100 protein-coding genes, 2 pseudogenes and 1 riboswitch (2 of these 103 running past the window's edge) are annotated in these 115343 nt (G+C 55.9%); of the genes and pseudogenes, 67 read left to right on the top strand and 35 right to left on the bottom strand.

Features of this window, described 5'->3' with window-relative positions; translation table 11 throughout:
• The 9 genes from GOW92_RS08725 to GOW92_RS08685 all read left to right on the top strand — a co-directional run.
• On the top strand, positions 1-736 hold the 3' portion of the coding sequence (locus tag GOW92_RS08725; protein ID WP_170559926.1) for a hypothetical protein. It extends 125 nt beyond the left edge of the window; only the last 736 of its 861 coding nucleotides appear in the window; its start codon lies off the left edge, out of view; its stop codon occupies positions 734-736.
• Between the two features lie 66 nt (positions 737-802).
• On the top strand, positions 803-2845 hold the full coding sequence (locus GOW92_RS08720) for a dynamin family protein (protein ID WP_170559925.1): 2043 nt from the start codon (positions 803-805) through the stop codon (positions 2843-2845).
• Positions 2842-4128 carry a dynamin family protein gene (locus GOW92_RS08715; RefSeq protein WP_170559924.1) on the top strand — a complete coding sequence of 429 codons (1287 nt, stop codon included), beginning with the start codon at positions 2842-2844 and terminating at the stop codon, positions 4126-4128. Before GOW92_RS08720 ends, GOW92_RS08715 begins: the two co-directional genes overlap by 4 nt.
• Before the next feature lie 338 nt (positions 4129-4466).
• Positions 4467-6653, top strand: a complete 2187-nt coding sequence (locus GOW92_RS08710) for a serine/threonine protein kinase (RefSeq protein WP_170559922.1) — start codon at positions 4467-4469, stop codon at positions 6651-6653.
• Between the two features lie 179 nt (positions 6654-6832).
• Positions 6833-7912 (top strand): FHA domain-containing protein, encoded by a 1080-nt coding sequence (locus GOW92_RS08705; RefSeq protein ID WP_368040265.1) that lies wholly within the window; start codon positions 6833-6835, stop codon positions 7910-7912.
• A gap of 3 nt (positions 7913-7915) precedes the next feature.
• Positions 7916-8701, top strand: a complete 786-nt coding sequence (locus GOW92_RS08700; RefSeq protein WP_170559918.1) for a PP2C family protein-serine/threonine phosphatase — start codon at positions 7916-7918, stop codon at positions 8699-8701.
• 21 nt (positions 8702-8722) lie between these two features.
• Positions 8723-9985: a substrate-binding periplasmic protein gene (locus GOW92_RS08695; protein WP_170559916.1), complete on the top strand. Its 1263-nt coding sequence runs from the start codon at positions 8723-8725 to the stop codon at positions 9983-9985.
• A 45-nt stretch (positions 9986-10030) separates the two neighbouring features.
• The gene (locus GOW92_RS08690; protein WP_170559914.1) at positions 10031-11140 is read left to right on the top strand and encodes a transporter substrate-binding domain-containing protein; all 1110 of its coding nucleotides are present in this window, start codon (positions 10031-10033) and stop codon (positions 11138-11140) included.
• Positions 11141-11180: 40 nt separating this feature from the next.
• Positions 11181-12287 (top strand): transporter substrate-binding domain-containing protein, encoded by a 1107-nt coding sequence (locus GOW92_RS08685; RefSeq protein ID WP_170559912.1) that lies wholly within the window; start codon positions 11181-11183, stop codon positions 12285-12287.
• A 275-nt stretch (positions 12288-12562) separates the two neighbouring features.
• Here the strand turns inward: GOW92_RS08685 and GOW92_RS08680 are convergent, their stop codons facing one another.
• From GOW92_RS08680 to GOW92_RS08650, 7 genes are all read right to left on the bottom strand, one after another.
• Positions 12563-14776 (bottom strand): NADP-dependent isocitrate dehydrogenase, encoded by a 2214-nt coding sequence (locus tag GOW92_RS08680; protein WP_170559910.1) that lies wholly within the window; start codon positions 14774-14776, stop codon positions 12563-12565.
• Positions 14777-14996: 220 nt separating this feature from the next.
• Complete coding sequence (locus GOW92_RS08675; protein WP_170559908.1) at positions 14997-16022, bottom strand: trans-3-hydroxy-L-proline dehydratase; 1026 nt, start codon at positions 16020-16022, stop codon at positions 14997-14999.
• A 9-nt stretch (positions 16023-16031) separates the two neighbouring features.
• Positions 16032-17270 (bottom strand): NAD(P)/FAD-dependent oxidoreductase, encoded by a 1239-nt coding sequence (locus GOW92_RS08670; protein WP_170559906.1) that lies wholly within the window; start codon positions 17268-17270, stop codon positions 16032-16034.
• Entirely contained in the window at positions 17267-18199 is a 933-nt protein-coding gene (locus GOW92_RS08665; protein ID WP_170559904.1) for a proline racemase family protein, read from the bottom strand. Before GOW92_RS08665 ends, GOW92_RS08670 begins: the two co-directional genes overlap by 4 nt.
• On the bottom strand, positions 18190-19149 hold the full coding sequence (locus GOW92_RS08660) for a dihydrodipicolinate synthase family protein (RefSeq protein ID WP_170559903.1): 960 nt from the start codon (positions 19147-19149) through the stop codon (positions 18190-18192). Before GOW92_RS08660 ends, GOW92_RS08665 begins: the two co-directional genes overlap by 10 nt.
• Positions 19150-19286: 137 nt before the next feature.
• The gene (locus GOW92_RS08655) at positions 19287-20345 is read right to left on the bottom strand and encodes an ABC transporter ATP-binding protein (protein ID WP_170559901.1); all 1059 of its coding nucleotides are present in this window, start codon (positions 20343-20345) and stop codon (positions 19287-19289) included.
• Positions 20342-21148 carry an IclR family transcriptional regulator gene (locus tag GOW92_RS08650; RefSeq protein WP_170560758.1) on the bottom strand — a complete coding sequence of 269 codons (807 nt, stop codon included), beginning with the start codon at positions 21146-21148 and terminating at the stop codon, positions 20342-20344. The genes GOW92_RS08655 and GOW92_RS08650 overlap by 4 nt, the downstream gene beginning before the upstream one ends.
• A 151-nt stretch (positions 21149-21299) precedes the next feature.
• Here GOW92_RS08650 and GOW92_RS08645 point away from each other — a divergent pair, with 151 nt between their 5' ends.
• The 10 genes from GOW92_RS08645 (at position 21300) to GOW92_RS08600 (ending at position 32565) form a co-directional block, all read left to right on the top strand.
• Positions 21300-22559 (top strand): ABC transporter substrate-binding protein, encoded by a 1260-nt coding sequence (locus GOW92_RS08645; protein WP_170559899.1) that lies wholly within the window; start codon positions 21300-21302, stop codon positions 22557-22559.
• Between the two features lie 96 nt (positions 22560-22655).
• Positions 22656-23579 carry a carbohydrate ABC transporter permease gene (locus GOW92_RS08640; RefSeq protein ID WP_170559897.1) on the top strand — a complete coding sequence of 308 codons (924 nt, stop codon included), beginning with the start codon at positions 22656-22658 and terminating at the stop codon, positions 23577-23579.
• 1 nt (position 23580) lies between these two features.
• Positions 23581-24429 carry a carbohydrate ABC transporter permease gene (locus GOW92_RS08635; protein ID WP_170418690.1) on the top strand — a complete coding sequence of 283 codons (849 nt, stop codon included), beginning with the start codon at positions 23581-23583 and terminating at the stop codon, positions 24427-24429.
• A 22-nt stretch (positions 24430-24451) separates the two neighbouring features.
• The gene (locus GOW92_RS08630; protein WP_170559896.1) at positions 24452-25792 is read left to right on the top strand and encodes an alpha-glucosidase/alpha-galactosidase; all 1341 of its coding nucleotides are present in this window, start codon (positions 24452-24454) and stop codon (positions 25790-25792) included.
• Positions 25793-25818: 26 nt separating this feature from the next.
• Positions 25819-27528 (top strand): IlvD/Edd family dehydratase, encoded by a 1710-nt coding sequence (locus GOW92_RS08625; protein WP_170559893.1) that lies wholly within the window; start codon positions 25819-25821, stop codon positions 27526-27528.
• Positions 27528-28295: an SDR family NAD(P)-dependent oxidoreductase gene (locus GOW92_RS08620; RefSeq protein ID WP_170559891.1), complete on the top strand. Its 768-nt coding sequence runs from the start codon at positions 27528-27530 to the stop codon at positions 28293-28295. The genes GOW92_RS08625 and GOW92_RS08620 overlap by 1 nt, the downstream gene beginning before the upstream one ends.
• A 4-nt stretch (positions 28296-28299) precedes the next feature.
• Entirely contained in the window at positions 28300-29193 is an 894-nt protein-coding gene (locus tag GOW92_RS08615; protein ID WP_170559889.1) for a 2-dehydro-3-deoxygalactonokinase, read from the top strand.
• Positions 29190-29795, top strand: a complete 606-nt coding sequence (locus tag GOW92_RS08610; protein ID WP_170559887.1) for a 2-dehydro-3-deoxy-6-phosphogalactonate aldolase — start codon at positions 29190-29192, stop codon at positions 29793-29795. The genes GOW92_RS08615 and GOW92_RS08610 overlap by 4 nt, the downstream gene beginning before the upstream one ends.
• Positions 29792-30652 (top strand): SMP-30/gluconolactonase/LRE family protein, encoded by an 861-nt coding sequence (locus GOW92_RS08605; RefSeq protein ID WP_170559885.1) that lies wholly within the window; start codon positions 29792-29794, stop codon positions 30650-30652. Before GOW92_RS08610 ends, GOW92_RS08605 begins: the two co-directional genes overlap by 4 nt.
• Positions 30649-32565 (top strand): beta-galactosidase, encoded by a 1917-nt coding sequence (locus tag GOW92_RS08600; RefSeq protein ID WP_170559883.1) that lies wholly within the window; start codon positions 30649-30651, stop codon positions 32563-32565. The genes GOW92_RS08605 and GOW92_RS08600 overlap by 4 nt, the downstream gene beginning before the upstream one ends.
• A 37-nt stretch (positions 32566-32602) precedes the next feature.
• Here the strand turns inward: GOW92_RS08600 and GOW92_RS08595 are convergent, their stop codons facing one another.
• The 9 genes from GOW92_RS08595 to GOW92_RS08555 all read right to left on the bottom strand — a co-directional run bounded on the left by GOW92_RS08595 (position 32603) and on the right by GOW92_RS08555 (position 43826).
• The gene (locus GOW92_RS08595; protein WP_170559881.1) at positions 32603-33868 is read right to left on the bottom strand and encodes an ABC transporter permease; all 1266 of its coding nucleotides are present in this window, start codon (positions 33866-33868) and stop codon (positions 32603-32605) included.
• On the bottom strand, positions 33865-34785 hold the full coding sequence (locus GOW92_RS08590; RefSeq protein ID WP_170559879.1) for an ABC transporter permease: 921 nt from the start codon (positions 34783-34785) through the stop codon (positions 33865-33867). The genes GOW92_RS08595 and GOW92_RS08590 overlap by 4 nt, the downstream gene beginning before the upstream one ends.
• Positions 34786-34796: 11 nt before the next feature.
• Positions 34797-35909, bottom strand: coding sequence for an ABC transporter ATP-binding protein (locus GOW92_RS08585; protein WP_170559878.1), 1113 nt, complete (start codon positions 35907-35909; stop codon positions 34797-34799).
• 118 nt (positions 35910-36027) lie between these two features.
• Positions 36028-37152 carry an extracellular solute-binding protein gene (locus GOW92_RS08580; RefSeq protein ID WP_170559877.1) on the bottom strand — a complete coding sequence of 375 codons (1125 nt, stop codon included), beginning with the start codon at positions 37150-37152 and terminating at the stop codon, positions 36028-36030.
• A 427-nt stretch (positions 37153-37579) separates the two neighbouring features.
• Positions 37580-38662, bottom strand: coding sequence for an ABC transporter ATP-binding protein (locus GOW92_RS08575; RefSeq protein WP_170559876.1), 1083 nt, complete (start codon positions 38660-38662; stop codon positions 37580-37582).
• A gap of 3 nt (positions 38663-38665) precedes the next feature.
• On the bottom strand, positions 38666-40321 hold the full coding sequence (locus GOW92_RS08570; protein WP_170559875.1) for an alpha-amylase family glycosyl hydrolase: 1656 nt from the start codon (positions 40319-40321) through the stop codon (positions 38666-38668).
• 9 nt (positions 40322-40330) lie between these two features.
• A complete protein-coding gene (locus GOW92_RS08565; protein WP_170559874.1) occupies positions 40331-41479 on the bottom strand; it encodes a carbohydrate ABC transporter permease in 1149 nt (382 codons plus the stop codon).
• Positions 41480-41483: 4 nt separating this feature from the next.
• Complete coding sequence (locus GOW92_RS08560) at positions 41484-42491, bottom strand: carbohydrate ABC transporter permease (protein ID WP_170559873.1); 1008 nt, start codon at positions 42489-42491, stop codon at positions 41484-41486.
• Positions 42492-42557: 66 nt separating this feature from the next.
• Positions 42558-43826: an ABC transporter substrate-binding protein gene (locus GOW92_RS08555; protein ID WP_170559871.1), complete on the bottom strand. Its 1269-nt coding sequence runs from the start codon at positions 43824-43826 to the stop codon at positions 42558-42560.
• 214 nt (positions 43827-44040) lie between these two features.
• On the opposite strand from GOW92_RS08555, the gene GOW92_RS08550 reads away from it, so the two are divergent.
• The 7 genes and pseudogenes from GOW92_RS08550 to GOW92_RS08525 all read left to right on the top strand — a co-directional run bounded on the left by GOW92_RS08550 (position 44041) and on the right by GOW92_RS08525 (position 49965).
• Complete coding sequence (locus tag GOW92_RS08550; RefSeq protein ID WP_170559869.1) at positions 44041-45072, top strand: LacI family DNA-binding transcriptional regulator; 1032 nt, start codon at positions 44041-44043, stop codon at positions 45070-45072.
• A 3-nt stretch (positions 45073-45075) separates the two neighbouring features.
• A pseudogene (locus GOW92_RS24895) lies at positions 45076-46377 on the top strand (GH1 family beta-glucosidase); the annotation flags it as partial.
• 21 nt (positions 46378-46398) lie between these two features.
• Positions 46399-47400, top strand: coding sequence for a glucokinase (locus GOW92_RS24890; RefSeq protein WP_368040278.1), 1002 nt, complete (start codon positions 46399-46401; stop codon positions 47398-47400).
• A gap of 37 nt (positions 47401-47437) precedes the next feature.
• Positions 47438-48364, top strand: coding sequence for a carbohydrate kinase family protein (locus GOW92_RS08540; protein ID WP_170559865.1), 927 nt, complete (start codon positions 47438-47440; stop codon positions 48362-48364).
• Between the two features lie 17 nt (positions 48365-48381).
• A complete protein-coding gene (locus tag GOW92_RS08535) occupies positions 48382-49047 on the top strand; it encodes a D-lyxose/D-mannose family sugar isomerase (RefSeq protein ID WP_170559863.1) in 666 nt (221 codons plus the stop codon).
• Positions 49048-49217: 170 nt separating this feature from the next.
• Positions 49218-49481, top strand: a complete 264-nt coding sequence (locus tag GOW92_RS08530) for a hypothetical protein (protein WP_170559862.1) — start codon at positions 49218-49220, stop codon at positions 49479-49481.
• Between the two features lie 10 nt (positions 49482-49491).
• The gene (locus tag GOW92_RS08525) at positions 49492-49965 is read left to right on the top strand and encodes a phage holin family protein (RefSeq protein ID WP_170559860.1); all 474 of its coding nucleotides are present in this window, start codon (positions 49492-49494) and stop codon (positions 49963-49965) included.
• Between the two features lie 3 nt (positions 49966-49968).
• On the opposite strand, the gene GOW92_RS08520 is transcribed toward GOW92_RS08525, so the two are convergent.
• On the bottom strand, positions 49969-51138 hold the full coding sequence (locus GOW92_RS08520) for an acetate/propionate family kinase (RefSeq protein WP_170559858.1): 1170 nt from the start codon (positions 51136-51138) through the stop codon (positions 49969-49971).
• Positions 51131-52525: a bifunctional enoyl-CoA hydratase/phosphate acetyltransferase gene (locus GOW92_RS08515; protein ID WP_170559856.1), complete on the bottom strand. Its 1395-nt coding sequence runs from the start codon at positions 52523-52525 to the stop codon at positions 51131-51133. The genes GOW92_RS08520 and GOW92_RS08515 overlap by 8 nt, the downstream gene beginning before the upstream one ends.
• Before the next feature lie 213 nt (positions 52526-52738).
• Positions 52739-52945, top strand: a riboswitch (cobalamin riboswitch).
• A 101-nt stretch (positions 52946-53046) separates the two neighbouring features.
• On the opposite strand from GOW92_RS08515, the gene GOW92_RS08510 reads away from it, so the two are divergent.
• The 14 genes and pseudogenes from GOW92_RS08510 (at position 53047) to GOW92_RS08450 (ending at position 65356) form a co-directional block, all read left to right on the top strand.
• Entirely contained in the window at positions 53047-53403 is a 357-nt protein-coding gene (locus GOW92_RS08510; RefSeq protein ID WP_170559854.1) for a DUF1636 family protein, read from the top strand.
• A complete protein-coding gene (locus GOW92_RS08505) occupies positions 53400-54185 on the top strand; it encodes an ABC transporter ATP-binding protein (protein ID WP_170559852.1) in 786 nt (261 codons plus the stop codon). The genes GOW92_RS08510 and GOW92_RS08505 overlap by 4 nt, the downstream gene beginning before the upstream one ends.
• 10 nt (positions 54186-54195) lie before the next feature.
• Entirely contained in the window at positions 54196-55146 is a 951-nt protein-coding gene (locus GOW92_RS08500; RefSeq protein ID WP_170559850.1) for an ABC transporter substrate-binding protein, read from the top strand.
• A 1-nt stretch (position 55147) separates the two neighbouring features.
• Complete coding sequence (locus GOW92_RS08495) at positions 55148-56161, top strand: FecCD family ABC transporter permease (RefSeq protein ID WP_170559848.1); 1014 nt, start codon at positions 55148-55150, stop codon at positions 56159-56161.
• Positions 56162-56263: 102 nt separating this feature from the next.
• Positions 56264-56563, top strand: a pseudogene (locus GOW92_RS24885) (4Fe-4S binding protein); the annotation flags it as partial.
• Between the two features lie 63 nt (positions 56564-56626).
• A complete protein-coding gene (locus GOW92_RS24880) occupies positions 56627-56827 on the top strand; it encodes a 4Fe-4S dicluster domain-containing protein (protein ID WP_254452988.1) in 201 nt (66 codons plus the stop codon).
• Positions 56824-57117, top strand: a complete 294-nt coding sequence (locus GOW92_RS08485; RefSeq protein ID WP_170559844.1) for a chaperone NapD — start codon at positions 56824-56826, stop codon at positions 57115-57117. Before GOW92_RS24880 ends, GOW92_RS08485 begins: the two co-directional genes overlap by 4 nt.
• Complete coding sequence (gene napA, locus GOW92_RS08480) at positions 57114-59606, top strand: nitrate reductase catalytic subunit NapA (RefSeq protein WP_170559842.1); 2493 nt, start codon at positions 57114-57116, stop codon at positions 59604-59606. The genes GOW92_RS08485 and napA overlap by 4 nt, the downstream gene beginning before the upstream one ends.
• Positions 59607-59633: 27 nt before the next feature.
• The gene (gene napG / locus GOW92_RS08475) at positions 59634-60452 is read left to right on the top strand and encodes a ferredoxin-type protein NapG (RefSeq protein WP_170559840.1); all 819 of its coding nucleotides are present in this window, start codon (positions 59634-59636) and stop codon (positions 60450-60452) included.
• Positions 60449-61366, top strand: a complete 918-nt coding sequence (gene napH, locus GOW92_RS08470; RefSeq protein ID WP_170559837.1) for a quinol dehydrogenase ferredoxin subunit NapH — start codon at positions 60449-60451, stop codon at positions 61364-61366. Before napG ends, napH begins: the two co-directional genes overlap by 4 nt.
• A gap of 12 nt (positions 61367-61378) precedes the next feature.
• Entirely contained in the window at positions 61379-61816 is a 438-nt protein-coding gene (locus tag GOW92_RS08465; protein WP_170559834.1) for a nitrate reductase cytochrome c-type subunit, read from the top strand.
• 29 nt (positions 61817-61845) lie between these two features.
• Positions 61846-62547 carry a NapC/NirT family cytochrome c gene (locus tag GOW92_RS08460; protein WP_170559832.1) on the top strand — a complete coding sequence of 234 codons (702 nt, stop codon included), beginning with the start codon at positions 61846-61848 and terminating at the stop codon, positions 62545-62547.
• Between the two features lie 13 nt (positions 62548-62560).
• A complete protein-coding gene (locus tag GOW92_RS08455) occupies positions 62561-62818 on the top strand; it encodes a hypothetical protein (protein ID WP_170559829.1) in 258 nt (85 codons plus the stop codon).
• 162 nt (positions 62819-62980) lie between these two features.
• Complete coding sequence (locus GOW92_RS08450) at positions 62981-65356, top strand: fatty acid cis/trans isomerase (protein ID WP_254452958.1); 2376 nt, start codon at positions 62981-62983, stop codon at positions 65354-65356.
• A gap of 332 nt (positions 65357-65688) precedes the next feature.
• Here GOW92_RS08450 and GOW92_RS08445 read toward each other — a convergent pair whose 3' ends face one another.
• Both GOW92_RS08445 and GOW92_RS08440 read right to left on the bottom strand, forming a co-directional pair.
• On the bottom strand, positions 65689-66183 hold the full coding sequence (locus GOW92_RS08445; RefSeq protein ID WP_170559827.1) for a hypothetical protein: 495 nt from the start codon (positions 66181-66183) through the stop codon (positions 65689-65691).
• Positions 66173-66784 carry a TetR/AcrR family transcriptional regulator gene (locus GOW92_RS08440; RefSeq protein ID WP_170559825.1) on the bottom strand — a complete coding sequence of 204 codons (612 nt, stop codon included), beginning with the start codon at positions 66782-66784 and terminating at the stop codon, positions 66173-66175. Before GOW92_RS08440 ends, GOW92_RS08445 begins: the two co-directional genes overlap by 11 nt.
• A 766-nt stretch (positions 66785-67550) precedes the next feature.
• Here GOW92_RS08440 and GOW92_RS08435 point away from each other — a divergent pair.
• The 7 genes from GOW92_RS08435 to GOW92_RS08405 all read left to right on the top strand — a co-directional run bounded on the left by GOW92_RS08435 (position 67551) and on the right by GOW92_RS08405 (position 75175).
• On the top strand, positions 67551-68615 hold the full coding sequence (locus GOW92_RS08435) for a hypothetical protein (RefSeq protein WP_170559823.1): 1065 nt from the start codon (positions 67551-67553) through the stop codon (positions 68613-68615).
• 209 nt (positions 68616-68824) lie between these two features.
• Positions 68825-70243 carry an MFS transporter gene (locus GOW92_RS08430; RefSeq protein ID WP_170559821.1) on the top strand — a complete coding sequence of 473 codons (1419 nt, stop codon included), beginning with the start codon at positions 68825-68827 and terminating at the stop codon, positions 70241-70243.
• 167 nt (positions 70244-70410) lie between these two features.
• Positions 70411-70683 (top strand): hypothetical protein, encoded by a 273-nt coding sequence (locus GOW92_RS08425; protein ID WP_170559819.1) that lies wholly within the window; start codon positions 70411-70413, stop codon positions 70681-70683.
• A gap of 18 nt (positions 70684-70701) precedes the next feature.
• On the top strand, positions 70702-71133 hold the full coding sequence (locus GOW92_RS08420; RefSeq protein WP_170559817.1) for a DUF2141 domain-containing protein: 432 nt from the start codon (positions 70702-70704) through the stop codon (positions 71131-71133).
• Between the two features lie 164 nt (positions 71134-71297).
• Complete coding sequence (locus tag GOW92_RS08415; protein WP_170559815.1) at positions 71298-73070, top strand: DUF1800 family protein; 1773 nt, start codon at positions 71298-71300, stop codon at positions 73068-73070.
• A 4-nt stretch (positions 73071-73074) separates the two neighbouring features.
• Positions 73075-74457: a DUF1501 domain-containing protein gene (locus GOW92_RS08410; RefSeq protein WP_217356532.1), complete on the top strand. Its 1383-nt coding sequence runs from the start codon at positions 73075-73077 to the stop codon at positions 74455-74457.
• A 94-nt stretch (positions 74458-74551) separates the two neighbouring features.
• A complete protein-coding gene (locus tag GOW92_RS08405; RefSeq protein ID WP_170559813.1) occupies positions 74552-75175 on the top strand; it encodes a TetR/AcrR family transcriptional regulator in 624 nt (207 codons plus the stop codon).
• A 26-nt stretch (positions 75176-75201) separates the two neighbouring features.
• Here GOW92_RS08405 and GOW92_RS08400 read toward each other — a convergent pair whose 3' ends face one another.
• The 3 genes from GOW92_RS08400 to GOW92_RS08390 all read right to left on the bottom strand — a co-directional run bounded on the left by GOW92_RS08400 (position 75202) and on the right by GOW92_RS08390 (position 78494).
• Positions 75202-76263, bottom strand: coding sequence for a 2Fe-2S iron-sulfur cluster-binding protein (locus GOW92_RS08400; protein WP_170559811.1), 1062 nt, complete (start codon positions 76261-76263; stop codon positions 75202-75204).
• Positions 76264-76347: 84 nt separating this feature from the next.
• Positions 76348-77223: an ABC transporter six-transmembrane domain-containing protein gene (locus GOW92_RS08395; RefSeq protein ID WP_170559809.1), complete on the bottom strand. Its 876-nt coding sequence runs from the start codon at positions 77221-77223 to the stop codon at positions 76348-76350.
• Positions 77220-78494: an aromatic ring-hydroxylating oxygenase subunit alpha gene (locus GOW92_RS08390; protein ID WP_217356530.1), complete on the bottom strand. Its 1275-nt coding sequence runs from the start codon at positions 78492-78494 to the stop codon at positions 77220-77222. Before GOW92_RS08390 ends, GOW92_RS08395 begins: the two co-directional genes overlap by 4 nt.
• A 132-nt stretch (positions 78495-78626) precedes the next feature.
• Between GOW92_RS08390 and GOW92_RS08385 the strand changes: the two genes are divergently transcribed.
• Positions 78627-79538 (top strand): LysR family transcriptional regulator, encoded by a 912-nt coding sequence (locus GOW92_RS08385; RefSeq protein ID WP_170559807.1) that lies wholly within the window; start codon positions 78627-78629, stop codon positions 79536-79538.
• A gap of 716 nt (positions 79539-80254) precedes the next feature.
• On the top strand, positions 80255-81442 hold the full coding sequence (locus GOW92_RS08380) for an aromatic ring-hydroxylating oxygenase subunit alpha (RefSeq protein ID WP_170559805.1): 1188 nt from the start codon (positions 80255-80257) through the stop codon (positions 81440-81442).
• A 114-nt stretch (positions 81443-81556) separates the two neighbouring features.
• Here the strand turns inward: GOW92_RS08380 and GOW92_RS08375 are convergent, their stop codons facing one another.
• Both GOW92_RS08375 and GOW92_RS08370 read right to left on the bottom strand, forming a co-directional pair.
• Positions 81557-83107 (bottom strand): class I adenylate-forming enzyme family protein, encoded by a 1551-nt coding sequence (locus tag GOW92_RS08375; protein ID WP_170559803.1) that lies wholly within the window; start codon positions 83105-83107, stop codon positions 81557-81559.
• A 107-nt stretch (positions 83108-83214) separates the two neighbouring features.
• Positions 83215-83712 (bottom strand): flavin reductase family protein, encoded by a 498-nt coding sequence (locus GOW92_RS08370; protein WP_170559800.1) that lies wholly within the window; start codon positions 83710-83712, stop codon positions 83215-83217.
• A gap of 186 nt (positions 83713-83898) precedes the next feature.
• Here GOW92_RS08370 and GOW92_RS08365 point away from each other — a divergent pair, with 186 nt between their 5' ends.
• On the top strand, positions 83899-85338 hold the full coding sequence (locus GOW92_RS08365) for a coniferyl aldehyde dehydrogenase (protein WP_217356528.1): 1440 nt from the start codon (positions 83899-83901) through the stop codon (positions 85336-85338).
• A 109-nt stretch (positions 85339-85447) separates the two neighbouring features.
• Here the strand turns inward: GOW92_RS08365 and GOW92_RS08360 are convergent, their stop codons facing one another.
• From GOW92_RS08360 to GOW92_RS08340, 5 genes are all read right to left on the bottom strand, one after another.
• Complete coding sequence (locus GOW92_RS08360; RefSeq protein WP_170559794.1) at positions 85448-86149, bottom strand: ABC transporter ATP-binding protein; 702 nt, start codon at positions 86147-86149, stop codon at positions 85448-85450.
• Entirely contained in the window at positions 86149-86913 is a 765-nt protein-coding gene (locus GOW92_RS08355) for an ABC transporter ATP-binding protein (protein WP_170559791.1), read from the bottom strand. Before GOW92_RS08355 ends, GOW92_RS08360 begins: the two co-directional genes overlap by 1 nt.
• A complete protein-coding gene (locus GOW92_RS08350) occupies positions 86910-88196 on the bottom strand; it encodes a branched-chain amino acid ABC transporter permease (RefSeq protein ID WP_170559788.1) in 1287 nt (428 codons plus the stop codon). Before GOW92_RS08350 ends, GOW92_RS08355 begins: the two co-directional genes overlap by 4 nt.
• Positions 88193-89149 (bottom strand): branched-chain amino acid ABC transporter permease, encoded by a 957-nt coding sequence (locus GOW92_RS08345; RefSeq protein WP_170559785.1) that lies wholly within the window; start codon positions 89147-89149, stop codon positions 88193-88195. The genes GOW92_RS08350 and GOW92_RS08345 overlap by 4 nt, the downstream gene beginning before the upstream one ends.
• 73 nt (positions 89150-89222) lie before the next feature.
• Positions 89223-90467 (bottom strand): branched-chain amino acid ABC transporter substrate-binding protein, encoded by a 1245-nt coding sequence (locus GOW92_RS08340; RefSeq protein WP_170559782.1) that lies wholly within the window; start codon positions 90465-90467, stop codon positions 89223-89225.
• 379 nt (positions 90468-90846) lie between these two features.
• Here GOW92_RS08340 and GOW92_RS08335 point away from each other — a divergent pair, with 379 nt between their 5' ends.
• From GOW92_RS08335 to GOW92_RS08285, 11 genes are all read left to right on the top strand, one after another.
• Positions 90847-91680 carry an FAD binding domain-containing protein gene (locus GOW92_RS08335; protein WP_170559779.1) on the top strand — a complete coding sequence of 278 codons (834 nt, stop codon included), beginning with the start codon at positions 90847-90849 and terminating at the stop codon, positions 91678-91680.
• Positions 91673-94423, top strand: a complete 2751-nt coding sequence (locus GOW92_RS08330; RefSeq protein ID WP_170559776.1) for a molybdopterin-dependent oxidoreductase — start codon at positions 91673-91675, stop codon at positions 94421-94423. Before GOW92_RS08335 ends, GOW92_RS08330 begins: the two co-directional genes overlap by 8 nt.
• Positions 94413-95906, top strand: coding sequence for a 6-hydroxynicotinate reductase (locus tag GOW92_RS08325; RefSeq protein WP_170559773.1), 1494 nt, complete (start codon positions 94413-94415; stop codon positions 95904-95906). The genes GOW92_RS08330 and GOW92_RS08325 overlap by 11 nt, the downstream gene beginning before the upstream one ends.
• A gap of 6 nt (positions 95907-95912) precedes the next feature.
• On the top strand, positions 95913-96776 hold the full coding sequence (locus tag GOW92_RS08320; RefSeq protein ID WP_170559770.1) for a UPF0280 family protein: 864 nt from the start codon (positions 95913-95915) through the stop codon (positions 96774-96776).
• Complete coding sequence (locus GOW92_RS08315; protein ID WP_170559767.1) at positions 96769-97350, top strand: amino acid synthesis family protein; 582 nt, start codon at positions 96769-96771, stop codon at positions 97348-97350. The genes GOW92_RS08320 and GOW92_RS08315 overlap by 8 nt, the downstream gene beginning before the upstream one ends.
• Entirely contained in the window at positions 97347-97928 is a 582-nt protein-coding gene (locus GOW92_RS08310) for an amino acid synthesis family protein (RefSeq protein WP_170559764.1), read from the top strand. Before GOW92_RS08315 ends, GOW92_RS08310 begins: the two co-directional genes overlap by 4 nt.
• A gap of 88 nt (positions 97929-98016) precedes the next feature.
• On the top strand, positions 98017-99231 hold the full coding sequence (locus tag GOW92_RS08305) for an ABC transporter substrate-binding protein (RefSeq protein WP_170559761.1): 1215 nt from the start codon (positions 98017-98019) through the stop codon (positions 99229-99231).
• Between the two features lie 66 nt (positions 99232-99297).
• Positions 99298-101142, top strand: coding sequence for an ABC transporter permease (locus tag GOW92_RS08300; RefSeq protein ID WP_170559758.1), 1845 nt, complete (start codon positions 99298-99300; stop codon positions 101140-101142).
• A complete protein-coding gene (locus GOW92_RS08295; RefSeq protein ID WP_170559755.1) occupies positions 101139-101912 on the top strand; it encodes an ABC transporter ATP-binding protein in 774 nt (257 codons plus the stop codon). Before GOW92_RS08300 ends, GOW92_RS08295 begins: the two co-directional genes overlap by 4 nt.
• The gene (locus GOW92_RS08290; RefSeq protein ID WP_170559752.1) at positions 101905-102606 is read left to right on the top strand and encodes an ABC transporter ATP-binding protein; all 702 of its coding nucleotides are present in this window, start codon (positions 101905-101907) and stop codon (positions 102604-102606) included. Before GOW92_RS08295 ends, GOW92_RS08290 begins: the two co-directional genes overlap by 8 nt.
• A 72-nt stretch (positions 102607-102678) precedes the next feature.
• The gene (locus tag GOW92_RS08285; protein ID WP_170559749.1) at positions 102679-103104 is read left to right on the top strand and encodes a MarR family winged helix-turn-helix transcriptional regulator; all 426 of its coding nucleotides are present in this window, start codon (positions 102679-102681) and stop codon (positions 103102-103104) included.
• Here GOW92_RS08285 and GOW92_RS08280 read toward each other — a convergent pair.
• Positions 103099-104211 (bottom strand): CaiB/BaiF CoA transferase family protein, encoded by a 1113-nt coding sequence (locus GOW92_RS08280; RefSeq protein ID WP_170559746.1) that lies wholly within the window; start codon positions 104209-104211, stop codon positions 103099-103101. The two genes, GOW92_RS08285 and GOW92_RS08280, sit on opposite strands and share 6 nt — an antisense overlap.
• Positions 104212-104481: 270 nt before the next feature.
• On the opposite strand from GOW92_RS08280, the gene fdxA reads away from it, so the two are divergent.
• Positions 104482-104811 (top strand): ferredoxin FdxA, encoded by a 330-nt coding sequence (gene fdxA / locus GOW92_RS08275; protein ID WP_170559744.1) that lies wholly within the window; start codon positions 104482-104484, stop codon positions 104809-104811.
• Positions 104812-104820: 9 nt separating this feature from the next.
• The gene (locus GOW92_RS08270) at positions 104821-105627 is read left to right on the top strand and encodes a ferredoxin--NADP reductase (protein WP_170559741.1); all 807 of its coding nucleotides are present in this window, start codon (positions 104821-104823) and stop codon (positions 105625-105627) included.
• Between the two features lie 77 nt (positions 105628-105704).
• On the opposite strand, the gene GOW92_RS08265 is transcribed toward GOW92_RS08270, so the two are convergent.
• Both GOW92_RS08265 and GOW92_RS08260 read right to left on the bottom strand, forming a co-directional pair.
• Positions 105705-106475, bottom strand: coding sequence for a crotonase/enoyl-CoA hydratase family protein (locus tag GOW92_RS08265; protein ID WP_170559740.1), 771 nt, complete (start codon positions 106473-106475; stop codon positions 105705-105707).
• A gap of 9 nt (positions 106476-106484) precedes the next feature.
• Positions 106485-107246 (bottom strand): SDR family NAD(P)-dependent oxidoreductase, encoded by a 762-nt coding sequence (locus GOW92_RS08260; RefSeq protein ID WP_170559737.1) that lies wholly within the window; start codon positions 107244-107246, stop codon positions 106485-106487.
• 208 nt (positions 107247-107454) lie between these two features.
• On the opposite strand from GOW92_RS08260, the gene GOW92_RS08255 reads away from it, so the two are divergent.
• From GOW92_RS08255 to GOW92_RS08240, 4 genes are read left to right on the top strand one after another with little or no spacing between them, the layout of a single operon-like run.
• Entirely contained in the window at positions 107455-109299 is a 1845-nt protein-coding gene (locus GOW92_RS08255; RefSeq protein ID WP_170559735.1) for a feruloyl-CoA synthase, read from the top strand.
• Complete coding sequence (locus GOW92_RS08250; RefSeq protein ID WP_170559732.1) at positions 109296-110924, top strand: acyl-CoA dehydrogenase family protein; 1629 nt, start codon at positions 109296-109298, stop codon at positions 110922-110924. Before GOW92_RS08255 ends, GOW92_RS08250 begins: the two co-directional genes overlap by 4 nt.
• Positions 110925-110940: 16 nt before the next feature.
• Positions 110941-111354 (top strand): Zn-ribbon domain-containing OB-fold protein, encoded by a 414-nt coding sequence (locus GOW92_RS08245; RefSeq protein WP_170559731.1) that lies wholly within the window; start codon positions 110941-110943, stop codon positions 111352-111354.
• A gap of 11 nt (positions 111355-111365) precedes the next feature.
• Positions 111366-112514, top strand: coding sequence for an acetyl-CoA acetyltransferase (locus tag GOW92_RS08240; protein WP_170559730.1), 1149 nt, complete (start codon positions 111366-111368; stop codon positions 112512-112514).
• A 269-nt stretch (positions 112515-112783) separates the two neighbouring features.
• Here GOW92_RS08240 and GOW92_RS08235 read toward each other — a convergent pair whose 3' ends face one another.
• Complete coding sequence (locus GOW92_RS08235; protein WP_170559729.1) at positions 112784-113953, bottom strand: amidohydrolase family protein; 1170 nt, start codon at positions 113951-113953, stop codon at positions 112784-112786.
• A gap of 596 nt (positions 113954-114549) precedes the next feature.
• Positions 114550-115343, bottom strand: the 3' portion of a protein-coding gene (locus GOW92_RS08230) for an acyl-CoA dehydrogenase family protein (protein ID WP_170559728.1). It continues 976 nt past the right edge of the window; 794 of the gene's 1770 nt are visible here — the last part of the coding sequence; the start codon falls outside the window, past its right edge; the stop codon is at positions 114550-114552.

Below are 115343 nucleotides of genomic sequence, written 5' to 3'. Positions count from 1 at the left end.
CATCCGTGGTACTGTTTTACCACGTCGGCTGGAGTTCACGGCGGCCAATGGCGATTGCCTCGCGATTGAGGTTAACAGCTCTCGGGTTACCGACGTTTTTCGCGTCCGATCCGGCGTTGCGCCGGACTTTGAAACCGAACAGCGAGAAGCGCTGGCTGGCCAGTTGGCGCAACTGGTAACCGATATTGCCGCGGCACCTGCGCCGCTTAGCATGATCTCGCTGCGACCGGACACCATGCTTGAAGCGGACGATGTAGGCATCACGTTCAGCGAAATTGCCAAAGCCTGCACGACGATCGAAATGCCCGCAGAACCCGTCATATCCGTTGTTCCAGACACCACCGAGCCTAATGTCGACGTGGAATCTGAGGACGATACGGACGGCTTGGTCGGCTTGTTCTACCAAGGCAGCCAACGTTTGGCCGTTGGCCGCATCCAGGCCAAAGCCCCGAACGGGGAATTGATTCAGTCGGATGGCGATTGCGCTGAAGATCAGTCATTGCATGCCGATCATACCTTATTGGCGCAATTCGCCCGTGACCTTTCAGGCTGGGATGATGACACAGCCAGCGCTCTGGATCATCCACAACTGATCGTTATGCGCCCTTCCGGAGGCAAACGTTCCGGATTGGCTGTCATGAATGATGGCAAAGAATTCTCCATGGTAGTTCATGAGGCCCGCAAACTTGGAGCCATAGTGAATCTGTGGACATCTCTGACGGAGCATTCCCAATGAATGCGCCCGTAACATTCAATTTTTCGACTAATTCAATCTGTGATTGCAAGTACCCAGGGTAAAAGTATGAGTGAAAGTAACCGTCGTGAGTTAATTCGAATAGCCGAAGATATGAACGGGGTCAGCAATGACGAGACCCGCCAGTTTATTTCGCGCATTGTAGGCGATCTATCCAATCTGAAACCGTCAATCGCATTTGTCGGGCAGATCAAGGCTGGTAAGTCCCGCCTTATCAACGGGTTCACTGGGCAGGCAGAATACCTACCTTCGGACGTGAATCCTTGGACAACCGTGATCACCGATATGCATTTCGGTCACCCCTCGGGTCGGACCGAAGGGGCCGAATTCCATTTCTTCGATAACCGTCAGTGGCAGGCGTTGATCGCCGAGGGCGAAGAACTGCGCAATATGTTCCCCGATGACGAGGACAGTTATAAGCGCGAAATGATCGAAGAGCAGGTCGACGCGATGAAAACCCGCGCCCAACTGCGATTGGGCGATAGTTACGAGCAGTTGCTCGGCCAACACCACGATCTGGAGCATCTGAACTCGGACGATCTGGCCCGTTATGTTTGCGCCGGCGACGATCCGACCGACAGCGAGGAATATGATCCCGGTTCCGATCGGGGATTGTACAGCGACATCACGCGCAAGGCCGAGGTGTACTTTGACATCGGCCACTTTCCGTTCCCGCTGACCGTCACAGACACGCCCGGCGTCAACGACCCTCTGCTGATCCGCGAAGAAATCTCGCGCCAGTATCTCAAAGAATCCGATTTCTTTGTTGTGGTTTTATCTGCGCATCAGGCCCTTTCACGGGCGGATCTGAAGCTGTTCCGTCTGATGCAGGCTCTGGAACTGGGACAGATCGTCGTGTTCATCAACCGCGTAGACGAGTTGGGCGGCGGAGCCGAAGACGCTGGAAAAGTCCGAACGGATGTTTTGGAAGGCCTTGAAAAAGCACTGGGCAACTCAAACATCGACGTTCTTATGGGCAGCGCCCAATGGGCTCACTATGCGCTGACCGGTGACGATACCGGAGTGAACCACGATCATGTTCTGGCCTGGCTGCGCGCCCACCCCGAGCAGATGAAACAGTATCTGGACGGTGTTGAGGAGATCAAGCAAGGCCCCGGCCCGATCAGTCGCGAGGGTGTTCTGCGCTTTGCGGCAATGATTGCCTCCGGTCTGCCCGATCTGCGCCGTCACGTTACCCATGCTTTGACTCAAGGGCCGCGTGACGAACAGCTCAAGATGGCTTGGCAGCACCTTAACAGCTTTGCCCAAGGTGAGCTTGAACGCTCCAAGGCCCATCTGCGCGCGATTGATGATGAAAACTCTGCTGATCTGACCAGCGGCAGTGAAAATGATAAAACACTGGCCGAACTGCGCACTCTGGTTTCGCAAAAAACCACTGAGATCATCGACGACATGGATGATGTGTTGGCCAATCTTCGCGGGGTTATGGATGACACTGTGTCAGAGGCTGTTTCCGCGGTTGTCCGGGGGCCGAATGGCGCGTCACCCCTGTTGGCCAAAGGCGGTGACACCGAGCTGAACTTTTCACCACTGCGGGATCGCATGCGCGAACTGGTTCAGGGTGCAACTCAAGTGGTCCGACAGCGGATGCTCAGCGAACTTTACGCCATAGACATGAACAGCAATGCCGCCCTTCGCGCCCTGCCCGGCTGGCAGGACCCGGCCGACAGTCGGATGAATACCAGTGCGGTTCGTTGGTTCCGCCCAGACACCACCGCGCTTACGCGGGGCATTACCGTGGAATTGCGCGTCAGTTGGCTGTCCCGTCTGATCTCGCGCAAAAGTGTCGTCGCGCGGGCCGAGCGTATGATCGTTCAAGAGTTCGAAATGATCGGGGACGATCTGGTGGACACAGCACGTACAGATCTGCTGGAACGTCTGAACACCGTTCTTGACCACTATCTGGCATTGTTGGCCGGACATCTTGAACAACGCGTCGGATCCGGCCAAACCAATGTTCGTGCGGAAGCACAGGCGGCATTCGATCAGGCGCAACGTGTCGCAGATGATCTGGATGCGGTGTTTGGCGGCAGTAACGCCCGCAAGAAATTAGCAGAGGCTGCGGAATGATTGAATTTCCCGGAACCGAACAGGAAGTACGCAAGCTTGAACGCTTCCTGACCGCCACCGAAAACCTGCCGTCAGAGGCAGGTCTGGACAAGATGCGCGAACGCGCCTTGTTTCATGCCGAACGGCTTTCGAACGCGGTCAATATCGGTTTCGCCGGGGAATTCGGGGCCGGGAAATCCAGTCTCGCCAACATGCTGGCCGGGGCGGATATTCTACCCACGGGTCCTCAGCATCTGAAACTGCCATTGGTCATTGTTGCGTATTCGGATACACCGGAAACCACAGTTGGCTGGTGGGACAAGGAACCCAAAGTCTATTCTGGCATCGCTTTGGAAAAAGCTGCGGCCGATAATCCGGACTTTATCTCGGTCGGGCTGAATACTCCGGCCCTGCAGGAAATTTCTCTGTTTGATCTGCCTGGAACTGGCGCGCTGGACGATACCTACAAATCCACCCTGGAACTTTTGTCCTATGTCGATTGCGCCATATGGTGCACTAACGGAACAAACGCCTGGCGAGAGACAGAACGCCACCTTTGGGCACAAGTTCCGCAAGAGTTGCGCTCAAACAGTTTGTTGGCAGTGACCCACACGGACCTTCCTCCGGTTCGTGATGCATTGGACCGTGTTCTGAACCGGCTGGAAAAGGAAAAAGGCGAATTTTTCCGCTCGGTCGTGCCCATCGGCACGCCGGTGGCCGTCAAGGCTATGGCGCAAGAGCCCGAACCTGATTTCGATTTGTGGGAGACCTGCGGCGGACAAAACCTTGCCGAACAGGTCCTGCAAGTCGCGTCGGAACGGCGTTTGAAAGATTTGGAAGCTGCCAGAAAGGATATCGAGCAGGAGTTTCTTCCATTTCTATCCAGCCAGAATATGCACGACCCTGAGCCGACGCCAGTCGAAACACCCTCGATTCATGCTACTCTGGAATCCGCCCTTCCCCCTCTGGAAAATCCGATCCTCGAAGATTGGCTGGCGGCTATTGCAAGTATCTATGACGACTTGCGCGAAACATCGGATATCGAACCCGCCGCATTCCTGAACAGCTGTCAGGAAATCGTCGAAGACTTTGCAGAGCGTCTTGAGCAAGGGGGCGAAATCGCGGCCGAAGCTGACTGGATTCCTGGTGAGTTCGAAAAGGCAACGGATCTTCTTTTGCTACTGCAATTCGAAAGTGGTGACGCCCCCCTCAAGGATGCGATCAGCATCCTCGCACAGCTCAGCGACAACCTCGCCTGGGCCGGCAGCCGCGTCGATTCCGTTCAGCCAAAAACCGGAACCTGACCTCCACCCGTTTTAATTGAGCCGTGCACGGCGATTCGAAGCCTTTAGAATCGCGGGTGTATTGTTTCGGATTTGATGCCCAATACGTAAAAAACAGGCACTCAGTCCGCAAATTTTACCGCCTGCTATTCAATATGCAGTAGAATACCACAGTCCTAACACAATATATAGATTTTCACGGCACTGGGTTCTTAGTGAAGCCATCAGGCGGCCCCAATAATGTCAAATTTGAAACGTCTAACGTTCATGAGTGTCCTGCGGTTGTGTTTGGTTGTGAGTTCGCGGGCTGTAAGCCCAGTTAAGTAAAGCCGCAAAACGATTAGAACGGGCGGAAAGAAATGAGCCACAACCAGGCCGTCGGCGCGACGCACGACGAACCGAAAATTGAAGGACTTCAACCCGGCGCCAAGCTGTTGCGCGGGCAGTATGAAATCCTGCGTTTTATCAGCAATGGCGGGTTTGGGATCACCTATCTTGCGCGTGACAGCCTGGAACGCGAGGTGGTGATTAAAGAGTGCTATCCTGGTGCCCTTTGCCGTCGCAATGGCGACTTGGTTGAACCGGTTGAACCGGGTTACAAAGACGACCTGCGCGCGATCATCGACCTGTTTATCCTCGAGGCGCGCAATCACGCCCGTTTGGTGCACCCCAACATTGTAGACGTACATCAGGTCTTCGAAGACAACGAGACAGCCTATATCGCGATGAACTACATCCGCGGCTGCGATCTGTTGGACTATGTCGAGAACCCCGAAAACAAGGCTGGCCCCGACTTTATCGTTCAGGTCACGGAAAAAATGCTGTCGGCGGTGTCTTTCATCCACCAAAGCGGCATGCTGCATAGGGACATTTCGCCCGACAACATCCTAATAGACGAAAACGGCGATCCGGTTCTGATCGACTTTGGTGCTGCGCGCGAACAGGCTGCGCACCAATCTGCTGCACTGATGACACTGCGGGTCATCAAGGACGGGTATTCACCGCACGAATTTTACGTGCGCGGCGCTGAGCAAGGGCCAAGCAGTGACCTTTATGTTCTTGCGGCGACGCTCTATCACGCAATCAGTGGCGAACGTCCGATCGACGGCCAAACCCGCCTGAACGCCTTCAACAACAGCCAGCAGGACCCCTACACTCCACTGGCCGGACGCTTCGAAGGCTATCCCGAAGGGTTCCTTGAAGCCATCGACAAGGCTATGGAAGTTCACTCAACGGATCGCCTGCAGACCGCACTGGATTGGCTGCGTATGTTCCGTGGGCCCAGCGTAATGTTCGACAGCTTCGATTACCGGCCGGTGTCGGTGATCGTTGCGATGGACCAAAAAGACGAAGAAGAAGAAAAAGCCAGGATCAAGGCGGAAAGCGAGAACGCCGAAGCCGTCGTCACCGCTTTGCTGGCCGGTAACACAGACATTGCACTGGGCAATGAGGATAAGAACGACGAGGGGCTTGCTACGTTCACCGCAAAAGAAGAAGCCGCCGTTGCAGTAGACACTGTGGTCAAAAGCGGTTCCAGCGGTGCCGGCAAGGTAGTTGCGGGTGTGGCTGTGGTGGCCGCTTTGGCGGCCGGTGGGTTCTTCTTTATGTCCGGGAAAGATACTCCGGGTGAAGACACCGTATCGACCCAATCACCCGTAACGACGGAAACAGCGGAAGAAGTCGCCGCAGTCGAAACACCCGAGCAGGAAACGGTCGAGCAGGTGACTGCAGCTATTGCGGAGCCGGCGCCAGAACCTACTGAGCCCGCACCGGTTGAGGTCGAAGCCACTCCAGAGCCTATCGAGCAGGCGCAAGAAGAACCGATTGCAACGGACCAGGAAGACGCTGGGGCAACGGAAACGGCTGAAGCCGCTACAGTCGAGCCTACGCCACTTGTTCCCGCGGAACCTGTAAACCTGGAAGAACAAAAGCCGGTAAACTTGGCAGAACAACAGACTGCATTTTCGCATTGGGACGTGGACATCCCGTTTCAGACTTCACGACGTCGGGCTTCAACTGGCAACGTGATCGCAGTTACTGGCGTCGACCAGGACATGGACCCGGCAATTGTAGGTGAATGGGTCAAACGTGGCGCAACCATCTTTACTCTGAACGGCAAGCCCGTGCAGGCGGACACGACATTTGCCGCTCAGGTTCTGAACGATCTGAACGTAGACCCGGACGGCTACATTCGTGTCTCGGCCCGCTATCGTACATTGGGCGAAACCCGCCCACAGAACGGATTGTTGGCGCTGCCCGCGATGCGGGTGCTGGGCCTGGAAAACGGCTATGTTTTCGCAATTCAAAACAAAGACGGCACCGGGTGGAAAACAGTTCTGACCTCGGTTCCGCCAGAGGCGGCAGGCAACTTGCAGGCAGGCGATATCCTAGTCGCAGAGACGAATTCGGGCACGAGCATTGATGGTTCGGAAAGTCTGGAAGTCTTGCTGGCCGGGCTCGTATCCGAAAACCAGCCTCAGGCCCGCTTTAGCATTTTGCGCAACGGGGTCGCGACGACTGCTGACATGCCACTAGCGCAGGAGTAATCTGACCGGTTCCTAAATGATCTGCCAGTGTGTGTTTGCTGAGGGTAGTGCCTTGTTTGGTACCCCTGACGGGAACCGGCCCGTCGCGGAAGTAGAAAGTGTCTTTGTTATCCCAACTATCCGTGCCGTTGTGCAACTTCGCACAGAGGTAAGAAGCAGCCCCACAGGACAGATGTCCTGTGCCAAGAATAAAAGGTGTCGACACCATGTTCAAATACAAAAGCCCTCTTAGCCGGCTTCTCGAAGGTGCCGGCAAACCAAAAGAAACTGAGGCCGAAGAAGTAGCGGAAGCCGCAACTCCAGAGGCGGAAAAGGCCGAGCCAATCGCCGACTTCAATGCCCTGCGCGCAGCTCTGGCGGGTGGCAATATGTCTTCGGACAACTACGAAGAAACTGACGAGCTGGTGCCTGAAGAAAAGATGCCGGATTTCTCTGAGGATGAAGCAGCAGACACTGCTGAAACCGAAGATGATATCGTCGTCGCAGAGGTCATAGCAGAAGTTCAGGACGTGGTGGACGAGACGCCCGAGCCCGAAACTGAAACTGTTTTGACACTGCACTCAGCGGTTGAAGAAGTCGCTGAAGTGGCGACAGAAGAAGACGCCGAAGCGGTTACCGAAGAGGTGGTCGAGCACGAGATGCTTCAAGTCGAAGACCCCGAGCCGGAACAGATTGTAGAAATCGTTGCAGACGAACCCATCGCGGAACCAGAGTCCATCGCAGAGCCGGTTTCAGAAGAACCGGTCGCCGAAGAATCACAGGTTGAAGTCGCACCGGTGGCACAGTCCGCGGCCCCCGAAGATCGCCGCGGCCGCGTCAAGACAACCTTCCTGGGCTTCGAACGCGCTGACACACATGTGCAGGACCTCATCGAAACGGCAGAACCTGCGGCAAAAACAGACAATGCCGAGCAATCGTTCCCGGTTGGTTGGCTGGTCGTCACCGGCGGCCCTGGTCGTGGTGCGAGCATAACGCTGACCGAAGGCTTGATGCAGATTGGTCGCAATGACGATCAGGCCATTCAGCTGGATTTTGGAGACACCGGCATTTCCCGCAGCAACCATGCGGTGATTGCCTATGACCCCGAAGACCGCAAATGTTATCTGGGACACGGCGGTAAGGCGAACCTGGTTCGCCTAAACGGCAAGCCGGTTCTCAGCACCGTTGCGCTATCCAGTGGAGACCTGATCCGCATCAGCGAAACATCAGTTCGCTTTGCCGCATTCTGCGACGATGGCTTTGACTGGCGGGATTCCTGATTGATGCTGGCGACACCGGCATATGATATTGCGCTGATCCTGGATAAGGGCCGGCGTGACACGCAGGAGGACGCGGTCGCCTCGCGCATGTTCGACGCAGCGAATGCAAGCTATGTCGTTGTCGCCGATGGCATGGGCGGACATGCGGCAGGCGAAGTCGCTTCTGATCTTGTGATCCGTGCCTGGCGCGACGCTCTGGATACCGAGCTCGAAGGTTCAGCGGCGTCCGAGTCCGCTTTGATAGACGCTTTGCCTCTTGCAGCAATGCAGGCAAACGCATCCATCGCCAGCTATTCCGAGGAACAAGGCGCTGAATTCAACATGGGCTCCACCATGCTGGGCGTTCTATTGCTGGGACAGCGACTGTTTTGGATTTCTATCGGCGACAGCCCCCTATACCTTTTCCGTGACGGAGAGTTGTCGCAGATCAACGAAGATCATTCGATGGCGCCTGTAATTGATGCGCAAATGGCCGAGGGAACTTTGACTGAGGCCGAAGCGCTTACGCATCCAGACCGAAATCAGCTGACCTCGGTCATCATGGGAGCGGCAATTCCAAAAGTCGATTGCCCAGAGACCCCTTATGAACTGACACCTTCGGATGTTTTGGTTCTGGGAAGCGATGGCCTGCAATACCTCAGCAATGCTGAAATTCAGTCCATTCTTCAATCCAATGCCAGCGCGCTTGCGCAAGACATCGCCGGGGCGCTGCAATCCGCGCTCAACGCGAAAGGCGACCCGGATCAGGACAACACCTCGATCGGTGTCGTCAAACTCACAAAAAACTAACAAGGCAAAGCAACAGGACCCATGAGAAACCATCTGATCATATCAAGCCTGGCACTTGCTGCCGCAGCGGGCACTGCATCGGCGCAACAGGCATGCTCAACTTATGAAATTCAGCGCGGCGACAGCCTGCGCGAGCTTTCGATCGACGTGTACTCGACCGAAGATTTTCGTATCATCTACGATGCCAACCGGGATGTGATCGGCAATAACCCGAACATCATTCGGGTGGGCGACGTTCTGACCATGCCTTGTTTGGAAGACATTGGGCGCGCTTCGACCGTTCCGCAAACTGAGGCCGAGGCCATGGCAGCCGAAATGGCAGCAGAGCTGGTCAAGGCCGCCGAAGATCGCGCAGCCAAAGCCATTGCCGAGGCCGAAGCCCGCGTGGCCGAAGCCGAAGCTGAAGCCAAAAAAGCCAGCGAAGATGCTGTGGTTATCGCCAAAGAGGCGGCTAAAGACGAAATCGAAGCAGCGCGCGCGGAAGCAGCCGCACTGATCCGTAACGCGGATGAAGGCGAACGCCCGGAAATTCGCGACCGCCAGTTGCTGATGATCACTGGTGGCAATTACGCGCCCTTCACCGACGAGGCACTGCCCAATCGCGGCCTTTACACCTACCTTGTCGAGACAGCGATGCTGCGTGCCGCACCCGAGCAGGCCTATAAGATCCAGTTCGTCAATGACTGGTCATCGCATCTGGACCTGCTGATGCCGACACTGGCGTTCGATGCCACCTTCCCATGGTCGCGTCCGAACTGCGAAGCGGCAGAGACATTGTCGGAAAAGGACCGTACGCGGTGCGAAACGTACGACTTCTCTAACCCGTTCTACGAAGTCGTGGACACGTTCTTTGCCCGCGAAGGATCGGGCTATGAGCAAACACTGACCTATGCTGACTTCGCCGGGACAACCATCTGTCGGCCGGAAGGCTGGTCGTTGTCACACATGGATGAGGTCGGATTGTATGAACCGGCAATCTCGCTTGTGCGTCCGGTTTCACCCGATGACTGCTTTCACGCCGTTATGGACGGGACAGCCGACATCGTCGCAATCGAAGCTCATCTGGCGATCGAAGCTATCGGACGACTGGGATACGAACACCGTATTATTGAAAACCCCAACCTGGCGGCGATCAAATCCCTTAACGTCATGACCCATAAAGATAATCCAGATGGCGAAGCGATCCTGGAGACGCTGAATCAAGGTCTGGCAATCATGCAGCAATCCGGCGAATGGCGCGACATCGTGTCAACCGCCCTACGCCATCAAATGGAAAACGGCTGAAACACTTTAAAGCCTTCTCAATTACTATCCTGGAGAAAACAACTAATGCCTAAACTACCGCTCCATAACGTTGCGATGACCTCTGCTGCCGTCATCGCGTTAAGCGCCGGAGCCGCCGCCGCCCAGCAAGCCTGTACGAATTATACGGTACAGGACGGTGACACGATGGCCACCATTGCGATTGCTGCTTACGGCACGTCAAACTACCAGCCGATTTTCAACGCAAACCGGAACTCGATTAGCAACCCCAACGATCTGGCACCTGGTCTGGCACTTGTGCTTCCGTGTGAGGACGGCAGCTTGCCGAACGGCCAAAGCGCACGCGAGATTATTGCAGAACAGCAAGAACGCTTTGCGAGCTCGACCCAAACAAGTTCGTTCAAAGCCCCAATCAAACTGGTTACGGGCAACGGTTGGGCTCCGTTCGCGGATGAGACCCTGAACGGCGGTGGTTTCATCACTCGATTGGGAACCACGGCTCTGCAACGGGCAGGCAATGCGCACGAGTATTCGATCAGCTTTGTCGATGACTGGAACTCGCATATCGAAACCCTGCTTCCGCTGGGCGCGTTTGACGTGTCGATGGCGTGGAACATGCCCGATTGCACCAACCGCAGTTACGAATGGTCCTGGGAAACAGAAATCCGCTGTACGCAATTCCACGCTTCAGCACCTGTGTACGACATCGTCTTGGGTTTCTACACACTTCCCCAAAGCGATTACGCCAGTGCGACCAGCTTTGAAGACCTGAAAGGTGCAACCGTCTGCCGTATGGAAGGATGGTTCATCCACGACCTCGAACAAGAAGGTCTGCAACCAGAAAAAACCATCGATCTGCTGCAACCCGTTACCGCGCGGGAATGCTTGGATGCCGTCCTAACTGGCTCCGCGGATGTCGCGACCTTCGAAGTTCAGCTTTTTGCCGACGCAATGGCTGAAATGGGTCTCAACGAGAACGATCTCGTCGAAAACCCGTATGTCACGACACTTTCAGCCCTGCGGTTCATTACTCACCGGTCCAACCCAATGGGCAAACAATACCTGGCGATGCTGAACAAAGGCCTGAACGAAATGCGGGAGTCTGGCGAATGGTACGCCATCATCTCGGACACACTGAATGAGCACAATGAACGACTGATAGCCTCATCCGGCTAAGGATCCACTTTCCACATTCCAACCCACGGGAGGAAAAATAATGCATAAACAAAAACTTAACACCAAGGTGATGACGGCGACTGCCGTCCTCACACTCACCGCAGGCGCAGCAGCAGCGCAGGAAGCCTGTTCAAACTATACAGTCTCGGACGGTGATACGATGGCCACCATCGCGATCGCAGCCTACGGCACGTCGAACTATCAGCCCATCTTTAACGCAAACCGTAACATCATCACCAACCCGAACGATCTTGCACCAGGTCTGGTTCTGGCCCTGCCCTGTGAAGATGGCAGCCTGCCAAACGGTCAATCTGCGCAGGAACTTATCGCTGCGGAAGAGCAACGTGCAGCAAGCGTCAAGCGTTCGAATGTCTATGCACCGCCGATCAAAATGGTTGCGGGTAACGGCTGGGAACCCTTTACCAGCGAAGCACTGGGCGGCGGCGGCATCATGACCCGTCTGGCTACGACCAGTCTTCAACGTGCCGGCAACAGCCGCGACTACTCGGTCAGTTTTGTTGATGACTGGAGCTCGCATCTGGACACGTTGTTGCCACTTGGCGCGTTCGATATTTCGATCGCTTGGACCGTCCCGGATTGTACGAACCGCTCGTACGAATGGTCGTCAGAAACCGAAGCGCGTTGCACGCAATTCGTGGCTTCTGTCCCTGTTTACGACATCGTAGGCGGTTTCTTCACACTGCCGGAAAGCGACTACGCCAGCGCGACCAAATTCGACGACTTTGTAGGTTCTACCATTTGCCGCATGTCAGGCTGGAGCATGGTTGTCCTGGAAGAAGTCGGATTGAACCGCGAAAACACAACTGTGGTCCAACCCAACTCGGCCCGCGAATGTCTTGATGCCGTTCTGACCGGCACGGCGGATGTCGCCGCGTTCGAGGTCGATCTGTTCGCTTCGACCATGAACGACATGGGGCTGACTTCGTCTGATCTGGTTGAAAACCCTTATGTTTCGACCTTGTCCTCGATGAGCTTCCTTGCGCACCGCACCAACCCGTTCGCACGCGAATATATCGCGATGATGAACAAGGGCCTGAACGAAATGCGTGAGTCCGGCGAATGGTACGCGATCATCTCGGACACTCTTCGCGAACAAAACGAAAAACTGAACGCGGCATCTAACTGATCTATCAGATTTCCGAACGAAAAGGGCCGGTCTTACGACTGGCCCTTTTTATTTTTTATCAACCATTTAGAGATAAATTCGCCGCAAATAACACAGAAATACGGGAATCCCCTAATATCCAAATTTCACGAAAGGGTTATCGTGAAATCAAGTAGACCGGTGAGGCTTCGGCCTGACCACTCACTCAAAAAAGGGCCGGCTTTGGGGGTCGGCCCTTTTTTCTTTGGATTTCACGAAATCGGAAGTACCCACGCCGCAAAGCGTGGGAAAATCTATCAGCCGATGATCGCGTTCAGTGTTGCGCTGGGGCGCATTACCGCTGCGGTCTTAGCGGGATCGGTGTGGTAGTACCCGCCGAGGTCCGCGGCTGGACCCTGAGCGTTCGCCAACTCCGACAGGATCTGATCTTCTTTTTCTTCCAGCTCTTTTGCGATTGGCGCAAATTCAGCCGCCAGTTCCGCGTCATCCGATTGTGCGGCAAGGGCTTCGGCCCAGTAACGCGCGAACCAGTAGTGGCTATCACGGTTGTCCGGCTGCCCGACTTTACGGCTAGGCGACTTGTTGTTGTCCAGAATGCCCTGCGTTGCCGCTTCGGCTGCAGCACCCAGAACACCCGCCTTAGCGTTGCCTTTGTTGTCAGCCAAGAAGTTCAGTGATTCACCCAGAGCGCAGAACTCACCCATCGAGTCCCAGCGAAGGTGGTTTTCCTCGACCAATTGCTGCACATGTTTCGGAGCGGACCCACCTGCACCAGTTTCGAACAAGCCCCCACCGTTCATCAGTTTGACGATCGACAGCATTTTGGCCGATGTGCCCAGCTCCAGAATTGGAAACAGGTCGGTCAGGTAATCCCGCAACACGTTACCCGTGATAGCGATGCTGTCCTTGCCTGCTGTGATAGTCTCCAGCGACTGACGGGTTGCTTCGCGCGGGGCCATGATCAGGAACTTGTCAGCCACGCCAGCTCCCTCGAGCGCAGGTTTGACGTATTTGATCAGCTCCGCGTCGTGGGCGCGGTTTGCGTCCAGCCAGAAGATCGCTTCGGATCCGGTCAGGCGCTGACGGTCCATCGCAAGCTGGATCCAATTTTCAATCGGAGCCTTCTTCACAGTGCAAGCACGCCAGATGTCGCCCTTTTCGACCTCGTGCGAATGCAGCGTTTCCCCATTAGCCAGAACGATACGGATTACGCCATCGGCTGGGGCCTGGAACGTGGTCGGGTGCGAGCCGTATTCTTCGGCCTTCTGCGCCATCAGGCCTACGTTGGCCACGGCACCGGCGGTGGCCGGGCTCAGCGCGCCGTTGGCTTTGAAGAAGTTGATGGATTCGTCATACACAGGAGCATAGCAGCGGTCGGGGATCACACAGTTGGTGTCACCCTTCGCGCCAGCCTCATCCCAACCCTTACCGCCTGCGCGGATCACGGCAGGCATCGAGGCGTCGATGATCACGTCCGAGGGCACGTGAAGGTTTGTGATGCCCTTATCTGAATCCACCATGTACATGGACGGACGGTCAGCTTTGATCGCGTCAATTGCCGCCATGATTTCAGCGTTGTCCTGAACACGTTCCAGTAAGTCACCCAGACCCGAGTTGGGGTTCACTCCCAATGCGTCCAGCTCTGCGCCAAATTTCTCGAACACCGGAGCCAGCCACGCTTTGACGGCATAACCAAAGATGATCGGGTCCGAGACCTTCATCATCGTAGCTTTCATGTGCAGCGAGAACATTGTGCCGTCTTTCTTGGTGTCCTCGATGGCGTCCGCCAGGAAGGATGACAGCGCTTTAACGGACATGAAAGTGGCATCCGCAACGGTGCCCTCGGCCAATGGCCAAGCATCCTTTAGGACGGTGACGTTGCCGTCTTTGCCGACAAATTCGATCTTGGCATCGCCCGCTTGGGCGGCGGATATGGTCGCCGACTTCTCGTTGGCGTAAAAGTCATTGCCAGACATCGATGACACTTTGGTCTTGCTATCCGCGGCCCACTCACCCATCGAATGAGGGTTCTTTTGCGCGTAGTTCTTTACCGCACGCGCTGCACGGCGGTCGCTGTTGCCTTCACGCAGAACCGGGTTCACAGCCGAGCCTTTGATGGCGTCATACCGCGCGCGGATCGCTTTTTCCTTGTCGGTTGAGGGCTCTTCGGGATATTTCGGGATGTCGTAGCCCTGCGACTGCAGCTCTTCGATTGCTGCAACCAGCTGCGGGACCGAGGCCGAAATGTTCGGCAGCTTGATCACGTTGGCGTCCGGTGTTTTTACCAGTTCACCCAATGCTGCCAGATCATCGGAGATCCGCTGCGCATCGGTCAGGTTCTCCGGGAAAGTTGCCAGAATACGTCCGGCCAGAGAGATATCCTTGGTGCCAACACTAACACCTGCGGCGCTGGCAAACTTGCGAATGATGGGCAGGAACGAGGCGCTGGCCAGTTCGGGCGCTTCGTCTACAATGGTATACAATATGTCGAAGTTCGAGTTATCTGCCATATTCTTTTACCTTTTTTAAGCCTTTCGGGGCGTGCGATCCAAGAGTGTGCCACATATGGGTGGCGAAGGATGGGCGCGATTAACCTACCGCCCAACGGTGACTCTGTATTGACAGGGCCTCCATTAAATCAGGATGGAGTTGGGATCAATCGTCTAGATGCGGCGCATATTGCCACGGGGCACATCAAAGCCCGAGTTTCTTGAAGTATTGTGCAAAAAATTAAGCGCCCCACGTGTCACTCAACCGATACCCCGCTGGCCACGGGTCGTCAGGATCAAGCATGTGTTGATGGGTGCCTGTAATCCAACCGCGTCCGCTGATTTCTGGGACAATTGCGGATCGGGCACCAATTTGTGTTTCCTGAACAATCCGTCCTGTAAAGCAAGAGCCGATGATCGAAATGGCCTCGAAGGTTTGCCCGATCTCCATCTGCCCTTTGGCTGCCATAAGCGCCATACGTGCGGAAACCGCCGTGCCGGTGGGCGAACGATCCACTTTGCCGGGCTGAATGGCAACGGCCGACTTTCCGCACCATCCAGTTTGGGATTTTTCGAGCGGACCACAAAAGGCGCAAAAGGAAATGTGGGACCAATCCGGGTTTTCAGGATGCGAAAACCCCAATTGCTCATTTGCGGCATTCGTAATCGTAACGCCCATCCGAGCGATTTCACGCGCTTCGTCTTCGGTTACATCAAACCCGATTTCCGCGGCATCTACGACCACGAAACTATCGCCACCATAGGCCGTATCTACGGTCAACGTCCCCACACCCGGAACTTCCAATGGAACCGAGAGTTTGTCCGCGAAACTCGGCAAATTCTGCACATGGATCCGAACGGCCTTACCGTCTTGGCACTCAGCGCGTACGCGAACCAGCCCGCCCGGCGCTTCAAGCGTCAGAGTGGTCTCAGGTTCTTTCATAGGGATGATGCCGCTGTCCAACAACACGGTAGCGACACAGATAGAATTTGAGCCGGACATAGGCGGCGTGTCCTCAGGCTCCATAATGATAAAGGCGGCATCAGCTTCGGGGTGTTTGGGAGGGACCAGCAGATTGACGTGCCGAAACACACCGCCGCGCGGTTCGTTTAGTACAAAGTTGCGCAATGTTTGGTCGCGGCCAATATGCGATCGTTGCTCCCAGATCGTGTCACCTGGTGGTGGTGCAACACCACCAACGACTACGTCACCGACCTCGCCTTCGGCATGGGCCGACACAACATGAATTGTTCTGATACTGCGCATATCCTCTCCCTAAAATCGAGAAGCGGCGTAAGGCGACATCGATATAGGCGAGTCTCGACCATCGATCAAAGCCCCTACAATTTGAGCAGTTCCCGCAGATTGGGTGAGGCCCAGATGACCGTGGCCGAAGGCATAAATTGCATCCGATGTTTTTCGGGATGTACCAATCACCGGAATGCTGTCCGGTAATGATGGACGAAACCCCATCCATTGCGTACCCCTGTCCGTCTTCAGGCCAGGCAGAAACGCTGCCGCCTTTTCCAACAATGTGTCAGCGCGTTTGTAATTTGGTGGTAGGGCTAATCCGCCCAGTTCAACCGCCCCCCCCACGCGCACACCGCCATTTATTTTGCTGGCAACAAAACCGTGGCGTGAGAATGTCAGATGCATACGCAAATCGAATGCACCTTCGGGCAACGTGGTATTGTATCCTCGCTCGGTTTCAAGGGGGATGCGATCGCCCAATGTTTGCGCGATGAGATGAGACCAAGCACCCGCCGCAACCACCACTTTTGCGGCGCGGAGTGCCTCGTCTGCACATTCGATCCGTACACCATCGTCCTGCGGCGACAAGTTTCGGATTTCTTTCTTTTTAATTTGGCCGCCGCGGTCTTGAAAAGCTTTGGCAAGATGTTCAACCCACAGCTTTGGGTCTACAGTGTTCAGCCAATTCGGGGTAAACCCGGCATGGGTGAACCGAGCGCTAAGGCCTGGCTGTTTCTCAGCAATCGCGCCTTGGCTTTCCAGAAGCTCAAACTCGATCCCATGTTCGCGCCGCAAGTCCCAAGTTGGTAAACTGGCGCGATACTCGGCTTCGCTTTCGTACAATTGCATCTGACCGTCGCGCTGCAACAAATGCTCGCCATCGATGTTTGATATCAACTGTTCAAGCGCAGTTTTGGATAGCGCCATCAAGCTGGCCTGAGCTCCAAGCAGATCTTTGTATCGATCCGGACGGCTGGACCGCCAAAACTGATACATCCAAGGTGCAATTTTCAACGCGTATGCCGGAGGAATTGACAGTGGGCCCAACGGATCCAATAGCCACTTCGGAGCTTTTCGTATGATACCCGGCGTGGCCAGCGGCTCGACCTCCGAGAAGGCAAACGCACCAGCGTTGCCAGCTGATGTTTCAGCAGCAACGCCTTTGCGATCCAAGACAAGTACTGAATGCCCTCTTCGCTGCAATTCCAGCGCGGTTGTTACCCCGATTACTCCGGCACCGATGACAACAACATGCGCGGTCATGTATCGATCCCGTTTCTGAAAGGATCATCTTTGTCGAAGAACAAATTGGCCTCGGCCATGACGAAGGCTTGCCCGGTGATCGAAGGAATGATGCCCCCGTTGGGCCCGGGTTGATAGGACAGCCGATAGGAACTGCCAATCACGCTTTGCTGGATGATCTCTTGGCCCGGAGCAAGACACCCGTCCGCCGCCAAACAGGCCAACCGGGCTGAACTGCCGGTTCCGCAGGGAGAGCGGTCGTAATTGTCATCCGGGCACAGAACGAAATTGCGACTGTGAACTGACGGATCTGGTGAATCATCTTGAAAGATAACGTGGTCAATTGGTTCGCCTTTTTCGCCGCCAACCCCGTGCGTGATCGAAGCCTCTCGGATGGCGACCGTCATATCCGTCAGTTCGCGAATATTGGCAGGTTCGACCGGGATCGGGCTGGGGTCAACGATGAAGAACCAGTTGCCGCCATATGCAACGTCGCCTGTGATCTGGCCATAGCCCGCGACATTTAAGGTAACGCCCTGACGAACCCTGCGACTTTCGATGTTGGTCACGGTGACCGTGTTGGCGTCGTGCAAATTTACCGTCACCACACCGGCAGACGTTTCGATCCGGTGTTGGCCAATGCCAATTCGCCCCAAGTGAGCCAGCGTGACCGTCAAGCCAATGGTGCCATGACCGCACATGCCCAAGACGGCATCGACATCAAAGTAGATAACCCCGGCCACGCACGTCGGATCAACAGGCTCGACCAACAACGCACCAACCATGGCAGGCTGACCGCGCGGCTCTAACATGACCGAGCGATAGAACGCCTCATGCTCGGTCGCCAGGCGGCTTGCCCGCTCAGTCAAAGACCCGGATCCAAGTTCCGGCGCGCCATCCAGAATGACGCGCGTCGGTTCACCGCCCGTGTGACTGTCGATCACATGCATTCAGCGATCACCCCACCCTGCCTCGACCAATCGGCGAACCATTTTTGGAACAGATCATATTGCTGCTCGCAATAATTACGCTGTGCATCGGTCAGTTCATCCGTTTCGTTAAAGTGCAGACGGTATTCCTGCTCCCCGTTCAGGACCAGCAAGTGCTTGTAGTACAGCACCAAATCCGGGCCTTCGTCAAAGCTGGAAAGCACTTGAATCGCCTCTGTGAGTTCCTGCGCACGCTGGCGGGCCTCGGCATGGCCTTGCGCCGCCTTTTTGGACAGGGCGGCCAGCAGCAAAGCTTCGCGTGGCAATGCTGTGCCTATTCCCGTGATCGACCCGGTTGCACCGCAATTTACGAAACCGTGGTAAACCTCGGTATCAACACCAACCATCAGGGTGACCTGATCGTCCTGACTGGTGATGTTTTCAGCCGCATAGCGCAGGTCGTCTTTGCCACCGAACTCCTTGAATCCGATCAGGTTTGTATGTTCCGCGCGCAGGGCAAAAAACAAGTCGGCTCGTGTCGCAAAGCCATAGTATGGGCTGTTGTAGATAATCGCCGGAACATCAGGTGCGGCAGACAAGATCGCTTTGAAATGGTTCTTTTGCGCAGCGGGTGAACTGCCGCGGGACAACACGCGCGGAATGACCATCAGGCCGACAGCGCCCACCTTTTGCGCATGCGCCGCGTGGGCTTCGGCGGATTTGGTGTTAATGGCCCCGGTGCCGACGACAACAGGCAGACCCGCACCGGCCAAACGCTCAACCCCTTCCATCCGCTGCGCATCTGTCAACAAGGGCCAATCCCCCATAGAACCGCAATAAACGACTGCGGACATGCCCGCGTCAATCATCTGCTTTCCTTTGGACACCAAGGCATCAAAGTCAGGTGTGCGGTCAGGTTTGCAAGGGGTCATCAGAGCAGGCATCGTGCCGGTGAACACGTTGGTCGACATTGGTAAAATCCTCGAGCGATGGGCGATTGGACGCGCTTTCGGAATCGCCAATAACGGATATTGGATACAAAATCCAGAAAAATTGAAAGCGCGCCGGATCAGTGATCGAGCGCGCTCATATCACAATATGAGTTTTTTCAGCGAAGCCTGTGCCCTGTCTCGGGATCAAACAGCATGGCGCGTTCCGGTCGGACAATAAGCCCGATGCGCTCACCTTGCTTGCTGCGCTGATCATCCCGCTCTTCGACGATCAATTTATCTCCGTTAGGCGTCAGCAGGTACGTATAGCTCACGCCTCCAAGCGCTTCGGTCAGGTCAACCGTGCAAGTGTCACCTGACCGATCCACTGTGATGTGTTCCGGACGCATGCCAAGAGTCACTTTGCTCATCCCAGCCGGTACATTGATAGGTAAGTCCAACAGTTCACTGAGAGCAGGGTGCGAGACCTTTCCATCGACAATATCGCAATCAAGGAAATTCATGGCCGGCGACCCGATAAATCCCGCCACAAAACGGTTATCTGGGTCCCGATACAAATCCATCGGCGCGCCGACCTGTTCGATCCGACCATCACGCAGCACAACGATCTTGTCGGCCATTGTCATTGCCTCGACCTGATCGTGGGTCACATAGATCATCGTCGCGCCAATTTCATTGTGCAGTCGTGCGATCTCGACCCTCATTTCGACACGCAGCTCGGCATCAAGATTGGAGAGCGGTTCGTCGAACAAGAAAACCTCCGGGCCTCGCACGATGGCGCGCCCGATGGCAACCCGCTGTCGTTGACCGCCTGAAAGGGCCTTGGGCTTGCGTTTAAGGTATTGATCCAACTTGAGGATGTTAGACGCTTCTTGCACTTTCTTGTTGATCTCTGACTTTTCCACGCCATTCATGCGCAGCCCAAAGCCCATGTTCTCGGCCACTGTCATGTGCGGATAAAGGGCATAGGTCTGAAACACCATGGCCACGCCACGCTTGGCCGGGTCCATATGGGTCACTTCGCGGGCACCAATATGGATTTGCCCCTGGGTTGTTTCCTCAAGGCCCGCGATCATTCTCAGCAAGGTGGATTTGCCGCAACCAGACGGGCCTACGAAAACACAGAACTCTCCGTCTTCGATTTCCAGATCAATGCCGTGAATAACCTGCGTCTCGCCATACCGCTTGATCGCCTGGTTCAGTGTCACACCTGTCATGTCGCTTGCATCCTGTCTGTTTCGGCGCCCGGGCGGGTCTCGGGGAACCGCCAGGCCTGTGCTTCGGCTCCGATTTGTTCGGCCACACGGCGAACACGAGGAACCCAGGTTTCCAATTGGTCAAAATTCATCCGCTCGGTCGATCCGGTTACGGAAATCGCCCCCAACATTCGCCCGCCCGAAGTCAGGACAGGGCAGGCAATGCAAATGATACCGGGCTCGTGTTCTTCGTCATCAACGGCATAACCACGGCTGCGGATCAGATCGAGATCGGCGCGCAGCGCCGCCTCTGAGGTCAGTGTCTTGTCGGTAAAGCGGTGGTAGCTTTGTTGGGAAACGGCGCGGTCCAGCGCAACGTCATCCAAGTACGCCATCATGGCCTTACCCACACCGGTGCAATAGGCGGGACCGACTTTGCCGGCCTGCGAATACATCTCAATCGGCTGGGCCGCGTTGCGTTTGTCCACATAAAGCACCTGATTGGAATCAAGCTGCGCCAGATGCACCGTTTCCCCTGTTTCCCGGCTCAATATGTCCAGAAACGGTCGCGCAATTGGCGCAAGCGAACTTTGCGTCCATGCGGCATGCGCCAACCGAACCAGCCGCAACCCGGGCGTATATGTCTGTCGGTCCGGGTCATATGACAACATTCCCTGATTGGTCAGCGTTTGCAGAAACCGATACAGGGTCGCTTTGGGAAAGTTACTGCTTTCCAACAGCTCGGCGAACCGCACCGGTCGCGCAAACGCCGCCACCTGATCCAGCACGTCACATGCTTTTCCTATTGTTCCGTCACCAGCCACGGGTGCCTGTTCTCCTCCCATTAACCCATCGCAATCGGCACGAGGGTCTTGACAAGACTAACCGAGTCGATGTGTAGTTTTCAATATATAAAACACGGTTTCATTATTTGGAACTTTAATGACATAAAAATGGAAGCTAAGGGAGGAAACCATGCATTCCATGTTCAAGCGCACCGCTGTCGCTTTGGCAGCTAGTGCCGCACTTGCGGCACCTGTTGCTGCCGAATTGACCGGCGAGCTGCGAATCTTTCTCGACACGTCCAACCCGGCGCCGCGCGCGACGATGGAGGCGATGATCGATCGATTCGCAGAACAGCATCCGGGTCTGGAAATCGAAACCACGGTGATCGACCGTGAGGCATACAAGACCCAGATCCGTAACTTTCTAACCGCGGATACGCCGGACGTGGCGACGTGGTATGCGGCAAACCGCATGAAGCCCTATGTCGAGGCTGGCTTGTTCGAAGACGTGTCTGATCTATGGGCCGAGCCTGAGATCGCCGAGAACCTGGCGTCGACCAAGGGTGCAATGACCATCGACGGCAAGCAGTGGGGCGTCCCCTATACCTATTATCAGTGGGGGGTTTACTATCGCAAAGACATCTTTGACGAGCTGGGCCTGACCGAACCTACAACTTGGGAAGAAGAGCTGGCAAACTGTCAGAAGATCGTCGATTCCGGTCGTGCCTGCTATACCATCGGCACCAAGTTCCTGTGGACCGCTGGCGGTTGGTTCGACTATCTCAACATGCGCACCAACGGGTTCGACTTCCACAACCAGCTCGCCAATGGTGAAATCAGCTGGGAAGACGACCGGGTCAAGCAAACCTTCGCCAACTGGAAACAGCTGATCGACATGGGCGCCTTCGTCGACAATCATCAAACTTATAGCTGGCAAGAAGCCCTGCCCTTTATGGTCAATGGCGAAGCCGCTGCGTACCTGATGGGTAACTTTGCCGTTGCACCGCTGCGCGAAGCGGGTTTGACCGATGACCAGTTGGACTTCTACCAATTCGTTTCTATCAACCCGGACGTCGAATTGGCAGAAGACGCGCCAACCGATACCTTCCACATCCCGGCCAATGCTTCGAACAAAGAAGCCGCGCGTGAGTTCTTGCGTTTTGCCGTATCCGCGGCGGAGCAGACGGAAATCAACAATGGCGCAAATCTCGGTCAGCTGCCTGTGAATGCTCAGTCATCCGTTGATGACGACAAGTTCCTGCAGCAAGGGTTTGAGATGCTGTCAGCCAACAGCCCCGGTGGCGTCGCCCAGTTCTGGGACCGGGACGCGCCTGCGGAAATGGCGAAAGTGTCGATGGAAGGCTTCCAGGAATTCATGGTCAAGCCGGACAATGTTGACCGCATCCTGTCCAAGCTGGAACGTGCGCGTGAGCGCATCTACGAGAACTAAACCGGTCTGGCCGGGCTTCTGCCCGGCCTGCACCACTTCGTGCGTAAGGCGGGTGCATACCCGGCTTACACCTTTGACCTAAATCCGAGTGAGCGCATGTCAGCCGTCGATGTCCCCGAACAGGAAAGCTGGTTCCACAGAAATCAACAGCGCATAGCGCCCTGGCTCTTTCTGGCGCCGGGCCTGCTGTTCTTCATGGTCTATGTGATCATTCCGGTGTTCCAATCCTTCAATCTGTCTTTGTACGAATGGGATGGGCTCGGCGCAGCGGAGTATGTAGGCGTTCGCAACTACGAAGACCTGTATTGGGAATTTGTTGATCGTGATGCGTTCTATATTTCACTGAAGAACAACCTGATCTGGTTGATCATGTACCTGTTGGCGATCCCTGCAGGTCTGTTCATTGCACTGTTCCTGAACCAGACCGTCTGGGGCATCCGACTGTATAAGTCGCTGTTCTTCTTCCCCTTCGTAATCTCACAGGTTGTCGTTGGCCTCGTTTTCACCTGGTTCTATGATCCGACATTTGGCCTGTTGAACGAATTCCTCGGCCTCTTCGGCTTCGGCCCGTTGAACGTGCTGGGGGACGAACGTTTTGTCACCTACGGCATCATCTTTGCTGGTCTTTGGCCACAAACGGCTTATTGCATGATCCTCTACCTCACTGGCCTGAACGCCGTGGACCCTGAACAGATTGAGGCCGGGCGTCTGGATGGTGCAAAAGGCGGCAGAATGCTGTGGCATATAATTCTGCCGCAACTGCGCCCGGCGACTTTCATTGCTTTCGTTGTCACCATCATTGGCGCTTTGCGTTCCTTCGATCTGATATCGATCATGACCCAGGGCGGTCCGTTCGGCTCGTCTCGTGTGCTGGCCTACTATATGTTCGAGGTCGCGCTGTCAGAATACGGCTTCCGCATGGGTTATGGCGCGGCTATCGCGGTGATCCTTTTCCTGATCATGCTCTGCTTCATCGCCTATTTCCTGTGGTCGATGTATCGCGAAGAAAGGGGGCACTAAGATGTTTCCCAAACCCATCGAAAAACAACCCCGCGGGGCACAGATCACCTACCAGGCGATGCTGCCGCTGGCTCTGCTGCTGTGGCTCGGCCCCCTACTGGCGGTGGCGTTGTTCTCGGTCAAACCGGCCGCCGACTTTACCAACGCAAACTACTGGGGAATGCCGTCCAGTTTTGAGGGCGCCTATAACTATGGGCAGGTATTTTTCAACTCGGACATGCCGCGCTATCTGTTGAATTCGTTCCTAATCACCGTTCCAACTGTGATCGGGGCCGTAGCACTTAGCTGTATGACCGGGTTCGCACTGGGGATCTACAAATTCCGCTCAAACCTCTGGATCTTCTTCATGTTTGTTGCGGGCAACTTTGTACCGTTCCAGATCCTGATGGTCCCTGTACGCGACCTGACCCTGGAATTGGGTCTCTACAACACCAAAACAGGCCTCGTCTTGTTCCACATCGCATTCCAGACGGGTTTCTGTACCCTGTTTATGCGAAACTTTATCCGCGCCCTGCCCTTCGAGTTGATTGAGGCCGCGCGCGTCGAGGGCATCAGCGAATGGCGTATTTTCTGGTACGTTGTCTTGCCGTTAATGAAGCCAGCGATTGCTGCACTCAGCGTGTTGATCTTTACCTTTATCTGGAACGATTATTTCTGGGCCGTGGTTTTGACTCAGGGCGCGGAAAGCCAGCCCGTGACGGCCGGAATCACCAGTTTCAACGCCCAGTTTCGGGCTGCCTATCAATTGATGAGTGCCGGTTCCATCGTCGCGGCGTTGCCGCCGGTGGCCATGTTTTTCCTCATGCAGAAACACTTCATCGCGGGTTTGACCCTCGGTGCCGTAAAATAACGTCAAACCAAAGGTTTGCCACATGACCAAGATCACCTTTATCGGGGCAGGTTCCACGATATTCATGCAGAATATCGTAGGCGATGCCCTGTTGACCCCCGCATTGGCCGACAGCCACTTTGCTCTGATGGACATCGATGCAATGCGTCTTGCAGAAAGCGAGGCCGTCACCAATGCTATGATCCGTTCTGTCGGAACAGGAGCGACCGTTTCTACCCATACCGACCGGCGCGCCGCGCTGGAGGGTGCCGATTTCGTCATCACCGCTTTTCAGATCGGCGGCTATAAGCCTTGCACGGTCACGGATTTCGAGATTCCCAAACAATACGGTCTTCGCCAGACCATCGCCGACACGCTTGGCGTCGGAGGCATTATGCGCGGTCTGCGCACGGTTCCTGTGTTATGGGACGTCGCACAAGACATGATGCAGCTCTGCCCAAACGCGACGCTGCTGCAATATGTAAATCCGATGGCAATCAACACATGGGCTCTGGCTGAGCGTTTTCCGACACTAAAGCATGTCGGCTTGTGCCATTCGGTCCAGAATACGGTCGAGGAACTGGCGCACGATCTGGACCTGCCCAAGGACGAATTCCGCTATAAGGTGGCAGGCGTGAACCACGTCGCTTTTTTCTTGAGGCTGGAGCATGACGGGCGCGATCTCTACCCTGCATTGCGGCAAGGGTATGCCAGCGGACAAATACCAAAACCACCACTGTTGATGCCGCGTTGCGCCAACAAGGTGCGGTATGAAGTGATGGATCATCTGGGCTACTTCTGCACGGAAAGCTCTGAACACCTAGCGGAATACGTCCCGTGGTTCATCAAAGACGGTCGACAGGACCTGATCGAGCAGTTCAGCATCCCTCTGGATGAATACCCAACACGCTGCGAGGAACAGATCGCCAGTTGGAAGGAACAGGCAAAGACCCTGACTGACGGACGTGACATTGAAGTTATCCGCAGCCATGAATTCGCGGCCGACTTGATGAATGCAATCATGACCGACACCCCATACGTGGCGTATGGAAACTTGCCGAACACCGGGCAAATCCCGCAACTTCCGCTTGGTGCTGCTGTAGAAACCCCATGTCTTGTGGACACCAACGGTGTGCAACCTTCGGTCGTCACCGACATTCCACCGCAGCTGATCGCGTTGATGCGCAGCCAGATCAACGTGCAGGAACTGACTGTACGGGCATTGGTTGAGCAGAACCCCGAACACATTTATCACGCCGCCGTGATGGACCCGCATACGGCCGCTGAACTGGACCTGCGTCAGATCCGCAGTTTGGTTAGTGACCTGTTGGTGGCACACGCCGATTGGTTGCCAGACTGGTGCAAACCCGCCAAGGCGGCCTGATCCCAATTTAAGAAGGCTGAAAAACAATGACAAAAAAACGCCGCTCTCAGCATTGGTATGGCAAGCTGGACAAGGATGGCTTTATCCACAGATCGTGGATGAAGAACCAAGGCTTTCCCGATCACGCCTTCGATGGTCGTCCGATCATTGGCATCTGCAACACTTGGTCGGAACTGACGCCCTGCAACTCGGGCCTGCGGGATCTGGCCGAAGGCGTCAAACGTGGCGTTTGGGAGGCCGGAGGGTTTCCGGTCGAATTTCCCGTCATGTCGCTGGGCGAGACCCAAATGAAACCCACTGCCATGCTGTTCCGCAACCTGCTGGCAATGGATGTCGAGGAATCTATTCGCGCCTATGGCATCGACGGCGTAGTCCTTTTGGGTGGTTGCGATAAGACCACGCCTGGGCAGCTGATGGGGGCCGCTTCGGTAGATCTGCCCTCGATCGTGGTCAGCTCTGGCCCGATGTTGAACGGGAAGTACCAGGGAAAAGACATTGGTTCGGGCACGGATGTTTGGAAATTCTCAGAAGCTGTACGTGCTGGTGAGATGACACTTAAGGACTTCATGAACGCCGAGTCCGGCATGTCGCGCAGCGCCGGGGTCTGCATGACCATGGGCACAGCCTCGACCATGGCGTCGCTGGTCGAAGCGATGGGCATGTCCCTCCCAACCAACGCCGCCCTGCCCGCAGTTGATGCCCGCCGGATGGCGCTGGCACACCTGACCGGCAAACGGATTGTCGAGATGGTCGATGAAGACCTTAAACCTTCGGACATCCTGACCAAAGAGGCCTTTGAGAATGCCATTCTGGCCAACGCAGCCGTTGGAGGCTCGACCAATGCGGTGGTACACCTGCTGGCCCTTGCCGGTCGCGTGGGTGTTGATTTGACGCTGAAAGACTTTGAAATCGGGTCGGATATCCCGCTGCTGGTGAACTGCATGCCGTCTGGAAAATACCTGATGGAAGACTTCTGCTACGCAGGCGGAGTGCCCGTTGTTCTGAACGAGTTAAAGACCTTCCTGCGTCCGGCAAGGACCGTTCTGAACAAGGATATCTCGGCCCATTTTGAGGGCGCAGAGTGTTTTAACCCAGACGTGATCCGCCCATTCGATGATCCGGTGAAGCCTGCCGCGGGCTTGCGCGTTCTGCGCGGCAACCTCGCGCCAAACGGGGCCATCGTGAAACCCTCGGCCGCGACGGACACGCTGCTGGAAACCGAAGCTGAGGTCTACGTTTTCGAGAACATCGAGGATTTGAAAGCCAATATCGACCGGGATGATCTGCCAGTGACGTCCGAAACCATTCTGGTCCTAAAGGGCTGTGGCCCAAAGGGCTATCCCGGCATGCCCGAAGTCGGAAACATGCCAATCCCTGGAAAATTGGTCAAAGAAGGCGTGCGCGACATGATCCGTATCTCGGATGCGCGCATGTCAGGCACTGCATATGGCACCGTGATCCTGCATGTAAGCCCCGAGGCGCAAGCCGGAGGCACCTTGGCCCTTGTCAAAACCGGCGATCGCATCCGCGTGTCCGCCAGCAAGGGCGAATTGGAGCTGCTGGTCGATGAAAAGGAATTGGAAACCCGCCGCACCGCTTGGCAACCAGAAGATCCACACTACACGCGCGGTTACGCGAAACTCTATATCGACCACGTTCTGCAGGCCGACAAAGGCGCGGACCTTGATTTTCTCGTTGGCAAAGACACGCGCCTTGTAACCAGAGAGAGCCACTGATGGACAACCCAGCCACATTCCACGACCTAAACGGCGCGTCGGTCTACATCACCGGCGGCGGCTCTGGTGTAGGGGCCGCTCTGACGGATGGTTTTTTGGCTCAGGGCGCAAACGTTGCATTTATCGGCCGCTCAGACGCCACCGCATTTGTTGAAGAAATGCGTGACAAGCACGGACGCGCGCCGCTGTTCATGCAGGGCGACATGACGGATACGGAATTGCTGCATGCCACGATGCAAAAAGCTGCAGAAGCGCATGGCCCGATAGAAGCGCTGATCAACAACGCAGCCAATGACAAACGCCACTCACTTGACGAAACCACCCCTGACTTCTGGGACTGGATGATCGAGGTGAATCTCAAGGCCTACTATTTCGCCTGTCAGGAGGCCGCGCGCCAAATGGCTGGCAAAGGCGGATCAATCGTCAACTTCAGCTCAATCAGCTACATGATGGGGAATGCGGGCTATCCGATCTACACAACGTCGAATGCCGGGATTACCGGGATGACCCGGTCCCTGGCGCGAGAGTTGGGGCCGCAAAAAATCCGTGTGAATGCGCTGGCACCCGGATGGGTTTTGACGCAAAAGCAACTTGATATGTGGGCAACGCCCGAAGACCTGGCGGCGCATTTGGAACGCCAGTGCCTGAAAGAACATCTGACACCCGATGACATGATCGCACCAACATTGTTTCTGGCCTCTGAAGCCAGCCGCGCAATGACCGGGCAGTGCATGGCCATTGATGGCGGCGTCGTAGTAACGGGATAAAGCCATGATTCCAGAATGGATTGCTGTCGACTGGGGAACGTCCCAACTGCGGGTCTGGGCCATGCAGGGTGAAACCGTGCTGGCGCAAACGCAGTCCGACCGCGGTATGGCGAGGTTAAACAGAGATGCGTTTCAACCTGCCTTGCTGAACCTGATTGAAGACTGGCTAGGCCCTGAACCGGTCGACGTTGTGGCCTGCGGTATGGTCGGTGCGCGGCAAGGTTGGGTCGAAGCGCCCTATTCGGCCGTACCTTCGGCTCCGCTGCCGGACACACCGATACGGGTTCCTGGCACCGATGCCCGGATTCGCGCCTTTGTCGTGCCTGGCCTTAAACAGAACGCCCCACCGGATGTCATGCGCGGCGAAGAAACTCAGATCGCCGGGTTTCTGACAAGCCATCCGAACTGGGACGGTGTAGTCTGCCTGCCCGGAACGCATTCAAAATGGGTTCAGGTCAGCGCTGGTGAGGTCGTTAGTTTTCGAACGTTCATGACAGGTGAAATGTTTGAGCTTTTCTGCGAGCAGTCTGTATTGAAGCACTCAATCGATGATGGGTGGGATGCTGACGCTTTCGCGGAAGCCACAGCAGACGCATTGTCTAAACCTGAACAAATGGCCGCACGCCTGTTTGGTCTGCGTGCAGCGGATTTGTTACACGGACAAGACAAGGGAACGGCCCGTGCCAAGCTATCCGGGCTATTGATAGGTGCCGAACTGGGGGCAACCCGTCCGTATTGGTTGGGTCAGCAGCTGGCAATCATCGGCGCTGAAGGAATTTCCCAAATCTATGCGAGCGCGCTGCGACAGCAGGGCGCTTTCGTGGACACCGCTAACGCAACCCAATGCACATTGGCAGGCCTGTCACAGGCCCGAAAACTTACGAGGCAAACTGCATGAGCCGCCCCATAATCGCCATTTTGCGTGGCCTGCAACCGGCAGAGGCAGTCAATGTGGGCAATGCCCTGATCGACGCCGGCATCGACAAGATCGAGGTGCCACTGAACTCACCCGACCCGCTGCACAGTATCGAAGTGTTAGTCAAATCAATCGGTGATCAGGCTCTGATCGGTGCCGGAACAGTTCTGACGCCCGAGCAGGCTGAGGCCGTTTCGCAAGTGGGCGGCAAGCTGATAGTTTCCCCAAACTATGATGCCGAAGTCATTGGCCGTTCTGTCGCGCTGAACATGCAAAGCTGGCCAGGGGTCTATACCCCGACCGAGGCGTTTGCCGCACTTAAGGCGGGTGCCACGGGCTTAAAACTGTTCCCCGGTGTGACAGCCGGACCTGCTGGTCTGGCCGCGCTGCGACCAGTGCTGCCGACCGGCGCTTTGGTCTACGCAGTTGGCGGCGCCGGGCCTGAGAATTTTGGTGATTGGATCAAGGCCGGGGCGGATGGCTTCGGCATTGGATCGGCCCTGTTCAAGCCGGGAATGTCTGTTGCTGAGATAGCTACTCAGGCGAAACGGATCGTCTCCGCCTATGACGAGGCTATTGAATGAGCTTTGTCTTTGATGACCGGCCCTGTGAGCTTGGCGAAGGACCCCTGTGGCATCCTGAGCGCAAGCAACTGTTCTGGTTCGACATCATCAACAAACGACTGATGACTCAGATAGGGGGCGAACAACACAGCTGGCAGTTTTCAGAACATGTTTCAGCGGCTGGTTGGGTAGACCGGGACACTGTGTTGTTGGCCTCGGAAACCGGTCTTTGGCGATTTGGTCTGGCCAGTGGTCAAAAAGACCTTGTCGCCCCGCTTGAGGAGGGCAATTCGGTCACGCGTTCCAACGACGGGCGTGCCGATCCGTGGGGCGGATTCTGGATCGGGACGATGGGGATGAACGCGGAAAAAGGTGCCGGTGCGATCTACCGGTATTGGCAGGGTGAACTGCGCCAGCTTGTGCCCGCAGTCACAATCTCGAACGCGATCTGTTTTGCCCCGGACAGGTCTTGTGCATATTACACAGATACGGTCACGCAACAGGTCATGCGCTGGTCGCTGGATCCTGAAACAGGTTGGCCCGAGGGTCAAAGCACCGTGTTTCTGGACCTGCGCGCTGATGGGCTGTACCCCGATGGTGCAGTTGTTGATGCCAGCGGCAATATCTGGATCGCCCAATGGGGGGCAAGCCGCATTGCTTGTTACGGCCCGACGGGACAATTCCGGTCTGCCGTTTGCTGTCAGGCCGCACATACGTCCTGCCCTGCATTTGGCGGTGATGATCTGACAACGATGTTTTGCACCACCGCCCGTCAGGGACTTGACGCAGACACGATCAACAAACAACCAACCAATGGCATGACCTTTGGCGCCTTGGATGCCGGCAAAGGCCAGGCGGAACACAGAGTCCTTCTATGAAACCAGAACTTGGCGTTTGCTATTACCCGGAACACTGGCCCGAGGCATTGTGGGCCGAAGATGCGGCTCGGATGGTGGAAACCGGTATAAGCTGGGTCCGGATCGGTGAGTTTGCCTGGAGCCGGATGGAACCTGTTCCCGGTGAAATGCAATTCGATTGGCTTGATCGCGCCATCGACAAGCTTGGGGCAGCAGGACTACAGGTCGTATTGGGGACGCCCACGGCAACGCCTCCGCGGTGGATGATTGAGAAGCATCCCGACATGCTGGCCGTGGATGCGCAGGGGAATACCCGCAATTTCGGCTCTCGCAGGCATTATTGTTTCAGCCATTCAGGTTATGTCGAAGAATCCGTTCGCATCGCGCGGATCATGGGCGAGAGGTATGGACGAAACCCGCACGTCGCGGCGTGGCAGATCGACAATGAATACGGGTGCCATGACACGACCATAAGTTACAGCCGATCAGCACTGAGTGCCTTTCGGAGTTGGCTAGAGGATCAATACGGCAGCATTAACGCGCTAAATGAGGCGTGGGGTAACATATTCTGGTCGATGGAATACGCCGAATTCGACCAGATTGATCTGCCCAATCTGACAGTGACCGAACCCAACCCCGCACATGTATTAGCGTTCCGGCGATTTAGTTCGGATCAGGTTGCAGCGTACAACAAGGCGCAAGTGGATGCGCTGCGGGGACTGACGGATGCACCTTTGTTGCATAACTATATGGGGCGGGTGCTGGATTTCGATCATTTCAAGGTTGGCGACGATCTGGATATCGCCACTTGGGACAGCTATCCAATCGGTTTCCTCTCTGACCGGCTTGAGGCGGACGAAACGCACAAGACCACCTACCTTCAGCAAGGTGACCCTGACATGCAGGCGTTTCACCACGACCTGTACCGCGCGGTCGGCCGCGGACGTTGGTGGGTGATGGAGCAGCAACCCGGCCCTGTGAACTGGGCACCGTATAATCCGGCACCGTTACCCGGAATGGTGAGGCTTTGGTCGCTTGAGGCTATTGCGCACGGGGCTGAGGTCGTCAGCTATTTCCGCTGGCGGCAAGCCCCATTCGCACAAGAGCAAATGCATGCGGGGCTGCTGACACCCAACAACCGCCCTGCCCCGGCGCTGGTTGAGGCGAAACAAACCGCAGACGCTTTGTCGGAACTGGGCGACATCGTTCAAACGCAGGCTCAGGTGGCGATCCTGTTCGACTACGCCTCGGATTGGGCGTGGGCGACACAGCCTCAGGGGGCGGGATTTGACTACTTTAGACTGGTGTTTTCGACGTATCGCGCCTTGCGGCGGGCGGGGTTGTCAGTAGACTTTGTTTCACAGGACACCCTTCCGCAAGACAGGTATAACATCATATTTGCTCCGGGGCTGGCAACGGTAGACCGCGATATAGAGCGTCGTCTGGGGGAGTCCTGCAATCTGGCCGTCCTGGGCCCACGCAGCGGGGCGATTACGCATGATTTCCAGATTCCAGAGGCGCGCCCCGGTCTGCATGGATTGAATTGCAATGTTGATCTTGTCGAAACCTTGCCGCCAAACATTAGACGCAGCGTTGAAGGCGGCGGTGCGGCTCAACATTGGGTAGACAGGGTATCTGGCTCGGCCACCGACTTATTAAGATTTACAGATGGAACGCCCGTGCTGTCAGGAGATGACGACCTTTGGTATCTTGCAGGCTTCCCGGATGACGCATTGTGGAATCGGGTCGTCGAAATGGCCGCGCGCAAAACTGGTGTTGCCCTGTATCAGATGCCCGAGGGACTACGTCGGCGTGAAACGGCCACGCATGTGTTCCTTATCAACTACAACGCGCAACCGATCGCGTGGAACGGTGACGTAGTCGACGCGTGCGATGTTGCCATCACAGAAAAAGATGCGCCCGAAAAGGTATAACCTCTCCGGGCGCACGCATTCGTCTCAGTTTAGATATCTACTGGTCGTTCTGCAGAGTATTGGGGTCGAACGCACCACCGAATCCACCATTGTTGGAAGGCGGAGTTTCGGTATCTGAACTCTCTTCCTCCGCATCACTACCCAGAGCATTGGGTGCGAAGACATTACCAAAACCGCTGTTGTTGGACGGTTTCGGTGCGGATTGCTGTGCGCCACCTTGTTCGGCTTCTTCTGCCTCTCGCTTTTTACGCTGTTCTTCACGCTGCTTGCGTAGCTCTTGGATGCGCTGTTCCGCTTCCAGGCGTTTCTGCTCTTTGACGTTGGCGATGCATTGACCAGGGTTGTAGGCCGTCGCGGTACCAACAACGGTGATCGTCGCCACTGCAAACACAACCAACAGAACGGCCGCCATGTTTCCTGCAAAGAAGCTGGGTAGTTTGATTTTACCAGCCAATTCCTCGACCGTGGCTTTCTTGCGCGCGGCAGCGACCAACTCCTGACGCTTCAACTTAGCCTCGTTCATCAAGGCAAAGAACACGGTCAGGGCCACGATGATAAAGGCCAGGGCCGAAATGGCGGGCGTGATACCGTACCGCACCTTTTGCGCCAATTCGATTGTCAGCGTCGGGTATTCACCAAAGGTGAAGGTGGTGGTGTTGTAGTTCTCGAACGAAGCGAGGAACGCCAACACTGCAGCGCTCGCAATTGCCGGGCGCATGAACGGCAGCAGGATCTTGCAGAAAGCCTGAGCATGCGTTGCACCAAGGTCAAGAGCAGCTTCGGTCAATGCAATGTCATATCGCTGAAGGCGCGCCACCAGAACCAGCATGCAATAACTGGCGATAAACGTAGACTGACCAATAACTGTCAGGAAGATACCGTTAGACAGGAAACTATCTGCACCCAGCCCCAGCATCCGGTTGATCCGGTCCCAGAACACCAGCGTCGATATCCCCAATACAACGCCGGGGATAAGGATCGGAGCAATGATGATCGTATAGTACGTCGCCCGCAGTTTCGGCCAGATCTGAGTCAGCATCAGCGCCCCGGCCAGCCCCATTGCCACCGAAAGAACAACCGTTCCGGCCCCAATAATCAGCGAGTTTTTGATACCGTTCAGGATGCGCTGATCCTGAAACAGCTCGCCAAACCACTGGAAGGTCAGGCATTCCCACGGCGTCATTCTCGGGAAAGCCGAAGAGTTGAATGCCGTGACCGACATGATCACGAGCGGGCCCAACAGGTACAGGAAGAAAATGGCCAGATAGACCCAGATGCTTATGCGGAGGAAGGAATTATTCATTTCCCGATATCCCCCATGTTCACCTTGAACAGGCGCATCATCGCAAGCACGAACAGGATACAGGTCACCAGAAGTACGATGGCGTAGGCGGCGCCCTGCGGCCAGTCATTGTTGTCGTTAAACTGCTGATAGATAAGCTGCGTGAACCACAAACTGGACGGCCCGCCCAGAATCTGCGGCGCGGCCAGCGCTCCGGCGCTCAGCATGAACACCATGGTACAGCCCGAACTGATGCCTGGCTTGGCGTAGGGGATGACCACACGCCAGTGAATCCGCCACCAGGGCGCACCAAGATCACGCGCGGCCTCGATCTGGTTTCCATCCAGACTTTCGATCACGTTGTACATCGGGAAGATCATTAGCAGGATGTAGGCATAGCCCAGACCCGCATAGAGCGCGATGTCGTTGCGGATGAAGTCAAACGGTGTGTCCCAGATGCCCAGCCCCATGAACAGGGTATTCAAAACACCGGTCTCACCAAAGATGATCCGCAGTGCAAAGGCACGCAAGATCTCGTTGATCCAGTAAGGGATGATCAGCATGATCGCGAAGATGCGAATGTGGCTGCCTTTGGACTGACCCAGGTAGTAGGCGATCGGGTAACAGAGGATCAGGTTGAAAATCGTTACACAAACCGCGGCCAGCAGTGTTCGGAAAAAGACCCGAAGGTCGACGGCGTTATAGGACTGACTCCCGCCCTCGGGGCCATAGATCAGGTACTTGTAGTTCTCCAGCGTATAGACGTCTTTTGGACCCCCGATCTCGGGCGGCGGCAGGTTCGGACGGAAGGAAAAGTCCAGCATCGACAGCTGAGGCAGGATGATCAGGCCGATGGTCCAAAACAGGACAAGACCCAGTATCGCCGTCCCCATGCCGATGCCGTTTCGGTTGAAGAAGTCTTTCAGGAAGCCTGGCATGTCTGGCCCCCTTATTCCGCGGCCAATTCACCAGCCGGAACCAGAACCGCGTTGCGGGTCTCGTACTCCAGCGTGATGTTCTGGCCTGTGTGGTCTTCGAAGGATTGTCCGAGGTTTGGCAAAGACACTTTGATTTCTTTGCCGCCGTCGCCTTCGGTGAAGATGTTAAAGACGTTACCTTCGAATTCCTCGTGGTTCACACGTGCTGTGACAAAGTGATCGCCGGACGCACCATCAGCAGCGATCGCGAACGCTTCGGGGCGGATGAACATCATGGCGTCATCGCCTTCTTTCAGCTTGCCCTGGTTGGCTGTCGAGATGCGAGCAACCAAATCACCGGAGCGGTTGGTCGCGATCAGCGCTTCGCTGCCCATAACTTGTTTAATTTTGCCGCGGAACACGTTGTTTTCGCCTACAAACGAGGCCGCAAAAGCGGTGTTTGGGTCGTTGTAGATGGTCTTGCCATCCGCGATTTGGTCAATCACCCCGGCCCGCATGACGGCGATGTTGTCCGACATAGTCAGCGCCTCACCCTGGTCGTGGGTGATGTAGATAAAGGTGATGCCAACCCGCTGTTGAATTTCGCGCAACTCGGTTCGCATGTGCTGGCGCAGTTTCAAATCCAGCGCTGAAAGCGGTTCGTCCAAAAGCAGAACATCCGGTTCCGCACAAAGGGCGCGGGCGATGGCGACACGCTGACGTTGACCACCCGAAAGCTCGCTGGGCAGTTTGTCGCCCTGCCCAGGTAAGGCGATCATGTCCAGAAGCTCATCTGCCCGCTTGCGGCGTTGAGCAGCACTGGCTCCTTTAATTTCCATCGAGAAGGTGATGTTTTCCCACACTTTCATCAGCGGGAACAAAGCAAGGTTTTGGAATATAAGGGCGGTTGGACGCTTGTTCGGGCCGATGCCTCGCATATCCTTGCCACCGATCAGAACCCGCCCTTCGCTGGGGTCCAAAAACCCGGATACCGCGCGCAGGATCGTGGTCTTGCCGCAGCCCGAGGGGCCCAGAAACGAAAAGAAGTCGCCCCCGTTGATGTTCACGTTTGCATCCCTCACGGCGACAAAATCACCGAAACGGATCCACAGGTTTTCCAGATCTACACCGACCCCTGCACTCATTTTTGTTATCTCCGTTTGGCGCAGTTCCCCAACGCGCCGAAAATGCATCCGTCACGCGGTCAAGGCGTGCGGGTTCATTGCCCTCCGCGCATTGGCGGAGGGCAGGGTTGCGAAGCGATCAGGCGCTTTTGAACTTGTTGACGAACTCAGTCCGGGTTTCGGCATACCACGGAGCCTCAGCAGGCCACGGGTTCAGATTTGCCAGCGAGTCGCCCGGATAGGCTTCGGCAAAGTTCTTCTTGTAGGTATCGCCGGAATACTGGTCAGCACCGAGAACCGGTGAGTTATAGCCGTGGCTGTCGATCGCCACACCGGCCGGTTTTGCCTGATAGGCAAAATCGATAAAGGCATAGACCTGATCGATATTTGCGGCACCAGACGGCATCGACATACCGTCAACCCATGCCATCGCGCCCTCAACCGGTGCCTGATAATGCACCGGCTCACCGGCCGATTTCAGCGCCAGAGGCGGACCGTCCCAGGTCTGGCCGACGACCACACCTTCGTTCAGCAAGCCGTTCTTCTGGGTGTCAGCGTCATTCCAGATCAGCTTGATCCGGTTTTTGCGTTCGATGCACCAGTCGGTGATCTGGCCCCAAACCTTGCGCATGGTGTCTTCGTCGCCGTATGCGGCCCAAACAGAACCCGGCTCCATTTCACCGGAGCGCTCCATATAAAGGCCAGCACCCAGCATCATCGAATGCGCGCGGCCCATGGTTTTGCCCGCGTTCTCTTCCGACCAGACATCCCCGTATGACGGGGCGTCGCCTTCGGGCAGCCACAGGTCCGTGCGATAGGCAATACCTTCGGTGCCCCAGATATGCGGCAGCCAATGCACGCCACTGTCACTAAAGTTCCAGGCATCGGTGCCAATCTGTGCCATCGCAGGGTTCACCAGATCAATCGGAACCTTGTTCATGTCGAAAGGCTGCAACAGTTCCAGCGGTTCCCACTGCAACGACCGGTTATTCGTCGGCGATACGATGTCGAATCCTTGGCCCTTGGTGGCCTTCATCTTGTTGATGATTTCTTCGTTCGACCCGATGCCGGTATAGTTAACTTTGATTCCGGTCAGAGTTTCAAACTCTTGCAAGAAAGCAGGCGGCAGATAGTCCGACCACATCAGAATGTTGATTTCACCCGAAGAGGCCAGCGCGCTTTTGCTATAAAGTGGTGCTGCCAGAGCAGCCGCGCCTGCACCTTTCAGGACCGAGCGTCTGGAAAGTGTATTCCGTTCAGCCATATTTTGGTTCTCCCGTTATTGGACTGTTTGTTATTATGGGTGCCACGCTAGAACTTTGCGGGGGCGTTGTCAGGCCAAAAGTGACAGAGTAGAAAATTCGTATGTCCGGACCGCAGATTAATCCTGCAAATATGGTTAGTTATCCCCTTGGCCGCTAGTGGCGTTTTGATAACAAAATAGCCGCCAATGGCACCGTTTCGTAAGAAACCGTCACAGGTGCCAGCCGAGGCAGGGACTGAGTTTCAGGCCTCAGTTAAGAAACGGAAACGTTACATTGCGCGCCCTACGACGCCAACGCCCAACGATTGGCTCGTTGAGAACACTTGCCTAGCCCGCACTATTTTTCGGGATGATTTTGGACAGGGGGCTGTCACGCATCCGCGAACGGATCCGCACGATTTTTTGAATCACTGGTCACAAGCCACAGTTATTTTCTTATAGACAGCCCCTGGTGAAACAGGTGCACCTTGCCGGGATCCGCTGAAACAGCAACCGTTTGGCCCCGCATGTTTTTTTGGACTCCGGGTAGTTTTGCGATTGTAGCGTCCTCGCCGTCATTGGCGGCAAAATACAGCAGTGTGACCTCTCCGAGTGCCTCGGTAAAATCCACAATACCTTCCATAATCGGGTTGCTTTCAACCGGGTAAAAATCTTCGGGGCGCACACCGATATTCACCTGCTTACCTTCATCCGTTAAATCGGTCCGGATGCTGGATACTGCGGTCCCTCCGCCATCAAGCTTTATGACTGTGTGTTCACCAGTCTGCGTGATGACTCCCGGCAGGAGGTTCATTGCAGGCGAACCGATGAACTGTGCGACAAACTCATTGTCGGGCGTTTCGTAAAGCTCAAGCGGGGTGCCGACCTGCGCGATCCCTTTATTGGCCAGAACGACTATCCTGCTGGCCAGTGTCATCGCCTCGACTTGATCGTGGGTCACATAGACCATCGTGCTGTCGGGCATTGCCTCTTTCAGGCGCGCGATTTCAATGCGAGTCGCAACGCGCAGTGCCGCATCAAGATTGGAGAGCGGTTCATCAAACAGATAAACCTTCGGGTCGCGCACGATGGCTCGACCGATTGCTACCCGCTGACGCTGACCACCGGAAAGGGCTTTTGGAAGCCGGTCCAGAAACGGCTCAAGCTGTAGGATGCTCGCGGCGCGTTCAACGGCTGCGTCAACCTCGTCAGCCGGCATTTTGGCGATCTTCAAAGCAAAGGCCATATTCTCGCGCACGGTCATATGCGGGTACAGGGCATAGCTTTGGAAGACCATCGCAATGCCCCGCTGCGCAGGTGGCACGTCGTTCATTACCTGGCCTTCGATTTCAAGCGTTCCGCCCGAGATCTTTTCAAGTCCTGCAATCATACGCAGCAAAGTAGATTTGCCACAGCCAGAGGGCCCGACAAAGACGATAAGTTCGCCGCGCTCTATGTCCAGGTTGATGTTTTTTAAGACATCGACGCTGCCATATGTCTTTGCCACGTCCGTAAGATTGAGTTCCGACATGGCTTACTCCTTTTCCCGCATCATCAAACAGAATTGAGCCGCGCCGAGGGCCATTGTCCCCGCCCCTTCGACGCCGCCCAGTTCTTGCCCGATAAATTGCCAGTTACCGTCAGGCAGTGTGACTTCTGTTCTGTCAGATCCCAGATTGAAAGCGCAGAAGATCTGTTCGGCACCGTCTTCACGCAGGAAGGTCAGGATTGGACCGGACTGTGCCATGTCGCGCTGCTGGCCAGACATTAGTGCGGAATGCGCGTGGCGCAGCGCAATTGCGCGGCGATAATGTTGCAGCATGGAGTTTGGGTCTTGCTCTAACCTGTCTACTGCACGCTCGGCCTGAATTTGGCTGACGGGCAGCCAGGGGGCACCGGTACTGAAACCCGACTGTTCGTCCTGCGCCGCCCATACCATCGGGGTACGACAACCATCGCGACCCTTGAATTCCGGCCAGAATTCGATGCCGTAAGGGTCTTGTAGATGTTCAAATGGCACGTCCGCCTCGGGCAAACCAAGTTCTTCGCCCTGATACAGGCAAGCCGATCCGCGCAGACACATCATGAGAACCGCGTGCTGACGGATGGCCGCATCGTCCAACGCCCACCGTGTCGCGTGGCGCTGGACATCGTGGTTCGAGAATGCCCAACAAGGCCAAGCGTCTCCGGCCTTGTCTTCCAACTGATCAAACACCTGTTTGGCATAAGCGGCAGTCAGGGCGCGCTTTTCCAAAAACTCAAACGCATAGCACATATGCATGCGTTTATCGCCCGAGGTGTATGCCCCCATGATCTCGAGACCGCGTTGCGCGTCGCCGACCTCGCCAAGGCAAGCGCGACCTTCATATTCGTCCGTAAGGGCACGCAAACGCTCGAGGAAGGCGATGTTTTCCGGCTGGCTTTTGGAGAAAAGGTGATCCTGATGGTTATAGGGGTTCACCATCGGCGCAATGGAAGCATTTCGATGATCCATTGGCAGGCCAGGATTGTCGCGCAGTTGCTTGTCGTGGAAGTAGAAGTTTATCGTGTCCAGGCGAAAACCATCCACACCCATGTCCAGCCAGAACCGTGCAACGTCCAGCAATGCATCCTGCACGTCTGGGCAATGGAAGTTCAGGTCCGGTTGGGACGTCAAAAAGTTGTGCAGGTAATACTGCAGGCGCCGGGAATCCCATTGCCACGCAGAACCACCAAAGATAGAAAGCCAATTGTTTGGTGGCGTTCCGTCAGGCTTTGGGTCAGCCCAAACGTACCAGTCAGACTTGGCATTCTCACGGCTAGACCGGCTTTCCTTGAACCAAGGATGCTGATCCGACGTGTGTGACAACACAAGGTCAATCATCACCTTCAGACCAATTGAATGTGCCTGCTCCAATAGGCCTTTGAAATCTTCCATTTTGCCGAACATCGGATCGACATCACGATAGTCGCTGACGTCGTATCCGAAGTCTTTCATCGGTGATTTGAAGAAGGGCGAGATCCAGATGGCATCGACGCCAAGCGACGCGATATAACCTAACCGTTGGGTGATCCCTTTAAGATCACCAATCCCGTCGCCGTTGCTGTCTTGAAAGCTGCGCGGATAGATCTGGTAAATCACTCCGCCCCGCCACCAATCGGCGGACGCTTTGGTTGCTTTATGTAGTTCTACGGTGTTCTGCACGTTCATCAGACGCCTCTACTTAACGGAACCGGCCAACAGACCGCGGACCAGATATTTTTGCATTGCGAAAAAGACGATCAGCGGGACGATGATCGAAACAAAGGCCGCTGTGGCAAGGATTTCCCAGTTGCCACCGCGCGTGCCCAAAAGCTCGACGATACGGTTGGTCATGACCGTGGTTTGCCCCGACGCGTCGATCAGGAACACCTTGGCAACCAGCAGGTCGTTCCATGTCCAAAGGAACTGAAAGATTGCAAAAGATGCCAAGGCGGGAAAGCTGAGCGGCAGGATCAGTTTGGTGAATATCTGGAACTCAGTCGCCCCATCGACCCGCGCGTTTTCGATAAGGTCCCGTGGCAGGCCGGCCATGTAGTTTCGTAAAAGGTAAATCGCCAGCGGCATCCCGAAACCGGTATGCGCCATCCAGACGCCCAGATACCCTTTGCCAATGCCAATATTCAGGTGGAATTTAAGCAACGGGATCAGTGCCAGTTGCAGCGGGACAACAAGCAGGCCAACGACAGCCGCAATAAGCAACGCGCGTCCGGGGAAATCCATCCAGGCCAGCGCGTAGGCCGCAAAAGCCGCCACGAGAATTGGAATGATTGTTGCCGGTATCGTCACGGTCAGCGTGTTGAAAAACGCGCGTCCCATACTGTCGGTGCTGTCTTCTGCCAGAAGAACCTTGTGATAGTTGTCTAAGGTAAACTCAGGCGGCAATTCTGCAGTTACAAAAACCCGCGATCCGCGGCTGCCGGTGAACTCGTCCGAGTTCTCCATGCGGTAATTTCCTGTGGCATCTACTGTGATTGTACCGCCCTTTCGCAGCTCAGCCGTTTCGCCGGGGGCAAAGGCATCAATCGCGCGAGAGCTGATTCCCCATTTTGAGATTGTCGCTTTAGTTCCTTCGTCAAACAGATTGCCGTCAATCACGTACATCCCGCTTTCCAGAACCTGGGTTTCGGGGGCAGCACTGCGCAGTGTCAGGTTCTGCTCGGACGGAAACAGCGACCGCCACCAGCCGCTGGTTGCGATCTGATCAGCTGTCCGGAAGGACGAGATCAAAAGACCCAGAGTTGGCACAACCCACAACACCACCAAAAAGAATACCGAGGCATGGACGACCCAGCGAAGGGCGGGTTTGGTTCCTGCAATATCGCTCATTGCCTTACTCCATCTCTTTCCGTGCGTTGCGCACATTCCAGACGAGAATCGGAGCCACCAGGAGCATAATAACCATGGCCGAAGCGGACCCGACGCCCCAGTCATTCGCTCGGAACAGCTTGTCGTACATGTAGTTGGCGAGAACCTGCGTCTCCCATTGGCCGTTGGTCATGGCGAAGACGATGTCAAAGACCTTGAGGACAGTAATGGTGATCGTGGTCCAGACGACAAGAATAGTGGTTTTGATCTGCGGTACCTTGATCCGAAAAAAGATCTGGAACGGGTTGGCCCCGTCCAGAATTGCGGCTTCAATCGTTTCTTCGGGGATACCGCGCAGGGCGGCCGACAGGATCACCATGGCAAAACCAGTCTGAATCCAGATCAGGACAACCATCAGCAAGAAGCTGTTCCAGAACGGTATCGTCAGCCATGTCTGCGGTTCGGTCCCGCCAAAGAAAATATACAGCGCATTCAGCATTCCAATCTGATCTTGTTCGGCCGGACGTGTGTCATAAACCAGCTTCCAGATAACCGATGCCCCCACGAACGAGATCGCCATAGGCATAAAGATCAGCGACTTGGCCAGATTCCCCCAACGAATGCGGTCGGTCAGCTGCGCCACCAACAGGCCAAACGCCGTCGACATGGCGGGCACAATGATCAGCCAGAACATGTTGTTGCGCATTGCTTCCCAAAACTTGGGCTCCTTGGCCATCTGGATATAGTTATCCAGCCCTACCCACTTGTAGCCGCCGCCCGGGACACGATCAGTCAGTGACAGGCGCAGGGTCTCGACGACCGGATAGGCCAGATACAGGCCCAAAGCGGCCAGCGCTGGAAACAGGAACAACCAAGGCCGGATGATGTTCGCGCGGTTGATGTTGCGGCCAGCATTCGGCCCTCGAGGCGGGAACAGAACTTTGTCAAGAAACTGATTGGATAGGTAGAAATAGCCCACGCAACCTGACACGCCAATGGCGATGGTCAGCAGGCCCTGAAATGCCGGATGCATGCCGCTCTCCCTTGCGACGGTAGGTTCGGGCAACCCGGCTGTGCGGGTTGCCCAATCTCAGACGCCTTAGTCCAGCGCGTCCCACGAAGACTGGATTTCGTCGGCAACGTCCTGGGCAGATGTTCCGCCCGTATAGTCGACCATGCCAGTCCAGAAGGTGCCTGCACCAACGCCGCCCGGCATCAGGTCGGAACCGTCAAACCGGAAGGTGGTGGCCCCCAGAAGAATGTCGTTCATCTTCTTCAGCGTAGGGTCCGAGAAAACTGAAGTATCGACGCCTTTGTGCGGCGTTAAGAAACCGGTCAGCGCCATCCAGGTTTCGTGCGCTTCGGGCGTCTCCAGATATTCAATCAGTGCATGTGCGCCCGGGCTGTCATTGGTGATTGCCCAAACCGTTCCGGCACCAAGCACCGGACTACCAAGACCCTTGCTTTCGTAAGCCGGGAAATAGAAGAAGTCGGCATCTTCGCCCACAACCGTACCTTCAGGGAAGAAGGCCGGAATGAACGAGGCCTGACGATGCATGTAGCACTGCGGAGGGGAGCTGAACATGCCCTTCGGGCTATCGCGGAAGTCAGTCGTTGCGACGGCGCCTGCCCCACCGGCCACGTAATCATCGTTGCGCGCAAATGCACCGAATTCTTCGATCGCGGCGACAACCTTTGGGTCGTTGAACTTCAAGTCGTTGGCAACCCAGGCGTCGTAGTCTTCAGGCGGCAACGTGCGCAGCATCATGTCTTCGACCCAGTCGGTCGCGGGCCAACCGGTCGCGCCACCGGAACCCAGGCCAATGCACCAGGGCGTTTCACCATCCGCAACTATCTGATCGGTCAGCGCCTTCAATTCCTCCATCGTGGTCGGGATTTCATAACCGGCGTCTTCGAAGTTTTCCGGAACAAACCAAACCAACGATTTCACGTCGACCTTGTAAAAAAAGCCATACAGATGATCCTGTCCGTCCGGCCCCTGGTACGTTCCAAGATCAACCCAAGACTGACCCGCCGCATAGTTGTCGCGAATCCAGTCTGCCGTTCCGTCAGCCAGTGGTGTCAGGAAACCCGCTCTGGCCATGTCCGCAGCCAGACCGGGCTGGGGAAACACTGCAACATTGGGTGCCGATCCAGCCTCGGCATCAATTCTGATCTGCTGCTCAAAGCTGTCCGAGCCGACATAGGTGTACTCATGCCCGGTCGCTGCGGCGAAGCCATCCAGAACCTTTTCGACATTTTCCTGATCAGGCCCCAACCATGGACCGAACACGGTGACCTTGTCGGCATACGCCGCGCCCGCCATCAGGGCGAACGCGGCCGCGCCTGTATAAAGCGAGTGTTTCATGAAGTTTCCTCCCAACTTTGCTCGCGCCCCGAGACTCATTTTCAAAGCGCTTTGGATATCGCACTTTATCCGCTAACATCCAATTTATGTCAATAATCTGTTTACTGATGTCTATATTATCAATATTTAGAGCGGTAACGGCAATATACAGCGGTCGGGCATGATATGTTCGAAATCCGCAAAAAGCAAAATTTGAAGGCGCTTTGAGGCGAAGATGAATCTAAAGCAGCTCTCAGAAATCCTTGGCTTATCTCAAACCACGGTCAGCCGCGCACTGAACGGCTACCCTGAGGTGAACGAGGATACGCGCCAGCGAGTTCAAGCCGCCGCTGCCAAGCACGGCTATCGCCCCAACAGCCGAGCAAAAGGGCTGGCGACCGGGCGGTCGATGGTTATCGGGCATGTGATTCCCAGCTCATCCCAACATGAAATGGTCAACCCAATCTTCGGCGACTTTGTCGCCGGTGCGGCCCGCAAATACTCGGATCATGGGTATGACATGATGTTCACTAATGCGGATGACACTTCGATTGAAGAAGCTTATCGCAGTCTTTTCCAGCGCGGCGCCGTAGATGGAATTGTTTTGCAAGGCCCCAAAGTCAACGAACACCGAATTGAAGTCCTGAATCGAATGGGAGTGCCATTTATCGTACACGGCAGATCAACCGGGGTCGACGTGCCTTATGACTGGATCGACGTGAACAACAAAAGCTCATTCCTGCGCGCCACACGGTTTCTGATCGACCTTGGACATAGGCGGATCGCCCTGATCAACGGGCTTGAGGATATGGATTTCGCTCAACGTCGCCGCGACGGATATCTTGAGGCACTTCGCGACGCAGGCCTCTCACCCGATCCCGATTTGATGCGCAGCGCCGAGATGACCGAGGTCTATGGCCACCATGAAACACGCGATATGTTGCGTCTGGATGACCCACCGACGGCAATCCTGACCGCCTCTATGATATCCGCTATCGGAGTGCGCCGTGCGCTAAACGAAGCGGGATTGAAGATGGGCAAAGACGTTTCGGTCATCGCCCATGACGACGACCTTTCTTACCTAAAGAACGGGCAGGATGTCCCCATTTTCACGGCCACACGGTCATCCGTACGTCGAGCCGGAGAAATGGCCGCTGAAATGCTGATCGAACGCATCAAATCACCGGAAGACCCGGTTAAAACTAGATTGCTGGAGGCCGAGCTGGTAGTTGGCGGCTCGACCGGCCCCGCTCCCAACAGGTTCTGAAAAATGAAATACACTCGTTCGGACTTCCCCAAAGACTTTCTCTTTGGTGTCGCAACCTCGGCTTATCAAATAGAAGGCCACGCACAGGGTGGTGCGGGGGAAACCCATTGGGATAGCTTTGCCGCTTCACCCGGAAACGTGGTGCGAAACGAAAATGGAGATCTGGCCTGTGACCACCTGAACCGTTTTCCACAAGACTTCGACCTGGTGCGGGACGCGGGTTTTGATTGCTACCGGTTCTCGACAAGCTGGGCGCGCGTTTTGCCTGAAGGGCGTGGCCCCGTTAATCAGGCAGGCCTCGACTATTACGACCGGCTCGCCGACGCGCTGCTGGAACGCGGCATTCGACCCTGTGCGACCCTTTATCATTGGGAATTGCCTTCTCCGCTTGCTGATCTGGGCGGCTGGCGCAACCGGGATATCGCAAGCTGGTTTGCCAATTTCACCGAGATCATCATGGGCCGCATCGGCGACCGTATGTACAGTGTTGCGCCGATCAATGAGCCGTGGTGTGTCAGCTGGCTGAGCCATTTCGAAGGACATCACGCGCCTGGAATGCGCGACATCCGCGCTACGGCTCGCGCGATGCACCATGTTCTGCTGGCTCATGGTCGCGCGATCGAGGCGATGCGCGGTCTGGGGATGTCGAACCTGGGTGCTGTGTTCAATCTGGAATGGGCCGAGCCCGCTGATGACAGCCCCGCCGCGCGCAAGGCTGCTGACCTTTATGACGGGATTTACAACCGGTTCTTCCTTGGCGGCGTGTTCAACAAATCCTATCCGCAAAACGTGCTGGACGGGTTGGAGCCTCATCTTCCTTCTGGCTGGCAGAACGATTTTGAAACCATCGGCACGCCTGTCGATTGGTGCGGCTTGAACTATTACACCCGTAAACTGATCGCGCCTGCTGTTACGTCGTGGCCAAGCCTGAAAGAGGTTCCCGGACCGCTGCCCAAAACCCAAATGGGGTGGGAGATCGAACCAGACGCCCTGACCCGCTTCCTCACACGAACGATGCGCGATTACACAGGTGATCTGCCGATCTATGTAACCGAAAACGGCATGGCCAGCCCCGAACGCCAGCAGGATGATGACCGCATTGACTACCTCAACCAGCACTTTGGCGCTGTTCAAAAAGCGCTGAACGAAGGCGTTCCAGTCAAGGGTTATTTCGTCTGGTCGCTGCTGGACAATTACGAATGGTCCTTTGGTTATGAAAAACGGTTCGGGTTGGTAGATGTCGATTTCGATACGCTCGAACGGACGCCCAAAGCCTCTTACAACGCGTTGAAATCCGCGTTGTCCGGTGGATCTGTTTCCCTGCCGATGGCTCAACCTGCCGGAACCATGCATGAGCATTGGAATCTTGTTGCGGACATTGGCGGCACAAACACACGTCTGGGTGTCATCTCGAACGGAGAGCTGACTGACCTTCGCAAACACCCAACCGGGTCGCTGCCAGAGCTTCTGGATGCGTTTCACAGCCTGCGCGACGAGATTGGCACCAATCCACGCGCCGTCGTTGCGGCCGGCGCCGGACCCGTAAAGGATGGAACAATCCGGTTGACGAATGCGCACCTTGACCTGTCTGAACGTGATATCGGCAAAGCTACGGGCGCCCAGCATACTTTTGTTATCAATGACTTCACCGCCGCCGCCTGGTCAGTTGCCGAAATCACTGGAGACCATGTTGAGGTCTTGCAAGGGGCAGACACACCACCAACGGGAACGCGATTGGTCGTAGGCCCTGGTACTGGCCTTGGCGTCGGCGCATTGCTGTATTCGGAAGGGCGGTATCATACCGCGTCGGGCGAAGGCGGCCATGTCGGCCTGTCGCCTCGGCACGAGGATGAGGTCGAAATCTTCAAGGCAGCGCGCCAAATCGCGCCCGAGTGCTTCTTTGATGACAGTCTGGTGCTCGAAGCTGAAATGTTCCTCAGCGGCACCGGCCTTCCCATCCTATACCAAGCCGCAAGCATGGCATTTGGGCAGGCAGATGCGCCGAAGCTCAGCGCAAAAGACATTCTGCAGGATGCGCTTGCGGGCTCCGATCCTATCGCCGTCAAAACTGCGCTTATGTTCAAAACCCATCTCGGGGCTATCATGGGTGACCTCGCCGTAGCGTACATGCCGACAGGTGGTGTTTTCCTCGTGGGTGGTGTCGCCGAGAAAAACCGGTGGTTGTTCAAAGATGCGTTCCGGGATGCCTTCAACGCCGGGGGGCGGTTCAGCGAGCTGCGGCGGTCAATGAACCTCTATGTGTCAGAACAGGATGAATTTGGCATTGTTGGCGCTAACAATTTCTGCAAAAGTGCGCTGGCGCGGTAAACTGGCCGCCTGAGCTGATTACAGAAAGGACCACGGCATGATTTTGTGCTGCGGTGAAGCCCTGATCGACATGATCGCCGAGCCAACCGTTTCTGGGTCGCGCGGATTCGTGCCCCACTCCGGTGGTGCAGTGTTCAACACAGCCGTAGCGCTGGGTCGGCTAGGCGCGCCAGCGGGTCTTTTGACCGGGCTATCGTCGGATATGTTCGGTCAGCAACTGGCGGACGCGCTGCAAACCAGCCACGTAGACGCCAGCCATGTGATCCGATCGGATCGCCCGACGACACTGGCCTTTGTCCAGCTGGAAGATGGCCATGCCAGCTACAACTTTGTCGACGAAAACTCGGCCGGGCGCATGTTGACCCCTGAGGATATGCCAAAACAATTGCCTGCTGCGTCGGCGCTGTATTTTGGCGGGATTAGCTTGGCGTGCGAACCCTGCGCGGATGCTTATGCGGCCCTGCTTGAGCGTCACGGAGCGGACCGAGCGGTCATGCTGGATCCAAATATCCGGCCTGGATTTATCAAGGATCAAACGCGGTATCGTACGCGGCTAAACCGTATGATTGCACAATCTGACATCGTCAAAGTCTCGGATGAGGATCTGGACTGGATCGTTCCGGGACCTGAAACACTGGCCGAGAAAGTACCTTTGCTGCTGCAAGCAGGCCCGGCCGTTGTCATCGTAACGCGCGGCAGTGATGGGGCCTCGGGATATCTGGCAGACGGGTCCGAAACCTCGGTGCCTGTCAAGGCGGTCGAGGTCGTCGATACCGTGGGCGCAGGAGACACGTTCAACGCAGGTGTTCTGGCCGAGTTGGACGGCGCAGGTCGATTGACAAAGGCCAATCTACGAACGCTGGGCCCGGATGATCTGCGTGCGGCGTTGACCAAAGGGGCAGACGTGGCCGCAATCACAGTTTCCCGCGCCGGAGCAAACCCGCCCTGGGCACATGAACTTTGACCCTACGAGGGACCGAGATGAAAAGATCTGATATCAATACCATCAAATCCGAGGCCGAGGCATTCATACGCTCATTCGGCGCTGTTCTGCCCCCATTTGCCAACTGGTCTCCGGAGCAATTGCGCAGCACCCAGGCGCAAGACATACGCGACCGCGGGCTTGGGTGGGACATCACCGATTACGGCCAAGGCCGGTTTGATGAACTTGGCCTGTTCCTTTTTACCTTGCGCAACGGCGATGTGCAGGATCTGAACAAGGGTCGCGGGATGCTTTACGCCGAAAAGCTTTTGATTTCCCGGGACAAACAACTGTCGCCAATGCATCGCCACATCATCAAGGCCGAAGACATTATCAACCGGGGCGGCGGCGACCTGGTTATGGAGATTTATGCCTCGGACCCTGAAGGCGGCATTGACAGAGACAATCCGGTGGTCGTTCCCAGCGACAGCTGCCCCGTCACCATCCAACCCGGCGAGTTGCTGAGGCTGAAGCCCGGCCAGAGCGTCACCCTGATGCCCGGCATTTGGCACGCATTCTGGGCGGAAAAAGGTGACTGCCTGATCGGCGAGGTTTCAACAGTGAACGATGACCGAACCGACAATGTGTTCGAGGATCCCATCCCACGCTATGCAACGATTGAAGAAGATGCCGAGCCGGAGTTCCTGCTGGTATCGGACTATTGATAGGAAGTTAGCGCGCACGTCGGCCCGTTTGCGCCTCATCCGAGCCCGGTGCTGGTAGCAGCATCGGGATAACACCCTTTCCTGAATTCAAAAAATCGAATTAAACTGAGCCGGGACAAAGGAAAAAGTCGCGAGCCTGATTTTTGCGCGGCCATCGAAGGACCTGAGAGATGGTAACCAAAGCACAGTTAGAAGCCGAAGTCGCAGAATTGCGACGTCAGCTGGCCGAACAATCCAGCAACTCAGCGTCAAAAGACGACAAACAAGCCGATCCGGATAAATCTATGTCGGACGGAATTGTCGAAACCCTGGACGAGTGGTCAACGCAGCTGGAAGAAGTCATGACTGAGTTAGAGGAATTTCCCCACAAAAGGCCGATCCTGTTCGCCCTGGGGATTTTCACGGTTGGCTATCTTCTAGGCCGTTCCCGGTAGGAGCCCGATCATGAGCCGCATTTCACGTAACGTTTCGATCATCCTGCGCGCCGAACGGCTGATTGCGCAAAGACAACTGGCCGTGGCGGCAAAGCGCACGGGTTTTTATGCAGCTGCCGGGTTGGCCGTCGGGCTGGCGGTAATCATGCTGAACGTCGCAGGGTTCTTTTGGTTGTCCGAGACCATGTCAAAATCTTTGGCGGCGGTCATAGTGGCTGGGGTTAATCTCGTACTTGCGGTTCTTCTCGCTCTGGTGGCAAATTCTATGACCGCAGAAAGCGATACGTCGGCAGCAGTAGAGTTGCGGGATATGGCACTGCACGACATCGAGGATGAAGTCCGGGACAATGTCACCGAGGCGCGCAACATGATTGTCGGTCTCAAACGCGACCCGATCGGGGTGCTGTCGCCCGACATAATCAGCACGCTACTTGGCGTCCTGCTCAGATACGCGCGGCGCGGGAAGAACAAATCGGATCAGTAGCCGTCAGGCCATTCTGGCTGCTGCACGGGCGATCACCATCTCTTCGTTCGTTGGAATGGCCAGAATGCGCACCCGGCTAAAATCGGTCGACAGAACTGTGCCGTTGTCCGCGTTTCTGTTGGGGTCCATTTCAATCCCGATCCAACGCATTCCTTCGCAGACCATCTGACGGATGCGGGCAGCATTTTCGCCGATGCCCCCAGTGAACACCAAAGCGTCAATACCTTCCAAAGCAGCAGACAAAGCGCCCAGTTCCCGGCGGATACGGAAGACATAATACTCAATCGCTTTGCGCGCTTCCTGTGTGTCAGCGGCTAGCAGTGTGCGCATATCAGAGGACATGCCGGACAGTCCCAACAAGCCGGACTTGCGATAGAGAAGCTCAGCAATCTCGTCGGCCTCCATCCCCTCTTGCTGCATCATGTACAGCACAACGCCTGGGTCCAGTTGCCCACTGCGTGTGCCCATGGGCAGACCGTCCAGCGCGGAAAATCCCATAGTCGAGGCCACAGCCCGCCCACCCGACACGGCACACATCGATGCACCGTTTCCAAGATGTGCAATAACTACGCGCCCATCGTAAAGGCCCGGCGCGATTTCCTTCAGCTTTTGCGAGACATAGTCATAGCTCAGACCGTGAAACCCGTATCTGCGCACACCCTTCTCGTAAAAACGTTGCGGAAGAGCAAAGGTATCATTCACCCAAGGATGCGTCCGGTGAAACGCGGTGTCGAAACACGCTACTTGAGTTGTGCCGGGAAAAGCCGCAGCGGCAGCCTTGATACCGGCAAGGCTGTAGGGTTGGTGCAAAGGTGCGAAGGGAATGAACCCGCTTAGCGTGTCAAGTACACGATCATCCACCACGACGGGTTCGGAATAAACCGGCCCGCCATGAACGACGCGATGGCCAACGGCCCGGACGTGAATGTCCGGAAGGTATTCGCGGGTAAGTTCGAGAAACGCATTGATCGCTTCGCCATGGGATTTCGCCCCAGAAAGCTGTCGATCGACTGACCGCCCCCCCGCCGACTGGGCCAACAGACGTGGGGCATCCCCCAACCTCTCGATCTGACCGCGCCAGCGCATACTGGGGCGGCGATCCTCGACCAGTTCGTACAACGCGAATTTCAACGAGGACGACCCGGCATTCAGTGCCAGAACATGTTCAGCCATTGATTTTGCCTTCATTCGCAATTGCGTGAAGCGCTGCGACTGCACAGGATGCCAGCCGCGAGGCGTCATCATCCGCGCGGGACGTCAGGATGATCGGCGCCGCAGCTCCAACCACGACACCAGCAGCCTCAGCATGAGAGATATATGTCAGCTGTTTGGCCACCATGTTCCCCGCCTCAATGTTCGGAACAACCAGAATATCTGCGACACCCGCAACCTGCGAGGTTATGCCCTTTGTCCGCGCGGCATTCAGATCAACTGCGTTGTCCATGGCCAAAGGGCCATCGACCAGCCCGCCGATGATCTGCCCACGCTCGGCCATTTTCGACAACAGCGCCGCATCGACAGACGACGGCAAGTGCGGGTTGATCGTTTCGACCGCCGACAAAACACCGACCTTGGGCATCTCGATACCAATGGAATGTGCCAGATAGATTGCGTTCTGAACAATGTCGGCCTTGGTTTCGAGATCCGGTGCAATGTTTACAGCTGCATCGGTTACCATGATGGGCCGGGACATGCCGGGGACGTCCATAACAAACACATGCGAAAGGCGTCGCCCGGTCCTCAGCCCCTTTTCGCGGCGCAAAACGGCGCGCAGCAGGACATCTGTATGTAAGTGACCCTTCATCAACATCCGGGCCCTACCTTCAACGACCAGACTGACCGCATGATGCGCCGCCGCATCGTGGTGCTGCGCTTCAATGATCTCTATTCCGGACATGTCAGCCTCAAGCTGGGCAGCTGCGGCGGTAATTTTAACCGGATCGCCCACCAAAATCGGAGTGATGATGCTGTTTTTAGCCGCAAGCAACGCCCCGCCCAGCGATTTCGGCTCTTCTGGGGCGACGACAGCCGTCGGCATTGGATCCAGTGGCCGGGCCTTTTCTAACAGGGCGTCAAAGTGCCGGTGCCGCTGAACGATTAGCCCCGGGACCTCAACCGAATCGAATGTCAAATGCCGTGGCGGTGGCGTGACCTGTACCGTACCGCTCAGGATCAATGCGTTGTCGTTGACCCGGCGCACTTCGGTCGAGCACGTCACGTCGCCATCTTCGCGCTTTTCGATTATGGAAACAAAGGCCGTCAGTTCTTGACCTGCCAAAACCGGCGCATGAAAACTCAGATCTGCCCGACGTGTTTGCGTACCAGCCCCCGGCAAGATGTTCCCGATAACCGCAGCAACCAAGCCCGCTGGCCACAACGCGGGCGCGACAGCCTCTGGCTGCCCATCTCCGTCTCCGTCATAGGCCGCCAAATGCAAAGGGTTGTGGTCGCCCGAGGCCGAGGCAAATGCGTACAAATCGTCCACGGTGCACAATCGGGTAACCTGTGCCTTGTCGCCCACTTTCAGTTGAGAATAAGTTCGGTTTTCCTGAATTTTCATCTCGTCCGGCTTTGTATTCGAATGCGCTTTCGTCGTTCCAAGCGTTTGGATTCCGGGCCTTTCGAGGCGAGAGCAGCCCATCTTGTTGCTGTCATTTCTGCGACGCAGCGTAGTCGGTATATCGCCGAAAGACAAATGGCCAAATGGCAGCAAAGTCGCGCGGAGAGGTGCGGAGAGGTGCGGATTATCGCTTGACCCAAAATCGGAACTCGGGCAAGCATCAGCCCTGATGGTTCCCTCTGGTTCGCCGAGGGATGAAAAGGGAATACGGTGAGGTTGCCAATCGGCACCGAGTCCGTGACTGCCCCCGCAACTGTAAGCGGTGAGCGACGCCAATTGTCCACTGACCCTAATAGGTCGGGAAGGATGGCCAAGCTACGACCCGCAAGTCAGGAGACCTACCATCCAATATTCAACCAACCCGGGGCGGGGCGTCCTGGAAGGAGGCTCTATGACACGTCCTGGACGTGATGACATTACTGGCACCTTCTGTTCGCGCTTGGCCACAAGCGGAGTGGGCCATGCCGAACAATCCTGATCATTTTCTTCTAATTTGCGAAACCTGCGAAGGCTCTGACCGGGCAGCTTCACTGCGAGATGCGCTGGAAGCCAAGCTTCCAACCGGCTTTGGCATCCGTAATGTCTCCTGCATGGCCGGTTGCAGCCGACCCGCGACGGTCGGGTTTCAAGCATTAGACAAGGCGCAGTACCTTTTCGGTGACATCCAATCGGATCAGGATGTGGACGCATTGGCCGAATTTGCGCATCAGTACCACAACAGCGACCACGGCTGGACCAAAGCAACAAATCGCCCCCCCGCCCTTCTTGAAAAAACCCTATCGCGTCTTCCGCCGCTCAAGCTGGAGGCCAGCGCATGACTTGCGGGACCTTTCTAGAGGCGCGCGCGCTGGAGTATTACGCCCTGAACGGCGACGTTTTGCTCAAAGACGTCAATTTCGAATTGGATGAGGGGGCTATTCTGGCAATTGCTGGCCCTAACGGCGCGGGCAAGACAACGTTGCTGAATTTATTGTGCGGTGCCGAAGAGATCGTGCTGGGGGACGTTCTGGTAAAGGGACGCAGCCTTCGACGGCTTTCGGCTATGGACCGAGCCCGAATGATTGCCGTGGTCAGCCAGCAGGAATCTCCTGACGGGCGCTTGTTTCTGCGCGACTATGTGGCCCTTGGACAAATCCCGATCCATGCTGATCGATCAGCCGCAGAGCATTCTTTGGAACTGGATCGCATCCTGAACCTGACCAGTCTGGACACGCTCGCCGACAAGCGGATGGCAGTATTGTCGGGTGGCGAACGTCAGCGCGCGCATATTGCGCGGGCGTTGGCCCAAAACCCTTCCCTGTTGTTTCTGGATGAACCGACGAACCATCTGGACCCTGACGCCAAGGGACGGATGCTATCGCTGGTGGCAGAGCTTGGCATAACGGTGGTCATGATTGTCCATGACCTGGTCATGATACCGGAATTCGCCACTCACGTCGCTTTGATGAAGTCCACGCGCCTTACTGGTTTCGGACCGGTGCACGAGGTGCTGACTCCCGAAAGGGTCCGTGAAACGTTTGGTGTCGATTACCTGAGCTTTCAACACGAAGGCCGTGTGATCCCGGCACTGGATATTCGAAGAACCACTATCTCAAATTAGGGAACCCAAGATGAAGAAAACACTCTGGTGCGCGGCACTGATCAGCGGCGTTGCAAGCAGCGCAGCGGCGCATGAGATCACCGTAGACAACTGCGGCGAACCTTTAGTGTTCGAAACTCAGCCCGAACGGCTGGTTGTGCACGATATGAACATGACCGATATGGCCTTTGCGTTGGGCCTGCAGGACAAGATCGTTGGTCTGACCGGTATCACCGGCTGGTACAAAACCAGCCCGGAATTTGACACTCTGCGTGGCGACATCCCGGAACTTGCTCCCAAGTATCCGACAGTTGAAAATCTGGTCGCAGTCGAACCCGACCTTTTCTTTGCGGGCTGGTACTATGGCATGAAGCCGGGTGGAGACGTGACCCCGGACACGCTTGCGCCTTTCGGCATCAAAACGATGATCCTGACCGAAAGCTGCGTGCATCTGGACAAGGAACGCCCCGAAGCCAGCATGGATCTGCTGTTCAACGACGTCCTTCGCCTGGGCAAAGTCATGCACGTTGAAGACAAGGCAGAAGAGCTGGTTTCTGGCTGGCAAGAAGAACTGTCCGCGATCGAGGCGCAGACCGCCGACCTACCCAAACCCCGCGTTTTCCTGCTGGACGGCCCCGCCGACGCGCCATTTACGGCCGGTAAGTTCGCCATTCCTGACGCAATGATTTCCGCCGCTGGTGGCGAGAACGTCACCCATGACATGGACACCAGCTGGGGGCGATCCTCGTGGGAGGCTGTCGCCGCTTCGAACCCCGAATTCCTGGTTTTGCTGGACTATCAGACCGGAAATGGCGCCGCCGATACATTCCAGTTCTTGCAGGATCACCCGGTGATGTCTCAGACGGACGCGGTCAAGAACGAACGCTGGATCGGTCTGCGCTACGAAGAACTGACCCCCGGCCCGGCAAATATCGAAGCCATTTCGAAAATGGCCAAGGCCATGCACCCGGGCTTGAACTGATATGGGCCGACTTGGCCTGACACTCTTGCTGGGGGCGGCTGTACTGGCCGCCCTTTTGCTGATTTCGACTATCTACGGAACCACATCCATACCGGCCTCGGACGCACTGTCCGCCGTTTTGTTGGGTACTGGAGTGGTGGATGGAGAGATGTCCCCGCTCCACCGTATCGTGTTTGACCTGCGGCTGCCGCGCGCGCTGTTTGCGGCCGTGATTGGGGCCGGGCTGGGCATCGTCGGTGTTGTCCTGCAAACGACAACGCGTAATGATCTGGCGGACCCGTTTCTGTTCGGCCTGTCCTCTGGAGCGGCAGCAGGGGCGGTCTTCGTCATCACGGTGACTGGCGATGTGCTGGGCTTTTGGACCCTGCCGCTGGCGGCTTTTTTTGGGGGGCTTGTGGCATCAGGCATAGTGCTGGCGCTTGTTCACGGCCTGCGCACAAGCGCGCCCGAGAAACTGATCCTTGCAGGGCTTGCAGTTTCGTTCCTGTTTTCCGCGATTACCAATTACCTCATTTTTGCCGGCGACAGCCGTGCGGCCCATTCTGTCATTTTCTGGATGCTGGGAGGTTTGGGTCTTGCAAGGTGGGAGACATTCCCACTTGTCTGCGCCGGATTGGTGTTGATCCTGGCCTATGCGATGTATCGCAGCCGCTGGCTTGATGCGCTGCTGACCGGTGATCTAACCGCTACCACTTTGGGGGTGCCTGTTCAGGGTTTGCGGTTCCGGATGTTTTTTGTCGCAGCACTTGCGACCGCCGTTTTTGTGTCCGTGGCGGGTGTGATCGGGTTTGTCGGCTTGATGGTCCCCCATATCGCACGAGGTATCGCCGGGCCATTGCACAGTCAGCTTGTACCAACTGCCGCCATTGTCGGCGCAGCTTTGCTGACGGGTTCGGACATCCTCAGCCGTCTGTTGCTTGCTCCGCAAGAGCTGCCAGTTGGCATTGTCACGACGTCGCTGGGCTCGGTATTTGTCTTTCTTCTGCTGATCCGGACCGCCCGACCGCGGCGGTGACCACAATAGATTGCTTTAGCACGAAAAATTAAAGCTTCCTAAATGACTAATATTTTATAGTCAAAATGACCTAAATCAAAAAAGGCTCCCACGGATCGCGGTATGCGATACACTCGATTTCAGGAATCGAGTGTAGCCAGGTCGCATGCAATGCAACAACTGACCAGCCGACGCGCGTTTCTAAGCGCAAGGATCAGACCAGAGGACGGCACTGTTGCCAGGCCTCCGGGCTCAGTCGATCTGTGCTTTACAGAATTGTGCAGCAAGTGCGGTGAATGCGCAGAGACCTGCCCCGAAGATGCAATCACCGTCGGAGCAGACGGGTATCCTCGGTTCCAACCCACCGACAATCCCTGCACGTTTTGCGGCGATTGCGCTCAGGTTTGCCCAACCGAAGCATTAAATATTGACCGTTTGGCGGAGTGGTCATGGCGCGCCGCGCTTAAAGTGGACAATTGTTTATCAATGAACGGCGTCAGTTGCCGCATCTGCCAAGACAACTGCGAGCAAAACGCAATCCGCTTCAAACTGATGACCGGTGGGCGCGCAGAACCTGCGCTGGACTTTGACACCTGCAATGGCTGCGGGATTTGCCCAAGCTTATGCCCCGCCGATGCCATTGCGCTGGAACGCCAACCTCAACCACAAATGGAAGCCAAACAATGAACATCTGCGGTTGTCTTGCCCACGTCGCACCTAATCACACCGATGCGGCTGCACGGGTGATGAAGAATACACCTGGCGTCGAAATTCACGCTGAAACGGAAGATGGCCGATTTGTTGTTGTCGTCGAAGACACTCCAACCCGCCTTGCATCCGAAACCATCATGGATCTGCACCAGATCCCAGGCGTCATCTCATTGACCCTGACTTATCACCATTTCGAGGATCTCGCGGACGCCCATCCGCAGCCCGATGCCCCAAGCCCAACCACCAGCCGGAGGCCCACGCTATGACACATTCTGAATCTCGCCGGACTTTTCTAAAGGCCTCTGCGGCCGCAGCAACGGCTTCTGCCGCTGGTATCCCGCTGGCTGCGGGTGAAGCCAAAGCTCAGGCCGGGGTACCGGATATCCGCTGGGACAAAGCGGCCTGCCGGTTCTGCGGCACTGGCTGCTCAGTTCTGGTCGGCACAAAAGAAGGCCGTGTGGTCGCGACACAAGGTGACCCCGACGCACCTGTGAACCGAGGGCTGAATTGCATCAAGGGCTACTTCCTGTCCAAGATCATGTACGGCAAAGATCGCCTGACCACGCCTCTGTTGCGCAAGACCAACGGCGTATACGACAAGAACGGTGAGTTCGAGCCCGTCAGCTGGGACGAAGCCTTCGATGTCATGGCCGCGAAATGGAAAGAAGCGCTGGCCAAGAAAGGCCCAACCAGCGTTGGCATGTTCGGATCCGGTCAATGGACGGTTTGGGAAGGCTATGCGGCCTCCAAACTTATGAAAGCCGGGTTCCGGTCGAACAACATCGACCCCAATGCGCGGCACTGCATGGCCTCAGCCGTTGTCGGCTTTATGCGCACCTTCGGCATTGATGAGCCGATGGGATGCTATGATGACTTCGAGCACGCAGATACCTTCGTTCTGTGGGGCTCGAACATGGCTGAGATGCACCCGATCCTGTGGTCGCGCTTGACAGATACGCGCCTGACCAAACCGGGCTGCGAAGTGCACGTGCTGTCGACCTTCGAACATCGCTCGTTCGAACTGGCCGACAACGGCATCGTGTTTGAACCTCAGACCGATCTGGCAATCCTGAACTATATTGCCAACTACATCATCCAGAACAACGCGGTGAATGAGTATTTCGTCAGAAATCACGTCAACATCACCAAAACCGCCACAGACATCGGTTATGGCTTGCGCGAGACCAATCCGCTGCAGCAGGACGCCGCAAACCCGGACTCGGGCAAGCTCGAAAGCATCAGCTTTGAAGAATACGCCGAAGCGGTTGCGCCCTACACGCTGGAATACACCTCTGAACTGTCAGGTGTTCCGGCGGACAAGCTGGAGAAACTCGCGCAGCAGTACGCCGACCCGACCCGCAAGGTCATGAGCCTTTGGACCATGGGCTTCAACCAGCATACCCGCGGGTCTTGGGTGAACTCGCTGATGTACAACGTGCACCTGTTGGTCGGCAAAATTTCCGAACCCGGCAACTCACCCTTCTCGCTGACCGGTCAGCCTTCGGCCTGTGGCACGGCGCGTGAGGTAGGAACCTTTGCCCACCGTTTGCCGGCAGACATGGTGGTTGCGAATGATGAGCATCGCCAGATTTGCGAAACCGCCTGGAACATTCCTGAAGGCACCATTCCGCCCAAGCCAGGCTTCCACGCCGTGTTGCAGCACCGCAAACTGAAGGATGGCGAACTGAACGCCTATTGGGTTCAGTGCAACAACAACATGCAGGCCGCGCCCAACATCAACGAAGAAGGCTATCCCGGTTACCGCAACCCCGAGAACTTCATCACAGTATCGGATCCCTATCCAACGGTGACCGCAGTTTCAGCCGACCTGATCCTGCCCACGGCCATGTGGGTCGAAAAAGAAGGCGCGTATGGCAACGCTGAACGTCGCACCCAGTTCTGGCGCCAACAGGTGCAGGCACCGGGTGAGGCCAAGTCCGACCTGTGGCAATTGATGGAATTCTCCAAACGCTTCACCGTCGAAGAAGTCTGGGGCGAAGAACTACTGGCCAAGATGCCAGAACATCGCGGCAAGACCATGTTCGACGTGCTGTACGCCAACGGCAAAGTCGACCAGTTCCCGTTGTCTGAAACGGCGGAGGGCTTCCACAATGACGACGCCGAACATTTCGGGTTTTACGTTCAGAAAGGTTTGTTCGAAGAATACGCCGATTTCGGACGCGGCCATGCGCACGACCTTGCACCGTTCGAGATGTATCACGAGGCCCGCGGAATGCGCTGGCCCGTCGTTGACGGAAAGGAAACGCTTTATCGCTTCCGCGAGGGGTACGACCCCTACGTGCCCGAAGGCTCGGACGTTAAGTTCTATGGTCACAAGGACGGAAAAGCCAAGATCATCTTTGCCCCCTACGAGCCCGCTGCCGAGGAGCCAGATGAGGAATTCGATCTGTGGCTGTCCACCGGTCGTGTGCTGGAACACTGGCATTCGGGTTCGATGACCCGCCGCGTGCCCGAACTGCATCGCGCGTTTCCGTCAGCCGTTGTCTACATGCACCCGGAGGACGCCAAGGATCGCGGTCTGCGCCGTGGGCAAGAGATCGTACTCTCCACCCGCCGGGGCGAGGTCACCAGCCGGGTCGAGACCCGTGGCCGCAATAAGGTACCGCGTGGATTGGTGTTCATGCCGTGGTTCGACGAGCATCAGCTCACCAACAAGCTGACACTGGACGCAACTTGCCCGCTGTCGAAAGAGACCGACTACAAGAAATGCGCCTGCAAGGTCGAGCGCGCGTAACGGACAAGCGAGGCAAAGGTCGTCCCCATGCCCTTTGAAGGTAAACCTCTTTCGCCGCAAAGGCGTCGCTTCCTGCAGGATGCGGCGCGTGCGTCGGGTGGCTGCGTGGTTGCCGGGTCATTGTTGGCCTGGCTTGCGCGCGATGCTCGCGCATTGCCGGCCGAGGCATTACGCCCCCCCGGCGCATTACCGGAAAGGGAATTTCTGTCCGCTTGCATCCGCTGTGGTCTGTGTGTGCGAGACTGCCCTTACGACACATTGAAATTGGCAGAACTCGGTGTGGATGCAGTCGCAACTGGGACTCCTTATTTCACAGCAAGGGATGTGCCATGCGAAATGTGCGACGACATCCCATGCGTTGCTGCATGCCCCACTGGAGCTTTGGATCCGTCTCTCGATAATATCGACGATGCTAAAATGGGCGTCGCTGTTCTTGTCGATCAGGAAAACTGTCTGAACTTCCTAGGTCTGCGCTGCGATGTCTGTTACCGGGTTTGTCCGGTAATTGATGAGGCGATCACGCTGGAAACGGCCCACAACGAACGCTCAGGCCATCATGCGATGTTCATCCCGACCGTTCACGCCGATCGCTGCACAGGTTGCGGTATGTGCGAAAAAAGCTGTGTGCTGCCCGAGGCTGCGATCAAAGTCCTGCCTGCCCGTCTGGCGCGCGGCAGCAGTGCCGATCACTACCGCAAAGGCTGGGAAGAAAAGGAGGCCAAAGGCGGTCCCCTTGTCGAAGGCATCATCGACCTGCCAGACCGCTTGCCAGGACCAGGCACCGACAATCTTGCCGCCCCGGGCGGTTTCACACCCTCATATGAATTGCCGGGGGTCGGGCAATGAGTGCGCGCACACACTTGCCGGTCGGAACGGAGGCCATCCAGCAAAAGGGGTGGGCAGGCGCTCACAAGTACCTGCTGCTGCGCCGTGCCAGCCAACTGTTCTTTTTGGCCTTGTTTCTGCTGGGACCGTGGTTCGGGATCTGGATCGTTGAGGGTACGCTTGCCGGGTCTTTAACGCTGGGCGTGTTGCCGCTGACGGACCCATTTATCTTATTGCAAAGCGCGATCGCCGGGCATTGGCCTGCATGGACAGCGCTGTTAGGCGGGGTGATCGTTCTGGTTGCCTACGCTCTGATTGGTGGACGCGTCTATTGTTCGTGGGTTTGCCCGATCAACCCGGTTACCGATGCGGCCAACTGGTTGCATAGACGCTTGGACCTGCCAAAAGGATGGCAGCCCAAGCGCGGCACCCGCCTTTGGATTTTAGCCACTGTCCTGATCGTCTCGGGCCTAACAGGCGTGATCGCATGGGAGCTGGTCAACCCGATTACCATGCTGCATCGCGGGCTGATTTTCGGCGCCGGGTTCGTGTGGGCCATGATCGTCGCCATCTTTGTGTTCGACCTGTTTGTTTCGCGGCACGGCTGGTGCGGTCATGTTTGTCCGGTTGGTGCTTTTTATAGTCTAGTTGGTGCCAAAGGATTGCTGAGGATCAGCGCCTCGAACCGGGCAGCTTGCGATGATTGCATGGATTGCTATGCCGTTTGCCCTGAAAGCCAGGTCATATCCCCTGCGCTTAAGGGCGGCCCAAATTCAACGCCTCTGATCCTGTCTCCAGACTGCACCACCTGCGGTCGCTGCATCGACGTATGCGCAGTCGACGTTTTCAAATTTACTCACCGGTTCGACGACAAGATCGCCGCACCTACCGATCCAGTTCCCGCGCCCGATCCGCGCGCAGCCAGACCTATCTGAGGGAGTGCCAAGATGAACAAGCCAACCCGAACAGGCCTTACAGCCCTTATCCCCGTTTTGCTTTTGGGCGGGTTCGCCCTTGCGCAATCAGCTCAGGTAGAATCCCTGCGGGGGGCCGATGTGGATGAACTGATCCCCTTGGAACAGATCCATAAGAACGTCGAAGGGCGCATGCAACGCAACTATCGCCAGCAGCCACCGCTGATTCCGCACTCGATCGAGCAATACCAGATAGATACGCGCACCAATCAGTGTCTGTCCTGTCACGATTGGACCAAAGCCGGGGAACGCAATGCGCCAACCCTATCGATGACGCACTATCTGGATCGCGACGGCAACGAATTGGATCACATCGCAGGCACCCGTTACTTCTGCAACCAGTGTCATGTTCCGCAAGCGGACGCACCACCGTTGGTCGAAAACGTCTTTCAGCCGTCCTCGGGCAATTAATCCAACGCAAGAATGAAAGGAGCACCGATATGGCAGACTCTCCTGAAAAACGCGGTTGGATTGGCCGCCTCTGGAACTGGATCTGGACCCCGGCGGTTGCCTTTAGCTCGGGCTTTCTGATCCTTGCAGGCTTTCTGGCTGGCATCCTTTTCTGGGGCGGCTTCCACTGGACGCTTGAACTGACCAACACCGAAGAGTTCTGTACCTCGTGCCACACGATGGAGACCAATCTGGGTGAGTACCGTGAGACGATCCACTACAACAACCATTCTGGCGTGCGGGCCATCTGCTCGGATTGTCACGTACCACATGAATGGAACCACAAGATCAAAGCCAAGATCATGGCGGTCAAAGATGTCTATCACGAGCTCGCAGGCACAATCAGCACGCCGGAAAAATATGAAGAGCATCGTCTGAGCATGGCGACTGCCGTCTGGAAGAAGATGAAAGCATCCGACAGCCGCGAGTGCCGGAACTGCCATAACTTCGACTATATGGATTTCACGTTGCAAGAAGCTCGCGCCGCCTCTGAACACCAGCGCGCCATTGATGAAAACATGACCTGTATCGATTGCCACCAGGGCATCGCCCACAGCCTGCCGCCCGGATATCAGGAGCGTTATCAGGAAGTGACCGAAACCCTTGCCAGCAAAAAGCAAGATAGGTTGCAACAACAAGCCGCAGCTGACGGAGATGACATCAAATCATTTCTGAGCACACGGGCAGACTGAAAAGGGGCACGACATGCTGGAAATACTGGGAACAATCGGTGCCAATATCATCAGTCTGCCGGGTATTCTTGGGCTGGCATTGGGAATGATGACGCGTCGAATTTGGCTTGGCGCATTAATGGGCGGCATTGTCGGAATACTGACGACAGTGATCTTCGCACATGGTTCATTTGCTGCGGCCGGCACATTTGAACTGTTGGTCGCAATTGTCATCGGTCTTTGCGCCGGTAGCGTTGGGTCAGTCATCCGCATTAAGGGGGCAACGGTCTGATGCCGACGGCCACCTGAGCGGCCGCAAACATGCTTGGCGGCGCTTCACCGAAAATGTTCAGGAAACGCGACAAACGATATGAATTCAGTAGTATAACCTTGTTATAGCCTTTGGGCTTGTTGTGGTGGTCGTTGAAAAAGGCCGCTGTGAAGGAGGACAGGTATGCTGCGAACACGACAATTTGGGTCTTTCTTAACCTGTGTGTTTGCAGCTGCTATCGCACTTTTTCTAGCCAATCAGAGCATTGCTCAGTCAGAAACGACCGGGTCCGGCGCGATGGTGGAAACTTCGGGATGGCCCAAGGTTCAAGATATCCTGAACCACCGCTGCGTGGTGTGCCACAGTTGTTATGACGCACCCTGCCAACTGAAGCTGACATCGCCCGCCGGCCTGTTGCGAGGTGCGAGTAAAGAGGCGGTATACCACACCGAACGACTAGAAGATGCACAACCAACTCGGCTTGGCATTGACGCGCAAACAGTTGCCGGATGGCGGGCTCTTGGGTTTTACTCTGTTCTTCCGTCTTCCAAAGTGGCCGGCGAAGGTGGAACAGTGTTGGAACGTTACCTTCAGCTTGGCAGGCAAGCACCACTGACAGCTAACGCACCTGTCCCAACCGAACTTGGATTGTCGATTGATAGGCCACTGGCCTGCCCTACTACACAGGAATTCGATGCCTTTAGCACCGCAAACCCAAAAGCGGGAATGCCCTATGCAACAGCTCCGCTTAGCGACAATGAATACCAGGTACTAATGGCGTGGATCCAAAACGGTGCGCCATTACCATGGGGCGCACCGGAAATCCCCGAAGACACCCAAAATCAAATCGCTGCGTGGGAGGCTTTTCTGAACACCCCCGACCTGCGCCATCAATTGATGAGCAGGTATCTTTACGAGCATCTGTTCTTGGCGCGCCTGCACTTTCCAAACGGTAATCCAAGGCAGTTCTTTCAGCTTGTGCGGTCCGCCAGTCCACCAGGGTCAAAGATCGATATAATCGCAACACGCCGCCCTTTCGATGATCCCGGCGCAGAGCCATTCTACTATCGCCTGCAGCCATTCGAAGAGACGATCGTACACAAAGATCATCTGGTTTACAGTATCGGTCCGGATCGTCTGGCGCGATACCAACAGCTATTTCTAGATCCGGAGTGGTCTGTCACTGAATTGCCAGCGTACGGAGAAGATGAAGGCGGCAACCCGTTCAGTACATTTGCCGTGATACCGGCCCGCAGCCGCTATCAGTTTCTTTTGGACGACGCGTTGTTTTTTGTTCGCAGCTTTATCCGCGGCCCGGTTTGTCACGGCGAAACCGCGGTGGACGTGATCGAAGACCGGTTCTGGGTTAGCTTCCTTGATCCGGATGCCGATCTGTCCGTTACAGATCCCAGCTTTTTGGCCGAAGGGGCTTCCTTTCTTGAATTGCCCGTGGGCGAGTTAGACGGAAGGTTCTTGGGAGATATTCAGGGGATGTCCCACGAAAACCAGATCAAATATCTTGAGTTTCGGGATGCTCGATATGGCGACAGCGCAGCGCACAAAAAAGGGTTTGGATATGATGCGATCTGGGATGGCGGGGGCACCAACCCTCAAGCCTTAATTACCGTGTTCCGTCACTTCGACAACGCCTCTGCTATGACCGGGTTTCACGGCGGCATCCCCGAAACCGGATGGGTCATCGATTTTCCGGTTTTCGAGCGTATCTACTATGACCTTGTTGCCGGTTACGACGTCTTCGGCCGTGTTGAACATCAGCTTTCAACTCGTTTGTACATGGACGAGTTGCGGATGGAGAGTGAAGACAACTTTCTGAACTTCATGCCACGTGGCGATAGACAAAAGATGCACAAAACCTGGTACCAAGGAGCGCTGGCCGAATTGCACACCTATTGGCACCGGCGGCGCGTCGATGACAGTTTTCCGACTAGTATTGGTTTTGAAACAGACACACCTAGGCAAGAGTTTCTTTTGGAACTTCTCAATCGCGGCGGCGGTCTTTGGGCCACCGAGGACCCGATCAACAGATGCAACGAGGACGACTGCCCGAGTGGCAATTCAGCGCTAGATGGCGACCTGCGCGAACTTGCGAACCAAACCGGCGAATGGGTCAAGTATCTGCCTGATGTATCCCTGCTTTTGGTGGAAAACGATGACGGTTCCACAGCCCTATTTTCGCTGCTCCACGACAAGGCCCACTACAATGTGGCGTTCCTGTTCGAAGAAAAAGATCGCAGGAACCCACAAGCCGACGTCCTGACCATCCTGCCGGGCGTGATCGGAAGCTATACGAATTTTTACTTTCGGCTGCGACAAGACGAAGTGGCGTCATTTGCAAACGACCTCAAATCAGTGCGGTCACAGCTGGAATGGGTCGATTTCGTAGCCTCTTATGGGCTGCGCCGGACGAGTCCGGACTTCTGGAAAACAAGCGATCAAGTGATGGCCATGTTTCTAACAAGCAACCCTGTTCAAGCAGGGGTGCTCGACCTGAACCGCTACAAAGATCCGCGATCCGATGGTGATCCCGAAAACAACTAAGCCGAACCATTGAGAAATAGGCCCCGACCTGTCCATTCAACACGCCATCGCTCAACAACATTGATACGTTGTTGAGCTGCCTGTGCTGGGGCCTTCGGCAACACGATGCGTATAGCAAAGACAGACTAAACTGCCCTGCCCCTGTCGGTCGGACGACTGGATCTACTTGTAGGTTGTTGCACCGTGATAACTGCTGACCGCTGGCGTTCCCAGGGAAGGGAATGTCACCATGAAAGTGTCGTTTTGCAGGACCTTCCCTTTATTCCCGCTCATTTCATAGTATGTTGTTATACGACCAGTGAGCGTCACAACGCCCCCGTCTTCTCGAGGACCTAGCACTTTGAAGGCCTAGCCTGTTTCTTTATATACTTCCACGTAATGTTGATACTCTTCAGGTTTTCAGCATCGATGTATTGCTTCAGATCTTGGGGGCTGTAGGCAATCTTTTCTTTAGGATAGGCTTTTTCAAAATCATAACCGCTTGCCGCTTTGGCATCGGGCAAGAACATATCGATTGCCGCGTCATATTTTTCGTTGATCATATTGGTACAAAACGCTTCGACCAATGACCGGGCCTGCGTGAGGTTATCGGAATAAACTGCATTAGCAGCAAGCACAGCGCAAACGGGCGATGCAGCCAGTTTTACAAAAACCATTTTGACCCCGCAGGCTTTCAAATTTGACAATAAAAAGAAAATAAGAACTCCATCGGCCATTGGCAAACGGCGGAAGACCTTGCCATCATCCCGTACAGAGGAGGAAAACGGATCCAACCGCGCAGGTGAATAGCGGAGCGTCAGGGTAGCGGTCTGTGCTTTACTTTTCACCCGTGAGGTAACCGATAAGGCGCTTTAGGCTCAGCGCAATATCTTCGGCGGTGATTGGCGCTCCGGCTATGCTTTGCTGGATGTAGTACCGATAAGCGCCATCCAGCATCACATAGATTTCTACACCACGCACATCGTTGACGGCGAATTTGCTTCCGAGTTCGTCACAAATTGCGACAAACCGAGCCTCGACGTCAGCAACCCTCTGCCTGAGCAGGCTATCGAACATAGCCTGATTGCGAATGTCATACCAAAGCCTGTGCAAATGGGCATAGTTTATGATCGAATGGGCAAACAGCTCAATATAGGCGCTGCGCGCCTCATTCGGGCTTATATCTGCATCAAGAATCTCGTTTAGCTGTGAAGTAAAACGATCGACCGACAGATCGACGCAATACAACAGCAATCCCTCTTTCTCAGGAAAGTAGTATTGTATCTTGCCCAGCGAAACGCCGGTTGATGCTGCAATATCCCGCAAAGTGATGTTTGCGTATCCGGCCCGCGCAATTGTTGTGATCGCGTTCTCTGCCAGTTCGCGACGCTTCTGTTCTCGGTTCCTGTCGCGCTGTTTGGCACGATTCTCTGTCACATCTTTTGTCATCTGCCTCTCTTAGCGCGATTCCCGCAGAATGTGAGTAGGAGCGTGGTGGTGTGGGAACTGGTGCAAAGTACTGAAAATGCGCAGTTTGCCACGAAAGAAAATTGCAATTCATACGTACAATACAAACGTATTGAAAAGATGTCATCCATGTGCAACAAATAATTGTCATAACCGACAAACAAGCCAGCCAAAAGCGAGCAGTAGGCGCAAATCGATGATCAATCCAGCGCACATCAGGATCATTGGCAGGGACCAAGCACGACGACTTGGCCCCAAGCGCTCGGGTTCGCCTGGAGTCGGCCGAGCACAATCAAGCACAACGCTCACCAAAGTCATCTAAGCAACGGGGAGGTGTCAGCCCAGAACTACTCGCACCGCAATAATAATACCCAAAACCCGGCCTAAGACTGGGTTGCAATAAACATCAGGGACAATGAAAAAACGCGCAATCGGCCAGTTCGCCGAACAAATTGGTATTGCCTGTCGCCTGTTAGCCCACTTATGGGGCGCAGCCGGGCATTCAGAAGGACGACACACTCCAAAGTCGCATGTAATTGCGACGTCTTCGCTTTGCGCACCTCCCTACTGCAACACAAACAGCACCAAAAGCCGGATAGGCATCCATTTGGAAACACGTTTTCGATGGCTGTTCGACCATGCGCCTAACACGGCGCTTTCAACAAACCGATGCGCCCAATTGCGCCACGGATACATGAAATCCCCTCGGCACAAGCAAAAGACTAAAGCCGGGGAAAGGGAGGGAAGAATGAAGAAAATTGCAACACTAGCATTTGGCGCGGGCTTGATTTCAGGCCCGGTACTTGCGGGCGGGATCGAAGGTTTCCCGTCCGTAAACCGGTTCCTATTTGAAGAAGGCCCCTACGTCGAAATCACAGGAGGTTGGGCTGACTCAAAAACAGAAGGCACTGAATTCGGCCAGCCGACTGGAGACGTCACACCCAGCATAAGCGGCCTATCCTTAGCCTACAAACAGGACATCGGCGACAAGTGGGCAGTGGCAATCCATGGCTTTAACTCGATCAACTATAAATTGCTTTACCCTTCCGGAACAGGCGCCCCGTCCGCGGGCACCAACGTTCGGTATCGTGGCACCGAAGTCGCCCTGATGGCGCGGTATAAATTCAATGAAAACTTCAGCGCCTTTGCCGGCGTAAGATTTGAAAAAATAAACGACTTTAGCGGCGCACTGATCAATCCTTCTCTCAGCTACTCACTGGATTCCGAGGGGGATTTCAACCCCGGTTTCCTTGTCGGCGCTGCCTATGAAATCCCGTCTCTCGCGTTTCGCGCTGACCTGACCTACTACTCGGAAATCGATCACGATCTGGACGGTGTCGAACAACTCCAACCCCTTTCACCTTCTGACGTGACCACGCAATTGAGCACACCGCAGACCGTCGCGCTGAACGTTCAAAGTGCGATCAGCGGCCCTTGGGGCGCCTTCGGATCGATCCGATGGAGGAATTGGGATGACGTCGCTGTAGAGTCACCGGTTCTTGGCGGCCCGCTTGCGGAATTTGCGGAAAACTCGATCGACTACCAGATCGGCGTCGGTTACCTGCTGAATCCAAAATGGTACTTCTACGGCATCCTTTCGCGGTCGCAACCCGAAGGCGGGTTCGTTGGCTTTGACTATGAAGGCGGTGGCAAGGGCATCACTCTGGGCGCCGTGCACTCAATTGGTCAAACCCGAATTCTGGTGGATGTCACGTATGGTACGCTTGGCGATGTGAACGAACCAGACGCCGGCCTGCGGATTCGGGATGTTTCCGGCACCGCCGTGCGTGTGAGCTTATCGCACAATTTCTGAACATGAACCCGACCGCAAACGCGGTCGGGTTTGGCGCACTGCTTTGCAAATGGTCGCTGCTCTATGTCCGATGTGTCGGCGACCATCTGCTTTCCACACGTTTTTGCTCGGCGGCGTTTCTTAACACCTTTGACAAAAAACGATCCTTGTGATCTGCTTTAGTGATCGTTCAATAACAGCCTTGCTGAAAAAATGCTTCGGAGGAGAAGATGAACACCAATACCGAAAGCCCGTCAGTCAGCATGCAGCTGTTTTATGGCGCAGGTGGCATTGCCAACGGCATCCTGTCGAACGGGCTGAGCTTCTTCCTGCTGATCTATTACAACCTCGTCGTCGGGCTTCCAGCCGAGACCGTCGGTTTCGCGCTTTTTGTTGCGCTGATGTTCGACGCAGTGTCCGATCCCGTTGTTGGCTATCTTTCCGACAACACGCGTTCTCGTGCGGGCAAGCGCCACCCGTTCATCTACGCTGCGATTATCCCGGTCGCCTTCCTTTTTTGGTTCATCTGGAATCCGCCTGCGTCTCTGACATCAGAAACCCAGCTGTTTTGGTTCCTTTTGATCACAACGATCCTTCTGCGGATGGCGATGACGTTCTTTGACGTACCCCATAACGCGATGGTGCCAGAGTTGACAAAGAACTATGGCGGGCGAACTATGTTGTCCGGCCTCAAGGTTTCGGTCACCTGGATTGCAGGTCAGATCATGGTCATCGCGATGTATGTGGTCTGGTTAGTTCCAACCGACACGATGCCTTACGGCATCCTCAACCAGGCAGGTTATCAGCAGGCCGGGCTTGTCGGGGCCATCCTCATAGCACTGGCGATCGCTATCACCGCCTTTGGAACGCGCCATTGGCAGAGCAGAATGCTGGATATATCGCACGAGGCGACCTACAGCACATCCGGGTTTTTCAAACAGTTTCTAGCGGCCTTCAAGTTGCCGGCATTGCGTGCGATCTTTGTCAGCTCGGCCATATTCGCCGTGGGCGCCGGCATCGGAGCCGCCTTGTGGACTTATCTGACCTCATTCTTCTGGGAGCTTAACAATGATCAGATATCTCTGATCCTGTTGGCAAATCTGATCGGCGCCGTGATCGCAGGTGTCACCTTGAAGCCCATTGCGCGCTCCAGCGACAAGAAATTCAGCGCGATCTACCTGTCTATCCTTTCGGCATTCGTGGGCGTCGCGCCTTATGTGCTGCGCGAAATCGGGTTTTTCCCCTCGAACGGTACCGAGCTTTTGGTCTGGTTGCTGTTTGTCCACGGCATTCTGCAAATCATCCTGATTGTCTGGACCACGTCCGTGCTGACGTCGATGACGGCGGATGTTGTCGAACTGGGGATCAGCCAGAATGGGTTTCAAAACGAGGGGATCATCACCTCGGTCATCACATTCGTGCTCAAGGCCGGTACGGCAGGCGGCCTGGCGACCTCGGGAATATTCCTCGCATATATCGGTTTTCCTGAGGCGCCCGATCAATCGAACCTGACTGTCGAGGTTACTCGCGCGCTGGGGTGGAACTATGCCTGCCTGAGCCTTGCGATATACCTGACCTCAATTGTCGCCCTGATGTTCTACCGATTGGACAAGGCTCAGTTCGACCAACTTCAGGCGGCCCATGACTAATCAATCGTCTCATCGTCATTGCGGCAAGTCCCCAACTGCTCTGCATTGGCAGGCCAGAACGTAACCTACCCCCTTCAACGCCATGCAGTCTGGTGAAGCACAGTTTTACCTTCGTAGCGTTCACTTTGGATGCAGGCACAAACCCCAAAGAAAAACAGAGAAGTTCAATGCAATACCTCAAATCTCATCCCTTTTCCTGGATCATTTTCCTGTGTCTGCTGTTGGCAACATGGTTTCAGGTCTACTCAATCTGGGGATTGCTGTTCATGTGGTGGGCCGTTTCATCTTTCATGACCGGTCAGGCCTTTTTGATTGAGACAATCGACAGTCAGGAAAACCCGCCGCTCTTCTACGCCATTACGATCATGTGGTTCGCCTTCGGGCTGCTTTACGTCGTGCAGGATCTGGCATGGCGTCTGTTCGGAATTTACATCGGTTAACTGTTCAGGAGAAACCCAATGACCAAGTCTGCATTCATAGCCAGCCTCATAGCGCTTACGGCATCCCAGGTTGCGGCGGGGGACATTCAGATAGATATCTCTGGCGTCGACGCCGGGCGCGGAGGTGTAATCCACGTTCTGGCTTTTGACGACAAGACGGCATTTGACCAAAGCCAGATGGCAAAAATCGTGGGCTACGCGAAAATCCCCGCAACAGGTGGCTCGGTTTCGGGAACGCTTAAGAACCAGAAACCCGGCCAGCTTGCAATCATGATCCACCATGATCAAAACGACAACGGCCAGTTCGAAATGAAGGGGCCAATCCCGCAAGAAGGGTGGGCGTATTCCAAGGGCGCTGGCGTCAGATCGCTGCCCGCGTTTGAAGACGCGGCTATCGAATACGATGGCAGTAACTCGTCGGTAGATTTGAAAATGAACTACGCCAACTAACGCAGCTTCAGATGTGTGACCCCAACTACCCCGGAAACGGGGCATTTTTTTAGCAACCCGGGCCTTTCAGGTTGAAATAACACGATCAGATTTTAAATTGTCTATTAAGGCAATTAATATTTGTTTCAACCATCCTTGCCAGCTCTGAAGGACCGCTATCCGCCATGCCGACATCTCTGGAAGACACCAGTCGATTTTTGATGCAAGCCACACTTGGGGCAGATCAGAAGCTGCTTCAGCAGGTCCACCAAATCGGCGTGGAGCGATGGTTGGACGATCAGCTCAACGCTCCGATCGGAAACAAAGGGCCATTCGAAAAATCCACCCGCAAGATTTGGAAAAACTTCCGAAAACGACTGAAACGCGCGCATGGTGAAGAGTCGATCAATGGCGACGGCAACAACCCTGCCCTACCTTATAAATGGTATTTCCGTATGGCTTGGTGGAACCACACCCTAACGCAGCGCGAAGACCTTCTGCGCCAGCGTGTTGCGCAGGCCCTGTCCGAGGTTCTGGTCATCTCGGACGCGTCATCACTGGAGCTCGATGCCATCGGGATGGCGAACTACTACGACCTGCTCTACAAACACGCGTTTGGAAGTTATTCGGACCTTTTGTATGATGTGTCGATGCATCCGATGATGGGTATCTACCTATCCCATATGACCAACCAGAAAGCAGACAAGTCCAAGAATATCCATCCTGACGAAAACTATGCGCGTGAGATCATGCAGCTGTTTTCGATTGGCTTGTTCGAGCTAAACGCCGATGGCACGGAAAAACTGGATGCCGGGGGGAACCCGATCCCGACTTATGACAACCGCGACATCAAGGAATTGGCGCGCGTTTTCACCGGCTTGTTGCCTGCAGCATATCAATACGAGTGGAACACATCGTTCTGGGAAAACAGCTATAACGGCTATCCCGTCCAGTTCGATGACGGAGTCGAAAAGGCCTATAAGACTGTGCCGTTCATCGATGCTACGAAGCCGATGATCGTGGAAGAGGCCTATCATGACCGCGGCGCAAAGTCATTGCTGAACGGCCGATTGACCCTGCCCGGCGATCAGCCCGGCGCAAATGAAATTCGCTCGACCATTAATCAATTGGTTGCCCATCCAACAACCGCGCCATTTATTGCGACCCATCTGATCAACCGGCTTGTCACGTCCAACCCCTCGCCCGCCTATGTCGAGGCGGTGTCCCGAGCCTTGGGTCCAAACGGGGATCTGAAAGGCGCGGTTCGCGCAATTCTGACCTACCCGCTGACCTATGAGGTCGCCAGCAACCGATTATCGTCGGCGTACAAAACCCCGACAAAGACTGTGCAATCCCAAAAGCTGAAATCGCCATTGCACCGCGTCACGCAGGTTTTGCTTGCGTTTGGTGCGCACAACCAAACCGGCAGGTTGTGGCTGTTGGGGGATGACATTCAAGAGGCGTTGCAGATGCACCCTCTGTCCGCGCCCACAGTTTTCAATTTCTACAAACCGGAGTTCACTCCGCACGGCGCGTTGCAGAAAATGGGTCTTCGCGCGCCAGAGTTCGAACTGCACACAGCCGCGACCTCTGTCGCTTACATCAACAACATCTACTACTGGTTCTTTGGCGGCTACCTGCCGCTGGTTTCCACCGAGATCGGTTCGGGTCGCGAGCAGATGATGGTCATGGAATTCCACCCCGACACATTGTGGGCCGATACCAAGAATGCACTGCGCTTCGACCTAAGCGAAGAGATCAAAATCGCACAAAACCGAGACCGTCATGATGAGTTAATCGACCGGATTTCGGTTCTGTTGACCGGTCGAACCGATGCCAACATGCGCAAACGGATCAAGCAGGCATATGCGCAGTATTCGGACAATCCCGAATGGGTGGTGCAGACTATCGCTTTCATGATCGCCGTTTCCCCAGAATTCAACGTGCAGGAGGCCTGAGCCCATGCTGACCAGATCTTTCACACGCCGGAAGTTTTTGGCCTCGACCGGGGTCGCCGCAACTGGCGCAATGATGGGTGCCGCCCTGCCCGGCTTGGCGAAGGCTAGCACAGGAATGATCAAACCCGCCCGAAAAGCGCTTGTTTTCGTGATGTTGGACGGCGGCAATGACAGCTTCAACATGCTGGTGCCAAATGACAAAATCGCGCACAGCCAATACTCGGAAACGCGAGCAAATTTGGCCCTGTCACGGGGTGAGTTGCTGGACTTGAATACCCCCAAAGACAAACTGGGCCGCAGCTTTGGCCTGCACCCGTCGATGCCCGAGATGGCCGATCTGTTCAACCAAGGGCGTCTCTCCTTTGTTGCCAATGTCGGCCCTTTGGTCGAACATGTGCGCAAAGAGCAGTTCTATGACGGCTCAGCAGAACTCCCCTTGGGTTTGCTGAGCCATGCAGATCAGTTCAAGCACTGGCAAACCTCGCGCCCAGATCTGCGGGTCAACGACGGTTGGTTCGGATTTTTCGCCGATGACTTGCAGCCCTCGAAATCGGCACATGAAATCGGAATGAATATCTCATTGGCAGGAAACAACATTGCCCAGAACGGCAAGATCGACCTGCCGTACGCAATCACTGAAAAGGGCAGCGTCGGCCTTTACCTGAAAGAAGAGAAAAGCCCGCTCAACGACTTGTTGCTGGATAGCTTCAATCGGATGATGAATGCTGATCAAAACGGTGATCCATTCCGCCAGACATATCTGAACCTGACCCGCGACGCGCAATCCAAGCACGAGACGTTCAAATCAGCGACCCGCGAAATAAAGGTACCCAGGTCCTTCCCGCCCTCGGACCTTTCGCAGCAACTGCGCATGGTTGCCCAGACCATTGCTGCCTCGGACCGACTAGGCCACGAACAGCAGACGTTCTTTGTGCGCTATATCGGCTGGGACCATCATGATGAGTTGCTAACGACCCATGCCCGCATGCTGCGCGTGTTGTCCGAAGCGCTCGGCACCTTTCAGGCAACACTTGACGACATGGGGTTGGCCGATCGTGTGGTGACGTTCACTGGATCAGATTTCGGCCGGACGCTGACGTCTAATGGCAATGGTACTGATCATGGCTGGGGCGGCAATACCTTGGTTATGGGCAACCCGGTCAAAGGTGGGCAAATTCTGGGGGACTACCCCGAACTTGGTCTGGCTGGCGACAACGCTCTGGATGTGGGCGACGGAGTATTGATCCCCACAACCTCGACCGATCAGCTCTATGCCGACCTGTCCCTTTGGTTTGGCCTTCAGCCTTCGGCACTGAACACTCTGTTCCCAAATCTCAGCAAATTTTCTGATGTCGCGGGCGGAGAAAGGCTTGGGCTTTTCATCTAGGCACCACAGACTAATGTCCCAGGCGAGTTGATGGCCGGTGGCTTTGCAGCTAAATAGATTGTCTATATTGACAGCATACTAGCAATAAGGTACTTTGAAAACTCTGTTTCAACGCAAGGGTAATCGCATGGGCCGCCCCTCGGTACAAGACCAACGTAAAAAAGAAGTCCTCGATGCATTTATGACATGCGTCGTACTGTACGGTGTCGAAGGGGCCACACTTGAACATATCGCCGCGCAGGCCGGACTGAAGCGACCTCTGATCCGCCACCACCTGGGCAACCGCAAAGCTATGGTTTTAGCACTGGGTGAGCATATCGCCGATACACTCACCAATCAGAGCGAAGCATTACGCGCGGCACTGACAAATCACCCCGGCGTCCGGAGCCTGATTGAAGCCTTGTTCAACTCAGACGGCGAATTGGATTCACGGGTTAACATTTGTTACCAAGCGCTGGTGAATTCAATTGAGAACTACCCAGAACTTCGTAAGCCATTGCTGGAGTCGATGGAGGCCTTTTATAAGGTCGCTATAGACATCGTTCTTGCCTCGCACCCAAAAACTGACAAACAAGCCTGTGAGATCGTCGCGCACGGTATCGTCAACCTCTTTGTCACCACGGATGCGTTCATTCCGCTCAAACCGCCGAAGACATGGGCTTATTCTTCCTATTTCGCCGCGTTGAAACTGGCTGAAACGCTGGAAGAAAAATCCTGATCGCTAAGGCCCAACCCATCACAATGTCAATCGTAACTGACCGCAAGTTTGTCAGTCGTCGCAACGGCCTGGCAGGACAGGACGGCGCCCTTTGCGACTTCACCATCATCCAATGCCGTGCGCGCCCGCATATGGACCGATCCCTTCTTTAGCTGGCACCGGCAGGCGCCACAGACGCCGGATTGACAGGAATAAGGCGGTTCCATCCCTGCCTGCTGAGCAGCCTGTAAGATCGTTTGACCGGACGTCATCTGAACTGATTGACGCTGACCGTTCAGTATTATGTCCAAAGTGGCGTCAACACCTTTGACGCTGTCGTCGGTCTCTTGTGCCCCCCCATAACTTTCCATGTGAATCCGATTGGCAGGCACATCCAACGACATAAGCGCGTCTTTAACCGATTTGTTCATCCCGCCCGGACCACAGATGTAGTACTGAGCATTTTGGGCGTAAGGCGGATTTTCGGAGATCAGCGCCTCAATTGCATCCTTGTCGACGATACCCCTGCGCCAATAGTCGAAACTGGACCACATCGAGGGTTTGGACAGGATGTGATGCACTGTCAGGCGATCAGCATAGGCCAGCTGGTATTCGGCAAACTCATCTTTGAACAGGATACTATCCGCATTCACATTGCCGTAGGCCAGATGCGCGACCGACCACGCCTCGGCCAAGAGCACGGATTGAAGCATGGAGTGCAGCGGGGTAATGCCGCTGCCTGCGCCAAAGAAGTAATGTGTGCGCCGCTCTGTCGGGTCGGTATCAAGACAAAAACTGCCGAAGGGTGGCATCACATCAATCACATCGCCCGGCTGCACCGTGTCATTGATGTGGTTGCTGATAAGCCCCTTTTTGACTCGTTTGACCGTGATGCGTAGCGGATCGCCCGAAACAGGAGAGGACGAGATCGAATAACTTCTACGCACCTCTTCGCCTTTGATCGAAAAGCGAAGGGTCAGGTGCTGACCCGCGCGCCAGACGAACTCTTGCGCGAGATGCGGAGGCACGTCGAACATGATGGATTTCGCTTGGCCGCCGATCTCATCGCGCGTTTTAAGTACCTTAAGCGGGTGAAATTCTCTGTTCATAAGAGCCTCCGATACTCGTGCCATGCGAATGGCCGGAATGTGTGACGATACCCAATGTAAGCCAGGCGTATTGAAACGAACGTATTAAGCATTGGCACCCTGACGCGTTGCCGGCGTGTTGATCCGTTCGGTGATTTCGGACAAGCGGGCGAGGCTTTGCAGGACCATCGGCAACACCACTACCGATTGCACAAACTCGAACGAATAGGTGACAACGGAAAAGATCTGCCCGGCAGTCACCCCGCCTTGCGTCGACGCAAACCACAGGTTGAAAGCAAGCATACTGAGCAAGACAGCGAAAATCGCGCCGAAGACCAGTGCGTCGGAATCCGACAACCGTACTTCATGCGCGCGCATTCTGAAGAAGTGCTGACTGATCTTTTTCAGATCCATGCTTTGCAGCGCGGTCACCTGTCTTTCGGCCTGGTGGTTCAACAAACCGTTCAACCGGAAAAAACGTTGCGAAAACAAGGTGAAGATGATCAGGATAAGAACCGCAGCAGTCCCGGCGGCGGCGGCGAGCGCCCCGTGAAATGACATCAGAACGCCGACGGAAATCAGAACTTGCACAGCTGCACCCATTGAATCAGAGGCCTCATTTTCAAGAAAATCAACCAACTCGCGTGCCATCAGTACGCGCGCATTCAGCACCGAGACCTCCCGCCCCGCATCCCGTTTGGCCTGCGCCGCGCTCAATTCGACCCGGATTGTGCCATAGGCCCGTGTGTCGCAAATGCGCCGCAGCGTCGACACCACCAATAGTGCGGCCATAGTAATTCCGAAATGGACGAACGACGTGTAATCCCCCTGTGATAGCCCGTCGATTGAATACCCTATCAATAACGGCAGGAGGGCAAACAAAGCTGTCTCTACCAGCGTCAAACCCCAGGTCGTTGCGATTTTTATGCGGAAGATCCGCAGCAGGGTCGCAATCGACAACCGGTCATCCGGGTCGATCATTTTTCCTGCAACCAATCGCGGACGACCCTTTGGTGCTGAACCACTGGGCTTTCTCCGACGGCGGCTGGACCAACCTCAAAGTAAGGAGAAGTCAGCGATTTCTGTTGCTGTTCACAAGCATAGACGTCCTCTTGCGTGAAGTCGCCCGAGGCCATTGGATCGTTTTCGTCATAGGCATCATCACCCTCATATTTTCCCTTGATGCCAAAATTGTTCCAGAACGAGGCCGACCGGCTGGCCTGTTTCGTGAATTCCCAGCCGGAGGCGTTGGCGACCCTTGTCCGATTCAGAATTCGTGTCCTGTCTGGCCCAAGCGGGGTGATGATAAAGACGTTCCACACGTCCTCCGAAGCACCAATTCCCACTCCGGGAAACAACATCGGCACCCACGCGCCATTCTGATCTTCGGGGACGACCCGCGGCATCTGAAGTTTTTTATTCTGGTCTTTGGCGAACTCTTCGACCGGCGGCTCCCAAAAGATGTAGTGAGGCCCGTACCAGCCGTATTGCGCCTTGGCGTGGTCATACATCTGCAACGTGTTCGAGTGCAGGTGACTCAGATGATAAACGTCAATGTAGTTCTCGACGACGATCTTCCAGTTGGCTTTGATCTCATAGGTGTTGGATGTGTCCTCGTGCTCCACCAGTTCTTCTGGCACGTGCGGCCCGACTTTGTCGTCTACTTCGCCAAACCATTTCATGATCGAGCCCGCGTTTGGGTCAGGATGCACAAACAACATTCCCTTCCAGATATCCACCGAAGCAGGTTTCAGACCAAGGCAGGATTTGTCGACGGACTCATACTCTCGATGCTCATCCGGGACCGAGATCAGGTTGCCCTCCAGATCATAGGTCCAGTCGTGATAAGGGCAGGTCAGCGCTTTTTGGGTCTTGCCCACCGCGCGGATTAATTGGGTGCCCCGATGCCTGCATATGTTGTGGAAGGCCCTAAGTCTGCGATCACGGCCCATGACAATAAACAGGTTGTTCAACCCCGCCTGAACTGACAGGTAATGACCCGGCTCAGTCACATCCTCCATAAATCCCGCAAAACGCCACGTTTTAGAGAAAATCTCACGTTGTTCACGGTCGAACCACTCTTGCGACGTGTACGCTTCTGCGGGCAATTCATGGTACATTTGCGGCATGCTGTCCCCTCTTTGGGCCGTAGTGTTCACGGTTGGCAAGCTGATCAATTTGACCTCGGCAATTGTGCCTAACACCTGCCGGATCTTACGTTGCTTCGAAGCGAAATAGGCAAACAGATGCATACTGTCAACCGTGACAATCTAAAAAACGCAGCCTCAGCACCAGTCTTCGCAAATAACGGTTTATAAGTTTTCTTGAAAAAAAACCGCAAATGACTGCAAGATACTGAGGCAATTTATGAGCAGAACGCATAGATGGTTACGCCGCGACGCCTTTTCCCTTCAATCTCATCCCTGCGCGCGCTCGAAGCGCTGGACCGGTTAGGCTCAGCCTCTGCGGTAGCTGATGAGCTTTCCCTGACCCAAAGCGCCGTCAGCAGGCAATTGCAGACACTGGAAGCGCAATTAGGGATCGATCTTATCCGTCGGGACCGCAAACGCCTGCTGCTGACGCCGGTTGCACAGGAATACGTATCCGAGGTTCGGCAAGGTCTGAACCAAATCGCCCAAGCCTCGTTAAAGCTGCACGTGGCGCCCGTTGGTGGAACCTTGAACCTTGCGATCCTGCCCACGTTCGGAATGCGGTGGTTGGTGCCCAGATTGCCCGAATTTGCCTGCATGCACCCGGATATTACGATCAACATGTCGACCCGCCTGCGGCCGTTCAGCTTTACTTCAGAACCTTTCGATGCTGCGCTGCACTTTGGCGAACCCGACTGGCCCGGTACAGATCGGCTTTTGCTGCGGATGGAAAGTGTATTGCCGGTTTGCGCCCCATCTTTGCTGCCCAAGGGTGCCCCAACATCGCCAAAAGATCTGCTGAAACTACCATTGCTGCACATCCAGACGCGGCCCCACGCCTGGCAAGAGTGGTTCAGCCACATGGGAACAAATCATCCCGACGCGCTGCCCGGAACGATTTACGATCAGTACACAACGATCAATCAGGCGGCGGTTCACGGCCTCGGCGTTGCGTTGCTGCCCAACTATTTGATCGAGCAGGACCTCGCGACCGGTAAATTGATCGCGGCCTTCCCGGACGCTGTAGAGATGATGGGCGCCTACTATCTGGTATGGCCAAAAACTAAATCGGATGACCCATCGCTGCGCAGCTTTCGGCACTGGCTGTCCACACAGGCCCAAACCGAAGACGACCTGCCGCGTTGATCGCGTCAAATCTGCCAGACTGAGCAACCACAACGTTTCTGTCAACAGCACTGCCGCTCGCTTCAATTCGGCGCGCCAACCGGGCGACGTATAAAGCGTGGCCCAAGAATCCAAGGACAGGAAGATCGTAGAAATGCCTTGTGCGACGGCCCTCACCTGGTCTGACGCAGCATCTGGTGACACGCGACCAAGGAATTTCTCAAGAACCGCCACAAAGTGCGCCAGTACATCCAGCAGCGGCCTTGCTAGTTCGGGATGGTCTGCCGCAGATGCGGGCAATCCCTGCCAAGCAGCAGCAAGACGTGGATCGATCTCTTCACCTTCGGCAAACAGATTGTCTAACAACTGATCGCCAGTCTCCATCTGTAAAAGGTGAAGATCCAGCTCCGATGTCAGATCGTTGAACGCGTTTGCGACATGCTGATTTAGCGCCGCGATCATTTGGTTACGATTGCCAAGATAGTGCCGCAGCAAAGGCCGCTTCACACCGGCCTCGGCGGCAACACGCCCCTAGACGACGCCGTCTAGCCCGCACCGAGCGACGCAGGCCATATAAGCATCAAGGATTTCTTCTGACGTATCGCTGTAATTGCAGCGGGCTTTGATCAATCAGGAAGTATAGTGAACGATCACCTTTAATTGACAAACGCCATATTTCAAGTTATCTGTCACCTTTGACAATAATAAAGACTCAGTAGCCACTTGTGAGATTTTACATGCAACAGCCAAACCAAATGCCAGAAGTCGCCACGCAGGAATTGCCCGCCGAAGCTTACACATCGGATGAATGGCTGGCGCAGGAGAACCAGAAGCTGTTCTCGCGCAGTTGGGTTTATGCTGGCATCGAGGCAAAGGTTGCCAATGCGGGTGATTATATGACGGCCAAGGCAGGGCACTTTACCCTGGTCGTAATCCGCGGAAACGACGGTGAACTGCGCGCGTTCCACAACATTTGCCGCCATCGCGGAACCGAATTGTTGGATCGCGGCTGCGGAAATGCCGGAAAGACGATCGTGTGCCCCTATCATTCGTGGACTTTTGGCTTGGATGGCGCGCTTCGAGGTATCCCTGACCAGAAAGCCTGCTTCCCGGACATCGACAAAAAAGAAAATGGCTTGCACAGGGCATCGGTCGAGACGTTCAAAGGGCTGGTTTTCGTCAACCCAGAACCAGATCAGGACCTGTCCGATTGGCTCAGCGGGTTGGAAGATGTCGTCTGGCCGCACGACATCAACAGTCCTGAGCTTATATCTTACGGTGAACCCGTTACCTATGAAATGCAGTGCAACTGGAAAGTATTCTTTGAGAACGCGATTGACGGATACCATCTGGCCTATTTGCACAAGAACACACTGGGCGGCCCGACCCAGGATAAAAATGTCTGGGACCCATACGGCGACAATCAAGTCTGGTATTCGACCGAGAATGAAACCGTACGTTCGCGCGTTCCAAACTTCGTATCGACGCGCATGGATAAGTGGAACGCGAAGAAGATCCCGCACGCCGAGAAAGAGGGCTATGGCGGTGTATACATGTTGTTCCCGACGACCCTTATCGTAGCAAGCCCATGGTCCTTCTCGATATCTGTGATGGAACCGATAAGCGCCGGTGTAACGCGCCTGCATGCTTATGTCTGGGCGGCGAAATCGTGGATGTCCAGCCGTGGATCCGTCAAGGATATCCCCGGCTATGACAAGGTATCCGGCATGGTCAAAAGTTCGCACTGGAAGGTGCATCCGCTGGAAACTCAGGATTTCCAGACTGAGGATGTCTATGTCGTCGAGAAAATGCAGCGCTCACTAATGTCGCCGAAATATGCGGTGGGGAAAATGGCCGCTGGTGCGGGCGCCGAGTCTCCGCTGACTTACTTCCAGAAATCCGTGCTGCGCCACATGGAACCGTAGGTCCAAACATGGCTGGCGTCTGGGCTTCACCTTGCCCGGTCGCCTGCTAAAACAGATGACCAATTCACCCGCTGCCGAGCGAAAGAACGACGAGGCTTCACCGCATTTCGTTGCTCAGGCGGCACCGCTTTGATCATCACGATTGCAAATCTCAATGATTTCGCGCTTTTGAATTTTGCCGGTCGGTCCTTTGGGCAGCGAGTCCCAGATCTCGATATCTTTCGGGATCTTGAAGTTGGCAATCTTGCCACGGCAATATTCGCGCAACTCTGCGCCGCTGACGGCCGTATCCAAATTCAGGGTTACAACGGCATGAATCCGATCCCCCCATTTCGGATCGGGCAAACCAAAAACACTGACTTCGTCGACAGCATCATGCTCGGCCAGACAGTTTTCAACTTCAACCGGGAACACATTGTAACCACCGGACTTGATGCGGAACTTGGCCCGATCCTTGAGGTGAACAAACCCCTCGTCATCGATCACCGCGATATCCCCGGTGTGCAGCCAGCCATCCCGCACAGTTTCCGAATACTCAACCGCCTGGTTCCAATAGCCTGGTATGACATAGGGCGAATTAATCAGCAGCTCACCCGCCTCACCCCTGGGAAGGTCATTGCCCTGGTCATCCACAACACGGACATCCACGTAATAGAGTGGCCGACCCGCACTTTCCAAGCAGTTATGTCCGTCCTTCAACGCGCGCTCGTGGTCAGTTGCTGTCAGCATCATGCCCATGCCCATCAGTTCCGTCGTGCCGAACATTTGCAGAAATTTGCACCCGAAAGCCTTGAGCGCGTCGCGCACCGTGGCAGGGGGAATTGGCGCGGAACCATAGCCCAGCTGCCGGATCGACGAGCAATTGTATTGCGTGATCAGGCCGGATGACAGCAGATCGTTCAGCATCGTCGGCACCAGAACGCAGATCGTCGCTTGTTCGCGTTCGATAAGCTTAAGCGCCGTTTCGGCATTCCATTCGCCGACAATCGCGCATTTCGTGCCGTGGAACATGTTACGCAGCAGGTGAATGATCGGAACGCCCGACGCCGGCATCGCATGGAGCCAGACATCGTCCGGGCCCGCGCCTTCCGTCAGTGCGATTACGCCCATCGACTCGATCATCAACCCGTGAGGATAGATCGCGCCTTTCGGCAAACCGGTTGAACCCGTGGTATAGCAGATCATCAACTGTTCATGCGGGGTATGAGTGAAAGCGCCGTTACCAGTCGCAGCGGCGATCAGAGATTCATAATCCTGCTGCAGCTTGTGCTGGCTACCAACGCCGACCAGAACCGGCTGACGCTTACTGAAGGTCAGCGCCTCTTGGGCGATTTCCACCTTCGTGTCCTGAACGAACAAAACATCCACACCGGCATCATCGATCAGCGCGCCGATTTCGCGGGGGGCAAGGCGGTAGTTCAGACCGACCCGGATCGCACCAGCCTTGGCACAAGCACCTATGGTTTCCGCAACTTCAATGCAGTCGGGCAGGATCACGCCAACCCGATCACCCTTACGAATATCCAGCGATCGCAAAGCATGCGCCAGGGCGTCCGTACGCTGACCCAACTCGCGCCAACTGCAACGGCGATCCAGTTCTACATAAGCTTCCAGATCCCCAAAACGGTCTGCGTTTCGGTCGATCAGCTGTCCAAGCGTGGGCATCGGTGTCTCCTCCCGGGCATCATCACGGCAAATTCTAGCTGCGTGATTGTCTTTTGTTGGCGGCTAAAAGCGTGCGGATTCAGGTGAAATTTCCCCTTAACCCTACATCAACTCTCCAGCGGCGTGAGTTTGTGGAATCCCTTGCGCCCGTATATGAGCGCTGATTTTTCCGGGTTCAGGTGGACTTCTTTTACCATGCCGAAGAACACGGCATGTGTCTTCGTGTTGGTCCAGTTGTCGACGACACACTCAAAGGAAACGACGGCTTCCTTCAATACAGGCAGACCCAGATCACCGTCGACCCATGTCCCGGCCGCATTGAATTGTTTTTCCTTGTCCATTTTCGAAGAAAAGGCACCGACAACTTCGGTCATGTCATCGGGTATGAGGTTTACGGCGAATTTTCGGCTATCCATCACGACGCCATATGTTCGCGCTGTCCGGTTGATGCAGACCAATAAGGCCGGTGGATCGGCGGTTAGTGAGCACACAGCCGTCGCAGCCATCCCGGCGCGCGATTCCTCGAATTTCGATGTGATGATGGTTGTCGAAGCCGCCAGCAACTGCATGCCGGTCTTGAACCTGTCTTCTGTGGTCAGGGCCATACTGCGCTCTTGCTTATTAGTGAACGATCACTTACCTTCCATATCACAGGGCCAATGTCAATGCAGACTTCGCAGCCCCGCGACGAAAACGCGAAACCCAGCCCTTGTCGCAAAGGGGGCAAAAAGGGCACGCAGACCAACAGGAAAACGGTTGCATACAGCAGAACCAACCGTAGGAGACGCATAGTGAACCAGCATAACCCAAACACCGCCGAGAGCCTCTCGACGCTTTTGGAAACTCAGAAAACGCACCGGGTCCAGCACGGCGCGCCGAATGCGACGGAACGCAAGGATCGCATCACACGACTGATCGATTTGGTACTCGATAATCGCGATACCATCGCTGACGCAATCTCGGCCGATTTTGGGAACCGGTCGCAGCATGAAACTATTGCTGCGGATATTGTTGGAACGGCAAAGCAGCTCAAATATGCGCGGGACCACCTTGACCAATGGATGCGACCAGAGAAGGCCAAAATCGAGTTTCCCCTGGGATTGCTGGGCGCGCGCGGTCGCATTCACTATCAACCGCTGGGCGTTGTTGGGATTGTAAGCCCCTGGAACTTTCCAATCTTTCTGGCCATCGGCCCTATGGCCGAAGCCTTTGCTGCCGGCAACTCGGTCATGTTGAAACCATCGGAATTCACACCCCGTACATCCGACCTTTTGAAGTCGCTGATCGAGGCAAGTTTTGCACCGCACGAGGCCGTGGTCACGACCGGCGGCGTCGAAGTCGCACAGGCGTTTACTGCTTTACCCTTTGATCACCTGCTATTTACGGGAGCCAGCACTATTGGCCCGCACGTCCTGCGCGCCGCAGCCGAGCACATGGTACCAACGACGCTGGAACTTGGCGGCAAGAACCCCACCATCATCGCCCCAAGCGCGGATATGAACCTTACTGTCGCTCGGATTGCGGCAGGTAAAGTTTTCAACGCGGGCCAGGTCTGTCTTGCCCCGGACTATGTCCTTGTCCCGCGTGCAAAAATGGAAGAATTCGCCACAGCGCTTGAGGCAAAACTGTCCGAGCTCTACCCAACCCTGTCTGGCAACACGGACGTCACTCACATCGTGACCGATCGCCAATTCGACCGCCTCAAGGGTCTTGTGGATCAGGCGCGCTCAGCTGGGGCGCGGGTTGTTCAGGTAAATCCCGCCAATGAAGACCTGTCGTCCACGAACGAGAAAATTCTGCCGCCGACACTGATCGTCGACGCAGACCCGACACTGGATGTCATGCAAGACGAAATCTTCGGTCCAATCCTGCCGATCATTCCCTATGACACGCTGGATCAGGCCATCGCCTTCGCGAACGCCCGCCCGCGCCCTCTGGCCGCCTATGTCTTCGCCAAAGACGCGGATGAGCAGCAACGCGTGATGGAAGATACCATCTCCGGCGGGGCATGCATCAACGATACGATCATGCATTCGACCCAGAACACCCTGCCATTTGGGGGCGTTGGAAACAGTGGCATGGGTGCCTATCATGGACTGCACGGCTTCAAACGCTTCAGCCACGCAAAGGCCGTTTACAAACAGATCAAGATGGACAGCGTCTTTAAGGCCCTTCGCCCGCCTTATGGCGAGAAGTTCTTCAAGACAATGGCGCCGTTCCTGAAAAAGTAATCAGTTGCAGCGACAAAAACGGGAACTCCGCGCCCACGGAATTCCCGCCTCCTATTTTAGGCAAACTGGTAAAACGGCCTGCTTTTAGTGACGGACCAAGAGCGCTCATTCAGACCTCTAGCCACTCCTGCCGGATGTCGTCATTTTCGCGCAGAGCCTGCGGAGAACCTTCGAAAACCATGTGCCCATGGCCCATGACATAAACCCGGTTGGTCACTCGCAAAGTGATGGTCAGCTTTTGCTCGACCAATAGGATCGAAACCCCACGCTCGGCAATTTGCAGCAGCAAATCCCCTACCTGCTCGACGATCTTTGGAGCCAGGCCTTCGGTCGGCTCGTCGATCATGATGAAATCGGGATCACCCATCAGCGCGCGGCAAATGGTCAGCATCTGCTTTTCACCGCCTGACATGACTGAGGCATCCACATCCGCGCGGTTTCGCAGGTTGGGGAACATCTCGAACATGTCTTCCATGCACCAGCGGCCATCGCCATCCTTTTGGCCGGGTTTCAGCCCCAGCATCAGGTTCTGGCGAGTTGTGAGACCGGGAAAGATATCTCGGTTTTCAGGCACATAGCCGATCCCGGCTTTGGCTATCTCAAAGCTCTTGCGGCCTGCGATCTCCTCATCGCGGAACTGGATCGACCCGTGTGGGGCGACCTCGCCCATGATGGCTTTGCAAGTGGTTGAACGCCCAACCCCGTTGCGGCCTAGCAGCGATACGATTTCGCCCTCACCTACCTCAAGGTTTACCCCCTGAAGAATGTGACTTTTGCCGTAATAGGCGTGCAAGTCGGTGACCTGAAGCATTACACCGCCTCCTCTTCCAAACTTGCGCCCAGATAGGCTTCTTTCACTTTCGCAGATGCACGCACAACGTCCGGCGTGTCAGACTCGATCACTTCGCCATAAACAAGGACCGAGATTTTGTCCGCCAGATCGAAAATCACGCCCATGTCGTGCTCAACAATCAATAGCGTCTTATCCTCGGTAACGTTGCGGATCAGATCGACGATCAGGTCGGTCTCTGAATGGCTCATCCCGGCGCAGGGTTCGTCCAGCAGGATGATATCGGCACCACCCGCGATCGTGATCCCGATCTCAAGTGCGCGCTGTTCGGCATATGCCAGCGTGCCAGCCAGTTCATTCCGGCGCGAACTCAGATTGATCTGCGCCAGAATTCCCTCGGCCTTTTCAGTCACGTCCAGCTGCCGGCCAATCATGTGCCAAAAAGAATAGCGATACCCCATTGTCCACAACAGCCCACAACGAATGTTCTCAAACACCGTCATGTTAGGAAAGATGTTGGTGATCTGGAACGACCGACTAAGGCCGCGGCGGTTGATCTCGAACGGCTTCAATCCGGTGACATCTTCGCCGTGCAGGAATACCCCACCTGAGGTCGGCGCGAACCGTCCGGTGATCAGGTTGAAAAGGGTCGATTTCCCGGCCCCGTTCGGCCCGATGACGGCGTGGCGCTCACCCTTGGCGATCTGCAGATCCACGCCTTGGATGATCTTGGCCAGACCAAAGCTTTTCTCGAGGTTTTTCAGCTCGATTGCGGGAGCGCTCATGCCCGATCCTCCGCATGGTTCGCGTTGTCCCAGGCATCACGGATTTCCGGCAAAACGCGCGACACCAGGAAGAGTGAGATTGCGGCGATGATGGCAGCCAGCGCCACCGCCTGATAACCGCCACTGTCAAATGCAATGCCATAAAGGTGCATCTCGTGATCGCCACCGTAGCCGTGCCGCTTGTGGAACAGGATTTCCAGAATTGCAGCCAGAGACAAGACACTGGTGATCGCGGGGATCGCAACCTTGACATAGGGCTTGATCAGCAGCTTCAGTTTTCCAAGTGCGAACGGGCGTCGGTGCATCGCGATCAGCCCGGCAAATCCAGACGGGAAGAACATCACGCAGGCCACGAACAAAATGCCAAGATACAGGGCCCAAAGCTCGGTATGCAGTCCAAGAACTGTTTGAAGCAAGGTAAACACGACTGCCCCGATGATCGGCCCGACAAAGAAACCAGCCCCACCAATGAAGGTGATCAACAGGATCGAACCGGACGTAGCAAGGTTCAGGTTTTCCTCAGTCAGGATCTCGAAGTTGATCGCGAACAATGACCCCGCAACGCCGGCGAAGAAGCCCGATGCACAGAAAGAAATCCAACGCACATTGCGTTGGGAATAGCCTAGAAACTCGGCACGTTCCTCATTGTCGCGTACAGCGTTGGCGATCCGCCCGATCGGCGTGCGCGAGAACAGGTACATCAGCAGTGCTGCAACCAACAGCCAAACGACAGTCAGATAATAGACCTCTTGCTGCGTCAGGAATTCATACCCAAACACCGGTGGCCCCATCGTCCGGTCGCCCGAGATACCTTCTTCGCCGCCAAAGAACACAACGATGATGACCGAACAGGCGGCGATCAACTCTCCGACACCCAGCGAGATCATGGCGAATACCGTGCCAGCCCGTCGGGTCGAAAAGCTGCCGATCAGGAAGGCAAAAATCAGACCGAACAGACCGCCAATAAGAGGCAAAAGTGGTAGTGGCAGCCACAGCCCGTCCTCAACCATGTTCATCACATGTATGGCGAAAAATCCGCCAAGACCCATATAGACCGCATGACCAAAGGACAGCATACCACCCTGCCCCAGCAACATATTGTAACTCAGTGCGAAAACGATGGTGATCGCCATCTGGTTCATGATCGTCAGCGCCGAACTGGTCTGAAACACAAACGGCAGGCACAGCAGAAACAGCGCGGCAAAAGCCCAGGGTATCGTGTTTGACAGCGAAATCAGGCGGGTCGTGCCCGCGGTCAGGGGCGTCTTACTTACGATAGTCATGATTCACGGTTCCCCATCAGACCCTGCGGACGCAGGACAAGAACGATGATCATCAGTAGGTATGGCAGGATCGGGCCCAGCTGAGGCAGTGTCAGCGTCCACAGGTCCTGCAACGGATGATCCCAGATCATCTCTGGTTTGGTAAAGCCGATCGCGGTCAGTATTTGTTCGGCCGTGACGTCGTAGGCTGTGGCGAAAGTCTGAAGCCAGCCGATTATCAGGGATGCAACCAAAGCGCCCCAGAGCGAGCCCAGGCCGCCAATCACTATGGTCACGAATACGATTGAACCAAGCTGCAAGGCCATGCCTGGGAAAACGCCCAGAACCGGACCGGCGATGACGCCAGCCAGACCGGCCATCGCGGTACCAACGCCGAATACGCACATGAAGACCAGCGGCACGTTGTGACCCAGGTTTTGGACGGTTTCAGGATAGCTGAGCGCGGCTTGAATAGTCATGCCGATACGTGTCTTGGTCAGAATGTAAAGCAGTGTCAGGAATATCCCCATCGCCACGGCGATCATGAAAACCTTGTAGGCAGGGAAGGCATTTCCGGCGATTGCAAAGGCTGCAAAATCCAGCGCTGCAGGTTCCGAGAAGGGAAGCTGGCTTTTGCCCCAGAAGAATTGAACGGCCTCTTCAATCAGCAGAGCAAGACCAAATGTAAAGATCAGTTCCGGCACGTGCCCGTATTTGTGAACCCGTCTCAACCCGTATCTCTCGATCAAGGCTCCGATGATCCCGACGATCAGTGGCGCGATCAGCAAACCAGACCAAAACCCGGTGACGAGGCTGATCTGATAGGCGAAATACGCCCCCAGCATGTAAAAACTGGCATGAGCAAAATTCAGAACGCCCATCATTGAAAAGATCAGTGTCAGACCGCTGCATAGCATGAACAGCAGCAAACCGGTCACAAATCCATCCAACACGTTCACGAGGAACAGCGCCATTACGTGTCTCCCTGCAATTTTTTGAGTGGTGGCCCGCCCGGCATTCGGACGGACCAACAGAGGGGTAAGAGAGTTATGGGCGCTTCATCTCGCACGTGGTTGCCGAGTCATTGGACGCCAGTTCGACAACAGTCTCGGCAACCATACCGCGGCCAGATTTGTCGTATTCAAAAGCGGCCCCAGGTGTCTGACCCTGTACCGTCACAGTCTGGATTGTCTGGTGATCGCTTTCACGCATTACGGTCTTGCCGGTGACGATGCTGTCGTACTCCATGCCTTCCAGCGCGTAAGCGATTGCTTTGATGTCTGTCGCATTGCCAACTTCGTTAATTGCGGCGGCTAGCATCGGTGCGACATTCGCCATCTGTGGCTGACCGAAATCCAGATCCGGGAAGTTAACGTAAAAGGCCTCGATGAACTCTTGCGCTTCTGGCGTCGGGGCCGGGTTCACCTGACCCGCGCCAACCAGCTTGACGATACCATCACCTTCCTCACCAAAGGCTGCGGTAATACCCGACGTTGCGCCATAGTAGGTGTAGATCGGCTTGTCGAAACCAGCACCCATAACCGCCTTGCCCAGACCGACCATATCTCCGCCCCAGTTCCCAGTGATCACGGCATCTGCACCTGAACCGACAATCTTGCGCGCGTAAGGTGTGAAGTCTTTGACCTTACCGATCGGGTGCAACTCGTTCCCGACAATCTCGATGTCGGGGCGCTTTTCTTTTAGGAAGCGCTGCGCTGCCGCAGCAACGGCCTTGCCAAAAGAATAGTCCTGACCGATCACGTAGACCTTTTTGATGTCTGGGTTGGCCGCAATGTCGTCAGTCAGCGCGTCCATTTTGATGTCAGCATTGGCGTCGAAGCGGAAATGCCAAAACTGGCACTTGTCATTGGTCAACGCAGGGTCAACAGCCGAATGATTGAGGAAGATAACGGGATCATCAGGATTACGGCGGTTATGCTTAGCGACGGCTTCGGTCAGCGCATTTGCCACACCGGATGATGCGCCCTGGGCTATGATGCGAATGCCCTGATCCATTGCAACCTGAAGCTGGATGAGGGATTCCTTGGCGCTGATCTTGTTGTCGAAGGGCACCATCTCGAACTCGGCCTGCCCATTCAGCAAGGCGCCGGGTTCATTCACCAATTCTTTAACGCTGTGGCGATAGATCGCCAGACCTTGGGTTCCCGTTGTCGCAAACGGCCCGGATAGCGGATCAATGAACGCGATTCGTATTTTTTCCTGTGCCGCGGCCACCCCCGCGACGAGACCAGCGGCAAGCGCGGACGCCATCATCAAATTGAACTTATTCATTTCTTCCTCCCTGTTGACAGCAGGCGGTAGGTTTCAGCCTGTCGTACGATCCACACTTAGGTGAGTGATCGATCACTATACTCATGGCTGTTTGTTAGTGTGTCAATGAATTACTGACGAAGTTGAGAACTTCATAACGTTCGCGAAACAAATTCGGCAGTGCGTCAGCAAAATGAATAGTTTCATCACAATTAGAGTGAACGCGCCCCAATTTTCTTTAAAAATAAAGGGCAAGACCGAATTATTTAAAACCCTATGTTCAGATGCGCACTGATCTACAGGCGGAAACCAAATCGATTCAAACAAATCGTTGACATTTTTTTTCTTCGCGTAATATCATTTGTGTACTAACGAGAAATTTCTCATCAGGACAGACACTTTGCGGTATCTCTCTCCCAATACGCTCGACGATGCGTTTGATTTGCTGACCACTCATGATCTGACGGTTGTAGCTGGCGGCACTGACTTTTTTCCGTCCAGGCAACGCCATGAACTGCACACTGATATCTTGGACGTCACAAGGATTGACGGCATCTCGGGTATCAATCTTTCAGATAGTCGTTGGAGAATCGGGGCCGCTACAACCTGGACAGACATAGCCCGTGCCGATCTGCCCACCGCATTCAGAGGGCTGCAAATGGCCGCCCTTGAAGTCGGCAGCCTTCAAATCCAAAACAGTGGAACGATCGCAGGGAACCTGTGCAACGCCTCTCCTGCTGCGGACGGCGTGCCACCGTTGCTTACGCTTGATGCCAGCGTCGAACTTGGCTCGATCCGAGGCTTCCGCGAAGTTCCAATGTCAGAGTTCATAACCGGCGTGCGGAAAACGGCGCTGTCCGATGATGAAATTGTGACTGCGATTTACCTGCCCGATCCACCCAAAGGAACTGTTGGCCATTTCGAGAAACTCGGCGCGCGGCGCTACCTAGTCATTTCAATCACGATGACATCGGTCATCATCGGCCTGGATGAAAACTGCCAGATCAACTATGCCCGCGTCGCCGTAGGGGCTGCCTCCGCCGTGGCGCAAAGGTTGCTTAGCCTCGAAGCAGACCTAATTGGCAAAACGCCTGAAGCCGTTGAAGTCTCATCAGGCCATTTGGCTCCGCTCAGCCCGATTGATGACGTCCGCGGGGATGCCGCATTCCGATTGGACGCAGTGGCCGAGCAATGCGTCCGTGCAATCGCAGAAGCGGGACGTTTCCATGGATAAGCGCGCGGACGACGTCACGACGGAATTCACTCTGAACGGCACCCCTGTCAGCGCGGTGCCGCGTGTAGGTGAACGCCTTTCGGAAATGCTCCGAGAGCGGCTATCGGCTCGCGACGTTAAAATCGGGTGCAATGCCGGCGACTGCGGTGCGTGCACCGTTCTGATTGATGGTGACCCGGTCTGCGCCTGTCTTGTTCCGGCGCAACAGGCCGCTGGGCGATCAGTGGAAACGGTGTCTGGACTGACACGGGATGATCAGATTGCCAAGCGACTGACAATCAGCTTTCAAAACCACGGTGCCGCACAGTGCGGAATCTGCACACCTGGCATGATGACTGCCGCGGTTGCACTGTTGCGTGAGACACCAGAGCCAGAAACCGAACAAGTTCAGGATGCCCTTGGCGGCGTTTTGTGCCGCTGCACAGGCTATCGCAAAATTATCGACGCCGTTGTCGCCGCTGGAGCGCCTGCACTGCCACAAGCGACCGCAGGACATGCGGGCGACGCGATCTGGCGCGTAGACGGGAGCGACAAAGTAACAGGTGCAGAGCTGTTCGGCGACGATGTAGCCCCGGCGGGCACGCTTGAGATCCATGTCATCCGCTCCCCTTATCACCGGGCCGGATTTTCGTTTGGCGATCTGGACGCATGGACCAAAGCCACGCCGGGGATCGAGGCGGTCCTGACCGCAATCGACATCCTCGGACGCAATGTTTTTGGCGTCATTCCGGATTTTGCAGACCAACCCGTCTTTGCGGAAACCGAGGCTCGTTTCCGTGGCGAGGCCGTGGCCGCCATAGTTGGCCTGCCCGAGGTTCTGGCAACATTCGACCCAGCAAGTTTTCCAGTAACGTGGGAAGAACGCCCCGCCGCGCTGGAATCATTTCACGCAATGACGTCTGAGGCCGCACAGCTGCATCAAGACCGCGACGGCAATGTCATGTGTGGCGGCTTCGTGAAATGCGGCGCACCAGAAACCGCTCTGGACAACGCTGAGGTCGTTGTCGAGGGCCATTTCCGCTCGGGCTTTGTCGAGCATGGGTATATCGAGCCCGAGGCCGGTTTCGCCGAGATCGTGAACGGTCGGGTAGAGGTTCACGCTTGCACGCAAGCTCCGGTGATGGATCTGGATGCGCTTGAGATCATTTTGGGCATGCCGCGCGATCAAATCCGTATTGCCCCGACCGGTGTCGGTGGCGGGTTCGGTTCGAAACTGGATATCTCGGTGCAGCCATACCTTGCGCTTGCCGCGCTCAAAACCGGCAAACCGGTGCGACTGACGTACTCACGGACCGAGTCCATGCAGTCCACCACCAAACGCCACCCATCCGACCTGCGGGTCAAGATCGGGGCAACCAAGGAGGGTCGCATCAGTGGAATGACCTTTGACGGGCTATTCAACACAGGCGCTTATGCCAGCTGGGGTCCGACCGTGGCCAACCGGGTGCCAGTTCATGCCTCGGGGCCGTACAAAATCACCGATTACCGCGCCGAAGCCAAAGGCATCCATACTAATTGTCCGCCATCCGGCGCATTCCGTGGGTTTGGCGTGCCACAGTCTGCTATTGCGCAGGAATGCCTGTTTGACGAATTGGCGGACAAACTGGGAATCGACCCGCTTGAATTCCGCATTAACAATGCGCTGGAAAACGGAGTACCCACTGTTTGCGGACAGATATTCGAACAGGGTGTCGGCGTTCGCGCCTGCCTCGAAGCGCTGCGTCCCGCATGGACCAAGGAAAGCAAAACGGCCAAGGCATTCAACGCAAAAAATAACACGTTAAAGCGCGGTGTCGGATTGGCGGCAGGCTGGTACGGGTGTGGCAACACCTCGCTGCCGAACCCGTCGACGATAAAGTCGGGCATCCGGCCCGATGGCAGTTTGGTCCTGCACCAAGGGGCGATGGATATCGGCCAGGGCGCTAATACTGTAATAACCCAAATCTTTGCCACCGCTCTTGGGGTTCCGGTTGCGCAGATTCAAATCATCGGCGCCGATACGGATGTGACACCGGATGCGGGCAAGACCTCGGCCTCGCGTCAGACATATGTATCCGGCAGTGCATCACGTTTGTCGGGCGAAGCGATGCGGGCTCAGATACTGTCCCGCGTGAACGCCGGGTCAGATGCCATGATTTCATTGCGCGCAGGTGCAATTGTCGTAAACGACAACGGGCAGCAACATACGATCGATCTGACCACGCTGGAGCCCGACACCGAAGGTTACGTTCTGCGTGCCGAAGAAACCTATGATCCGCCCACAAAACCGCTGGATGAGAACGGTCAGGGAATTCCTTATGCTCAGTTCGGCTATGCAGCGCACTTGGCCGTGGTCGAGGTGGACACAAAACTCGGCACAGTGAAGCCGATCAAATTCGTAGCCGCCCATGACGTCGGAAAAGCGATCAACCCGATGCTGGTCGAAGGCCAAGTGCAAGGCGGCATCGCGCAGGGTCTGGGCATGGCGCTAATGGAAGAGTACTTGCCCGGCCTTACCGAGAACCTGCACGACTATCTGATCCCGACTATTGGAGACATCCCTCCGATCGAAACTCTGATTATCGAGGAAGAGGATGCCCACGGGCCCTACGGCGCCAAGGGCCTGGGAGAGCACGTGCTGATCCCGACGGCCCCGGCCCTTTTCAACGCAATCAAGCGCGCCTCCGGCGTTCGGCTGACCCAAGGTCCTGCCACGCCTGCAAAACTGCGCGCAGCAATCAAGGAACTGACAGATGGCAACTGAACGCGCCGCTCCTGAGAAGATCCGCTGCGATGCTTGCCCGGTGATGTGCTATATCGCGGACGGCAAAGCCGGAGCTTGCGACCGCTATGCCAACCATGGTGGCGATCTGGTCCGCCTGGATGCGCTGACCATCATCGAAAGCGCAGAAGACAAACGGCTTGTCCCTTTTCTGAAGGATGGCAAAGGCCCCGAAGACTGGGACGGCGACATCGTGCAGGGCAGACGGCCCTTTGTGACCGCCGTTGGTGCGGGCACAACCTATCCCGACTACAAGCCTGCACCCTTCATAGTCAGTCAGGACGTTGCTGGCGTGGACATGGTCACCGTCGTGACCGAAGGGATTTTCTCGTATTGCGGCGTTAAGGTGAAGATCGACACCGATCGTCATATCGGCCACGAGCGCGATGTTGTCCGAGTGAATGGGGAGCCTGTCGGGCATGTTATGACGTCGGAATATGGGTCGAAGATGTTGTCCCTGGGCGGTGTGGAGCACCTGACCGGCGGCAGCAAAAAAGAGGGTCGGGTCACCTGCGATGCGCTACTTCGACTTTGCAACCGCGAAGCCGTCGAGATGGTGATCGGTGAGGAAGAACACGAAACCGCGGTTATTGTTCAGGCTGGCAATGCGCCCATCATCAACGGGGTTGAGGAAAAACTGATGCGGGTGGGTTGCGGCTCGGCCACAATCGGGATGTTCGCCAAGCAGTGGATTGAACATGTAGACGATGTGGTGGTGGTCGACGACCACATCACCGGCGTCCTGTCCGAGCATCAGGCAGGCAAAATGCTGGATGTCGAACCCACCGGCATCAAGATCAATGGCCGCCGTTCGACTCCGGGTCGGTATTTTCAGGTCGCAGAGCCCGGCACCGGCTGGGGCGGTACGGATATAGAGGATCCGCTGAAAATTCTGGGCGATTTCAATCCGAAATTCGCGCGTGAAGGTATGAGCCTGCTAATGGTATCCACCACCGGCGAGCAATATGGCTATTTTGAACTGGATGCCGACTTGAAACCTCAGCCTGTTGAGGTTCCCCCGGCCCTGAAAGCCTCTGCCGAGTTAATCGCCGAAAACTGCGAACCATCGGTCTGTTCGGTTCTGTTCATGGGTGGCGCAGGCGGCAGCTTGCGGGCTGGTGTCACAGAAAACCCGGTTCGTCTTACGAAATCCGTCAAGGACTCACTGACCTTTGTGTCCTGTGGCGGGGCCGAGGCTTATGTTTGGCCCGGCGGCGGTATCACAGTGATGGTTGATGTTCTGGATATGCCCACCGGATCGTTCGGGTACGTGCCAACACCGGCGCTGGTCGCACCTATCGAGTTCACAATGCGTGTCAGTGACTATGGCACGCTGGGCGGACACATGGAGGAGATCAAGCCGGTTTCCGAGGTTGTCTCGGACGAAACCCGCAAGGTGGATCAGTTCGAAAACCAACCCGACCCGATGTCTTCGAAAAATTATCGCTGGGCAAAAGGAGCATAAGGCCGGATGCACCCCACCTCTTCCATATTGCCCTGCGGCCGCAGATTGCATCTGCAACACGGACCGATCGACCTGATCGTCGAGGCAGATGGCGCGCAAGATATCGCATTCAAAGCAGCACGGGTAAGGTTCGAAACGATCCTGAAAGGTTTGGTTGACGAACTGGCACTGTTGAAATCGCCTTTGACGGCTGACGCCACCCGCCCGAATGGACCGGTGGCGCGACGCATGGATGATGCTGCCCGTCCCCATTCGAACGTGTTCGTGACCCGCATGGCCGCCGTTGCAGGAGCCGTTGCAGACGAAATTCTGGCAGCCATGCTGCAAGCCGCGCCGCTGAATCGCGCGTCCGTCAATAATGGCGGCGATATCGCTATTCACTTGGATCACGGTCAGAAATTCCACATCGCTATGAAAGGGCTTGATGGGCGTGATCTGGGGCGCATTTCCATCCATTCAGACGACAAGGTTGGCGGTATCGCCACATCGGGTTGCGGCGGGCGCAGTCTGAGCCTTGGCATCGCCGACAGCGTGACAGTACTGGCCAGCAACACAGCAATGGCCGATGTTGCCGCCACCTTGATCGCCAATGCGGTCGATCTGCCCGGGCATACGGCCATCCGGCGGGTTCCAGCCAGTCAACTGAACGACGACAGCGATCTGGGCGACCTACCCGTTCCGGTTTCAGTCGGTCAACTGTCCGCGGATGACATGCAAGATGCCCTGTCGCACGGCCTGAACACTGCTGAAACTATGCTGAAGCGCGGTTTCATCACCGCTGCTCATCTGTCACTTGGCGCACACTCCTGCCAGGCGGGCGCGTCCCGGCTGGTGAATACAATCCCTCAGAAGGTTCCAGAAAATGCCTGACGTTCAACTGCGAAAAAAGCTGTTTTCGCTTGAAGAAATTTATCACGAAGGCGGACCGGTGTCCGACGCGCCGCTGGTGCGAGTGGCCGCAATGGCCGTGATCGCCAACCCGTTTGCAGGCCGGTACGAACCCGAAATTCAGGGCTTTATGGAAGACCTCAAACCTCTGGGTCTGGAAATGGCACAAGCCCTGATCGACATGCTGGGCGGTCCGGAAAACGTCCAAGGCTATGGCAAAGGTTCCTTGGTTGGTGAAGGCGGTGAGCTGGAACACGGTGCACTGTGGCACGCCCCCGGCGGCTACGCGATGCGCCAGTTGCTGGGCACGGCCAACGCGATTGTGCCCTCATCCAAGAAAGTCGGCGGCGTGGGTGCGCGGCTGGACGTTCCAATCACGCATATCAACGCCTCATATGTACGTAGTCACTTCGATAGCATGGAAGTCGGCTGCAATGACGCCCCTCGGGCCGGCGAACTGGCATTTTCTCTGGTCATGACAACCGGACCGCGGGTGCATTCGCGCTCGGGCGGGCTTGAGGCTTGGGACATCAAAGGAGAGGACGGGCTAAGATGACAAAGATCCGAAAAATCGCCGTCAATATTGAAGAAACCCATATCGAGGCAGGCCGTGAGATCTCGCCCGCGACCCGCAAAGCGGTCGCGGTGGCCGTGATCGAAAACCCCTTTGCCGGGCAATATGTCGAGGATCTGACACCCCTGATGGACACCGGGGCAGAGTTGGGGGCCCTACTTGGCCGCCGCTGCGTCAAGGCCCTTGGCATCGCGCCGGAACAAGCCGAAAGCTACGGCAAATCAGCGATGGTGGGCGAGAATGGCGAGTTGGAACATGCCGCTGCCATCCTGCACCCCAAGCTCGGCGCGCCATTGCGAAAAGAAGTCGAAAAAGGCGCCGCGTTAGTGCCCTCGTCAAAGAAGATGGGCAGCCCTGGGCAGGTGCTGGACGTTCCATTGGGTCACAAGGACGCGGCCTACGTGCGCAGCCATTTCGACGGGATTGAGGTGCAACTAAACGACGCCCCGCGCGCGAATGAGATCATGGTGGCAGTAGCCGTGACGGACAGCGGACGGCCGCTGCCACGCGTAGGCGGACTGACGAATGAAGAGGCAGAAGGCAAGGACGGGCTGCGCTGAATGTAGCAGTTACGCTCTTTAGGGCTGACAATACTTTAAGAAGCCGGGATAACTGGCCGCGAATAAAGATCATTGGGAGGAATTCGTTATGAACCTGATCAGACGCACGGTACTGGGCGCGCTTGCTGCTCTGCCCTTTTCCGGTTTGACCGCCGGGATTACCCTGGCGCAGGACACGATCGTGTTGGGTGAAGTGAACAGCTATACCCGCCTGCCCGCCTTTACCGAACCTTATAAGAAGGGTTGGCAATTGGCGGTCGAACAGATCAACGCCGCAGGTGGGATCGACGGCAAGCAACTGGAAGTGATCAGTCGGGATGATACCGGTGATCCAGCCACCGCGATCCGGATCGCCGAAGAACTGGTCTCGAAAGACGGCGCGGTTCTGATCTTTGGAACATTCCTGTCCAACATCGGATTGGCAGTCTCGGATTTCGCAAAGCAGAAAGAAGTTCTGTTCCTGGCCTCTGAGCCTCTGTCGGACGCGATTGTCTGGTCTAAGGGCAACAAGTACACCTATCGCCTGCGCCCATCGACGCACATGCAGGCCGCTATGCTGGCCGAACAGGCAGCAAAGCTGGACGCTGTGAAATGGGCAACGGTCGCGCCTAACTATGCCTACGGGCAGGATGCGGTGAAGGCGTTCAAATCCGAACTAACCAAGCTTCGCCCCGATGTTGAGTTTGTGGAAGAACAATGGCCACCGCTGTTTAAAATCGACGCCGGTTCTACCGTCCGCGCGCTTGAGGCTGCAAAGCCGGATGCGATTTACAACGTGACCTTCGGTGGCGATCTGGCGAAATTTGTTCGCGAAGGCTCGCTGCGATTCCTGTTCGAGGATCGCGATGTCGCGTCATTGCTGACCGGGGAACCCGAATATCTTGACCCACTTGGGGCAGAAGCGCCCGAGGGATGGATCGTCACCGGGTACCCCTCAACCGATATCGCTACGGATGACCACACGGCATTCGCAGAAGCCTATATTGAGAAGTTCGGCGAAGCGCCCAAAACAGGCTCCATCGTTGGCTATAACTCGATCCTTGCCATCGCCGCAGCACTGCAAAAAGCCGGATCCACCGACACTGACGCCCTGCTGGCGGCAATGGAGGGTTTGGCCGTCGAAAGCAGCCCGACGGGCCCATTCACTTTCCGTGCAGCTGACCATCAATCCACAATGGGTGCCTATGTCGGAAAGACCGGAATGGTCGACGGCAAGCCTGCGATGGTGGATTGGGTCTATGCCGACGGTACAGACTACCTGCCTAGCGAAGACGAAGCAGCAGCCCTGCGCCCGGCGGAATAGGTCGGCTTCGGCGGGGCATAGGTGCCCCGCCCCACTATAAGAACTCAAACAAGGGACGGTGGCACGATGGGGTTCTATTTTGCGCAGCTTCTGACTGGGTTGGCGAACGCTTCGTCGCTTTTTCTTATCGCATCCGGGCTTTCGATCATCTTTGGCGTTACCCGGATTGTGAACTTTGCGCATGGTTCTTTCTACATGATCGGCGCTTACCTCGCTTACACGCTTGTCACTCTCTGGAGCGGCAGCATCCTTGGTTTCTGGGTCAGCGTTATTCTGGCAGCCATGATCGTTGGAATGATCGGCCTTATCATCGAACTCACCATCCTGCGCCGAATTTACCATGCGCCTGAGTTGTTCCAGTTGGTGGCGACATTCGGCGTCGTACTGATCTTTCAGGATGCCACGCTGGCAATCTGGGGCGCTGAAGACTTGCTGGGCCCGCGCGCGCCGGGGTTAGATAGTGCGGTCCGGATCATGGGCGAACCAATTCCCGAATACGACCTTGCCCTAATTGCCATCGGGCCGGTTGTTTTGCTAGCTATCTGGCTCTTGTTTCACAAAACCCGCTGGGGCGTTCTGGTGCGTGCCGCGACCCAAGACCGAGAGATGGTCGGGGCACTTGGCGTCAATCAGGCCTGGTTGTTTTCCGCCGCCTTCGTGTTGGGCTCGTTCCTGGCAGGGCTGGGAGGTGCGCTGCAAATCCCACGCGAGGCGGTATCACTACAAATGGACTTGTCTATTATTGGTGAAGCCTTCGTCGTGGTTGTCATCGGCGGCATGGGCAGCGTGTCCGGCGCGTTTGTTGCGGCGGTTCTGATCTCGGTCCTGAACGCGTTTGCGATCCTGATCTTCCCACAAATCTCAATTGTACTGCCCTTCATCATCATGGCGATTGTCCTGATCTTCCGCCCCCATGGGTTGTTTGGCAAACCAGGCAGCGAAAAAGGCGCGCCGGAGGAGCCGGATCAACCATTGGCGCTGATGGATCAGAAATCGGCAATGGTTCTGATGGCAGCGTTATTGGTTCTGGCACTTAGCCCCTTGTTCACTGCTGACTTTACCTCTGTCCTAATGGTCGATGTGATGGTCGCAACCCTATTTGCCGTGTCGCTGCACTTCATGATGGGGGTCGGCGGCATGGTCAGCTTCGGGCACGCTGCTTACTTCGGCGTTGGCGCTTATGGCGCTGCGATGGCGGTCAAACTGCTTGGGCTGGGCATGATCTCGGCAATGCTCTTCGGTCCGGTTTGCGCGGCCATTGCGGCGCTGTTCTTCGGTTGGTTCTGCGTTCGACTATCTGGCGTTTACCTTGCAATGTTGACCTTGGCGGCGGCCCAGATTCTATGGGGAGTCACGTTCCAGTGGCAGGAATTCACCGGCGGTGATGACGGAATACTTGGCGTGTGGCCTGCCAAATGGGCCAGCTCTGACAATGTCTACTTCTACATCGCGTTCGTTCTTTGTATCGGCGGAATATGGGCTTTGCGCCGCGTGGCCTTTTCTCCGTTCGGCTATATCCTGCGCGGTATTCGCGACAGCCAGACCCGGGCGGAGTCGATCGGCATCGACACCCGGTTCCATCAATGGATGGGCTTTGTGCTGGCTGGCAGCTTTGCCGGTTTGGCCGGGGTCGTCTTTGCGTTCTCGAAAGGCAGCGTCTTTCCCGACAGCCTCAGCATCGGGTTGAGTATCGACGGTCTGATCATGGTTCTGCTTGGTGGCATTCACGCGTTAGCGGGTCCAGTCCTCGGGGCCGGCGCCTTTGTCCTGATTGAAGATTGGGTCACGCGACTGGATTACTGGCGCTTTATTTTCGGAGCCATCATTCTGATCGTTGTTCTACTGGCGCCAGATGGAATTGCGGGCGGTATTCAACGGCTGCTGCGTGGTCTGAAAGGCGGTCGGGCATGACCAACGTTCTCGAGGTTCGCAATCTGTCCAAATCCTTCGGCGGCGTACACGCAGTCAAGGATGTCAATTTTGACCTGAAGGAGGGCGAGTTTCTTGCTCTCATCGGCCCTAACGGCGCCGGAAAGACGACTTGCTTCAACATGCTGAACGGCTATTTGAAACCCAATACCGGCTCGGTATCATTACGTGGCAAGGCTTTGATCGGCCATCCTCCGCGCAAGATTTGGCGTATGGGCGTTGGCCGTACGTTTCAGATTACAGCGACGTTTCTATCTATGACTGTCGTAGAAAACGTCCAGATGGCGTTGATCTCGCATCACCGCCGGGTGTTCGACCTGTTTTCACGGGCCACGCGGCTATACGCGGATGAGGCGATGGCCTTACTAGAGCTGGTCTCGATGCAGGATCAGGCCGGCCGGGCTTGCTCGGAACTGGCCTATGGCGACCTGAAACGCCTGGAACTGGCGATTGCGCTGGCCCACGACCCTGCCCTTCTTTTGATGGATGAACCAACCGCAGGCATGGCGCCGTCCGAACGGCTTGCCCTGATGGCATTGACAGCTGAAATCGTGGCCAAGGGTGGCGTCAGCGTGGTGTTTACCGAACATGACATGGACGTCGTTTTTGCCCATGCCCATCGAATCTTGGTCCTGAACCGTGGCGAATTGATCGCCGAGGGCACAGGATCTGAAATCCGCACCAACCCGCTGGTCCAAGAGGTCTATCTAGGCGGCGGCACGGTCTTTGAAGCGGAGAACAGCCATGCTTGATGTCATGAACCTTGGCGCGTGGTACGGTCGTGCACAAATTCTAAATGGTGTTTCGCTGAACGTCGGCGAAAACGAAGTGGTTGCGCTGATGGGCCGAAATGGTGCCGGTAAATCAACCACAATGAAATCTATCATGGGATTGGTGCGCCACATTGATGGCACCATCCGCTATGCCGAGAACGAGATTCAGAGACAGACCCCTCATGCCATCTGCCGCCTTGGGTTGGGCTACGTCCCCGAAGACCGTCGGATTTTCGGCGACCTGACCATAGAAGAAAACCTCGAAGTTGGGCGCCGCGAACCGCGCCCGGATGCGCCCGAATGGACTCTGAAACATCTGTTCGAGTTGTTTCCCAATTTGGCCGAACGCCGCAAGAATCTGGGCAAGCAACTCTCGGGCGGTGAACAGCAAATGCTAACCATCGCCCGCACGTTGATGGGCAATCCCAAACTTGTCCTATTGGACGAACCATCAGAAGGGATCGCGCCGGTTATTGTCGAACAAATGGCACGCGTGATTGCGGAGCTGAAACGAGAAGGGTTGTCGGTGCTGATCAGCGAACAGAACCTGCACTTTGCGCGGATCGTGTCGGACAGAGCGTACATCATCGAAAAAGGCGAAATGCGGTTCGAGGGCAGCTTTGCTGATCTCGACGAAAATCCAGAAATTTCAAACACCTATCTTGCTGTCTAATACCTTGACCTTGTGGGAGGGACTGGCCTTTGTTTATTGTAGTACAAACAAATGAATCAGGCAGGGGCCGTCATGACGGAATCCATTGAAAGCTATGCGCTTGACGAGCAGGTCGGCTATTTGCTGCGGTTGGCCAACCAACGCCACGCAGCGATATTCCAATCGCACACTTTGGAAGGCCTGACGCCCACGCAGTTTGCCGCCCTGATCCGCATTGCCGATTTGGGCAAGTGTTCTCAAAACCGGTTGGGGCGGCTGGCGGCGATGGATGTTGCGACAATCAAAGGGGTCGTTGATCGCCTGCGCCAAAAAGGATTGACGGTTGTCGAACCCGATCCGGACGACAAACGGCGCACGTTGATTTCGCTATCCCCGGAAGGCGAGGCGATGGTCGCGCAGATGAAAGAGGTCGGCCAACAAATCACTAACGAAACGCTCAAGCCGTTAACGGCGGCCGAACGGCGAAACCTGATCCGTATTCTACGAAAAATCTCATGATTTCACAGGCCGTTTGGCCGACGCCTTGTCCAACCGCAATTCAGATCGGGAGAACCGGATCGGAGTGCGTAAACCAGGCACACCTTCCGGGCTGATCTGCATCTCGCGATGCTGAAACTGCGGGTCGCTCAGCGCCTCGTGGACAGAGTTGATCGGACCGCCCGGCACACCGCGCTGTTCAAGTGCCGCCAAAAAATCTGCCTTATTCCATTTCCGACATGAATTCGTCAGCAGATCTGTCAATGCGGCGCGATTTTCCACGCGATCCGCATTGGATTTGAACCGTGCATCGTCGATCAGACCGGACAGGCCGAGTATTTCGCACAGGCTTGCATATTGCCGGTCGTTTCCGCAGGCAATGATGATATGCCCATCTGCCACCGGAAACACTTGGTAAGGGACGATGTTGGGATGGGCATTGCCCAACCGTGTTGGGCACTTGCCCGAAGCCAGATAGTTCATCGCCTGATTGGCCAGAACGCCCGTCATGCAGTCCAGCAAGCTCAAATCTACGTGCTGCCCCTGCCCCGATCGCTCTCGTTCGGCAAGCGCGGCCTGAATGCCGATCACGCCATACAGGCCTGTGAATATGTCGGCAAAAGCCACTCCGATCTTTTGCGGCTCGCCTTCCGGGTCGCCCGTCAGGTCCATGATCCCGCTCATGCCCTGGATCAGAAAATCGTAACCCGCGCGATGGGCATAAGGGCCATCCTGACCGAAGCCAGTGACAGACGCATAGACCAGCCGGGGATTGACCTGCTTCACGCTGTCATAATCCAAACCGAATTTCTTCAACCCGCCGACCTTGAAGTTTTCAATCAGCACATCCGCATCGCGGATCAGATCCAACAGCTTCGCCCGGTCAACCTCATCCCGGAAATCCAGCGCGATACTGTCTTTGCCCCGATTGGCCGCGTGGAAATAGGCAGCCGTCCTGTCGCCGTCGCGCTCGATGAACGGAGGGCCCCATTTGCGTGTATCATCCCCCTCGGGGCTTTCGACCTTTAGTACATCTGCTCCCAGATCAGCCAGTGTCTGCCCGATCCACGGCCCGGCCAGAATGCGGGCCAACTCGATCACTTTCAATCCGTGCAAGGGGGTGCTCATGGCCTGAACCTTTCAAAATTCTATTACGATCAGCCAGGTTGCTTCCAGGACCGAATCCGATGTCTTGCCCTACAGGATGAGCCCGACGTCATGACAAACGGCTTGCCTGCCACACCACCCTGCAAAAGCGCTCTTTTTTGTTAGTATACTAATTTTTTTCTCTTTCCGGTCAAGAGTCCCACCCCGGGAAGACTTCCTTTGCACAGAAACGTATTGACAGGCAGGTAATTCTCACAATACTCATTTGTATACTAACAATTAGGCAGCCCTATGACTTACGTCGTCACCGATAACTGCATCAACTGCAAATTCACTGATTGTGTGGAAGTTTGCCCTGTGGATTGCTTCTACGAGGGCGAGAATACGCTGGTCATCCATCCCGACGAATGCATCGACTGCGGTGTGTGTGAACCGGAATGCCCAGCCGACGCAATCCGCCCCGACACAGAAGACGGGATGGAGGTATGGGTCGAGCTAAACGGAAAATTCGCGGAAGCCTGGCCTGTCATCACCGAAAAGAAAGACCCAATGCCCGACGCAGACGACTGGAACGGCAAAGAGGGGAAGCTGGCGCTTTTCTCCGAAGCCCCAGCAGAATAGGAGATCAAGATGTCGCTGGATTCTACGACCAAGGCCGAATTCCCAGTTCCCGCGGGCGTGTTCGCCGAAACCGTGACCGAGGTGAAGCACTACACCGACCGGTTGTTCAAATTCCGCATCACCCGCCCAGCATCTTTCCGGTTTCGCTCCGGTGAGTTTGTGATGATTGGCCTGCCAAATGCGGAAAAACCCGTGTTCCGTGCCTATTCCATTGCATCCCCCAACTGGGACGAAGAGATCGAGTTCTATTCGATCAAGGTGCCCGGCGGCCCGCTGACTGAACACCTGCAGAAAATCCGCGAAGGCGACACGATTTTGATGCGCAAAAAGCCCACCGGCACATTGGTCAATGATGCGCTATTGCCGGGTAAACGGCTGTGGATGTTCTCGACCGGAACCGGCATTGCGCCTTTTGCATCGCTGATCCGCGACCCTGAAACTTATGAGAAGTTCGACGAAGTGATCCTAACGCACACCTGCCGAGAACAGGGCGAGCTGGACTATGGCAAGGAACTTGTCGCCGCGCTCAGATCAGATCCGCTGGTCGGCGAGATGGCGCAGAATTTGCGGCACTATTGCACCCTAACGCGTGAGGATTATCCGTTCACAGGCCGGATCACCGATCTGATGGCATCCGGCAAAGTGTTCGACGATCTGGGCCTGTCGCCAATCTCACCTGAAACGGATCGGGGGATGATCTGCGGCTCGATGGCGATGCTGCAGGATACCAAGGCCGCACTGGAGGGGTTCGGGCTGGAAGAAGGCGCGAATAACAAACCTGCAACTTTTGTGGTCGAACGCGCCTTTGTCGATTGACCAACCGGGGCTCTGCCCCGGCCCGACACCGGGATCCGGTGAAATGCTCTCACACCGGATCCCGCGTGTCTCGGGGCTTACTGATTGTCCCGCTTTCCCGTCTTGTTCAGAAACGCCTCCATTCCGGCCCGGGCTTCGGGTGAGGATTGGGCAATCGCGGCAGCCAGGCTTTCAGTAAATAAGCCATCACTGGCCGACATATCGTTAATGCGCGTGATCGCCTGCATCATCATGTAGTTGGACAAAGGCGCATTCTCGGTCACACGCCGGGCAAGCTCCATCGCCTTATCGAACACGGTTCCGTCCGGCTCAACATAATGTGCGAGCCCGAGCTGCAGCCCTTCGTCCGAACCGTATCGGCGACCGGTCAGCATCATCTCCATCATCCGGCTGGCCCCAATGATCCGGCCAACACGTACGGTGGCGCCGCCGCCTACAAAGATCGCGCGCCGTCCTTCTGGCAGTTCATAGAATGTGTCCTGTTGCGAAACCCGGATATGAGCGGTCATGGCCAGTTCCATCCCGCCGCCCAGCACACCGCCGTTCAATGCGGCAACAACCGGAACCCGGCCGTATTCGATCTTGTCGAAAATCCGGTGCCATAGGCGGCATTCATGCATGGCCCCGGCCGCGTCGCGCATCGAATGTTCTAACAGGTCCAGCCCGGCGCAGAAATGCTCGCCGGAACTGCGGATCACCACGGCGCCGATCTCATCGGGAAGGGTATCGAAATAATGCTCGATGTCGAACAGCAGACCGTGATTGATCGCATTGAACTTGGCGGGTCGGTCCATGGTTAGGATACCGACTGGGCCGTCTGTTTCTGAGGTGATATGTGTGTATTCCATTGCAAAGACCTACTTGGGTTCAAGACGGATCGCACCGTCCAGGCGAACGCACTCGCCGTTCAGCATGGTGTTCTCGATCATGTGCGCAGCCAAGCGCGCAAATTCAGCCGGCTTTCCAAGGCGCGCCGGGAAAGGTACCTTGGCGCCCAGGCTGTCCTGAACCTCTTGCGGCAGCAAATCCATCATTGGCGTCGAGAATATACCCGGCGCAATCGCCATCACCCGAATACCTGAACGCGCGAACTCGCGCGCTGCCGGCAGGGTCAGGCTCGCGACGCCACCTTTCGAAGCGGAGTAGGCCGCCTGCCCGACCTGCCCTTCAAAAGCAGCAGCTGAAGCGGCGTTGATGATGATCCCGCGCTCGTTATCCTCAAGCGGGTCGTTTTGCATAATCCGCTCGGCCGCCAGACGCATAACGTTGAAGGTACCGATCAAGTTGATCTGTACGGTTCGGGCGAACCCGCCCAGCGCGGCCGGGCCGTTGCGCCCAACGATCCGCTCGCCATGCGTAACGCCGGCGCAATTGACGATAACGCGGGGCAAACCATTGGCGGCAATCGCCGTGTCCAGCGCCGCTGTGACCTGTTCCTCATTGGTGATGTCGCAGGGCGCGGCTATGACCCCCAGTTTCTCTGCCGCCTCGTCCAGCTTATCGCCGGGCAAGTCAAACAAGGCCACTTTCGCCCCGCAGGATGCAAGATATTCGGCCGTCGCAAACCCCAGCCCTGAAGCACCGCCAGTCACGATTGCGGATGCGTTTTCGATTCTCAATTCAAATCTCCCTGTACGCTTCGAAAGCCATGACGCAACGAAATCAAGCTCCTGTCTTGAACGATTTCCTGTTGCATCATACCCATTGAATCGCCAATTAGTGAACGATCAATAATACATTTGCATACTAACAAACTTTTAGATAGCTTGATTTTCAAATGATGCATCATGCCGCGCCCAGCGCGACCCGATGGCAGGGAGAGGAAAAATGAGCATTTCAGCCCGACAAAAAGAAAACGGCTTGGTGTATCTCGAAAAATTCGCGCCTTCACAGGTGTTACGTGAAGACCTGGGTGACGGCGCCTTTGTCCTGCGCAGCCCCTACCCGCTGAATATGGATGTACAATGTGTTTCCGAATATTTGGAACGCTGGGCCGAAGAAACTCCTGATCGCCTGTTTCTGGCCGAACGCGGGCGGGACGGTGAATGGATTAACGTCACCTATTCCGAAGCTTTGGCTCAAACCCGCTCACTGGCTGCATTTCTTCTCAGCAAGGGCTTGGGCAAAGATCGCCCGCTGTTGATCCTGTCCGGCAATTCGGTCCGGCATGGCCTACTGATGCTGGCCGCTATGCACGTAGGCATTCCGGTGGTGCCGGTATCCGTTCCGTATTCTCTGTTCGACGAGTCGTTGACCAAACTTCGCCATATCATTCGGACCACCAACCCCGGAATGGCCTATGCGGATGATGCCAAAGACTTTGCCCGGGCTTTCGAATACCTCGCCTCGGAAGACATCGAACAGCTGTCGGACAATGGCGCGCTAACGTTTGACCACGCCCTTGAATTCATAGCTGGTGAACAGGTTGCCCAAGCGCGGGCAGCGATCGATCACGACACGTTGGCCAAGATCCTTTTCACCTCCGGCTCGACCGGATTGCCCAAGGGAGTGATCGTCTCGCAGCGCATGATGCTGGCGACGCAAGAAGCCGTAGCCCAGATCTGGCCGTTTCTGGAAAGCGCCCCGCCTGTCGTGGTAGATTGGTTGCCTTGGAACCATACGTTCGGCGGCAACTTCAACTTCAACATGATGCTGCGCAACGGCGGCAGCTTTTATGTCGATGATGGCAAACCCGTGCCGGGAGAAATTGAAAAGACAATTCGCAACGTGCGCGATGTCTCACCCACCCTGTTTTTCAACGTCCCGCGCGGTTTTGACATGCTGTTGCCGGTCCTGCGCGAAGACACTGCCTTTCGCAGCGCCTTTTTCAAACGGCTTGATCTGATCTTTTTCTCAGGTGCCGGGCTACCGGACCATCTTTGGGAAGGCCTGGAACAATTGGGCGTTCAGGAACGCGGCGAAAATATCCCGTTTGTCAGCGCCTGGGGCCTGACCGAGGCGATGATGGCCACCTGTGTGCATTTCCCAATCGACAAGGCGGACGTTATCGGCGTGCCCGGGCCGGGGTCCGAACTCAAGTTCCTGCCCAACGGCGGCAAGCTGGAGATGCGCGTGCGTGGGCCGCATGTGACAACAGGCTATCTGAACAACCCCGAAAAAGCCATTGAGGCATTTGATGACGAAGGGTACTTCCTGACAGGCGATGCGGGACGGCTGCAGGATCCCGATGATCCATCGCAGGGCATCGTTTTTGATGGCCGCATCTCGGAAAACTTCAAACTGATGACGGGCACCTGGGTCGCCGTGGGCAACCTACGTGTTGCCTTACTGCAAGCGCTTAGCCCGATTGCGTCTGATGCGGTCATTACCGGCCATGACCGGACCGAAATTGGCGCGCTACTGTTCCTCAATGCAGATGAGTGCAAAGCCCTTACCGGACGCAATGACACTTTGGCAAGTTATGCCGACGATCCTGCTGTGCGCGCGTTTATTTCCGAGCGGTTGGTCGCGTACAACGCCAGACAAACCGGCAGCGCCACACGCGTGAAACGTGTTCGCGTCGAACGTGATGCCCCGTCGGTTCAAAAGAACGAAATCACCGACAAAGGGTACATCAATCAACGCCTTGCACTGGAGCTGCGGGCCGATGCGGTCGTCGCGCTCTATGACGAAAGCGAGGATGTGATCGTGCCAGGAAAGGGTGCCTCATGATCGACTACACCGCTTCAGAGGCTGAGATTGCCTTTGTCCTCAAGCACACCAGCCGACCTGAGCGTTTGCCGGATTGGAGCGACGATCTGGCCGAGGCCCTAATTTCCGCCCTAGGCCGTTTCATCAACACCGAGATTGCGCCTCTGGACATGATCGGCGAGGAGCAAGGCGCGCGGCTGGAAAATGGCCGTGTGCGGATGCCACCTGAAATGGTCACCGCCTATAAGCGCTATGCCGAAGCGGGTTGGACGGGCCTTTGCGCACCAGAAGAGTTTGGCGGACAGGAGTTGCCACACATTCTGGGTGCCGTTCTGGCAGACATGCTGGCTGGCGCCTGTATTTCCTATGAGATGGTACTGAGCCTGGCGCAGGGGTGCATCCGAACCGTAAGTGCTTCCGGCAATGAAGACCAAAAGGCACGGCTGCTACCGCCGCTGGTATCGGGTGAATGGATGGCCTCCATGTGTCTGACCGAACCGGATGCGGGGTCAGATCTGGGCCGGATCAAGACCACGGCGACACCTGAGGGTAATGGTTACACGCTCAGCGGAAACAAGATCTTTATTTCGGGCGGCGACCACGATTACACCGACAATGTGTTGCATCTTGTGCTCGCGCGGACACCGGATGCCGCGCCCGGCGTGCGTGGGCTAAGCCTGTTTGCCTGCCCCGCAGTGTTACCGAACGGAACACGCAACACGGTTCAAACGGTCCGCATCGAAGAAAAGATGGGCATGCACGGCTCACCCACCTGTCAGATGGCATTCGATTGCGCACAGGCTGAATTGCTGGGCAAGGAAGGTCAAGGACTGGCCACCATGTTCACCATGATGAATGCCGAACGTCTGGACGTGACCCTCCAAGCCGTTGGTCAGATGGATGTCGCGTTTCAGCGGGCTCGGACCCACGCCGCCGGTCGACGTCAGGGCACCACGCCCCAGGGCACCGCGCTGATCACTGAACACGGCGATGTGCAGCGTATGCTGCTGGATATTTACGCCTATACGCTGGGCTGCCGGGCCATGGCGTATCGTACCTTTGTGGACATGGATCTGGGTGCAGATCAGGGCCTGCTGGATATCCTGACGCCGACCTGCAAGGCGTTTGCAACCGATGCGGTCAATGCGGCCTCAAGCCAGGCGGTGCAAATCCACGGTGGCTACGGGTTCTGCAAGGAATACCGGGTTGAACAGATCATGCGCGACAGCCGCATCATGGCCATCTACGAAGGCACCAATGGTGTTCTGGCCACCGGAGTGGCCCGCCGCGCAATTCGGGCAAACGATGGCGCGGCGGCAAATGCATTTGTCGAATTGGTAGCAGAGGGGCCAACCTCCCTGGAACTGGCAGACGCCATCGACGCCTGGAAGGCGGCCACCAAGGCCATGCAGGCAAGCGCCGACATCGGACCATCTGCCACAGATTACATGCGCCTGACCGGCCTGGTTTATTTCGGTCGCGTCTGGGCCGATCTCGAAGCTGCCGCGGATGAGGCCCCGGAACCCGAATTGTTGCGCGCAGCCGCAGCCCACGTCCGGGCGCGCATCCTGCCTGAAGCCGGGTTGCTGCGGCATCTTATCCTCAATCCAGAACCTACGCATTCTGCGGCGATCTTTGCCGCGTGAAAATCAAGGACGACACATGACTGACCTTTCGCTTCCCAAAGCCAGCCCTCAGGCCGACGCGGCATTCCGTTCCGGTCTTGCTGCTGGCAAATTCCTGATCCAGCGTTCAAAAACCACGGGCGAGTACAATTTCTACCCACGGGCCCTCTCCCCCACCACCGGAGCAGACGATCTGGAATGGGTCGAAGCCTCGGGCCGCGGCACCGTCTTTGCCTCGACCATTATCCGGCGCGCTGCAAAGTATGGCGGTGACATCAACAACGTGCTGATTGATCTGGATGAAGGCCCACGCATGTTCAGCCGCATTTTGGACGTGGACAACGAAGCGATCACCATTGGCATGAAAGTACAGGCCGTGGTGATGACCCCCGATTTCGGCCCCAACGCAAAATCCGGCGAAGCCGCCGTGTTCTTCAAGCCCGCGGAATAGGGAATTCAAACATGGCACATGCACTTCGCGGCAAATCCGCAATCGTCGGCAAAGGCTATTGGGGTCTTGGCAAAACGCCAAACACCTCACCTATGGAACTGATCGCCAAGGCAACGCAAAACGCGCTGGCCGATGCTGGCATGGATTTGTCCGAAATCGACGGCGTTTGTGGCGGCACATTCTACCACTTCTTTCCGACCCTTTCGATTGCCGAGTATTTGGGCATAAAACCGACATGGGCGAATTCGGACATGGTGGGTGGCTCGTCCTTCATGTCCTATCTGGTCGAGGCCACCATGGCGATTCAAGCAGGCCTGTGTAAGAATGTTTTGATCTGCTACGGATCAAACGCGAAATCTGCACGTGACCTCAACGGGTTGATTGAAACCCCCCAATGGGAACGCGCCTATGAGCCAATGGTCCCGGTCCCGGGTTATGCCTTTACCGCGCAACGCTATATGCACGAATTCAACGTGCCCAAAGAGCATTTCGGTCATGTCGCCATCTCGGCCCGGAAATGGGCCCAGCTGAACCCCGACGCGACAATGCAGGATGACCTGACGATGGAGGAGTATCTGAACTCGCCCATGGTTGCCGATCCACTGGCCGTTCTGGATTGCTGCCTGATGTCGGATGGCGGTGCCGCGATCATCGTGACCTCAGCCGACCGCGCAAAGGATTATCAGGAAAAGCCTGCCTATTTCCTGGGTGGCGGCAATGCCATTTCCCATCGCGAGATCAGTCAGGCTGCGACCCTGACCACCACCTGTGCGGCCGAAAGTTCGAAACGTGCGTTCGAGATGGCCGGTGTCACCACCAAGGATGTGGACGTGGTCGAGCTTTATGACGCCTTTACCATCAACACGCTGCTGTTCCTCGAAGATATGGGCTTTGTGAAAAAGGGCGAGGCCGGGGCATTTGTGGCCGATGGCAACATCGCGCCAGGCGGCTCGCTGCCGGTGAACACCAATGGCGGCGGGCTAAGCTGCGTGCACCCCGGCATGTATGGCTTGTTCTGCCTGATCGAGGCAGCAACCCAAATCCGGGGCGATGGCGGAGACCGGCAGATCGACAATGTGAACATCGCAATTGCGCATGGAAATGGCGGTACGTTCTCGAACGAATTCACAACCATTCTGGGGAGCGAAGCGTCGCTTTAAGCAAACAAAAAGGGGGCATTTGTGCCCCCACCCCAACACTTAAAGTGCAGAAAACCGTTTGTCAGACGGGCTTCAAATGCTTGGTGTAGACACCGGTCGAACCCGCCGTACATATCGCCGCGTTTGAGCGCCGCCTGCCCAAGAGGAATCCTCCGCAAGTGTCAGGTACCGATAGATTCAATCACTCCAAAATCGTATCTACAGATTGCCCAAAAGGCCGACCACCGTTTAGATGGTCGGTCAAACTACTAGCCTACGTTGTTGGGTTTCTAAGCAATCGGTACACGCGCCGCAGGTGGGGTGGAACGCGAGCGTCCGGTACGCATCTTGCCATCAATCATAACGGCCCCAACTCCGGGGATGTTGCCCACTGCCATGGCTTCCAAAACATTCTTGCCAACCGATCCGTCGGGACGATCCATGAACACCAGATCGGCTGGTCGGCCGGGCGCGACGATTCCCTGCGCCAGATCCCGTCTTTTTGCCACGTTCCCGGTTCCGCAGCACCACGCTTGTTCGGCAGGCAATCCGCCAAAACTGGCCAGCAGAGTTGCCATGCGCAGCATTCCGTTCGGCTGCACACCCGATCCTGCCGGTGCGTCGGTTCCGATCAGGAAATCGGCCAAACGGTCTTCGGCCAGCGCCCCCTCCAGCGTTACGATTACGGATTTTTCATTACCGTTATGTACGGCTTCAAGTGCACCTTTTGCGTGACGGCAGAGCTCTCGGATTTCATCCTGGGAAATTGACGTCGGGCCGCCATTGATATGGCTGACCACATCCGGTTGCGCCTCAAGCACGTCAGCAGCACGCACATCATGAGAGCCTGCGATCGAAGGGCCACCAGTGTGCATGATGGTCTCAATTCCCAATTCCCGACACCAACCGGTAACGCGTGCAGCGTCCGGGCCTTTTGCCACGGTTCCGAGACCAATCTCTCCGATATGCCGAATTCCAGCCGTTTTGATTTCGGCGTAGAAATTGCGGTCAAAATCAAGTTCCGGCACGGGCGCGCCCGCCAGAACCTTGGCACCGGCAGGCCGGAAGTTCGAATAACAACGTTGCGCCACCATCGCCAACGCCTTGACGCCTTCGGCGTCCTTGGGGCGGCCGGGCAGGTGAACTTCGCCCGCCGAGATAAAGCTTGTGACGCCACCGTTCACATTCATTTCAATCCAGCCAAGCTGACTTTGGCGTGGGGTCCAATCGCCGAATACCGGGTGGCAATGCCCATCAATCAGACCCGGCGCGACCGCACAGCCAGAGGCATCAATGATGCGATCCGCATCGCCACCCTCAAAACCCACAATCACGCCATCCTCAATGAGAAGGCAATCGCTGTCGGCAATAGGCGCATCCAGATCACCCGTCAGAAGCAAACTGATGTTCCGGATGAGTGTGCGACCCTTTTCCGGCGTGTCTTTTGGTGCGTCAGCCATCTGATCCCCCATTTGGCGTGTCAAATCATGGTCCAAATCCGAGCCAAGGAAGTCGCACCAACAAGCCGCTCGGCTGTCAGGCTTTCCTTGTCGATTTTCATTAGTATACAAGCGATATTAGAGTGCTTGTGTCAAGACCTTCTGGTCGGCGTCAAGCGTTGTCTGTTTCACGTTGTCTTTCCAGACAAACCTCGTCGGCACATGATACGGGGTGCGTTATTGGCAAAGTTAAACAGATTTTCGAAGTCGCGATTGTTTTGTTCGGCCCACGCTTCGGTTGGCGCTCCGGCAGCGCCTTGCATACCTGCCTACCCATCAGGTTCTTGGGACTAGCAGCAGTGTGTTTTTTCCAAAAAGCGGATTAGTTGGAGTCTCGATCCGGGTCCAAGCCTGGCAACAGTGCGGCTTCGCACTTTGAGTGTGTATAAGGTTGAACAAGAGTTGCGTTTTCAAGGCATTACCCGTGTTCAATGTTCGATAAGTAAACGCTAATTTCGAACTCCTAAGCTGAATATTGTTTGATTCATATATAATGCAAAAAGGGCGCTCTGTTTCCAGAACGCCCTTTAGTACCGCTGCCTGTAAAGAAGGAGGAGTTACAAACAGCGATTGGCTCGGAATACAACGCCGGGTTCGCCGGCCTGCATGATCATTTCGTGACTGACAGCACGTGGCAATGCCCGTGACATGAAGGCGCGCGCAGCATCTATCCGATCTGCATAGTATTCTGGCGATTGTGACCCACCGGCAACCTTGGCCGCACGCGCAATCCGGGCCGACATCCAAGCCGATACGCTCAGCGCCACAATTTCCAGATAGTCGCACGCGCCAGAGAGCACGTCGCCTTGCGCGGTGCTCAGGACCCAGTCAGTCGTACGCCCAAGTCGGGATGCCGCATCGCGCAGGTTACTTTCGACATCCGAAAGGTCTTCACCCAGGTGACCCGCCTCGTCCAGCATGTCGGCGATCAGTCCCTTGACCACGGCACCATTGTCGCCGCGCACTTTGCGCATGACCAAATCGCGGGCCTGAACGGCGTTTGTCCCCTCGTAGATCGCAGTAATCCGAACGTCGCGCACCAATTGCTCGACCCCATAATCCTTAATGAAACCGTGCCCACCATGCATCTGCACAGCCTCATTTGCCATGCGGGATCCCATGTCAGACAGATAGGATTTAACCACCGGAGTCAGCAGCGACAGACGCGCATCCGCCTCTTTGCGCTGTTCAGGCGTATTGGCGCGATGCGCCGCGTCCAACAGACCAGCGCTATAGTAGGCCATCGCACGGGCAGCATCCAGTTCGCCCTGCGCGGTAAGCAACCGGCGACGCACATCCGCATGGGCAATCAGCGGATCAGCCGGACCCATCGGGTTCATAGGTTCCCTGT

The sequence above is a fragment of the Ruegeria atlantica genome (assembly GCF_013032505.1).
GTDB lineage: Bacteria > Pseudomonadota > Alphaproteobacteria > Rhodobacterales > Rhodobacteraceae > Ruegeria > Ruegeria atlantica_F.
The sequence above is the reverse complement of the archived record's forward strand: the minus strand, read 5'-3'. Positions and strand labels throughout refer to the sequence as shown.

Coding starts and splice junctions, on each gene's coding strand:
- GOW92_RS08675 (WP_170559908.1), bottom strand. CDS start 16,022: ATGCGCAGTATCAGAACAATTCATGTTGTGTCGGCCCATGCCGAAGGC.
- GOW92_RS08715 (WP_170559924.1), top strand. CDS start 2,842: ATGATTGAATTTCCCGGAACCGAACAGGAAGTACGCAAGCTTGAACGC.
- GOW92_RS08505 (WP_170559852.1), top strand. CDS start 53,400: ATGACTTGCGGGACCTTTCTAGAGGCGCGCGCGCTGGAGTATTACGCC.
- GOW92_RS08700 (WP_170559918.1), top strand. CDS start 7,916: ATGCTGGCGACACCGGCATATGATATTGCGCTGATCCTGGATAAGGGC.
- GOW92_RS08340 (WP_170559782.1), bottom strand. CDS start 90,467: ATGAATAAGTTCAATTTGATGATGGCGTCCGCGCTTGCCGCTGGTCTC.
- GOW92_RS08590 (WP_170559879.1), bottom strand. CDS start 34,785: ATGCCAGGCTTCCTGAAAGACTTCTTCAACCGAAACGGCATCGGCATG.
- GOW92_RS08690 (WP_170559914.1), top strand. CDS start 10,031: ATGCCTAAACTACCGCTCCATAACGTTGCGATGACCTCTGCTGCCGTC.
- GOW92_RS08645 (WP_170559899.1), top strand. CDS start 21,300: ATGCATTCCATGTTCAAGCGCACCGCTGTCGCTTTGGCAGCTAGTGCC.
- GOW92_RS08540 (WP_170559865.1), top strand. CDS start 47,438: ATGATTTTGTGCTGCGGTGAAGCCCTGATCGACATGATCGCCGAGCCA.
- GOW92_RS08460 (WP_170559832.1), top strand. CDS start 61,846: ATGGCAGACTCTCCTGAAAAACGCGGTTGGATTGGCCGCCTCTGGAAC.
- GOW92_RS08665 (WP_170559904.1), bottom strand. CDS start 18,199: ATGCATGTGATCGACAGTCACACGGGCGGTGAACCGACGCGCGTCATT.
- GOW92_RS08375 (WP_170559803.1), bottom strand. CDS start 83,107: ATGCCCACGCTTGGACAGCTGATCGACCGAAACGCAGACCGTTTTGGG.
- GOW92_RS08710 (WP_170559922.1), top strand. CDS start 4,467: ATGAGCCACAACCAGGCCGTCGGCGCGACGCACGACGAACCGAAAATT.
- GOW92_RS08560 (WP_170559873.1), bottom strand. CDS start 42,491: ATGCATCCGGCATTTCAGGGCCTGCTGACCATCGCCATTGGCGTGTCA.
- GOW92_RS08520 (WP_170559858.1), bottom strand. CDS start 51,138: ATGGCTGAACATGTTCTGGCACTGAATGCCGGGTCGTCCTCGTTGAAA.
- GOW92_RS08500 (WP_170559850.1), top strand. CDS start 54,196: ATGAAGAAAACACTCTGGTGCGCGGCACTGATCAGCGGCGTTGCAAGC.
- GOW92_RS08370 (WP_170559800.1), bottom strand. CDS start 83,712: ATGGCCCTGACCACAGAAGACAGGTTCAAGACCGGCATGCAGTTGCTG.
- GOW92_RS08685 (WP_170559912.1), top strand. CDS start 11,181: ATGCATAAACAAAAACTTAACACCAAGGTGATGACGGCGACTGCCGTC.
- GOW92_RS08535 (WP_170559863.1), top strand. CDS start 48,382: ATGAAAAGATCTGATATCAATACCATCAAATCCGAGGCCGAGGCATTC.
- GOW92_RS08495 (WP_170559848.1), top strand. CDS start 55,148: ATGGGCCGACTTGGCCTGACACTCTTGCTGGGGGCGGCTGTACTGGCC.
- GOW92_RS08315 (WP_170559767.1), top strand. CDS start 96,769: ATGCCTGACGTTCAACTGCGAAAAAAGCTGTTTTCGCTTGAAGAAATT.
- GOW92_RS08250 (WP_170559732.1), top strand. CDS start 109,296: ATGATCGACTACACCGCTTCAGAGGCTGAGATTGCCTTTGTCCTCAAG.
- GOW92_RS08305 (WP_170559761.1), top strand. CDS start 98,017: ATGAACCTGATCAGACGCACGGTACTGGGCGCGCTTGCTGCTCTGCCC.
- GOW92_RS08400 (WP_170559811.1), bottom strand. CDS start 76,263: ATGAACAGAGAATTTCACCCGCTTAAGGTACTTAAAACGCGCGATGAG.
- GOW92_RS08435 (WP_170559823.1), top strand. CDS start 67,551: ATGAAGAAAATTGCAACACTAGCATTTGGCGCGGGCTTGATTTCAGGC.
- GOW92_RS08670 (WP_170559906.1), bottom strand. CDS start 17,270: ATGACCGCGCATGTTGTTGTCATCGGTGCCGGAGTAATCGGGGTAACA.
- GOW92_RS08455 (WP_170559829.1), top strand. CDS start 62,561: ATGCTGGAAATACTGGGAACAATCGGTGCCAATATCATCAGTCTGCCG.
- GOW92_RS08390 (WP_217356530.1), bottom strand. CDS start 78,494: ATGCATCTGTTTGCCTATTTCGCTTCGAAGCAACGTAAGATCCGGCAG.
- GOW92_RS08415 (WP_170559815.1), top strand. CDS start 71,298: ATGCCGACATCTCTGGAAGACACCAGTCGATTTTTGATGCAAGCCACA.
- GOW92_RS08655 (WP_170559901.1), bottom strand. CDS start 20,345: ATGACAGGTGTGACACTGAACCAGGCGATCAAGCGGTATGGCGAGACG.
- napA (WP_170559842.1), top strand. CDS start 57,114: ATGACACATTCTGAATCTCGCCGGACTTTTCTAAAGGCCTCTGCGGCC.
- GOW92_RS08695 (WP_170559916.1), top strand. CDS start 8,723: ATGAGAAACCATCTGATCATATCAAGCCTGGCACTTGCTGCCGCAGCG.
- GOW92_RS08530 (WP_170559862.1), top strand. CDS start 49,218: ATGGTAACCAAAGCACAGTTAGAAGCCGAAGTCGCAGAATTGCGACGT.
- GOW92_RS08380 (WP_170559805.1), top strand. CDS start 80,255: ATGCAACAGCCAAACCAAATGCCAGAAGTCGCCACGCAGGAATTGCCC.
- GOW92_RS24890 (WP_368040278.1), top strand. CDS start 46,399: ATGGCTCAACCTGCCGGAACCATGCATGAGCATTGGAATCTTGTTGCG.
- GOW92_RS08350 (WP_170559788.1), bottom strand. CDS start 88,196: ATGACTATCGTAAGTAAGACGCCCCTGACCGCGGGCACGACCCGCCTG.
- GOW92_RS08605 (WP_170559885.1), top strand. CDS start 29,792: ATGAGCTTTGTCTTTGATGACCGGCCCTGTGAGCTTGGCGAAGGACCC.
- GOW92_RS08660 (WP_170559903.1), bottom strand. CDS start 19,149: ATGTCGACCAACGTGTTCACCGGCACGATGCCTGCTCTGATGACCCCT.
- GOW92_RS08330 (WP_170559776.1), top strand. CDS start 91,673: ATGGATAAGCGCGCGGACGACGTCACGACGGAATTCACTCTGAACGGC.
- GOW92_RS08355 (WP_170559791.1), bottom strand. CDS start 86,913: ATGAGCGCTCCCGCAATCGAGCTGAAAAACCTCGAGAAAAGCTTTGGT.
- GOW92_RS08345 (WP_170559785.1), bottom strand. CDS start 89,149: ATGGCGCTGTTCCTCGTGAACGTGTTGGATGGATTTGTGACCGGTTTG.
- napH (WP_170559837.1), top strand. CDS start 60,449: ATGAGTGCGCGCACACACTTGCCGGTCGGAACGGAGGCCATCCAGCAA.
- GOW92_RS08580 (WP_170559877.1), bottom strand. CDS start 37,152: ATGGCTGAACGGAATACACTTTCCAGACGCTCGGTCCTGAAAGGTGCA.
- fdxA (WP_170559744.1), top strand. CDS start 104,482: ATGACTTACGTCGTCACCGATAACTGCATCAACTGCAAATTCACTGAT.
- GOW92_RS08410 (WP_217356532.1), top strand. CDS start 73,075: ATGCTGACCAGATCTTTCACACGCCGGAAGTTTTTGGCCTCGACCGGG.
- GOW92_RS08720 (WP_170559925.1), top strand. CDS start 803: ATGAGTGAAAGTAACCGTCGTGAGTTAATTCGAATAGCCGAAGATATG.
- GOW92_RS08385 (WP_170559807.1), top strand. CDS start 78,627: ATGGTTACGCCGCGACGCCTTTTCCCTTCAATCTCATCCCTGCGCGCG.
- GOW92_RS08300 (WP_170559758.1), top strand. CDS start 99,298: ATGGGGTTCTATTTTGCGCAGCTTCTGACTGGGTTGGCGAACGCTTCG.
- GOW92_RS08295 (WP_170559755.1), top strand. CDS start 101,139: ATGACCAACGTTCTCGAGGTTCGCAATCTGTCCAAATCCTTCGGCGGC.
- GOW92_RS08425 (WP_170559819.1), top strand. CDS start 70,411: ATGCAATACCTCAAATCTCATCCCTTTTCCTGGATCATTTTCCTGTGT.
- GOW92_RS08240 (WP_170559730.1), top strand. CDS start 111,366: ATGGCACATGCACTTCGCGGCAAATCCGCAATCGTCGGCAAAGGCTAT.
- GOW92_RS08395 (WP_170559809.1), bottom strand. CDS start 77,223: ATGATCGACCCGGATGACCGGTTGTCGATTGCGACCCTGCTGCGGATC.
- GOW92_RS08615 (WP_170559889.1), top strand. CDS start 28,300: ATGATTCCAGAATGGATTGCTGTCGACTGGGGAACGTCCCAACTGCGG.
- GOW92_RS08635 (WP_170418690.1), top strand. CDS start 23,581: ATGTTTCCCAAACCCATCGAAAAACAACCCCGCGGGGCACAGATCACC.
- GOW92_RS08320 (WP_170559770.1), top strand. CDS start 95,913: ATGCACCCCACCTCTTCCATATTGCCCTGCGGCCGCAGATTGCATCTG.
- GOW92_RS08640 (WP_170559897.1), top strand. CDS start 22,656: ATGTCAGCCGTCGATGTCCCCGAACAGGAAAGCTGGTTCCACAGAAAT.
- GOW92_RS08360 (WP_170559794.1), bottom strand. CDS start 86,149: ATGCTTCAGGTCACCGACTTGCACGCCTATTACGGCAAAAGTCACATT.
- GOW92_RS08625 (WP_170559893.1), top strand. CDS start 25,819: ATGACAAAAAAACGCCGCTCTCAGCATTGGTATGGCAAGCTGGACAAG.
- GOW92_RS08555 (WP_170559871.1), bottom strand. CDS start 43,826: ATGAAACACTCGCTTTATACAGGCGCGGCCGCGTTCGCCCTGATGGCG.
- GOW92_RS08430 (WP_170559821.1), top strand. CDS start 68,825: ATGAACACCAATACCGAAAGCCCGTCAGTCAGCATGCAGCTGTTTTAT.
- GOW92_RS08595 (WP_170559881.1), bottom strand. CDS start 33,868: ATGAATAATTCCTTCCTCCGCATAAGCATCTGGGTCTATCTGGCCATT.
- GOW92_RS08680 (WP_170559910.1), bottom strand. CDS start 14,776: ATGGCAGATAACTCGAACTTCGACATATTGTATACCATTGTAGACGAA.
- GOW92_RS08285 (WP_170559749.1), top strand. CDS start 102,679: ATGACGGAATCCATTGAAAGCTATGCGCTTGACGAGCAGGTCGGCTAT.
- GOW92_RS08550 (WP_170559869.1), top strand. CDS start 44,041: ATGAATCTAAAGCAGCTCTCAGAAATCCTTGGCTTATCTCAAACCACG.
- GOW92_RS08620 (WP_170559891.1), top strand. CDS start 27,528: ATGGACAACCCAGCCACATTCCACGACCTAAACGGCGCGTCGGTCTAC.
- GOW92_RS08290 (WP_170559752.1), top strand. CDS start 101,905: ATGCTTGATGTCATGAACCTTGGCGCGTGGTACGGTCGTGCACAAATT.
- GOW92_RS08485 (WP_170559844.1), top strand. CDS start 56,824: ATGAACATCTGCGGTTGTCTTGCCCACGTCGCACCTAATCACACCGAT.
- GOW92_RS08585 (WP_170559878.1), bottom strand. CDS start 35,909: ATGAGTGCAGGGGTCGGTGTAGATCTGGAAAACCTGTGGATCCGTTTC.
- napG (WP_170559840.1), top strand. CDS start 59,634: ATGCCCTTTGAAGGTAAACCTCTTTCGCCGCAAAGGCGTCGCTTCCTG.
- GOW92_RS08565 (WP_170559874.1), bottom strand. CDS start 41,479: ATGAGCGATATTGCAGGAACCAAACCCGCCCTTCGCTGGGTCGTCCAT.
- GOW92_RS08525 (WP_170559860.1), top strand. CDS start 49,492: ATGAGCCGCATTTCACGTAACGTTTCGATCATCCTGCGCGCCGAACGG.
- GOW92_RS08265 (WP_170559740.1), bottom strand. CDS start 106,475: ATGGAATACACACATATCACCTCAGAAACAGACGGCCCAGTCGGTATC.
- GOW92_RS08235 (WP_170559729.1), bottom strand. CDS start 113,953: ATGGCTGACGCACCAAAAGACACGCCGGAAAAGGGTCGCACACTCATC.
- GOW92_RS08280 (WP_170559746.1), bottom strand. CDS start 104,211: ATGAGCACCCCCTTGCACGGATTGAAAGTGATCGAGTTGGCCCGCATT.
- GOW92_RS08630 (WP_170559896.1), top strand. CDS start 24,452: ATGACCAAGATCACCTTTATCGGGGCAGGTTCCACGATATTCATGCAG.
- GOW92_RS08610 (WP_170559887.1), top strand. CDS start 29,190: ATGAGCCGCCCCATAATCGCCATTTTGCGTGGCCTGCAACCGGCAGAG.
- GOW92_RS08245 (WP_170559731.1), top strand. CDS start 110,941: ATGACTGACCTTTCGCTTCCCAAAGCCAGCCCTCAGGCCGACGCGGCA.
- GOW92_RS08465 (WP_170559834.1), top strand. CDS start 61,379: ATGAACAAGCCAACCCGAACAGGCCTTACAGCCCTTATCCCCGTTTTG.
- GOW92_RS08440 (WP_170559825.1), bottom strand. CDS start 66,784: ATGACAAAAGATGTGACAGAGAATCGTGCCAAACAGCGCGACAGGAAC.
- GOW92_RS24880 (WP_254452988.1), top strand. CDS start 56,627: ATGAACGGCGTCAGTTGCCGCATCTGCCAAGACAACTGCGAGCAAAAC.
- GOW92_RS08570 (WP_170559875.1), bottom strand. CDS start 40,321: ATGAACGTGCAGAACACCGTAGAACTACATAAAGCAACCAAAGCGTCC.
- GOW92_RS08575 (WP_170559876.1), bottom strand. CDS start 38,662: ATGTCGGAACTCAATCTTACGGACGTGGCAAAGACATATGGCAGCGTC.
- GOW92_RS08450 (WP_254452958.1), top strand. CDS start 62,981: ATGCTGCGAACACGACAATTTGGGTCTTTCTTAACCTGTGTGTTTGCA.
- GOW92_RS08600 (WP_170559883.1), top strand. CDS start 30,649: ATGAAACCAGAACTTGGCGTTTGCTATTACCCGGAACACTGGCCCGAG.
- GOW92_RS08510 (WP_170559854.1), top strand. CDS start 53,047: ATGCCGAACAATCCTGATCATTTTCTTCTAATTTGCGAAACCTGCGAA.
- GOW92_RS08255 (WP_170559735.1), top strand. CDS start 107,455: ATGAGCATTTCAGCCCGACAAAAAGAAAACGGCTTGGTGTATCTCGAA.
- GOW92_RS08325 (WP_170559773.1), top strand. CDS start 94,413: ATGGCAACTGAACGCGCCGCTCCTGAGAAGATCCGCTGCGATGCTTGC.
- GOW92_RS08420 (WP_170559817.1), top strand. CDS start 70,702: ATGACCAAGTCTGCATTCATAGCCAGCCTCATAGCGCTTACGGCATCC.
- GOW92_RS08270 (WP_170559741.1), top strand. CDS start 104,821: ATGTCGCTGGATTCTACGACCAAGGCCGAATTCCCAGTTCCCGCGGGC.
- GOW92_RS08310 (WP_170559764.1), top strand. CDS start 97,347: ATGACAAAGATCCGAAAAATCGCCGTCAATATTGAAGAAACCCATATC.
- GOW92_RS08515 (WP_170559856.1), bottom strand. CDS start 52,525: ATGAAAATTCAGGAAAACCGAACTTATTCTCAACTGAAAGTGGGCGAC.